We start from the raw sequence: 115343 nt of genomic DNA on the forward strand, positions 1-115343 counted from the left end.
GTCGTTCGGTGAAGCGGTTTCTAGGCCCATCACCACAAACCCGCAAGAGCAAAAAAGCAGGAGAAACGAAAAAACTTGAACAAGGGCCGTGAAAGCCCTTGTTTTATTGGCATCTTTTCTTCGTCGCGCCCCGTTTTCAGGCGCTTGTCAGGCCAGAATCCCCCCGTCGAAGGTGATCTGGCCCGCACAAATCGTCAGGGCGATTCCGGTTTTTCCGTACGACTCGGCCGGAATGGATTCGAGATCACCGTCGATCACCACCACATCCCCCGCGAGGCCGGGCACCAGACGCCCGGTCAGACCTTCCCAATGGGCGGCCCAGGCGCCGCCCGCAGTATAGGCGTGCAGCGTTTCCATCAGATCGAGCCGTTCATCGGCGCAATCATCGCCATAGGGCACGCGGGTGAGCGCCGCCTGAAGCCCCCGCATGATGCTGACATCGGTCACGGGCCAGTCCGATGCATAGGCCACGGGTGCGCCATGGTCCTTGAGCGTGCGCCACAGATAGGCGTCGCGGTGACGGTGGCGGGGGAAGCCCGTGGTCATGGTGGGTTCCATAGGGAAGTCCATCACCCCCGGCGGATGCGGAGGCTGCACGCTGGCGGTGATCCCCAACGCCCCAAGGCGGGGAATATCGGCACGGTCAATCAGCTCGATATGTTCGATGCGGTGGCGCAGGTCGCGCGAACCATTGGCAAGAGCCGCGGCCTCATAGCCATCAATCGTGACCCGCACCGCACCATCACCAATGGCATGCACGGCAATCTGTAGGCCACGCCGGTCAATCTCGGTGCAAATCTGCTTGAATCGGTCTGGGGTGAACAGCGGTTCGGCCCGATGCCCCGGCTTGCCCGGATAGTCATGGAGCATATAGGCGGTGCGGCTGTCGATCACCCCGTCCTGGAACATCTTCACGAAGCCCGAGCAGACCATCTCGGAATTGAAGTCCCGGGTCATCGCCTCGGCCCGGTCCAGTTCGGCCAAGTCCATATGGGGTTTGAAGTGGAAAGGCACCTTCACCCGCGCGGTCAGACGGCCCTCGGCCTCCATCTCGGACAGCAGGGTCAGGGTGTAGCGGTTGCCATCCATATTCACCATCGAGGTGATGCCATGCGCCGCCACATGCGCAAGGCCCGCGGCGATCTTGTCCTTGTCGGCGGCGCGTTGCGCGGCATCGGGCCAGGGGTCGGGTTCGCCCCCGGTGGCGATGCCCAGCTGCAGATGCGCCTCGCCCCCCAGGGCCAGCACGGGGCCGAAGGCCTCAAACTCGCGCAGCTCGCCGGTGGCCAGACCATCCTCGCCCATCACCACCTCATGCCCGTGGGGCATCTCGGCCCCATGCAGCAGCCCCGCCGCGGTCAGCGCGGCGGTATTGGCCCAGACGGTGTGATGATCAGGGGCCATCATGGCGATGGGGCGGTCAGGCAGCACGGCGTCCAGATCGTGCCGGGTGACAGGATGGTCAAGGATGCCATATTCCGCCCCCTGCGCCATCAACAGGGCCTTGTCCGGGTTCGCGGCGGCATATTCGGCGAAGGCGGCGCGCAGGTTTTCCATCCCGTGCAGCCCACCCAGTTGCAGCTGCGTAAGTTCGGCCCCGCCCAGCACCAGATGCAGGTGGCTTTCGACAAAGCCGGGCAGAACCGTCCGGCCGCCCACATCAATGACCCGCGTTTCCGGCCCCACAAAATGCGCAAGCCCCGCCACTGTGCCCACCGCCTGCACCCGACCCGCGCGCAGGGCGACAGCCTCGGCCCGGGGGCGGCCCGCGTCCATTGTCAGAACGCGGCCATTGGTCAGGATCAAATCGGCATGCATCGGGAACTCTCCTTGATTTGATCATATGTCGAGACCCAAGCCCCGGCGCCGTCAAGCACGCCGCCGACACCCTGTGTCGCGTTCCGCCCTATGCCGAAAAATCCACCCACATCCCGCTGATCAGCCCATCGATTCCGCAATGGCGCAGAGCATTTCGAACATGATCGACACGCCAAGGAACGCAGTCCCACCCGAGGGATCAAAGGGGGGCGAGACCTCAACAAGGTCCGCCCCGACAATCTTCACCCCGCGGAGGCCCTGCGCCACCTGCAGCGCCTGCCAGCTGGTCGGGCCACCCACCTCGGGCGTGCCGGTACCGGGCGCATAGGCCGGATCGACAAAGTCGATGTCGTAGCTCACGTAGGTTTCGCGTCCGGCGGCGCGGTCCCGCGCCTCGACCATCACATCTTCGGGGCCGCGGGCGTGAAATTCCTCAATCGGGATGACGCGGATCCCTACGGCCGTGGCGAAATCGCGGTCTTCACTGTCATAGGCGGTGCCGCGGATGCCGATCATGGTGACGCGTTGGGGGTCCAGCAGCCCCTCTTCCACCGCGCGGCGGAAGGGTGTGCCATGGGTATACATGGTGCCGCCGAAATAGCTGTGGAACAGATCGGTGTGGCTGTCGAAGTGGATCATCCCCAGCGGCCGGTCGCGCGCCAGCGCCCGCAGGATGGGAAGGCTGCACAGATGATCGCCCCCTGCGGTCAGCGGCACGATGCCCAGATCGCGCACGCGGCTATAGAACAGCTCCATCCGGCGCAGACTGTCCAGAACATCGGCCGGGTTGGGCCCCACATCGCCCAGATCGGCGCAGCGCACCCGTTCAAAGGGGCGCACCCCGGTGATGCCGTTCTGCGCGCGGATCATGGTCGAGGCATCGCGCAACTGCCGCGGCCCATGGCGCGGGCCGGGTCGGTTGGTGGTGCCCCCATCCCAGGGAGCGCCAATCAGGCCGACCTGCACCTCGGCGATGCGCGGGTGATCCAGCGGCACATGAGGCAGGCGCATGAAGCTTGGCACACCGGCAAAGCGCGGCAGATCAAAGCCGGAGACAGGGGTGAAAAATCCGTCTGACATTCGGGATGACCCTTGAAAAGGTGGCGGATTGCGTCACAAGACCACCCGCAGCCCGGTCTGTCATGCCGGAAAACGACACCGGGGTCGGGCGCGCCCTGCCCCGGCCCTTGACCCCCGCCCCAAGCTTTGCCTCAATCCCCAAAACCGAACAGGACGCCGCCATGACCCTTCCGCCCGAATCGCACCGCCCCAGCGCGGGACGTTCCTATATTGCCCCAGATGTGGAGATCACCGGCGACATCGGCTCTGACGGCACGGTGGAAATTCAGGGCCGCGTGCAGGGCAAGATCACCGCACGCACCCTTGTTCTGGGGCCCGAAGGCCAGGTCAACGGCACCATCGCCGCCGAAACTGTCGATCTGCGCGGCAAGGTTGATGGCAAGATCAGCGGCGCGGCCCTGACACTGCGGTCCACCGCGCAGGTGCAGGCCGACAGCAGCTATCAGACGCTTGCCATCGAAAACGGCGCCCGCGTCGAAGGCCGCTTCACCCGCGCGAAGGGCTGACCGGCGGGATGGAATAGGTCAGGCTGGCCCGGGCAATCGGGTCAGCCCCCCCTTCGGAATAAACCAGCACATCGCCCACGGCCAGAACCCGGCCCAGCTTGTGGATGCGGGTTTTCGCGATCAGGTCACGCCCCGCCGCGGGTTTCCGCATGAAATCGATGCTGCAACCGGTAGTCACGGCCAATGCCTGCGGGCCGATGCGCGACAGAAGGGCCAGATAGAAGGCCACATCCGCCAGCGCAAAGATCGACGGTCCCGACACCGTGCCCCCCGGACGCAGATGGCGGTCTTCGACCTTCAGCCGCAGGGTCAGTTCGGTCGCATCCACAGCGTCGACCACGAAATCGCCAGCCACCTGCGGAAACTCTGCCGCAAGGAAAGCCTGAAGGGCATTCACGTCCAAGGTCTGTCTCCTGCTCAGTGGTCGCCGGCGCTGCGGATGGCCTCGGCCAGCGCCTCGGGCAGGGCAAATTCGGCCAGCGCACGCGCACGCCCCTCGGCTGACATCTTGCGCGCCGTCTTGGCCACGATCTCGATCATGTTGTCATCGGGGTGCGTGGCTGCGAAGCCCGCGAAGTAAAACTGGATGAAGACAAAGCAGATCACATCTTCCAGCGCCTGCACCTCGGGGTCGCGCTTGATGCCTTCCTTCCGCAACAGAACGCCGACCCGCTCCTGTTCGGCATCGGTATAGCCTGCATCCGCCATGATCCCCGCAACCCGCGCGGCATGGCGGCGGGCCTGTTCGCGGCGCCATTCGAAATAGCCGGTCTTGCCTTCGGGATAGGCCGAGCGCGGCAAAAGCCAGCGTTCCACATGCTGCCCGCGCGCGGCAATCTGCAGCACCTCGCCCGCGTCGGGGAACAATCGTGCGAGTTCCGCGCTCATCCGTTCGCCGTAAAGAAGTGCGGCGGGGCGCCCGGCCTCTTGCGTCGGATCGCCTGCATTCGCCGCGTCGATGGCGGCCAGTGCCGCTGCCAGATTGCCCATCCGTGCCTCCCTCTTTTGTGCCAGATTGCGGCGGGGCGCGGCCGGGCGCAAGGCAGAAGCAAAACGCCGCCCGGTTGGGGCGGCGTTTCATTCATTCAGCCACGATCAGCTTGGGCTTGCCTTCCGGCGGGTTGGGCCTGCGGCTTTCCAGCTGCGAGACCCGCGCCTCCAGATCGGTCAACTCCTTGGTCACGGCCTCGGCGCCCAGCACCTCAAGCTCATGCTCTTTCGGGCCGATGAAGCCGCGCGACAACCGCACCAGCAGCCGCGACAGATCATCCATGATCAGGAAGAAGGCCGGAACCACCACCAGCGACAGCACGGTCGACACGATGATCCCGCCGATCACGGCGGTGGCCATGGGTGCGCGGAAGGCCCCGCCCTCCCCCACACCAAGCGCCGAAGGCAGCATCCCCGCCGACATGGCGATCGAGGTCATGACGATGGGCTGCGCGCGCTTGTGCCCGGCCTCCATCACCGCCTTCGCCCGGTCCATGCCCTGATTCCGCATCTCGATGGCAAAGTCGATCAGCAGAATGGCGTTCTTGGTCACGATCCCCATCAGCATCAGAATGCCGATCAGCACCGGCATCGACAGCGCCGAATTGGTCAGGATCAGCGCCCCGGCCACCCCGCCAATCGCCAGCGGCAGCGAGAAAAGGATGGTGAAGGGCTGAATCACCGACCGGAACAGCAGGATCAGCACCGTCAGCACCAGCATGAGGCCCATCAGCATGGCATTGCCAAAGCTGGCCATCAGTTCCTGCTGCACCTCGGCATCGCCCGCCTCGGCCACACGGACCGAAGGCGGAAGCTCGACCGAGGACACGATCTCATTGAACCGCGCCGTGGCCGTATCCAGTGCAATCCCCACCGGCAAGTTGGCCCCGATGGTCGCCTTGCGTTCGCGGTTCAGACGCTCCACCACCGACGGCCCTTGGGCGATGGTGATATCCGCCACCGCATTCAGCGGCACCGTGCCCCCGGTGACGGTGGCCACCTTCAGCGCACCGATCCGGGCGATATCGCCCCGCGTGGCATCATTGAAGCGCACGCGGACCGGGATCTGCCGGTTGTCGATGGTCAGCTTGGCCAGCGCCGCATCATAATCCCCGATGGTCGCCACCCGCAGCACATCGGCAATCGCGGCGGTCGTCACACCCAGACGGGCAGCTTCCTCAAGCTTCGGTTCGATGTGCAGTTCCGGCCGCGGCAGTGCGCCTTCCGACCCCACATTCGCCAGCAGCGGATCGCCCGAAAGCGCCCCTTCCAGCAAGGCCACGGCGGTGTTCAGATCGGCCTCACTGTTCGACAGGATCGAGAACGACAGATCGCGCTGCCCCCGGTCGTTCAGCTTCACGATACGCGAATCCGGCACCTTGTGCAGCAGGGTGAAAATTTCGGCCTCGATCTCATTCTGCGGGCGTTCGCGGCCAGCGCTTTGCACCTCGGGGACGATCCAAGACAGAACCGGGATGCTGTTCCCGATCTTGCCCAGCTTGTGCAGCAACGAATGGTCCAGTTTCTCCAGCAGCACCACGATCGACGCGCGGCGCAGGTCCAGATCCCCGGTGGGAGAGCTGCCCCCCACCACCAGCACACCACGCACGCCTTCGACATTGCGGATCAGCGCCGTCATCTCATCGGTGGTGCGTTCGGTTTCCTGAAGCGTGGTGCCCGGCGGCAGTTCGACCGACACGGAAATCCGGCTCACATCCTCGGGCGGCATGAAGCTGCCCGGCACTTGCAGCATGAAGAAGATCGACACCGCCAGCGCACCGAAGGCCCCTAGCAGGGTCAGATACTGGTGCCGCGTGGTCAGCGCGACCAGCCGCAGGTAATTGCGCATGGCCCAGCCGTCTTCGTGGTCTCCATGGCCTGCGGCATCCTTCGGTTTCATCAGATAAGCGGCCATCATCGGTGTGATGAGACGGGCCACCAACAAGGAGAACGCCACCGCTATGGCGACGGTCATGCCGAATTGTCGGAAATACTGCCCCGGAATCCCCGGCATGAAGCTGACAGGCACGAAGACCGCGATGATGGTGAAGGTGGTCGCAATCACCGCAAGGCCGATCTCGTCCGCGGCCTCGATGGCGGCGCGATAGGGTGATTTGCCCATTCGGATGTGGCGGGCGATGTTCTCGATCTCGACGATGGCGTCATCGACCAGAATGCCCGTTGCCAGCGTAATCGCCAGGAAGGACACGAGGTTGAGCGAGAAGCCCAGCATATCCATCAGCCAGAAGGTCGGTACCGCCGAAAGCGGCAGCGCCATGGCCGAGATCAGCGTCGCGCGCCAGTTCCGCAGGAAGGCAAAGACAACCAGCACCGCCAGCAGCGCCCCTTCCAGCAGGGTATGCAGCGCGGATTCGTAGTTGCCGTAGGTGTAGAAAACCGTGTCATCGACCAACTCGATCCCCACGCCTGGGTTGGCGGCGCGCAACTCATCCAGCGTCTGGTTCACGGTTTCAGCGACCGAAACCTCGGATGCGCCCTTGGCACGGAAGACAGCAAAGGTCACGACCGGCTTGCCGTCGAACCGCACGAAGGACCGCAGTTCCTCATAGGTGTCGGTGATGGTTCCCAGTTCCGACAAGCGGACATGGCGGCCATTCCCCACGGCGATCATGGTGTTGGACAGGGTCTGCACGGTCTGGGCATTGCCCAGCGTCCGGATCGCCTGTTCGCTGACGCCCAGTTCGGCGCGGCCCGAGCCGACATTGGTATTCGTCGCCCGCAGTTGCGCGCTGACGGTTTGCGCCGTCACCCCCCAGGAGCCGAGCTTGACCGGGTCCAGCTCGATACGGATTTCGCGGTCGGCCCCGCCATAGCGATCGACCTTGCCCACCCCGGCGCGGCCCTGCAGCGCGCGCTTGATGGTGTCATCCACAAACCAGGACAGTTCCTCCATCGTCATGTTCGGCGCGGTGACGGCATAAGTCAGGATCGCCTGCCCCTCGACGTCCACGCGGCTGACGATGGGTTCATCGACATCGGCAGGCAGGCTGCCGCGGATCTTGTCGATGGCATCTTTCACATCCTGCACGGCCTTGTCGGTGGGCACTTCCATGCGGAATTCCACCAGCGTCTGCGACTGGCCGTCGGTGATCTTGGTGGTGATGTTCTTCACCCCCGAGATGCCCGAGATCGAATCCTCGACCTCCTTGGCGACCTGCGTCTCAAGCTCGGCCGGGGCGGCACCGCCCTGCGAAACCGTCACCGCCACAAGCGGGACGTCGATATTGGGAAAGCGGGTGATCGGCAGCGTGTTGAAGCTTTGCCAGCCGAAGAGCATCAGCATCACAAAGGCCAAAAGCGGTGCGACCGGGTTCCGGATCGCCCATGCGGAGAAGTTCATCGCCCGTCCCTCACTGCGTTCCGGCCAGAACCGCGTTCACGCGATCCCCATCGCGCACGAAGGCGCCGGCCTTGGTCACCACCTGATCGCCCTCGGCCAGGCCAGAGCGGATCTCTACCAAACCGCCATCGCGGATTCCGGTTTCCACCTGCACCTGGCTGACCACGCCATTCGTCACTTTCATGACGCTTGCGCCCTGGGCCGAGGCACCCACCGCCGTCACCGGCACGGCCAGCGTCTCGCGCTCGGCCGCAAGGATTTCGGCATCGGCATACATCCCGGCGCGCACGACGCGGGCATTGTCCACCGTGATCCGCGCCGTGCCCAGCCGGGTCGAGGTGTTCACGCCGGGTTCCACCAGACGCACGGTGCCGCGCAGCGGTTCGGCCATTCCGACGGTGCGGATGGTCGCGCTCATACCCTGTTGCAGCTTGACCAGATCGGATTCGGCAATCTCGGCCTTCACCTCCAGCGCGCCATCCTTCATCAAGGTGAACATCGCCTGACCCGCGGCACTGGCCACGGCACCCACCTGGGCGTTACGGGCCAGAACCTCGCCCGCCACAGGCGCCACAACCTTGGTCCGCGTCAGGTTCAGTTCCACATTGGCCAGCTGCGCCTCGGCGCTTTCGACCTGGGCCTGTGCCGATTCCAGCGTTTGCTGCGATGCCGTCGCGCGCGCGGCGGCGGCGGTTGCCGCGGCCAGCGCCTGATCCAGCGCCGCCTGACTTGCATTGCCTGACTTGTTCAGCGCGCGGGTCCGATCCGCCACGCGCTGCGCCTCATCGGCCGAGGCGCGGGTTTCCAGCACCCCTGCTTCGGCCTGCGCGACCGAAGCCCGCGCCGCCGCCAGCGCCGCCTTCAGCTGGCTGCGCTGCAATTCCAGCGTCGAGGTGGACAGCCGCGCCAGAACCTGACCGGCCTCGACATAATCGCCAACATCGGCCTCAAGCGTCTCGATGGGCTGGCCTTCGACCAGAGGCTGCACCAGCACCTCTTCCACCGCGCCAACCAGACCGCCCGCGATCACACGATCTTTCAGCATCTGGCGCGTCACCTGCGACACCGAAATCGCGGGCAAGGCCTCTTGAACAGCAGGTTGTTCCGCCGTGGGGGCGGCTGCCTCGGCCCAGGCGAATCCCGGTGCGCCCGCCAAGGCCACGGCCAGAGCAAAATTGAATTTCCGCATCTTTTTCATTCCTTTGCCTTCGCCGCCGCCACCTCGTCGAGGATGACGTCAATAATACGTTGCACCAATTTGATCAGATCGGCCCGCTGTGGGTTTTCACCGCGATTGCCCTGCATGGCCACGGCCTTGACCAGCATCACCGCCATCGTGGCATGCGCGCCGAAGCGGCGTTCGGCCGCGTCCTGCGACAGCCCGGTGATGCGCGCAAAGACCAGCGTAAGGTAGCGGCTGATGTCGCGCTCCATCCCCTGCACCACGGCGGCGATTTCCGGCTTGCGGGCCGCCGCTGCGTTGATCTCGGCCCAGAGCGTGCCATCCCCGCAGCCCTGCGATTCTTCGGCGACCCGCTGATGCAGACCGTAGCGCAGGGCGAGGAAGGGATCGGGCGCCTGCAGCACCTCCGAGAATTTCTGGTCCACCTCGGTCAGATCGCGGCGGATGAGCGCCTCGACCATCGCAGCCTTGGAGGGGAAGTAACGGTAGAAATTGCCCACGCTCATGCCCGCCGCCCGCGCGAGTTCCTGCATCGACGCGCCATCAAAGCCACGTTCGGCAAAGGTGGTACGGATGCTGTCGAGGATCTCTTCCTCGCGTGGCCTTGGGGGGACGGACGGGTCCGTCTGGGTCGTGGAAAGCAGCACCGACATGGGCGCGAGTCTCCGGAGTGAACGTTCATTCACGCAGATGGAAGACTTTGGCCCTTTGGTCAAGAAAAAGCTGCATCCCCGGGGCCGCTTTTGCATGCGCCCGGCGATGATTGCCCGAATCTGCAGCCCGAAGGCCACAAGTTGATCAGGAATTCGCGGCCTGCACCCGCAGCTCGGCCCGGCGCCAGGCGTCTTTGGACCAGGCCAGCGCCAGCATCACCCCGATGCCACCAAAGATCAGCGCCACATCCAGCGCCATGCTGGGCGGGGCCACGGTCTTGATGCCGTTGCAGGTATAGCAAAGCACCACCCCGGTGGCGAAGACCGCCAACCCGTGCCGCCCCAGCATCGCAAACGGCGCGGCAAAGCGGCTGGCGCAGGCTGTCCGCACCGCCGGCCAGACGCTGAGGATATAGGCCAGCGCCAGCGCATGCGACAGCCGCGGCACCGACAGGAAGGTCTTGTCGAAGGCCGTGAAAAGCCAGGGCGCTTGCAGATATTTGGTGATGAGGTAGAGCGTATGGCCGAAGCCATCCGACACGACCTGCACCCGCGCCGCCAGAAGCGCAAACAGCAACCATGCCGCACACAGGGCTATCAGCCATCCGCGCTTCGGCACAAAACGCTCTCCCCGCCGCAGCGCAAGACCGGTCAGCAGACCCAGCGTGAAGATGAACTGCCAGCTCAGCGGGTTGAAGAACCAGCCGCCATTGTTGGGGTAATTCGGGAAGTTGACATAAAGCAGGGCTGCACCCAACCAGACCAGCCCGGAAATCCACAGCACGCCCCGTGGCCAACGCGCGCCCGACCACAGGATGACCGGCGAGACGAACAGCAGCACCGAATAAAGCGGCAGGATATTCGCATAGCCCAGCTGATGCGTCAGAATCGGCACGCCGATCAGGAATTCCAGCGGCTTGGTGTAAAGAACGTGGATCACGTTCTTCTGCATCATCAGGAAGCCACCAAAGAAATGCGCCGTCGCTGCCGCGATCCCCAGCGCCATCACGGTCGTCACAAGATGCACCTGATAAAGCGTCCAGACCCGTCGCCAGATCTTGCCCACACCCGCCCAATAGGGGCCGGTGCCGGTAAAGAACTTGCCATAGGCCATCCCCGCCGCGATCCCGGACATGAGGACAAAACCCTCGGCCGAGTCGGAAAAGCCGAAATTCCGCGTCGTCCAGTTTTCAAACACGGTGCCGGGGGTGTGGTTGATGAAGATCATCACCAGCGCCAGACCGCGCAGCACATCCAGCCGGGGGTCGCGCGTCGTGCGGACCTCAGACCCCCGCATGGCTGACCTCGGCCGTCAGCGACACGTCTTTCATTGCGATCATCTCATTCTCCCACTGGCCGAGGATCTCGCGCTGGCGGCGCATCACCGGGGCTTCCTCCAGGTCGGTCGGCGTGGTGAAAATCCGGCTCGTCGCAGGCCGCGAGGACCAGCTGATGATGACAGGCGACAGCATCATCGGCACCAGAACCGGCAGCATCCACACCACCAGACCGGGGGCGAGATACCACGTCCCGACCAGCCCGACGAGGCCCGTCGAAACAACCCAGTGGCTTGCCGCCCAGGCTTCACCAAGGCTCAGCCGGGCATCACCACGGTTATTGGTGGGCCAGCCGCCATCGCGCCCCAGCAGCACCTGAAAGACGCTGCGCGTCTGATAGGCCAGCAGCGCAGGCGCCGAAAGCGAGGAGAACAGCAGCTCGGCCAGCATCGAGGCAAACGCCCGGACCGGGCCGCCAAAGGCGCGGGCGCGCCCGCTCATCGCGGCATGAAGGGCCACGGCGAATTTCGGCAGGATCAGCAGGCCGAACACACCGATGGCCAGACCGATCGCCTTTGAGGCTTCGGCCTGCGGGAAGATCGGGAAAGGCCAGTAAGGTTCGGGGAAGTAGTCAGGCGCGGGTGCAAAGAACGGCGCCGCGATCGAAGCCAGCATGAAGCCGATCCAGAACAGCGGCGAGATATAGGCCATGATGCCCTGGAAAAAGACAAAACGGCTCCAGGGTTTCAGGCCGGGGGCATGCAGCAGCCGGGCATGTTGCAGGTTGCCCTGGCACCAGCGGCGGTCACGCTTGGCGTGATCCACCAGGTTCTCCGGGCCTTCCTCGAAACTGCCGCCCAGATCGTCATCCAGCCGCACCCGCCAGCCCGCGCGCGCCAGCAGCGCCGCCTCGACGTAATCATGGCTCATGATATGGCCGCCGAACGGGGGCTTGCCGCGCAATTCGGGCAGGCCGCAGCTTTCGGCAAAGGCGCGCACCCGCACCATCGCATTATGGCCCCAGAACGGGCCGGTGCGCCCCTGCATCATCGCAAGACCGCGGGCAAAGACGGGCGAATGGAAGGCCGCGGAAAACTGCATCGCGCGGCCAAAGCGCGTTTCGGCCCGTGTCACGACCGGAAGGGTCTGCAGCAAACCGATATCGGGCTCTGCCTGCATGCGGCGCGCCATCTCGACGATTGTGGCGCCTTCCATCAGGCTGTCGGCGTCAAGGATCAGCGCAAGGTCATAGGCCCCGCCGGATTTCTGGATGAAATCCTCGACATTGCCGGCCTTCTTGCCCTTGTTGTCAGTGCGGCGGCGGTAGAAGATCCGTCCCTCGGCCTTGCGGTCCTGCACAAGACGCAAGAACCAAAGGCGTTCACGCGCGGCGATGGTTTCGTTGCGGCTGTCCGACAGGATGGCAAAGTGGAACAGATGGCCCTGCCCCGTCGCCTGCAGGCTTTCGTCCATGGCAGCCACGCGGGAAAAGGTGGTCACCGGATCTTCGTTATAGACCGGCACCAGCACCACGCAGCGTTCCGTCAGCGGGCCTTCCAGCGCCCTCGCGGGCGGCTCGGCGCGCGTGGTCAGACCCATCAGGCCCTGCACGGCCCCCCAGGCCAGCCACCAGGTGGAAATCAGGATCAGCGCGGCCCGCAGCACATCGACCACGTCGCGTCCGTCCGACCAGCCGAACTGCAGGAACAGCATGAATGCGCCCGCCCCCGCAAGGAGGCTGAGCACGATCGCAACCCCGCGCGGCAGGATTGCGCTGTCACGCGCGCCCGCGGCGCGCGCCACCGGTGGTGTCATGGATTACATCTCCTGACGCGGAGCCGATCCCAGATGCAGCATCGTCAGAATGGCACGGCCCGCGCGACGGAGCGAGAGGGGCTCGGCCGATTCCAGAACCTGTTTGGGCATGACCAGCGGCGCCACGACCGGTGCGCCCATATCCTGCACCAGACGCTCGATCTCGACGCCCGAAAGAGAAGCAATGTTCGTCATCACGCGTTGATCCATTGATAAAGCCAGGTTTCGGTCAGTTTGCGGCCATAGCCCGCGAGGTGGGCCACCATCTCGACGGTAGCGCCTTCCTCGGCCTTCACGTCGAAGGCCAGACGCCACACATCACTGCCCCAGACTCGCTGGAAGCTCTGGGCCACGATCTCACCGCCATGGACGGTCAGAATCGGGGTCACGTCGCCATCGGCAGGCAGCGGGTTCAGCGGACCACCGGTAAAGTCGATCACGAACTTGCGGGTATTTTCGGCACTTTCGACGCCCGAAACACCACCGACGCCCGACCGGGTCTCCAGCACCCAGGCAAGATCGGTACGATCTTCCACCGGCAGGTTGCCCCAGCGCAGGCGATAGGCAAATTCACGAGAGTCCCCCGCCTTGATGGCGCCTTCCGGCGTCCAGAAGGCGACGATATTGTCATTCACCTCAAGATCCGAAGGGATCTCGACCAGACGGACGACGCCTTTGCCCCAGTCCCCGATCGGCTCCACCTCAAGCGAGGGGCGACGTTCGTACCGCGCCTCGGAATCCTGATAGTGTTCAAAATCACGGTCGCGCTGGTGCAGGCCGAAGGCACGCGGGTTTTCTTCCGCAAGGAAGGCGCCCGACAGGCGCGGCGGGTTGTTCAGCGGGCGCCACAGCACATCGCCATCGGCCCGGGTGATACGCAGACCGTCACTGTCGTGGACCTGCGGGCGATAATCGTCAAAGGCGTGACGGTTGCGCTCGGAGAAGAGATACATCGAGGTCAGCGGCGCAATGCCCAGCTGCAGCACGTCGGCGCGGAAGAACAGACGTGCGGTGACGTCCATTTCGGTTTCTTCGCCGGGGCGGATGGCAAAACGATAGGCCCCGGTAACCGAGGGCGATTCCAGCGCGGCATAGACCACGACCTCGCGCACGCCCGGCGCAGGCTTTTCCACCCAGAAAGAAGAAAAGCGCGGGAATTCTTCGGCAGTGTCGGTTGCGGTGTTCAGCGCCAGACCGCGGGCCGACAGGCCATAGCCCGAGGCCGCACCCAACGCGCGGAAATAAGAGGCGCCGAGGAAAGCGACCACTTCATCCATCACATCCAGACGGTTCAGCGGATAGTGCAGGCGGAAGCCCGCCACGCCCGGCATCTTCTCGCCCGCCGGAACCTTGGCCGCCAGTTCGTTCAGGAAGCGGAAATCGTCGGTGGTGAAGGGCATGTCGGTGGCGACACCGTCCTTCACCTCGTAAAGGTTGACGGGTTCGGCAAAGAGCCAGCCCATCGGGAAGGCATGCAGCTGGAACTGGCTGCCCTCATCCCCGGCCCAGCGGGCGCGTTCAGGATCATAGCTGACCAGACGGTAGTCGTCATATTTCAGCCCGGCAAAGAAACCGCTGATCTTTTCCGGGGCGACGTAGGGCTGTGCGGCCTTGTCCTTCATCGCGGCAGTCAGCGAATCGAAGGAGAATTGCTGCGGTGCGGCAGCAGCAGGCGCATCCTGCGCCAGAACGGCCCCTGAACGCAGGCCAATGGCCGAAAGGGCACTGGTCGAAGCGGCTGCAAGGATCAGCGCGCGGCGGGACAGAGAGGGCACGGCAGCACGGCCGAAGAGCATGGTGTCTATTTCCAGCGTTTACAGGGCTTGCGACGGCTCGCCCACTTCCGGGGTGCTATATCTATGTGCAGCCACGCTTTGCAAGATCACCTCGACGGGTCGTGATTTTCTAGGCGCGAATCTGCCCGGCTGTTGCATTGCAGCAAAGGGGGCTTGGCGCTTCCTTGCGCAAAGCACGCGGGCCGGGGAATTTTCTTGCCAAAGCAAGAGGCATCGTCCCGAAAGACGCTTACCAATGGGGCGGTTTCTGATCGGCCAAGGGAATCGCCCCCGCCCCGTCCCGCTCCATCGCCTCACGTTCCGCCTCGCGCTCCAGAAGCAACAGGACGCGGCGTTTCAGCTGATCAATCTCAAGCGCCTGACTGGCCATCACGTCCGACAGATCCTCGACCGTCCGTGTCAGATGCGCGAGCAATTCTTCCATTGCGGTAATGCGTTCCATCCCAGCCTCCACTTGTCCCGAAGGCCCCCATCCGCTAAGGCAGGCCCGAATGATTGCGAGGCCTGCCCCATGTCCAAGGACAAACCCGCCCGCCGCCCGAAGGCAGAAACCCCCAAGGGCTTTCGTGACTATTTCGGCGCGGAAGTGACCGAACGCAAGGCGATGCTGGATCAGATCGCCGGGGTTTATCATGCCTACGGCTTTGACCCGCTGGAAACCAGCGCTGTCGAGACGGTCGAGGCGCTGGGGAAATTCCTGCCCGATGTGGACCGCCCGAATGAAGGCGTCTTCGGCTGGCAGGATGAGGATGAACAGTGGCTGGCCCTGCGCTATGACCTGACGGCGCCGCTGGCGCGGGTGGCGGCGCAGTTCCGCAATGACCTGCCCTCGCCCTATCGTCGCTATGCGATGGGTCCGGTCTGGCGCAACGAAAAGCCCGGTCCGGGGCGGTTCCGGCAGTTTTATCAATGCGATGCAGATACCGTCGGTTCGCCCACCGTGGCCGCCGATGCCGAGATTTGCGCCATGTTGTCCGACGCGCTTGAGGTGGTGGGCATTCCGCGCGGCGACTACATCGTGCGGGTGAACAACCGCAAGGTTCTGAACGGCGTGATGGAGGTCGCGGGCGTTCTGGACCCGTCCGACCCTGCCCGGTTCGAAGCCGAACGCGGGATCGTGCTGCGCGCCATCGACAAGATCGACCGTCTGGGCGATGCCGGGGTGCGCGCCCTGCTGGGCGCGGGCCGCAAGGATGAAAGCGGCGATTTCACCAAGGGTGCGGGCCTGTCGGATGAACAGGCCGAGGTCGTGATGGCCTTCATGGCCGCCAAACGTGACAGCGGGGCCGCGACCGCCGCCCGCCTGCGCGAACTGGTCGGGGCGTCCGTCACCGGTCTGGAAGGCGTGCAAGAGCTTGAAACCATGGCCGAGCTGCTGGATGCGCAGGGCTATGGCCCTGACCGCATCCTGATGGACCCCGGCGTCGTGCGCGGGCTTGGCTATTATACCGGCCCGGTGTTCGAGGCCGAGCTGACCTTTGAAATCCTTGATGAAAAGGGGCGCAAGCGCCAGTTTGGCAGCGTGTCCGGCGGCGGGCGCTATGACGATCTGGTCAAACGCTTCACCGGGCAAGCCGTGCCTGCGACGGGCGTCTCGATCGGGGTGGACCGCTTGCTGGCCGCGCTGCGCGCAAAGGGCCGCGTCGGTGGCGCGTCGCAGGGGCCGGTCATCGTCACGGTGATGGATCGCGACCGCATGGCCGATTACATGGGCATGGTGGGCGAGTTGCGGCGTGCAGGCATCCGGGCCGAGATGTATCTGGGCAACCCCAAGAACTTTGGCAACCAGCTGAAATACGCCGATAAACGCGAAAGCCCGGTCGCCGTGATCCAGGGCGGCGATGAGGCGGCGAAGGGGACAGTCGTTCTCAAGGATCTGATCCTTGGGGCCAAGATCGCCCAGAACGCCACGCTGGAAGAATGGAAGGACCGCCCCGCGCAGGTCGAGGTGGCCCGCGCCGATCTGGTTCAGGCGGTGAAACGGATGCTCGACCAATGACCATCAGCCCCGCCGCCCGCGCCGAGGCCGCCGCGCTTTTTGCCGCCTTCCGCGCTGCCGGTGCGGCGGCAGTCGAGGCGGATATCCTGCAACCCGCAGGCACTTTGCTCGATCTTTATGGCGAGGACATCCGCGCCCGCGCCTATGTGACCCAGGATCCGCTGCGCGGGGAAATGGTGCTGCGGCCCGATTTCACCGTGCCGGTGGTGCAGGCCCATATGGCCGGAGGCGCCGAACCCGCGCGCTATACCTATATGGGCGAGGTGTTCCGCAAGCAGGATCACCTTGGCCCCCGCGCGAATGAATATCTGCAGGTGGGGTTTGAGGTCTTCGACCGCAACGCCCCAGAAGCCGACGCTGAGGTCTTTGCCATCTTCGCCGGGCTGCTTGCGCCCTTGGGCCTGCGAGCGCTGACGGGGGATATCGGCATCCTTCTGGCCGCGATCGAGGGGCTTTCGACCACCGACCGCCGCAAGGCCGCGCTGCGCCGCCATGTCTGGCGCCCGCGCCGCTTCCGCGCGCTGCTGGATCGGTTCACGGGGCGCGCGCCCATGTCGGAAGGCCGGGCCCGTCTGCTTGACCACCTGAAAACCGACACGCCCGAAGCGCTGATGGATGCCGCCGGCCCGCAGATCGGCCTACGCTCGGCCGAGGATATCGCCGACCGCGCCCGCGCGCTGATCGAGGATGCCGAAGCCGCGCCGATTTCCGCGCCCGAAGCCGCGGTGCTTTACGACCTGTTGGGGCTTGCCGCCCCGGCCGATCACGCGCTGCACCATCTGCGCGGCATCCAGCCGCTGATGCCTGCCATCGCCCCGGCGGTGGACCGTTTCGAGGCCCGCCTGCGCGCGCTGCAAAGCCGGGGCATCGACACCGCCACCCTGCCCTTCGCGGCCAGCCACGGTCGCACCACGCTGGAATACTACGACGGCTTCGTCTTTACCTTCCATCGTGACGGATCGGGCGCGGTCGATGCGGCGGAGCCGCCCATCGCCTCGGGCGGGCGCTATGATGCGCTGACGGCCATTCTGGGCGCGGGCCGGTCCATCCCCGCGGTGGGCGGCATCATCCGCCCCGCCCTTGTCGCCGAACTGAAGGGGGCCTGAGCCATGAGCCTGAAAATCGGCGTGCCGTCCAAGGGGCGGCTGATGGAAAAGACCTTCGACTGGTTCGGTGCGCGCGGCGTCACCATGCAGCGCACCGGGGCCGAGCGGGAATATTCCGGCGCGGTCGAGGGCATCGAAGGGGTCGAACTGGTCATGCTTTCGGCCGGGGAAATCCCGCGTGAACTTGCAGCCGGGCGCATCCATCTGGGGGTGACGGGGTCTGACCTCGTGCGCGACAAGCTGGCCGACTGGAACAAGCAGGTGGCCGAACTGGCCCCGCTGGGCTTTGGTCATGCCGATCTCATTCTGGCGGTTCCGGCCTGCTGGATTGATGTCGATACGCTGGATGATCTGGACGGCGCCGCTGCAGCCTTTCGCGCGCGCCATGGGTTCCGCCTGCGGATTGCCACGAAATACCACCGTCTTGTGCGCGATTTCCTGACCGAAAACGGCATCGCGGATTATCAGTTGGTGGACAGCCAGGGTGCGACCGAAGGCACGGTCAAGAACCTGACCGCCGAGGCGATTGCCGACATCACCTCAACAGGTGAGACATTGCGCGCCAACCATCTGAAAATCCTGAATGATGCGGTGATCCACCGCAGCCAGGCGACGCTTTTCCTAGCCCGCAAGGCCGATTGGGGCACGGCGGAACAGGCCACGCTGGCCGCGCTGGCCGCACGTCTGGGGATCAGCGCGCCGCAGGTTTCCGGCTGACCAGCGCCACACCCAGACCGGCCAAGGCCATGCCCGCCCAGCCCAGGGGGGGCATGGCCTCGCCCAGCAGGGGCCAGGCGAACAGCGCCGAAAGTGCAGGCACCAGATAGAACAGCGCCGAGACGCGCGACACTTCACCCGCGCGGATCATGGCCAGCAGCAGCGACATGGCCAGCAGCGAATTGCCCAGCACCAGATAGGCCATGGCCCAGATGAACTCTGCATCCCAGCGGACGCTCATGCTTTCGGTCAAGAGCGCGAGCGGCAGGGTGCAGGCGGTGCCGACGGCATATTGAATCAGGTTCGACGTGACGGGATGGTGGCTGACGCCGAAACGCTTTTCGTAAAGCGTGCCGCCTGTCATCCCGAACAGCGCCAGAAAGGTCAGCGCAAGGCCAGTCATGTTTTCGGCCTCGATCGAAGATCGCGCTTGAATGACCAGCACAGCCCCGGCCAAACCCAGCGCAAGGCCCATCCAGCCGCGCCGCCCCACTGTTTCCCCCACCGTATGCGGTGCGGCCAGCGCCACCAGAATGGGCTGAAGACAGACGATGATCGCCACGCCCCCCGCCGAAACGCCGGATTTGAACGCGATATAGCAAAGCGCGAAATAGACGACCTGGATCAGGAAACCCACGATTGCGATATCCAGCACCCCCCGCCAGGTCTTGGGCATCGGCGGGCGCACCACCAGCGCCACAGGCAGCAGCAGCGCCAGCACCGCGCCATAGCGCAGCGCCAGCACCGTCAGCGGCGCGGCATGGGACACGGCGATCTTGGCCACGGCAAAACCGGCCGACCACAGGATCAGGAAGATGACGGGGGCGAGGATCAGCCAGAAGGGGCGCGTGCTTTGCATGGCCCGACCATCGCGTGCCGTCGCGACAAAGGCTGCGCCAGCGCCGACATGCGCCGTCGTAAATCGTCAGCGCAGCCCGATCTCGGCCAGCGCGCGGGCCAGATGTTCGGGCAGGGGTTCTTCCCGCTGGCGCCCCTTGGGCAGGTCAGGCGGGCTATCGGCGGGGTCGAGGTAGCGCCAGCCCTGAAAGGGCCTGCGGGGCGCGGCCTGGGTGCGGATCACCTCGCGGTCAAGAACCAGCGCGCAGCGTTGCACGCCGTCACCGCCATCGACACGCTTCAGCCCGACGATCTTCTGCCGCGCCAGCACCGCGCCCTTGATCACCCAGTAAAGCGAACCGCCCGCCAGCACCTCATCCTCGCGCTTGGGCCACATGCGGGTGACATGGATCGCCACCCCAGGCGGCCAATGCGGCGCCTGGCTGCGCTGCCAGTCCTCCAGATCCTCAATGGAATCGGCGCCCACGCAGAGCTTCAGGATATTGACGAATTCACCCACGGCGACCCCCGGTTTGCCTACCCTCCAGATAGCCTGATCAGTGCGGCGGGGCAAGGAATCCGCTTCCCTCCTGACGCAGGATATTGTAGGTGCTCGCGGTCTGCACACCATACCAAGGAGAGAGCCATGTCCCGATTCGCTGCCCCGATTGCTGAGCAGATCTGGGATATGAAGTATCGCCTGAAAGAGGCGGACGGCACCCCGATCGATGGAACCGTGGAAGACACGTGGCGCCGAATCGCCCGCGCGCTGGCCGAGGTGGAAACCGACAAGGCCGCCTGGGAAGAGAAATTCTATCACGCGCTGGAAGATTTCAAATATCTGCCCGCCGGGCGCATTACCGCCGGCGCGGGCACCGGCCGCACTGTCACGCTGTTCAACTGCTTTGTCATGGGCACCGTGCCCGACAGCATGTCTGGCATTTTCGACGCGCTGAAAGAAGCCGCGCTGACCATGCAGCAGGGCGGCGGCATCGGCTATGATTTTTCGACCATCCGCCCCCGCGGGGCCGAGGTGAAGGGCGTGGCCGCCGATGCCTCGGGCCCGCTGTCCTTCATGGATGTCTGGGATGCGATGTGCCGCACCATCATGTCGGCCGGGTCGCGTCGCGGTGCGATGATGGCGACGATGCGCTGCGACCACCCCGATGTCGAAGCCTTCATCGAGGCCAAGCGCGACCCCGCCCGCCTGCGGATGTTCAACCTTTCGGTTCTGGTCACCGACCCCTTCATGGACGCGGTCAAGGCCGATGGTCCCTGGGATCTGGTCTTTGGTGGCAAGGTCTATCGCACCGTTCAGGCGCGTGACCTGTGGAACAAGATCATGCGGAACACCTATGATTTCGCCGAACCCGGCGTGATCTTCATCGACCGCATCAACAAGATGAACAACCTAGGCTATGCGGAAACCATCGCCGCGACCAACCCCTGCGGCGAACAGCCCCTGCCGCCCTATGGCGCCTGCCTGCTGGGGTCGATCAACCTTGCCATGCTGGTGAGCAACCCCTTCACCGCCGAGGCCAAGCTTGATCCGGCCGCGCTGGACAATCTGGTGCGCCTCTCGGTCCGCATGATGGACAATGTGGTCGATGCCTCGCGCTTCCCGCTGCCCGAACAGGCGCATGAGGCCCGCAACAAGCGCCGCATCGGCCTGGGCGTGACCGGCCTTGCCGATGCGCTGCTGATGCTGGGGCTGCGCTATGGCTCGGCCGAGGCGGCGGCACAGACCGAAGCCTGGATGAAGGCGATTGCGCGCGCCTCTTACCTTGCCTCGGTGGATCTGGCGAAAGAGAAGGGCCCCTTCCCGCTGTTCGACGCCGAGAAATATCTGGCCACCGGCAACATGCTGCAGATGGACGAGGACGTGCGCGAAGCGATCCGCACCCACGGCATCCGCAATGCCCTTCTGACCTCGATCGCGCCGACGGGGACGATCTCGCTTTATGCAGGGAACGTGTCCTCGGGAATCGAGCCGGTCTTTGCCTATGCCTATACCCGCAAGGTCCTGCAGAAAGACGGCTCGCGCACCGAGGAAGAGGTCGTGGACTATGCCGTGAAGATGTGGCGCGATCTCAAGGGCGATGCCCCCCTGCCCGACTATTTCGTGAACGCCCAGACCCTGCCCCCGCTGGAACATGTGCGGATGCAGGCGGCGGCGCAGAAATGGATCGATTCCAGCATCTCGAAGACCATCAACTGCCCCGAAGACATCAGCTTTGACGATTTCAAAGAGGTCTACATGGCCGCCTGGGATCAGGGCTGCAAGGGCTGCACCACCTATCGCCCGAATGCGGTGACCGGGTCGGTCCTGTCGGTTTCGGAAAGCAGCGAAAAGACCCCGTCCGAGGCCCCGCAAACCGCCGAAACGAACGGGGGCGAAGTGGTCTACCTGTCGGACCCGCTGGACCGTCCGGCAGCGCTGGAAGGCCAGACCTACAAGATCAAGTGGCCGGGCAGCGAACATGCGCTGTATATCACCATCAACGACATCGTGATCGCCGGTCACCGCCGCCCGTTCGAGGTCTTCATCAACTCCAAGAACATGGAGCATTTCGCCTGGACCGTGGCGCTGACGCGCATGATCTCGGCCGTGTTCCGTCGCGGCGGCGATGTGTCCTTTGTGGTGGAAGAGCTGAAGGCCGTGTTCGACCCGCGCGGCGGCGCCTGGATGGAAGGGCGCTACATTCCCTCGATCCTTGCGGCCATTGGCGGCGTGATCGAAAAGCACCTGGTGCTGATCGGCTTCATCGAGGGTGAGGGCATGGGCCTGAAGGCCGATCCCAAGGCCGAAGTCGTCGCCGCCCGCCCCAGCAAGGCCTGCGAAAGCTGTGGCAGCTTCGACCTGCGGATGGTCGAAGGCTGCATGACCTGCGGCAGCTGCGGCCAGAGCAAATGCGGCTGAGCCTTCGGGCCAGTTTGCGACATGATGAAAAATCAGGCAATTGAGGCCCATTTTGGCAAAATTGCCTTCCACTTTTCGGGTCTAATTCTTCCGCTGGACGCTAAGTAACTGAAAAGATTGAAAGTCGAAAACGCCGTCCCGAGAGGGGCGGCGTTGCTCATTTCGCCTCCCGTCCAGAGGGTGGGCTTGACCGTGTTCCGGAAACAGCCTCTTTTCGGACCATGAAAGCGCATCGAGATATCCGCCCCATACGGGCCAACTGACGGGGCTTCTCAGGAACCCGAACATCAGCTTGAACTGGCCTGTCACATGGCCGTGCCCAATCCTCAAGGACGGATCCCTAACCCATGAAGACCATCAAGTTTGTCGATATCCGCGATTACGACACCGACACGAGCAGCATCGCGGGTCATTTGACCGAGGCCCTGAAACAAATCCGCAAGAACAAGCTCGCGGCCGACCTCATCGGGAATGACGAACAATCAGAGGGGTTGAAGTCCAGCGATCCAGACGGATTTGCCGATGAACTCTCCGCCGGTGTCGAGCTGACCTATCGCGACAAGAGCCGGATCCTGGAACGTGCCCGGCGGCTTGCCGAACGCAGGGCGACTGCCAGTGGAACCAGCCATCTGAAGAAGGAGGAAGTGGCGCGCCTGGCCCCTGTGGTTGCGGGAATCCAGTTGGTGATGGCGAAGGATGAACATTGGGCGGACGAAGTCGCCGCGGCCATTCACGACGACATGCCGTGGATGGCCAAGGCATCGGAGTATGTGTGGCATGGCCTTCGTCGTGCTGCACAACGACAGGAGGCCATTTCCTTTCGGCCCCTGATCCTGAATGGCCCTGCCGGGATCGGCAAGTCCGTCTGGGCGCGTTCGCTGGCCAAGGCCTTGGAGCTCCCGATGGCCGATATCGACGCAAGCAAGGGCGGCGCGGGGTTCTCGCTGGTCGGCGTGGAACGGGGCTGGTCAACTGCCCAAGCTGGACGCCCCCTAGACATCATGCTGGCAAAGCGGATCGGCAATCCTCTGGTCGTCGTGGATGAGATCTGCAAGGCGGCGTCGATGAGCTCGACCAAGGGGACCTTCCATTCCTTCGCGAATGGCCTCCTCTCGCTGCTCGAGCCGGTCAGTTCGGAGGCCTGGGAATGCCCCTACTTCCGGCTCCAATTCAATATGTCCCATATCATCTGGGTTTTGACCGCGAACGATGTCAGCAGGGTTTCGGAGCCCCTGCGCAGCCGTTGTCAGGTCATCGAGATCCCGGACATCACTTCCGAACAGTTGCAGGCCTTTGCGGTGAAGCGTGGGGGCAAGATGGGACTTTCCCAGGAATCCGTGGATGCGATTGTCACCGCGATCATTCAGGCACCGATCGTCACCGGACGGCGCATCAGCCTGCGCGATGTGGTCAGGATGTTGGATCGGGCAGAGATGCTTGAAGGCCGGCCGCGTCTGCAGTGACCCGGCTGGCACCCAAGAGGGAGCACACTCCGGAATGTCCCACACAGGTTACATTAAGCCCGATAATGTAACCTGTGTGGGACATTTCAAACATCAGCCAGGCAGCCAAATCGTATTGGGCTTCCCGGAATCCGCGCCGCCCATCCTACTCGATAACGACTATGAACGGATCCGTGCGCGAAACCATCGCCCTATCCCTCTTACGTACAACGAATGCTTCCACAAAATGTATCCCCCTGTAGCTTAGGCTCTCCCAGCGTTCAGCAGATTTATACTCGCGAATAATATCCCCCCTAAGCTGTCCGGCATCCACTGCTTCACTGCCCGTGTTTGCTACTCGCCAAAATATTTCGTAATTCTGCCAATCCATTGGCATGCCAGTTTGAAGATGAAGTGAAAATTTTATTTCCTGCCCTTTGCGTGTCGGCTGGCCACTTTCGATGCGCTGCCCGTAAATGGCCCCACGCTCTCGATGGACGGTGGCAGTGATGAACGTACGGAATTTTCCGCTATCTGCATCGTGCCATTCTGGATCTTCAAGGTAAGGCAGATCCAGGGCATCGAGCGGAACCGTAATTCTGCCAAGCGTTTTGGCAAAATCAACTAAGTCGCCCCGTGCCGCTTCTATAAGTCTGATCAGACTTGGCTGTCGACTGCTAAGCACATCCCTGACTTTTTGAGAGAAACTCTTGGCCTGTTTGAGATCTTCGCCCTTTCCAAAGTCAGATCCGAATACCTTCCGCCACTTTCTTATACTCTTGTTGAACTCACCCTCTTGATAGGCATCATCAACCCATTTGCGGTATCGAGCGATACATTTTCTGAAGTTCTCATACTGGACATCATCCCAGCAGGCGGAAAAATCCTCATTGGTGAATGGGTTTGTCACGGCCGGCTTAACCGGGCGAATTGATAGGAAGGTGTCAAGACGTTGCATCAATGTGCGTAGTGCGGATGGTGTATCAACAAACAGATCAGACCCCTTATCGGCTGCGGATATTTGCCCCGCCAAAAGGGTTGTTAAGCATATTGAAGAGCAAGTGAAGGTTCTCTTGATGTCACGCAAATATTTAAGTAGTCGCGTAACTTTCCGAAAGGAGTTATTTCCGGAGTTTGAGTTGGCTTCTATCAGCCATTTGGTAAATTTTATTGGCTCTGAAACTTCGAAATCGTTGGTGTCTCGATTGCAGACTTCCAAGGTGCCGGGGAATATCCGTGCGCTGACACATGGAGCGATGTCCATCATTCTATCATTGGCATAATTAAGCGTTACACAATGCGAGAACCTCTGAACCTTGTCCCGGTAACGATCGGATCCCCTAAAGATATCATAGAGGTGATTTATGTAGTCTTCTGCTCCCCAATCCGGCACTGGATCCACGATTGCCAGAATATCCGCATCAAACGCTCCGTCACCAACAGGCTTGATAATCGTTTGGTGCGCCCAAGAGCCTTGTGGATACCAACTTGTTATTTTTGCAGCCCACGCGGAACTCCCCAGGAAGTCGTTAACCGCAGCAGAGGAAGCATTTAGGCGATCTAAGCGCGACTGGTTGATATTGACTGTATCTCTGAGGAAATCGTCAAAAATTCTTACATTCTTCATTTACTGGGAGCTCCGCTCAGCGTTGCCCAGATTTTCTCCATCTTTGTCCGCATCACGGAGTAAGTAAAAGGTAACGCTTCCGGGCTCGAATCAATGGCCCCGGAATAGTCCAAGAGTATCATCAAGACGTCGATCCGGGGCGATCCATTCATTCGAGCCGCTACACATCGAGCCTGAATCTCTTTTGCGGATATCGAACATGATCTATACGAGATCCACGCGTTAAATAATCCACCAGATAGGATAAAAACGGTTAGTGAAATAAAGAGGCGCGCTCCATCAATTAAGTGACCGTTTTCCGCATCAGGAATTGCGAAAAATACAATTCCAAGCCAGATTACAGTGTAGGCTCCCAAGACCCACGAGAGCAATGTAAAACTCGCCCTTTGCACTTTTGCAGTGTAGAATGCAGACTCTTCTATGTTGTCGAGTAGCCGCATGTACCCGGCAACTTGGCTTGATGCGTAGTAATTTGCGTCGCAACTCTTTTCGGCCAGTTCCTGGGTAACGGTAAAGCTGTCTAGCAGTGCTGCTCTCTCGCGACTTGTTAAGTCTTCACCAAATGAGTCTACTAAAAGTGCAGCGCGGCGGGCAGCATGCGCCGCGTCTCTTTTCTTTTGATAGGAAAAAAGAGAAAGCACCCAGAAAAGTAGAAAAACTCCATTTGCAATCGTTAGAACGTAAACAGCAGTTTTTTCCTCGATATATATTGAAGCGGCAGCGGGTACCGTTGCCAGGATCAACAGTATCGCTGAGATCTTCATTTGCCAGGACGATGCTTGATATTGCGATTTGAGGTAGCCAATATATTGGTTCTTACTCATGAAAATGCCTTTGCCAGAACTTCTGCTTGTTGCAGAACTTTCTTTACGGATTCCGCCTGTAGGTCTGGCGGGAAGCCATGCTTCTTCAAAATCCGCTTGATCGTGATCCTCATCTTTGTTCGCACGTTCTGCTTCCTCCACCAATCCACTGAGGACGTGTTCTGAACCGCGGTAACCAGCTCCTGGGCAATGACGCGCAGCTCTTCATTTCCCATCAGGTCTCTGGCACTGTCGTTTTGCGCCAGGGCATCATAGAAGGCCACCTCTTCGGCAGTCAGGCCGTCGGCCGGCTGCATCTGAAGCTCCTTCGCCATGTCGATCATTTCCTTGATGACCTGGATCGCATCGATGCTGCGGTTGTGATACCGCGCCATGGCATCCTGAAGCCGCTTGGAGAATGCTTCGTTCTGGGTCTTGTTGGTGCGGGTCCTCGTACGAATTTCGCCGTTCAAGAGCTGCTTCAAAGCTTCCACGGCAAGATTCTTGTATGGCGTGTTCTTGAGGCCAAGGAGGAAATCCTCGCTCAAGACGCTGAGGTCTGGCTTATCGATCCCTGCAGCTTGCAGGATATCGATCACCTCGGTCGATGCCACGGCTCGGTTCAGAAGCTGCGCAATCGCCAGTTCTGCTTCCTCAGCGGTGCGGGCCGTGCGGGTAGAAGCGTCCATTTTGCGGATGGCAGCTTGGACTGCCACGAAGAAGCCGACCTCATCCTTGACCAACCCGGCCTCAACTGAACCTGCGGCAATTCGAAAGGCGCGGACCAAGCCCGCAACAGCCTTCATGAAACGCTTCTTCGAGTCCTCGCGATTGGCTGCCTCCTTTTCTGCGACTTTCAAGGTCAGCGCATGTTCGATCGCCAAGGGCAACATCTTGATGCGGTCTGCGGCCGTCCCCTTGACAGCATCCATATAGGGAACGCCGAAGAACATGTCGCGCATGATGTCCATCTGCGTCCGCAGGGCAAACACCGCCTCGTCCTGATTGATGCCGGTCTGCTTCTGGTCGGCATTCGAGTAGTGCTTCAGCGCCTTCTTCAGGTCGGCCGCAAGACCGATGTAATCTACCACCAGACCAGCAGGCTTGGATCCGAAGACCCGGTTGATCCGGGTAATCGCCTGCATCAGGCCGTGCCCCTTCATCGGCTTGTCGAGGTAAAGCGTGTGCATGCAAGGGGCGTCAAAGCCGGTCAGCCACATGTCCCGGACGATCACCAGCTTCAACCCATCCGAGGGATCACGATACCTTGTGCGAAGGGTTTCGAGCCGAGATTTGGAGCGAATGTGGGGTTGAAATTCGGCAGGATCCTGAGCCGCACCCGTCATGACCACTTTCACGGCACCGGCGGCGTCCTCATCGGCGTGCCAGTCCGGGTGCGCGGCTACGATCCGATTGTAAACCTCAACGCAGATGCGCCGGGACATGCAGACGATCATCGCCTTGCCGCCATCCATGGCTTCGATGCGAGCCTCGAAATGCTGAAGGATATCTGCAACAACGGCATCCAGGCGAGGCTCTGCCCCAACAAGCTTTTCCAGCTGCGTCCATTTGGACGACATCGCGCCTTTGCTGTCCGCGTCAAACTCGACCCCGTCAGCTTCGGCGTCTTCGATGATCTCTTCGAATTCGGCATCGATAATCTCACCGATATCCTTGGCCAATTCGATCTTGGCGACACGGCCCTCGTAGTAAATCGGAACCGTGGCCCCGTCTGAGACAGCCTGGGCGACGTCATAGACGTCGATGTAATCCCCAAAGACAGCTTGCGTGTCTGCGCCCACCAACTCAATTGGGGTGCCGGTGAAACCGACGTAGACAGCGTTCGGCAGGGCGGTGCGAAGGTGGTGGGCAAACCCGTATTTTGTCTCACCCGTTTCCCGGCTGACCTTGGCCTCAAATCCATACTGGGACCGGTGAGCTTCGTCTGCGAACACCACCACGTTCGAGCGATCGGTCAGCACCCCGAAATCGGTCTCGCCTTTCCCGGGTCGGAATTTCTGGATGGTGGCGAATATCACCCCGCCGACCTTTCGATCGGCCAGCTTCTTCCGCAGATCCGGCACATCTTCTGCCTGAACGGGCGTTTCCCCGAAAAGCGCTGCGCAACGTGCAAATGTGGCAAAGAGCTGGTTGTCGAGATCATTGCGGTCGGTGATCACGACCAGCGTGGGATTTTCCAGCCGAGGGTCGCGCATCAAGCGTCCGCCAAGGAAGGTCATCAGAAGGGATTTCCCCGAACCTTGCGTATGCCACATGACGCCGCCGCGACCATCCTCGTCGCGAGCTTCGACCACCGCCTTCACGCCTTTCCGGACTGCATGGAATTGGTGATAGCCCGCGATCTTTTTGATGGGGCCTTTTCCTTCATCCTCGAAGACCGTGCAGAAGCGCATCATTTCCAGGATGACTTCCTGGTTGAGAAGGCCGTGCATGAGGGTGTGGAGCGCCAAGGCTGAACCGTCTTCAACCAGCGTCTCACCATCAACCGTGCGCCAGCGCATGAAGCGATCGTAATTGGCCGACAAAGAAGCGTAGCGGGCTGTCACGCCCTCGGAAATCACATTGAAAGCATTCGTGCGGAACAGGTCAGGGATTTGTGACTTGTACGTTTCGATCTGGTTGAAGGCCCCCTTCAAGGTACCCGTCTGGGTGCCTTTCAGCTCGACGACGACGATCGGCATCCCATTAAGAAAAATGAGAACGTCGGTCCTCCGCGCGCTTTTTCCAACCACTTCGAACTGGTTCACCACCAGCCAGTCATTTTCCTTGTTTTCCCAGTCCACCAAGCGAGCCATGGCGGTCCGTTCTTCGCCCGCTTCAAACCAGGAAACAGGGACACCGCCCGTGACCAAGCCGTGGATCCTGCGATTTTCCGACAGGAGGTCCCCCGCGAATTTGGTATCGCGGATTTCGTTCAGGGCCGTGCGGACCGCATCATCAGGCAGATGCGGGTTCAGGCGGCGGATGGCAGCGTCCAGCCGGCCCAGGATCAGCACGTCGTGAAAACTGTCCCGGACAGGATCGTCGGCCTCGGGCGACAGGGCGGAACCGTGCAAGTATTGGAAGCCCAGATCCTGAAGCTCCCCAAGCGCCCATTGTTCCAGATCATCTTCGGATGCAAAGGCCATCAGGCTTCCTCTTCGTCGTGGTTGCGGACCTGCCGGTTCAGGCGTGCGAGGGGGTCGCGGAAGGTCGATTCAAGTTTTTGAATATGGGTGGACAGCCATTCGATCATCTGGGGCCAGGCGTCTCGATTGTACCCATCGAAGGGCTGGGAATAGACGATCAGGCTCTGCTTGTTGTCGTCCATGCGGCGCCAGGTCATCGGCGCGCCAAACCGGGCCTCCAGTTGATCTTTCTGGGCATAAAGCTGATCGAATAGCCACTTGTTTTCCGAAGCCTCGGAGCGGCCGAAGTTCAGTTCTACCCGGGCTTCATCCCTGGAAAAGATCATCTGGTAGGGGCAGGACCGGACCCCGGATCCGGCACTTAGCCAGTGGTTTCGGGCCGGGCTGATGTTGCGGTAGATCTCGACCCCGTCAGCACGCAGGCGTTCCAGCGCCGCCTCCCAGAACTCATAGCGCAACTTGTGCCGCTGCTTCTGGGTGTCGTGGGTGACTTTCTCCTCGTTGTCCTTGGTGGACATGCCGATCATGAAATCCGCCGCCTCAGGCGTCGGGATGATCTGCTGGATGTCGAGGATCAACTCCTCGCCCAGCATGAACGGGGTCACCTTGAAGCACTGGGCCTTGATGCCCCGGCTCAACAGCCACAGGACCGTCGCCGTCACCTCGCGCCGGAAGTTTGCGGCGATGAACATCATACGTTGATCGTTCCCGGGGTTCAGGTGGATCTCGCCCAGATCCTCCACCTCCATGAATTCGCACAGGCGCGCGACGGCGTTCCCGCCCCCGCAGAACCGGTCCAGATACTGCTGGTAGATGTCGACGATCTGGGTCTTGGTCAGGCCCGAGACATAGGCGGTGTATTTCAGGGCCTGCCAAGTCACGTCGCGGCCCGAGTCATCAAGCTTGTTCTCAATGACGACAAGGTTCCCGTCCTTGTCCAGCGCCAGCAGGTCCAGCCGTTCACGGGTCTCGTCGAACCCGTCGAATTCCTTCTGGATGATCAGAAGATCTTCTCCCAGGGCGTCTGGCTGGTTGGCCAGCCATTCCTGCAGGTGATCCCGCTCGCGCAAGGCGAGATCGGAAAACCGCTTCTGAACGAGGCGGGACAGGCGGTTCTGGGAACGGTCAACGCGAAACATGCTCTATCTATTCCTTAACTCTCAATCCGGGGGGGCGGGCCTCGGCCCAAATTTTATCCAGCGCCTCAAAGACTTGTTTCAGGCTATCGCGGAGCGCCTGAAAGTTGATCCAGAATTCGACCTCGAGCGGCGAAATCTCGGCCGCAGAGAAATCCCGCTCGGCCCCATCGGGAAACCGGAACGCCGCAGAACGTGGATCGATGGCGTGGATCCGGTTCAGGAACCGGGACAGGATTTCCACATGGTCCGCGTGATACCGGCCGTTGATGCGGCGGGCCAAGTGGTCGGCCAGATAGTCGATCTGATGCGCGTTCTGTTTCCCCTTCAGCGCCCCCCAGTCAGGGATCAGCCCCTTGAGGTAGAGTTCCAGCGTGTGCCGCGCGAGGAAGAGGGCCGGATAGGCCGCCTCGGGCACGGCGTCCCGGTGCGGCAGGGCCGTGTTTTCCAGCGCCAGATCGATGGCGGCAAAGGTCGCCTCGCCATAGGCGGCGGCGAGGGCCCGCTGGTCGACCAGTCTGGTCGCCGGGAACCCCGGGGCGGGGGCCGGGGGCTGCTGGCCGTGATACATCAGCAGGAACCCCGGAAAGGTCTCGGGGTCGCCCACCGGTTCGGAAAACACCTGATCGAAGACCGGGGTACCTGTCACGCGACCTCCTCGACCTGGTCCTGGGCCTCTCCCACGCGGAGTTCGCCCGACATCAGCTTGGGGAGAAGGGTGTCGCGGAGTTCGGCGAGGTTTCGTGCTTCATGAACACCGGCGACGATCCGGTCCCGCATCGAACCAAGGGCCGCTTCGAAGGCAGCGGCCACCGGGGTAGGTGGAATGACCACTTCATACCGGCCCATCTCACTCCAGCTGGTCCGGGGCATCCGCGTTCCGGACGAGCCGGCGTTCGTGTGTCCCACAAAATCATCGGAAGAGATCACGGACAGGACGAAGGACGCCCATTCCGGAGCCATCGGCCGAACGACGATGATGTCTGTCGAACAGATCCCGTCGAGCGGCGAGATGCCCACCTTGTGAAAATACGGGCGCAGCTTGCCGAACAGGAAGTCACCCCGCCTCATGGCGGATTTCTGGCTACCGACGTCCTCGGCGGTCCCCCAGTCGCCCAGCCGGATCGAGCGTCGCGGCATGTGTTCGAGTCCGATGTAGGGGGTCGACGGGTCAATCTGCTCGGGCTTCACCCCGGCTCTGGGGTTGATCGCAACATCACTGAGACGCCCGCGTCGCCACCCCTCCGGCAGCCCGTCGTCCCCGAACCGGTCCGGGAAGAGGGCGGCGGTGGCTTCGTCCATGAAGGCGGGGGCCAGGCCCTCGGCCTTGGCCTTCACCGAGTCGAAATCGACGAACCAGGACCGGTAGAGCGCCCGGGCTATCTCCTCCAGCGTCCCGGCCATCCTGCGGTTCAGCTCGATCTTGTCGTCAAGGGCGCCGAGGATGGAGGCAATTTCGCGTTGTTCAGCAAGTGACGGGAGTTCTGGAAGTTCGAGCTCACGAATGTCCTTCATGTTGAGATGATGGACGGTCGAACCAGCAGAGTGTACTTGGATCGTATGCTGAATTGCGGGCGAAATCAGGAGATAATGCAGATAACGTGAAAATACCTTGTTGTGGTCCGGTGAGATCAACACCGTCCGTTGTCCGAGTACCGGAAAAATCCCATCTGGAATGTAGCCAACTTCCCCCACCGGCGCTTCCCGAGCGAGAATAAGATCGCCGGGCATGGGACGTCGGCGCTTTGTCCATGCCTTGTAGGTCTCATCTGAAACGCGGTTTGCGTTTTCGAAGTCGATTCTTCCATTCTTGATGTCAGTGGTTCGAATTGACGGATGGCCCAAATCGGCCTTGGGTGCGGTCTTGTGTTCGCAATCGACAATCGCCGCACAGATGCTTTCCAGCGTGGTCATACCAGCGCCCCCAGCTTCGCCTCGATCTCCGCCTCCAGCCGCCGCCCCTCGGCGAACTGCTCGCGCAGCTCCCCCAGCAGCCGATCGAACTTTTCGACGAAGGGTTCCCCGTCCTCCTCAGCCGCCCCAGCGCCAACATAGCGCCCCGGGGTCAGCACATAGTTGTGCCGGTCGATCTCATGTAAATCGGCTGATTTGCAGAAGCCGGCCTCGTCCTGATAGGCATCTGCGCCCATCTCGCCCCGCCAGGCATGGTAGGTGTCGGCGATCTTCTGGATCTCGAATTCCCGCAATTCCTTTTGCTTTCGGCTGCCTTCCACCAGTGCGCCCATCTTGCGGGCGTCGATGAACAGGATTTCGCCCCGGCGATCCCGCAGCTTCTTACCCGCCGCTTGACCGTTGGACTTGTCCTTGGCCAAGATCCAAAGGCAGGCCGGAATCTGGGTGCCAAAGAACAGCTGCCCCGGCAGTGCCACCATGCAATCGACTGCATCCTGCAGGACCATGGCCTTGCGGATGTCGCCTTCGCCAGATTGCATCGACGACATCGAGCCGTTGGCCATGACCACGCCACCAATGCCGTTGGCCGAAAGGTGGTGATGGATATGTGCCATCCATGCAAAGTTGGCATTGCCTACGGGCGGGGTGCCGAACGGTTTCCAGCGATGGTCTTCGCGCAACTGCGCCCCGTTCCAGTCTGAGATGTTGAAGGGCGGGTTCGCCAGGATGAAGTCAAACCGCTCATCCGGGAACGCGTTCTTCAACAGCGTGCCTTCCGGGTTCCAACGGATGTCCCCGAAAATTCCACGGATGGCCAAATTCATCCGCGCAAGGCGGAAGGTCGCAGGGTTCCGCTCTTGGCCGTAGACGGCGATGTCATCGACGCGGCCTTTGTGAGCGGTGATGAACTTTTCGGACTGCACAAAGAAGCCACCCGAACCGCAGCACGGGTCGTAGACGCGGCCATGGGTCGGCTCCATCATTTCGACCAGAACCGAAACGATAGAGCGGGGGGTATAGAATTCACCGCCGCGCTTGCCCTCGGAAGTTGCAAACTCGCTGATGAAATATTCGTAGATGCGACCGATCAGGTCAAAATCGGAACGGGTGCCATGCAGATGCAGGTTGGTGAACATCTCGATCAGCCCGGTGACGATGGATCGGTCAAGATCAGGCTTGCCATAGACCTTGGGCAGGGCGTCTTTCAGGGTTGGGTTGGTCTTCTCGATCTCACGCATCGCGTCATCAACCTGCACGCCGATGTCGTTCGCCTTTGCGATTGCGGCCAAGCGTGACCACCGGGCTTTCTCCGGAACCCAGAAGACGTTCTCCGCAGCATATTCTTCAGGATCTTCAAGGTCGATGAGGTCGTCCTTGGCGAATTCTTCGCGCTTCGCCTCAAAGGCGGCGGAAACGTAGCGCAGAAAAATCAGGCCAAGGGCCACGTGCTTGTACTCGCCGGGGTCCATCGCGCCACGCATTTTATCGGCGGCGGCGAAGAGGGTCTTTTCGATTGCGTCAGCCATTCAATTCCCAGTCGTGTTCATAATTGATCGTATCTGAAATCCACAGGACCAGCGTTACCCCAAGTGTAAGAGATTTCTACGCTTTGTAGAGGGGGTGCGGCTGACGTTCCTGTGGATTCCGATTGATTTCAGTCGGCTTGAGCAAGTTCTGCGTGGGGCCAGTGGGCTGCTCTGATGCTCGCCACCCGCTTCTGCAGGCGTTCGATTTCGTCAAACACAGTTTGACGCTCCATAAACCGAGCACGAACCTCTGCCATGACGTCAGCCGATGGAATTGGCACTTGAAAGCTCTTCAGGTCTTTCATGCCAAGGTTCGGGATGACCGTGCCGCCCGCCATGGACTTGATGAAAGCCTGAACGGTGTCGTCGGACAAATATTCGTACAGGACGATCGGATCGATGCTGGCGCGTTTCTTGCCGCGCAGGATCATCAGGGATTGGCCTGCAGTCCAGATCTCGCGCTCACCGAAACCGGGCACTGTATTAGGCACGATCCCCACCACGCCGATTGTCCCCTTGATGGACAGGAGGACGTCTCCGGGTTTCAGTTGCTGGTTGACAGCACGACTGTAGGTTGCGCGATCCACCTCGATGGCTCGTCCTGGCTTATCCAGATACCCCCGTACCCCGACATCCCCCGGAGAGGCCTCGAAAATCGTGTATTCTGCCTCCTCTGATTTCTGCAGATTGATTGGCCTGATCATCTCGACAAGGTCTGGAAGTTCGACGGCCTCGCTGTTCCGCAGAAGAGCGTCGATCTGTTCCTTGGGGCCCGTGTTGAGATATCGCGCAGGCGTAAGAACGTAATTATTTTCAACGATTTCACGAGTGGCGATGTCCCAGGAGAGGTGCTTGTCATGCGTCAGTGGCCCATTGAAAACCGCTTCGATGGGCGCGTCCTTGTGCATGGTGAAGCGTCCGCGGGTCGATGGGCGTGAAAGGTCTGGGTGCCCCATGTCAACGAACCTGACCGACTCCGTGAACTCGCCGTCCTTTGCGAGCACCAGCAGCCCGAACCGAACCATGGTGCTGTCATGGAGCATTCCTGCAGGGATGCTGATCACACCACGCAGGCGGCCGCTTTCGACGAGGTTCTGGCGGGTCGCGGCTTCCGCTCCGACCATCCGGAAAAGTTCCCCTTCGGACACGAAGATCATCGCCTTCGATTCAGCCCGAGCCAAGGCATGGGCGATAGCCAGGGTTTCATAATTGAGGCGACTTGCCCTCGACGGCATCAGCCGCATCTGGGCGTAAAGGTTGCTGGGCAGCTCCTCGGCGTTGCGCACGGGCGCCCCGAGCATCGGCAACATGACTTCCAGCTCATACTGCTCCCCGTCGAGGTCGTCCCAGGGCATGCGTTCGTCGGCGGAGCAGTTCTGGATGTCGAGAATTCCCAGAACGTCATAAAAGATGTGCTCGAGACCGATGCAGCCCGCATAATGGATGCGGACTTTTCGGCCCTGCGCAGACATTCGGAAGGCATAGGTCAGGCATGCCCGAAACGCTGCAGGAAAGGTGAATCGAACGCTGTTGACGTCGCCCGCGAGGCGCACAATCTGGCCGCAAATGTCTCTGCTCGCCCAGAACTCGCTGCCCCCGCCGTCCGCTGCCAATTGGTCGAAAATCTGCAAGATCATTCCGAAGCGGACCTCGCGTTCTGCGCGAAGCAAAGCTTCGGCAGCAGTTTCCAGAAGGGTCCGCAGTTCCTTCGTGCTAACACGCGCTGCGCAACGCAGCTGATCGAAAGAAAGCTCTTCACCGACCATATTGGCCGCAATTTCGATTACCGCTTCATAGGCATCGCCTGACCGCATCGATCCGCGTGCCAGCTTGATGATGTCGAGAATGTTCATGCTGATCCCAAAGTCAGAGGCTGCTTATTTTTTGCAAGCTTAGCATTAAAGCCACTTGCGCGATATGTGGTCAGAAGTGCTTCGCCCTCGGCGACAACTACGACGCCACCTTTCTTGCGGGCCTCACCCAGGGCCCTGATCCGCCGCTGAAGGCCGGCGATCTCGGCGTCGATGATCTTGGACGTCAAGACATAGCGGTCACCGTCGATCTCGCCGAGATCCAAGGTCAATTCTACCAGTTCCTTGCGTATCCCGCGCTGATTCATGCGGGCGTCGATGTGGTTCGTCATCTGCATGGTCATCTCCCGTGTGTCAGAGACACCTATGGCGCAAAATCCCACCACAATCAAGCAAAAACACAATAGTAAGACCCTGATTTTTTATTGTGAGGAAATTTTTAGGACATCTATCTGGGACAGGCGCATCCGGCACATACCTTGAGAGCTATTTTTGCAACATCAGAAAAAGCGTCAAAAATCCATATCCTTCTGATTATAATGAGTTTTTTGTAGCCAGTTGCTGCGAGCCCGCTGCGATGAAGCCCCACACGCGCCGCCTGGACGTGATTGGCACGATTTTTCCTCTTGAACTCTTCAGAAAACGAATCGACTTTCGACGCTATGGAAAACGCAACGCATCTCGGTCTCCTCATACCCGCCGTCTGAACAGACGTCTTGAAACCCGTCCGCATTTGCGATCGGGACAACGGTATGAAGGCCAAGTCGATGCAGCGCTCCTACCCCTCCACCTTCTCGACGTTCGCAACGGTTTCCGTGAATTTCGGCATGCGCGTTCGTCTGGCTGCCGCATCGCGCACTCCTCGCGGGATAGCCGACTGATCCGCAGCCCTGCGGTCAGTCTTGCTTGATGCTTCGGACCCCCGTCCGGAGCCCGCGAGAGGAACGACCAATGCTCGACAACCAAGGCGGAATCCATCTGCCCCTCCCTTCCCGCGCACAGCGGGACATTCCGGCCGCCTCGTCGGCGCACTGCACCGCCCAGGCAGTTCTCGGTAACGGTTATGGGACCCGCAAGAATGCCGAAAGCTGGCTCGAACTCTGCAACCTGTATCTCCTCAATGCGAAGCAGGACGTCGCAGAGCTGCGGGAACAGGAAGAGTTTCACTTCGGCTGGGACCTTAAGGATCTCGATCTTCACGTTTTCGATGTCGTTGCCACTCTGACGAGCGGTCTTCGCATCGCGTATACCGTCAAGCCGGAGGTGCGCCTGAACAGCCGCCCCGGAAGCCGCGACAAGAACGGCGAGCGTTACGACGATCGCACCTTCATGGAAAAGATGGGCAACGTCACCTGGTGGGCGACGGTTCACACGCAACTTTACCATGATGTGCGCCTGGTCACGGAAGGCGACATCAATCAAATCGACCTGCGCAACGCCCAGATGTTCGCAGCCGTGCGTGAACAGGACGGCGAGGCCGACGCGATCGCGTTCGCCGTCGCCAAGGCCATCCCTGCCGAGGGCGGCCGGTCCCTTCGTGACCTGACGATCGAAACTGGACTTCAGGCGCGCGGCTACCGTGCACTGATCCGTCTCATGCGGTCGGGGATGCTGCGCGCTGTCCAGCGCGAGATCATTCGCCCGACGACGATCGTCCACCTGCCGCGCCGCTGACCCGGCGGTCAGCCCCCCCCAAAAAAATTCGAGCTCAGGTTTCGGCACCAGCTGCCGAAACCATCTTCGAGCCCCCAATCCCGGGCCTTCGGGCCCCGCCAAAGATGGAGCTTCCAATGGCAAACACGAACATCGCCGTCCACCCCACCTTCAGCATCGACATGCATCACCTCTACAAGATCGGGGGAGATGAGTGGCGTTTCGCCTACGAAACCAACGGGACCGTCACCTTCTCGGCGATCGCTGATGCCCACAGGAAACTCACCTATGATGTGGGGACGCTGAACCGGCTGAATGGTGCCGGCCTGATCGAGGTTTATCCCTTCGGCCTGATGCCGGAGCATCTGCGCCCCAGTCTGTCTCTCACCTATGACGACATCTTCCTTACCGGCCTGTCCCGTGGGGCAAAGAAAAGGCTCGATGCGCGGCATGCGATGGTTAGGGCATATCTCGACCTGAAAGATGAGAATGCCTTCAAGGTGAATGATGACGAAATCAAAGCCGCGATGTCGGACATCAGGACCGCAGCGGAGGCATATCTAATCGAAGAAATGCCCGATCCCGAACAGGATGCAAAACTCGCGGCCTATGAGGCTGGCGAAGGGGTGAAACCGCGGTCGAAGCTCAGGGTGGAGCGGCCTGATGCAGTTTCCGCCCGGACGCTGCGCAAGTGGGTCGCGGCCTACAAGAAAGGTGGAAAGAAGGCCCTCCTGGACTGTGAAGACAATCGGGGAAACACCAACAGCCGCTTCACGGTTGCCGAAATGGCGTTGATGGCGAAGACCATCACCCACGAATTCCTCAACCTTCAACGCAAGCCCGTCAGTGTCGTCTTCGTGGACGTCAAGCTCGCCTTTGAGAAGGAAAACAAGCTTCGGGCGGAGCGCGGTGAAGCCGAACTGCGCATCCCCGGTAGGGAAGCAGTCCGCCAGTTTACCAGAAAAATGGACAAATTCCGTGTCATGGTTGCCCGCTACGGCCAGCAGGAAGCCATGAAGCGCATGCGTCCGGTCAAGGATGGCATGGAGGCAGACCGCCCGCTTCAGATCGTCAGCATGGATGAAATGAAGATCGACCTCCTTACCATGCTGGTGAAGAGCGGCCTCCTTTCCATGATCGCCGGCGACGACGACACCAAACAGCTCGAACAACTCATCAGCACCATGCGTTGGTGGCTGGCGATGGCTATCGACTACAGGACCCGCTGCATCCTCGGCATGGTTCTCACCCCGAACCCCAAGACCAGCAGCGCCATCAAGTGCCTGCAAATGGTTGTCAGCGACAAGGGGCAATTCGTTGATCAAATCGGTGCCCTGACCCCGTGGTCGATGTTCGGAACTCCGGAGACCCTGTTCGTCGACAATGGCAGCGCCTTCAAGTCGACAGTGTTCACCAACGCCTGTGTCGATCTCGGCATCACCAAGGTGCAGACGATCGCAGGTCAGCCGGGCATGCGCGGCAAAATGGAAAGCTGTTTCAATACGATGCAGCAAACGCTGTTTCCCCGACTTTCCGGCCGGACGTTCGGCGATGTCGTGACGCGCGCCAATCACCCTGCCGAGGCGCGCGCATGCCTTTCGCTCGAAGATCTGGCCTATGCGCTGGTCCGCTGGATCGTCGACATCTATCACAACACCCCGCATGAGGGTCTCGGTGGCCGTACTCCCCTGCAGCAGTGGGAAGCCGATCTCGCCGATGGCAACTACCCCCTGTTGGCGGCCCCCAGCCTTCGGCGCAAGCGGCTCGCGTTCGGTATCCCTGTGACTCGCAAGGTTCAAAAGGACGGCATCAGGGTGATGGGCATCCGGTACACTTCGGCCCAACTCGCCGCATGGTACCTGAAGAAAGGCGTCGCGGACGTGGATGTCCGGTGGTTCGATGGCAACATCGGTTCCATCGAAGTCCATCTGGATGGTGCGTGGTTCGAGGTTCCCGCCGTTTCCGATATTTTCAGGAATGTCGACGCGACGACCTGGGCAGAAGTTCGGCGTGCTCTGCGCGCTCGGGACAAAGACCGCCAAGAGTGGGATGAAGCGGTCGTTCTCCAAGCGATTTCCGATATCGAGGCCCTGAACGCAGAACGGAAGCTCGCATACAGCGTCATCGATCATGGCTGGGATGAAAAGCGTTTCGCCGCGGTCGAGCGCGAAGCAATGACCAGCTTCGAGATGGTCGAACCCCGCGCGACGCTCGCAGAGACCTCGGATGGCTATGGTCGGTCGATCATGCCGGTCATGCCGCTGCGGGTGACGCCCGCCGAGGAGGCGGTGCGTGCCGCCAATGCCGCCGCGCCGTCCCAAGCAACGTGGGCGTTCAAAAAATGAGCGCCGCAATGAAATCCAATCACGGAGAAAACCAAATGTCCCCCTGCCCGAACACCATCAAATCGACAGTCGACGCCCTCCGGAGCCAATACGTGGTGACCGAGCGCGACCAGATTCTGGAGCGCCTGCTGAATCGCCTGTTCCTGGCCGACGAAGACGGTCAGCCTACCCACATGCCGGTTCTCTTCACGGCAGGGACCGAGACCCAGGCGATTTCGTTCGTCGACGGGTCGGGCAGCGGGAAGTCCACCACCACCTTCGAGGTCATGCGCAATTTCAAGCCTTTGGCCCACAATCCTGAAACCGGCATGCCGCGCTGGCTTCATGTCAAGGTGGAAAGCCCCGCAACCCTTCGGAGTCTCGGCGCCCTGATCCTGAAGAAGCTGGGCGTCGACAAGATCAGTGATCGGGCGAAAGTCTATGAGGTCTGGGACATGGTTCGCCACCGCATCGCCCTCATGGGAATCCAACTCCTGTGGCTGGACGAGGCGCACGACCTCTTCGGGCAGACTGCCTCCGTCGAAACCAACAACATGTTCAAGATGCTCAAAGGGCTGATGCAGGGTGATCATCCTATCGTCCTGCTGCTCAGTGGCACGCAGAGGTTGTCCCAGATCACCAGCCTCGACCCTCAAATCAATCGCCGGTTCCACAAGATCATGCCCAAGCCGTTGGCCTTCGGCGTCGACAATGACAACCTCCGTGGCATCATTGCTGGTTACGCCGAGATCGCAAAACTTCCCGTCGACCTCGATGGCGACGTGATCAACCGCCTGATCCACGCTGGCCGCCACCGGTTCGGCCGCTGCATCGAGATCATCATCGCTGCGATCGAATGCGCATTGCATGAGGGTGCGACCAGTCTCCGGCTGCAACATTTCGCAACCGCATGGGCCGAGAAGGAGAGCTGCGACATCCGCCAAAACGTCTTCACGGCCGCAAACTGGGCAGCAATCGAGCTCGAAGATAAGGACGCCGAAATTTCGGCTGAAATGGCGGCGTTGGCCGCCAAGCGCAACAAGAAGCGGGCCTGAACATGCCGATGCTCCCGATCCTTCCGGTCATTCCCGGAGAAAGCCTGACTTCCTATTTCAATAGGATGGCCCACTTCCATGGCCGCACTGGCGTCTACCAATTCCTGGACATCATCGAGCTGTCCCGCGGCGCGGTGATGACGCCGAAAGAACCCGACTTCGCCAGAATCCGTTCGTTGACCGGCCTGTCCGACGTGACGTTGTCGCGCATGACATTCCGCCCCCTCGGTGGGCGTATGCGCTCGATCGCGGGAGAGGCTGTTCATGCCGAATTCGCTTACCTCGACAAGACGAGCTACTGCCCGGCTTGCCTGCTGGAGGATGGGAAATTGGACAGCGCGTCTGCAGGCATCCGCGTGGGCCGGATCGAATGGCAGATCGAGAGCATCCGCACCTGCGGTCGCCATGGCATCTGTCTGACCCGGCGGAAAAACACGGATTATGGCGAGCGCTTTCAGTTGATGTCTGCCGTAGCGCCCGATGACCAAACGCTGAAAACCATGGTTGCGGAAGCTGAGCGGATTACGCCGTCCGGTCTGCAAAACTACATTCTCGCGCGTCTTTCCGGCGAAATCGGTCCGGCATGGCTGGATGGACAGCCTATCGATCTGGCGGCCCGGGCCTGTGAAATGCTGGGGGTCATTCTGGCGGTTGGGTCGCATATCGACCTGCGGGCCGTGACTGAAGAGCAATGGCGCGAGGCTGGCGACGTTGGGTTCAGTTTCGCAGCCAAGGGCGAAGATGGTGTTCGCGAGGGGCTTCAGCTGGCACTTTCTCGCTTCAACGCCAGCGGGTCCAACGGCGGACCACAGATGGCATTCGGCCGCCTCTACCAGTGGCTCCAGTTCAATTCGAACGACAAACCGTTTGGCCCCATTAGGGAAGTCGTTCGAGAGTTCATCCTCGATAATTTTCCGATCCAACCTGGTATCGACCTGCTCGGCACCCCCGTTGACCGCCGGCGGGTACACTCTGTTCAAAGCCTCGCCAAGGCCGCCGGTGATCATCCAAAAACGATCAACCGGGCTGTCATTCTGGCAGGGCTGGCAAGCGGTGACCCAGACCAATCGAATCCTGGAATGGTTTTCGACGCTGCTGATGGCGAAGATCTGATGTCCCGCATTCGCAACTCGATCCCGGCGCGCGATCTCCAAGAATACCTGAACTGCAATCGGGTTCAGGCCGAACAACTGGTCCGGACCGGTACAATCCCTCGTCTCATGCCCAATTCGCTCAAGGCGAGCGGCGTTCTCAAGAATGTTGCGCTGGCGGACGCGGATGCGTTCCTCAACCGCCTGATGGGAGCCGCGACAAAGGTGCAGGCACCCTCTGAGGGTATGCTGAGTATCGTTGATGCCGCCGAAGCATCTCGCTGGCCGGTCATCGACATCATCAACGGCATTCTATCGGGCATGTTCGCCAAGGTGGAGTTCGTCGACCCTGCACTGAAGTTCAAAGCCGTCCTAGTCGATCCTCGAGAGGTTCGCGAAATTCTGACGCGGGCCAAATCCGAGGGTGGGGTTGGTTTCGATGAAGCCGCGCGCATCCTCGACATGCCGATCCATGGGCTGAATGCACTTTCCAGAATGCGTCGGGCGGATGGCGCGGCCTATGTCGAAGAGCGTTCGGTCGCGAATGCAAAAGGCATCGGTGTCCGAATCTTCGCATTGGACGACCTGCACGCATTCCTGAAAGAGCATATTTCCCTGAAGGAGTATGCGGAAGCGCGAGGTGTGGCGCCCAAGTGGATGAAAGTCCGGCTGGATGCCAAGGAGATTGTGCCGATCAGCCCAAAGTATGAACTGGGCCGGGTGTGGTATCGCCGGGCCGATCTCAAAATGTGAGTTGCCCACAGGCAACCTCAGACCAAAGGCCGCCTACGGGCGGCCTTTTTGTTTGCCGTCAGAATTATTTTTGGAAGTTAATCGCATGGCCGAGTGGAAGTTCTCCCCGCCCAGGATTATTCTGGATTTAACGAAATCAATGGGTTATGATTTCTCAGTGGGCCTGAATTGCATGGTTTTTCACATGAAAAAGGGCCCGTCATGGTGACGGGCCCTTTTGTGTTCCGGTGCCGGGATCAGAGAACGGGGCGGGTAAACAGGATCCATTCCGACGCATCGACCTGCCAGTCGCCCTTGACCACCGGGCGGCGGGCCACTTCGGCAAAGCCCTTGGCGCGATAAAGCCGCAGCGCATCGTGATGGGTATCGGCGGCGATGAGGCTGATGGTCTTGTGCCCGCCCTGCCGCGCAATGCCTTCGGCCTTGGCCAAAAGCGCCGATCCGCAGCCCTTGCCGCGCGCCGCCTCATAGGTGGCCAGCACGTTCAGATACCAGGATCCGGGCGCCATGGCCTCCAGCTCCAGCAAGGGAATGAAGATCGGGGGCGTGTCGGGGTCGATGGGGGCGGGTTCAGGGTCGGCGGCATAGCCCAGCAGGCAGGCCGCGACATTGCCCTCCACCTCGGCCAGCCAGGCATTGCGGAAGGAAAAATTCCCCGTCTCGCGCGCCGCACGTTCGCGGCCAAGCGCCCAAGGGTCACCCTCGGGGCCGACGGTCTTCCGCCAGAAATGCAGCGGCAGGTCATCTGCCGCCATGTTGATGAACCGCACCAGATGTTCGGCGTCTGCGGCCTGGGCTTCCCGGATCTGCATCTTTGTCCTCGCAGCAAGTCTGGCGGCATTATGCACATCCCTTCGGGGGCCGCGACGGCCAATCGCGCCCCGCCCCGGCCCCGGCGCGACATCTGCCCCCCGGCCTGTTGCAGCCCCTTGCCAGCGAGGCGGCCGCCCCCTACCAAACACGGCAGGCCAAACGCGATTTCCTGAAAGGACCGACATGAGCGAGATGGTTTTCCGCCTGCCCGCACCCGGACCCGACCCGATGCTGACCGATCTGGACGGCTGGACCAAGGTCGAGGGCAACCCCACGATGAAGACCTGGGTCCAGCACAAGACCATCGACGGCAGCGTCATCAGCGGCACGTGGGAAGCCACGACCGGCACCTGGCATGCCGTGTCGCAATTCTACGAATTCGTCCATCTGATCGAAGGCCAGATCACCCTGACACCCGAAGGCGGCGAACCGGTGACTATGGTGGCAGGCGATGCCTTTGCCGTCGAAGCAGGCTTCCGCGGCACCTGGAAGATCGAAAAGCCGGTCCGCAAGCATTTCTGCATCAAGCTGGCCTGAACGGCACCGGGGCGGCACCGCCGCCCCGACCCTAGCCTTGATCGCCCGCGATATGATCGCGCGCGACCGACATCGCCTTCAACACCGCATGAACCCGGTCCCCCACGGCAAGGCCCAGATCGGCCGCGGCCCGCCGGGTGATGCGGGCGAGGATTTCATCCGCCCCCACCGCCAGATGCACCATGACCCCCGGCCCCTCACCGGGGCGCAGCGCGGTAATGGTGCAGGGCAGGATGTTTTGCGCCGAAAGGCCGATGGGCCGGTCGCGCGACAGGATCACGTCATGCGCCATGATCCGCACGCGCAGCCGCGCGCCCCTTTCGGCACGAATGCCGGGCAGGAAGATCGGGCCGGTTGCCGTGTCCAGCCGGGTCAGGCCGTCCTCTTCCTCGGCCACGACCACTGCTGGCAAAAGTGCCGCCACCTCGCGCAGGCCCAGCAGGCGCAGGGCATCGGGATCAGCCATGACGGCGGCGGTCGCCCCCTGCCGCAGCACGCGGCCACGGTCGATCACCACCATGCGGTCGGCCAGAAGCTGCGCCTCGTTCAGGTCATGCGTGACCAGCACCACCGGCATGTCGAGATGCGCGCGCAGGGCCAGAACCTCAGCCTGCAGATGGTCGCGGGTGGCACGGTCGACGGCCGAAAACGGCTCATCCAGCAACAGAACCTGCGGTTTGCGCGCCAGGGCGCGGGCCAGCGCCACGCGCTGCTGCTGCCCGCCCGACAGAGCCGCGGGTTTGCGCCCCTCAAGCCCGGCAAGGTTCACCAAGCGCAAAAGCCGCGCGGCTTCGGCCAGATCCGGGCGGGGCATCGCGGCCATGATATTCTGCTGCGCGGTCATATGGGGAAAAAGCGCATAGGATTGGAACACCACGCCCAGGTGCCTGCGATGCGCGGGCAGCGTCTGGCCCGTGGCACTGTCCTGCCAGACCTCACCGGCCACGGTGATCTGCGCCGCCTGCGGTTGCCACAGCCCCGCGATGCTGCGCAGGACCGTGGTCTTGCCCGATCCCGACGGGCCGACCAGCGCCAGAACCTCACCCGCGGCGACGGTAAAGGACAGGTCCAGCGGAATGGGCGTCTCGGCCCGCAGGGTAACGGACAGCGTCATGCCAGTCTGCGCCCCACGCGCGACGACAGCCAGAAGGTCAGCGCGATGGCCCCGAAGGAAATCGCCACCAGCGCGGCCGCCATCGTCCCCGCCGCGGCCATGTCAAAGGCCTGCACCCGGTCATAAATCGCAATGGCAATGGTGCGGGTTTCGCCGGGGATCGACCCGCCCACCATCAGCACGATCCCGAATTCGCCCAGCGTATGGGCAAAGGTCAGCACCATCGCCGTCATCACGCCGGGCCAAGCCAGCGGCAGCTCCACCTGCCAAAGCGCCCGCCACGGCGACATGCCGCAGGTCGTCGCGGCCTCGCGCAGTTCGCGCGGGATCGCCTCGAACCCGCGTTGGGCAGGCTGGATGGCAAAGGGCAGGTTGAAGATGACCGAGGCCAGCACCAGCCCTTGAAAGCTGAAGACCAGCTGCTCGTCAAACACCTGGGTCCAGAATGCGCCAAGCCAGGAATTGCGGCCAAAGGCCAAGAGCAGGTAAAAGCCAAAGACCGTCGGCGGCAGCACCAGCGGCAGCATGAGCAGCGCCTCGATCAGGCCGCGCCCGCGAAAGCGCCCATAGGCCAGCCACCGCCCCCCCAGCACCGAAACCGGCAGCAGGATTGCCACCGTCCAGGCCGCGAGTTGCAGCGAAAGCCAGAGCGCGTCCCAATCCACCATCTATTCCTTTGGCAAAGCAAAGCCGTAGCGTTCCAGAATCGCACGTGCTGAGGGCGCGGCGACATACCGGTAAAAGGCCTCGGCCACCGGACCCGCCTCTTTCAGCAGGACCATACGCTGCAACAGGGGATCATGCCAATCCGCCGGAATCAGGTCATGCTGGCCTTGCCCCGCCAGATTGGGCGAAAGCGCCAGCGAATAGGCCACAATTCCCCCGTCGGCGTTGCCGGACAGGGCGAATTGGGCGGCTTGGCTGACATTTTCCCCCAGCACCAGATGGGGCTGGATCTGATCCCACAGCCCGGCATGGCGCAGCGCCTCTTCGGCGCGTTTGCCATAGGGGGCATGTTCGGGATTGGCGATGGCAAAACGGGTGATCCGCCCGGCCGCCAAAGCGGCGCGCAGCCCGTCAAGCGTTCCGTCGGCGGCAAGTTCCGCGCCCGTCGGCACCAGCATCACCAGGCGCCCCTCGCCATAAAGCATGCCGGCATCACGGGTCAGCCCTTCGGCCGCCAGATCGCGCACATAGGATTCATCGGCCGCCATGAACATCTGGAACGGCGCCCCTTCGCGGATCTGGCGGGCAAAATTCCCGGTCGATCCATAGACAGGCTTCACCGCTTGCCCCGTCTCGGCCTCAAACCGTTGGGCAATTTCATCCAAAGCGAACTGCAGGTCAGAGGCGGCGGCGATGATTGGCGGCGCATCGGCGCGGGCTGCAGGCGAAATAATCAGCGTCAGCAGGGCGACCAGTGCAAGCATAAGCTGGCGGTTGAACATCTGGCAGAACCCCTTGATATGTTTCATGGAACATATCATTCCCGCAGGCCAATCAAGTCAACCCTCCGCCGCAAGAGGCTTGCGCCGCCAGGCATGCAACTGCCCCATATGCGCTGCACCCAGGTTTCGGGCGGCCGCCTCGACCGCACGGTATTCGGCCAGAACGGCTCGGCCCCGCTCTGTCAAAACCGCCCCGCCCTTGCCCGGCCCCCCACGCGTGGATGCCACCAACGGCAGGTCGAACATGGCGTTCAGCGTCTCGATCAGGCTCCAGGCGCGCTTGTAGCTCATGCCCATGTCACGCGCGGCGGCGGCAATCGACCCGGTTTCGTCAATACGTTCCAGAAGCTCGGCCTTGCCGGGGCCGATCATGTCATCGCCGCCAAAATGAATCCGCACACGAAGGGTTGGTGAAATATCTGATCTGGTCATTGTCCTAACGAAGTTTGCGGCACGCCCCAGACCGCGAAAAGCCCGCAGCTCAGCCCGCGGCGTCCTTGGGTAAAAGTTGTTCCAAACACTGTTTCAATTGCTGGGTATCCAGCGGTTTCTGCATAATGGCACTGGCCCCCGCCGCACGGAAGCGATCCAGGTCATGCCCAACCACCGCGGCGGAAATGCCGATGATGGGGCGGGTATACCCGCGTTCCCGCAAGGTGCGGATCAATTCATCCCCGTCGATTTCCGGCATGAACAGATCGGTGATCAGAAGATCGGGCTGCATTTGCAGTGCCAGATCCAGCGCCTCGCGCCCGTTGGCGGCGTGGGTCACGGGGCCCACGTGCTTTTCCAGACGCGCGCGCATCACATCGGCCACCAGCGCATTGTCTTCGGCCAGAAGCACGCGCAGACGCCGCTGAAGAGCCGGGGCCGCGGCCGAGGCAGCCGGTGCCCCCGAAGCCTGCGCCTCGGGTTCGGGCAGATGGACGGAATAGCCCGTGCCGCCGGAAGTCGGCCGATAAAAGGAAACACGGCCGCCCAAAAGCTCGATCGCGCTGCGCACGATGAACAGGCCCAGACCGCTGCCATCTGCCTGTTTGCGGGCGTCATTGCCGCCGCGCTCGAAAGGCTGGAACAGGCGTTCCACATCCTCATCCGGGATGCCGATCCCGTCATCTTCGACACGCCAATGGCTTTGCGGGATGTCACCGGTCACGTGGGCGGGATCCACATCGTAACGGATCGTCACCCGCGTCCCGTTGCTGTGGTTGATCGCATTGCGGACCAGATTGGTCAGCACCTGCTTGACGCGGCGCATGTCCCCCATGCGGTGCCGTTCGGCCCCCGGACCCAGCACGATATCGACCGCGATCCCGCGTTCGGAGGCCGCAAGCTGCATGCCGTTGCGGATGCTTTCGGCCACTTCCGCCGGGACATAGGGTTCCAGCCGGATGGGCAGGTTCTTTTCGGGGTTCACCGCCTGCCGCATGTCGTCCATCACCGCCAGAAGCTGATCGGCCGCGTCGCGCAACTGGCGCTGCGCCCGGGCGCGGTCAGACACATCGGTCAGGTCATCGATCAGCATGGAGATGATCGAGGCTGGTGTGCGCAATTCATGGGACACGATCGAGAACAGCTGCCGCTGACGTTCCTGCTGGGCGTTCAGGGTGTTCAGCGCCTCGGTCAGCTGCTTCTTGCGGCGATGTTCGGCAGAAATGTCGAGCAAAAGCCCATAGGCGATGTCATCCCCCGAAGGCGCACGTTCATACCAGATATAGAGCTGCACGATCCGGGACAGCCCGTCATCCCCCCTCGCACGCAGCTTGAAAGTATGGCCCGTGCCTTCGCCATGCTTGCTGGCCATGCCCCCGACCAGAGGTTCGTGGTGCATGGGATCGAAAGCCTCGATCACGGCATCCAGCTCACCTTCCGGGGCGCAGCCAGTCAGCCGCGCGGCGGCATCGTCGACCAGATAGCGCCGCATCGTCAGGTTGATGGCGAACAACCCCACCCCGGCGGCATTGCGGACCCGGTCAAGCTTGCGGATGCTGCTGTGCATATGCGCGGCCTTCTGTTCGCCATACATGCGCAGCGTGAAGATCATGACCAGCACATATAGGCCGATGACCGAATAGGTCCGCAGGATCACCTCATGGATGTCGCCCTCGACGGTGTCATGCAGGAACTGGCCGGTGAGGCCCGCATAGAGCGTGATCCCCATGATGCAGGCAAAGATGCTGATCGACGGCGGCAGCAGAACCGCAATCAGCAAGCCCATCAGGACGACGTCGATCATGGGGTAGATCTGGAACCCGTGCGACTGGGCAAGCCCCAAAAGCGGAAAGAACATCGCAAGCAGCAGCGCAAGCCGCAAATCCTTCTGGCGGGGCATGTTGATCGTCGCCAGCAGAAAGGCCGTGATCACCACCCCGCCGCGCATGATGCGCAACAGGCTGAACTGCAGATAGGTGGCCGTGAAGCCAAGGTCGCTGGCCACCTGAGGATCAAGCTGCGCCGCAAAGCGCAGCATGACCCACAGCTGTAGCAGGCAGACCAGCACGAAGGTGACGGCCGCAGCCATCGTGAAGGAAATATCAACAGCGAAGGGACGAAAGCGCAGGAAAAGCCAACGGAAGATCAGCCGGTAAACGACCCCGAGGCCCAGCGAAAAGGCAAGCCCGATCAACAAGAGCGCCACGAAATGCCAGGCCCGCAGTGACGGAATGGCGATCCATGGCACGCTGGCCCCGAACGGTTGGACAAAGACATAGGCAAAGGCCGCGCCGTAAACCCCAAGCGGGATCCAAAGTTGCCGCAGCGGATACATCAGCAGGCCCAGCACCAGCGCATAGGTGGCAACATGGGGTGTCAGGCTCAGCGCCGGGCGGCTTGCGCCCTCCATGCCTTCGCCCGCCGACATGACGACGGTCCAGAAAATGACCATGGCCAGAAACAGCGCACCGTAATGGTAGGGTTGGGCATGCACTGCCTCGCGGATCGACATGAGCCGCGATTTCTCGAAATCACGAAAGACAAAGGCCTCGCCCGTGGCGCGCGCCACAGCCCGATCATGATCCAACTGATGCATCATCGTCACTACCGACCGCCTCTGTTCTGTCCGCCGTGATCCCCCTTTATCGGACGCCGGATCATTGGTGGCTGAAACCCCGCCCTTTGGCAAGAAGCGAAGGATCAACCAGCTGCACCGGGCAGGAATCGTGCCATATGACAGAGGATCTGGCGCAAGCAGTCGGGAAAACCAGATCCGGATCAGCCCCACGAAAGCTGGTGACAGATCGCCTCGACGATCAGGGCGCCGGAAATGCCTCGGGATCGGGGTGGCCAAGGCTGCGGGCGCCCTGCGCCGGCGTGGCAACTCTGGCCCGCCGCATGGGCGAGGTGCGCGGCCAGCGCCCTATCAGCATTTTGTCGGCAGTGGCGGGCCGTCGTTGATCCGGTCCGCATCCGCCGGGCTGCGGTCACGCCGTGGCCGGACCGGATACCGGGCACAGAGGTTGCCCGGTATCTTTGGTATCGACCTGCGCGATCAGTAGCGCTTGGCCATCTTTTCCAGCGGGATCGGACGGATCTTGTCAGCGTTGCCAGCCGTGCCGAAGGCTTCGAACCGGGCTTTGCAGACCTCGGTCATCATGCCCATCGCGGCCTTCAGGTATTTGCGCGGGTCAAATTCCGCCGGTTCATCGGCAAAGGATTTGCGGATCGCGGCGGTGGCGGCCAGACGGTTGTCGGTGTCGATATTCACCTTGCGGACGCCCGATTTGATGCCGCGCTGGATTTCCTCGACCGGCACGCCCCAGGTCGGCTTGATGTCGCCGCCGTAGTTGTTGATGATCTGCTGCAGATCCTCCGGCACCGAGGAGGAGCCGTGCATCACGAGGTGGGTGTTCGGCAGGCGGCGGTGGATTTCCTCGATCACGTGCATGGCAAGGATCGCACCATCGGGCTTGCGGGTGAACTTGTAGGCGCCGTGGCTGGTGCCCATGGCAATGGCCAGCGCGTCCACGCCGGTTTCCTGCACGAATTTCTCGGCTTCGGCCGGGTCGGTCAGCAGCTGGTCATGGCTCAGCTTTTCAGTCGCGCCATGGCCGTCTTCCTGATCGCCCATCCCGGTTTCCAGGCTGCCCAGCACGCCCAGCTCGCCTTCGACCGACACGCCGCAGGCATGGGCCATGTCCACCACGGCGCGGGTGATATCGCGGTTATAGACGTAATCCGCCGGGGTCTTGCCATCGGCCTTGAGGCTGCCATCCATCATCACGCTGGTAAAGCCGTTCTGGATGGCGGTGGCGCAGGTGGCCAAGTTGTTGCCGTGGTCAAGGTGCATACAGACCGGGATTTCCGGGTAGGTTTCGGTCAGACCATCGATCAGACGGGCCAGAACGCGATCCCCGGCATAGGCACGCGCGCCGCGGCTGGCCTGGATGATCACCGGCGAATTGGTCGCCTGTGCGGCGGCCATGATGGCCAGCCCCTGTTCCATGTTGGAAATGTTGAAAGCGGGCACGCCATAGCCGTTTTCAGCGGCATGGTCGAGAAGTTGGCGAAGTGTGATCCGGGCCATGGATACGTCCTTGAGTTCAAGCGAGGTTTGCGGTGGTCAGATAGCGGCCGACGGTGTCGACCTCTTCTGCGGCACCAAAGAAAAGCGGGGTATTTTCGTGCAGCGCCCCGGGCTGGCGGTCGAGGATCGGCTCTGCACCGTCCGTGGCATGTCCTCCTGCCTGCTCGATCAGGAAGGCAATCGGCACCGCTTCGTAGACCAGACGAAGGCGGCCGCGTTCGTATCCGCGCCGGATATCGGCGGGATACATGAACATGCCCCCTTGCAGCAGGATGCGGTGTAGCTCTCCCACCGCGGCTGCAAGCCAGCGCATGTTGAAATCCTTGCCCCGCGGGCCGTCCTTGCCCGCCCGCAGATCGCGGGCATAGGCCTGAAGCCCCACGGGCCAGTGACGTTCGTTCGAGGCGTTATAGGCAATCGATTTGGTGTCGGGCTTCAGGCGCACCTGATCGCGCGCGATGCGGAAACCGCCCAGTTCGCGGTCATAGGTCGCGATGGTCACGCCCGCGCCCAGGGAAAAGCCGTAGTCGCAGCTATGCCCGAAAGAGGCATAGCCCGCCGCCACCGTCGCGCGCCCCGGCCGCAGGAACCCAGCCTCTGCCGCGGGCAGAACCGAAAACAGCATCCCCAGCGGGGCGCCGATGCCGATGCTGCCCGATCCGTCGATCGGGTCGATGGCCACGTCAAAGGCGCCCTCGGGATTCAGGTCGATGACGGCCTCGGCCTCTTCCGACAGAACCTTGCGGACACCGGCGGCGCGCAGCGCGGCCAGCATGTGATCGTGCGCCGCCACATCCAGCGCCTTCTGCTTGTCGCCGCTGTCATTCACGCCGACCACGGCCTCGGGGTCGCCATGCAGGCGACCCGCGGCCAGACGATCCGCCAAAGGCGGCAGCGCATGGGCCAGCGCCAGCACGATGGCAGCAGCGCCACCCTTGTCGGACAGGTAGGCATCAAGCGGCTCGCCCTGGGGGGGGCCGTCGTTGGGCAGGCGGAGCATGGTGGGCCTCATGCGGATGTGAAGGGGCGCAAACGGGCTGCGCCCCGCAGATGTGGTCTCTCTCGGTCAGTGCATCAGCACTTGTTGTATTTCGCGTCAACCTCATTGATCGCATCGACATTGCTGGCCGAGCGGCCATTGGGGTCGAAGGTCTCGCGCAGGAAGGCGTCGGCAATGGCCTTGGCCAGTTCGCTGCCGATCACGCGGGCGCCCATGGTGATGATCTGGGCATTGTTCGACAGCGCCGCGCGTTCGGCCGAATAGGTGTCATGGGTCAGCGCGGCGCGGATGCCTGGCACCTTGTTCGCCGCGATGCAGACCCCGATCCCGGTGCCGCAGACCAGAATGGCGCGGTCATAGGTACCCGCCAGCACGCCCGAGGCGACACGGTCAGACAGGTTCGCGTAGAACGCGTCCGGCCCGGCTTCGGTGCGGCTGATCTCCGACACCTCATGCTTGTCCTTCAGATAATCGGCCAGAACCTTGGCCAGACCCTCGCCCGCGCTGTCGCCTGCAATTGCCAGTTTCATGGATGTCTCCTTCACAGCTTGGCGGCGCATTTGGCCAGAATGTCGAGGTATCCCGCGACATTCCAGGCCGAACGGCCAATGAACAGCCCGTCGATATGCGGGCAGGTGATCAGTTCCTCGCAGTTGCCCGGATTGACCGAACCACCGTAAAGACAGGGGATGCGGCGGCCCAGAACGTCCTGCGCCACAGCGATGATTTCAGCCTGACGGGCATCGGCGTAATCCGAGGTCGCGGGAATCCCGTTCACCCCGATGGCCCAGACGGGTTCATAGGCCAGAAGGATCGTCGCGCCCTTCTGTTCGGCCGAAAGTTTCGACAGCGCGCCGCGCACCTGCGCCTCAAGCACCTCTTGCGCGCGCCCGGCCTCGCGTTCGGCCAGCGTCTCGCCGATGCAGATCAGCGGGGTCAGGCCGTGGCGCACCGCAGCCTCGGTCTTCAGACCGACGGTTTCATCGGTTTCCCCAAAGAATTCGCGGCGCTCCGAATGGCCCAGCTCGACCAGATCGAGGTTGCAGTCGCGCAGCATCACGGGCGACACCTCACCCGTCCAGGCACCTTCATCGGCCCAATGCATGTTCTGCGCGCCGACCTTGACGCTGGTATCGGCCAGCATGGCCTTGACCTCGCGCACGGCGGTGAAGGGGGGCACGATGAAACGCTGGATGCGCGGGTCGCGCGCGGCTTCAGAGGCGATCAGACCTTCGGCAAAGGCGCGTGCCTCGGCCAGGGTCTTGTTCATCTTCCAGCTGGTGCCGATCCAGACATGCGGGTCGCTCATGCGTCAGTCCTTTGCAATGGTCAGGATGATGCCCGCCCGGTCCATCGCCGCGCGTTCCTCGGGGGCGGGGGCATCATCGGTGATGATGGTGTCGAAATCGGTCAGGTCCGACAGCACATGCAGCGCCGTCCGCCCGAACCGGGCATGGTTGATCAGCAGGCAGGACCGCGTCGCCGCCGCCATCATCGCCCGCTTGGTATGCACAATGGCATCTTCCATATGGAAAGCCTGCAGCCCCGACACCGCCGGGGCCGAGATGAAGGCCAGATCGGCCCGCAGCCGCCCCAGCGCATGTTCCGTCACCACCCCGAAAAAGGCGTTGAACTTGGCGTTGAAGACCCCCCCCAGCGCAATCAGCGTGATGCCGGGTTCGTCCTTCAGATCGTCGATCACCGCCGCGTTGTTGGTGATCACCGTCAGCGGCCGCTTGTCCACAAGGGCCGAGCCGAGCAGCGCCGCCATCGACCCGTCATTGATCATCACGGTCATGCCGGGTTCAACCAACTCCAGCGCGGCGCGGGCCATGCGGGCCTTGGCCTCGCCGTCCTGACGGGCGCGGATGCGGAAATCGCTTTCGAACTGGGTGCCGGCCTCGATCGTGGCGCCACCACGCACCTTGCGCAGCACGCCTTCGGCCTCAAGATCATCCAGATCGCGGTGAATTGTCATTTTCGAGACAGCAAAGCGTTCGGCCAGATCGTCCAGCTCGACCGCGCGCTTTTCCACCAGCAGATCCATGATCGCCTGACGGCGCTCTTCCCGCTTCATTGCTCTCTCCTAGACCGGGCCAACGGTCTTCGAGCCTGCTTTTAACATCTTCCCGAAATGAAACAACAACATTTTTGTGACTTTGTTATTTTATGTTGTGATATCTCACAATTTCACATAGCAAAATCACAAAGGAGGATTCCCCCATGTCCCAACAGGCCTTTGTCGCGGCGAAATCCGCATTGGACCCCGAAAACTTTGCCCTCGCGAATTGCATCCGCGCGCTGACCATCGATGCGGTCGAGGCGTCGAAATCCGGCCACCCCGGCGCGCCCATGGGCATGGCGGATGCGACGACGGTGCTGTTCCGCAAGCATCTGAAGTTCGATGCCAGCCAGCCCGACTGGCCCGACCGCGACCGTTTCGTGCTGTCGAATGGCCATGCCTCGATGCTGCTCTACAGCCTGCTCCATCTGACCGGCTATGCCGACATGACGTTGGAACAGATCCGCAATTTCCGCCAATGGGGTGCGATCACCGCGGGGCACCCGGAATATGGCCACGCGAAGGGGGTGGAAACCACCACCGGCCCGCTGGGTCAAGGCATCGCCACGGCGGTGGGCATGGCCTTGGCGGAACGACGGCTGGCGGCGGAATTCGGCACCGATCTGGTGGATCACCACACCTATGTTTTTGTCGGTGACGGCTGCCTGCAAGAAGGCATCGGGCAAGAGGCGATCAGCCTCGCGGGGCATCTGGGTCTGTCGAAGCTGATCGTGCTTTATGACGACAATTCCATCACCATCGACGGGCCGACCTCGGTTTCGTTCAGCGAGGATATCCCCGCCCGCTTTGCCGCCTGCGGCTGGCATGTGCAATCCTGCGACGGGCATGACGGGCGGGCCGTGGATGCCTGCCTGACCGCCGCGCGCGCCGAAAACGCGCGTCCCTCGCTGATTGCGCTGAAAACCGTGATCGGCTTCGGCTCGCCCAACAAGGCCGGCAGCTATGCGGTGCATGGCGCCCCTCTTGGCGCGACCGAGGCCGAGGCGACCAAGGCCACGCTGGGCTGGCCGCATGGGCCGTTTGAAATCCCGCAGGATCTGCGCGCGGCTTGGCAGGCGGCAGGCGCCCGCGGGCAAGCCGACCGCGCGGCATGGGAGGCCCGCCTTGCCGCCCAGACCCCCGACCGCCGCGCCGAATTCACCCGGCGCATCAACGGCACGCTGCCCGCGGCCTATGACGCCGCGGTGCAGGCCGCGCGCGATGCCCTGTTTGCCGCGCCGAAAAAGGCCGCCACCCGCAAGGCCAGCCAGATGGCGCTTGAAGCACTGGCACCCGCCCTGCCCGAGATGATTGGCGGTTCGGCAGACCTGACCGGGTCGAACCTGACCCGCGTCCCGGCGGTGGACCTGCAATACACGCGCGATGTTCCGGGCCGCTACATCGGCTATGGCGTGCGCGAATTCGCCATGGCAGCGGCGATGAACGGGCTTTGCCTGCATGGCGGATTCCTGCCCTATGGCGGCACCTTCATGGTCTTTTCCGATTACTGCCGCAATGCAATCCGCCTTTCGGCGCTGATGGGGCTGGGCACGGTCTATGTGATGACGCATGACAGCATCGGCCTGGGTGAAGACGGGCCGACGCACCAGCCGATCGAGCATCTGGCCTCGCTCCGTGCGATTCCCAATCTCATGGTGTTCCGCCCTGCCGATACGGTCGAAACGTTGGAGGCCTGGGATATCGCCATCCGCAGCCGCAGCACGCCCTCGCTTCTGGCGCTGTCGCGGCAGGATGTGCCGCAGCTGCGGCTGGCAGCCGGGGCCGAGAACCTGACCGCCCGGGGTGCCTATGTCATCCGTCAGTTCGGCACGGGCCGCGATGTGACGCTGATCGCCACCGGGACCGAGGTCGCCCTTGCCGTCACCGCGGCCGAGGCGCTGCAGGCCCGTGGCCTTGCCGTGGCTGTCGTCTCCATGCCCTCGTGGGAGCTGTTCGAAGCGCAGCCCGAGTCCTATCGCGCCGAGGTGCTGGGCAATGCCCCGCGCATCGCGGTCGAGGCCGCGGGCAAGTTCGGCTGGACCCGTTACGTCGCCTCGGAACAGGACGTGATCGGGATGCCGGGCTTTGGCGCCTCGGCCCCGGCGGAACGGCTGTATCAGGAATTCGGCATCACCGCCGAAGCCATCATCGCCCGCGCCCTGACGCTGACGGGCAAGTAAGGATCGCCCCCATGAAATTCTTTGCAGATACCGCCGTTATCGCTGAAATCCGCGAGCTGCATGACTATGGCCTTCTGGACGGGGTCACCACCAACCCCAGCCTGATCGCCAAATCCGGCCGGGATTTCAAAGAGGTCATCGCCGAGATTGCGGCGCTGGTTGATGGGCCGGTTTCGGCCGAGGTCGCCGCGCTCGACTTTCCCGGCATGGTCGCCGAGGGTGAACATCTGGCGCAGATCGCCCCGAATGTGGTGATCAAGCTGCCGCTCACGCTTGATGGTCTGCGCGCCTGCCGGCATTTCGCCGCCAAGGGCATCCAGACCAATGTGACGCTCTGCTTCACCGCCAACCAAGCGCTTTTGGCGGCCAAGGCGGGGGCGACCTATATCTCGCCCTTCGTGGGGCGGCTGGATGACATCAACCTGGATGGGATGGATCTGATCCGCGACATCCGCCAGATCTATGACAATTACGGTTTTGAAACACAAATCCTTGCGGCATCTGTGCGGACTGCCAACCATGTGAAGGAAGCCGCGCTGGCCGGGGCCGATGTGGCCACCGTGCCTGCCGCCGTGATCAAGGGGTTGGCCGCCCATGTCCTGACCGACAAGGGGTTGGAACAGTTCGCCAAGGACTGGGCCAAGACCGGGCAATCCATCCTTTAATGCGCCTCCCACCCCGGCCCTTCCCAGGCCGGGGACCCTGCCGGGGGGCGGTCCTCCCCTGCCCTCCGGCACTTTTCTGCAAGACAGGCGCGGCCTTGCCTAAACCATCAGGGCGCGGGCCGTGGGTTCATCGGTGATCAGGCCCTTTAACCGCCCGCTCATCAGCACGGCGCGGATGGCGTGGCTTTTGTCGGGCCCCCCGGCGATGGCAACGATCTGACTATCGCGCGGGCCATCCAGATCCACGGCAAGCGTGCGGGCGGTGAGCGTGGTTTCCAGCACCCGGCCCCGCGCGTCAAAGAAATGGCCGAGCATTTCGCCCACGCCGCCGGTGGCGGTGATCTCTGCAATCTCGCGCGGTTCGATCATCCCCGAGGCGACAAGCTGCGCCCCATCATCTGCCGTGCCGATCCCGACGATCTTCAACCCGGCATTGTTCGACATTTCAAAGACTTCACGCACCCCCCGCTGGGCCAGCAGCACCTCGCGGTCTTCGGCGGAATTGGCAAAGAACGGCACCGGCATCACATAGGCCTGCGCCCCGGTCTTTTCCGCCAGCTTGTGCATCACGTCATGCGGGTTGGCCGCGTAATTCCGCGTGAGCCCCCCCAGAAGCGACACGAACCGCACCCCCGCCGCGTCCACCCGCGCCATCTGCTGCACCGCCGCCGCCAAGGTGCGGCCATGGCCCAGCCCGATGGTGCGGTGGTCGCCCCGGTCGATCTCGCGCCGCAGAAAGCCCGCCCCGGCAAGGCCGAGCGCGCGCAGGGGCAGATCTTCTTCCCCCAGATCGGGCGCCACCTCGCAGAAATCGAGGCCATAGCGCGCGCAGATCTGGTCCTCCAGCATGGCACATTCGACGATGGCCCCGTCGATGGACACTTTCACCACCCCATCCGCCACCGCCCGCGCAATCAGCCGGTGCGCCTTGACCGAGGGAAGGCCAAGCCGTTTGGCCACAGCGGCCTGCGTCAGTCCGCCCGCGTAATGCAGCCAGGCCGCGCGGATCGAGAGGGATTCCTCGGGGTCGATATCGGTATAGCGCGGAGCCATGATGCCAATCCCCCGATCAGCCCGCGGCCTGTTGCACGGCGACCAGATCGACCACCGACAGGGGCACCGGATTGGCCTTCATGGAAGAAGAGCTCGCCGCCGCCTCGGCCGCGGCGGTCTGTGCGGCAGCATCAATCCCCAGCGCGGAAAGGGTCGGCAGGCCGCAGTCGCGCGCCCAGCGGGTCAGCGCATCCACCGCCGCATCCGGGCCAACGCCGAAGGCCTGCCCGATCCAGCCAAGCACCTGATCCAGCCGCCCGGCCAGCGCCGCATCCGTCACCGCCGCGCGATTGGCGCGCAGCACCGGCGGCAGCAGCACACCGCAGATAGCCCCATGCGCGGCCCCCGTCAGCCCCCCCAGCGGGCCGGCAAGGCCATGCACGGCTCCGAGGCCCGCATTGGCCAGCGCAAGGCCGCCACACAGGCTGACCCAGGCCATCTCATCCCGCGCGGCAGGGTCTTCCCCCTGCATCAGGCGCTTGAGCGCGGCCAGACCGCGCGGGATCGCATCGCGGCACAGCGCGTCGGTCAGCGGATTGGCACGGGTGCAGACATAGGGTTCTATCACCTGCGTGATCGCATCCAGCCCCGAGGCCAGCGTGATCCCCCGCGGACAAAGATCCGTCAGCGCCGGATCGACGATGGCCAACCGCGGCAACATGCGCGCATCCCGCAGGCTGACCTTGCGGCGATGTTCCGGCACGCCGATCACCGCGTTGCGCGTAACCTCGGCCCCTGTTCCGGCCGTGGTGGGCAGGGCCACAAAGGGCAGCGGCGCCTGATCCAGCGGCAGACCCTTCCCCACGACCTCAAGATGGTCCAGCATGGGCCGCGTCGCGGGGACCAGCGCGGCAATCGCCTTGCCCGCATCGATCACCGCCCCGCCCCCAAGTGCCACCACAACCTGCACCCCGGCCGCGCGCGCCTCGGCGACCCCGGCCTCGATCATCGGCATGTCGGGTTCCGCCACCACCGGCAGACGCGTGACCCGGCACCCCGCCGCGATCAGCGCCTGGGCCAGCGCCTCGCTGCGGTCAGGGTTGCGCCCCTGCACCAGCAGCACCTCACGGCCAAGAGCCGCCACCCGCGCCGGAGCCTGCGCTGCCTGCCCCCGACCAAACAGAATCTCGGTGGCTGTCAGGAAGGAAAAGGCGCTGGCAGACATGACAACACTCCGAAGACAAGGGACAGGGGCGGGATGCCCCGCCACGGATCAGATATTGAGGTTTTGCACGCCGCTGTCGATATGCGGCGCCCAGAAGGCCACGCTTTCGGCAATCTGCGCGATGACCTGGCGGTCGTTCGGCTCACGCTCCTTGAAGGATAGTTCCAGACAGATTTCGTTATCGACCGCGCCACCTTCGGCAAAGGCGGCAAGCAGCGGTTCGGGCTGGATGCTGCCCTTGGCGTTGAACGCGGCGGTAAAGGGACGATGGCCGGATTTGTCCATCATGGATTGCTTGATATGGATGATCGGGCTGACCTTCGGCACCGCCCGCGCCCAGGCATAGGGATCGGTATCATCGGGGTTGGGGCTGGTCACATCGCCATGGTCGATGTCGGCCATCATCCACATCGGCACGGCCATGTTTGCCGCCGTCAGACGATCTTGCAGGGCCATGGCCTCGGCGATGGTTTCACCGAATTCGCGGCCCACGCTCATCGGTTCCCAGAACACATAGGACAGGCCCGCCGCCTTGGCATGTTCGGCCACTTCGGCCCAGCAGTCGATGGCAATGCGGATCAGATCCTCACGCCGCTGCGGATGGTCGTAATCCCGATAGGTGAAGATCGCGAATTGCGTCCCGACCGAGCTGCCCCCCAGATCGGCGGTGATATCGGCAAAGGTCTTGAACCAATCCACATAATAGCGCCGCACATCCCGATCCGGGTGGCCAAAGTGATTGAGCCGCCCATAAGGCCCGGTCATGCCGCTGGTCACGCGCACCCCGGTGCGGGCCAGCGCCGCGCCCATCTGCCGGGTCAGACGGCGGATGACGGGGGCAGGCCAGCTTGGGTTGATGAATTCATGCGTCAGCTGCAGGTCGCGGATCCGCAGATCGCGCGCCACGGTGTCGATCAGATCATCCGGATCGGCAAAGCGGTTCACCAACGGATTGGTATTGAGCGAGAGTGTCAGGGCCATGGGAACCTCAGGCGGCAAGGCGGGCGTCTTCAAACCAGTCGGCGAAAGCGGCGCGCTCGGCCTCGGTCAGGTGGAGATAGTGTTTCGTGCGGCGATACAAGATGTCATCCGGCCGTTGCGCCCATTCCTTCGCCACCAGATAGCGGGCCTCGGCCTCATAAAGCTGACCGCCGAAATGCCGCCCCAGATCGGCGAGGGATTGCGCCCCTTTCACCACATCCTTGGTGCGCGCGCCGTAAAGGCGCCCGTAATGCTGCACCAGCGGGCGCGGCATCCAAGGGTAGGCGTCGCGCAAGCTGTTGGCAAAGCTCTCATAATCTGCATTCGGCATTTCGCCGCCGGGCAGCGGGGCTTTCTCGGTCCAGTCGCCACCCATCTTCGGGAAAATTCCAGTCAGGCGGTGCATCCCGCGTTCGGCCAGTTCGCGGAAGGTGGTGATCTTGCCGCCAAAGACGTTCAGCAGCGGCGCCCCCCCGGTTTCATCCAGATCGAACACATAGTCGCGCGTCACGGCCGAGGGGTTGCCCTTGCCATCATCAAACAGCGGCCGCACACCCGAAAAACTGTGCAGCACATCGGACCGGCGCAGCTTTTCCTTGAAATAGCGGTTCACGGCGGCCAGCAGGTATTCGATTTCGCTTTCGTCGGCCTGCACATCCTCGGCCCGGCCTTCATATGAAATGTCGGTCGTGCCGATCAGCGCCTTGTCGCCCTCATAGGGGTTGATGAAGATCACCCGCTTGTCATGGTTCTGCACCAGATAGGCGTTCGACCCGGTCCACCATTTCGGCACGATGATATGGCTGCCCTTGACCAAGCGCACATTGCGCGCCGAATTCGACCCGGCAACCCGGCCGATCACGTCCGACACCCAAGGCCCGGCGCAATTCACGATGCAGCGCGCGCGGAAGCGGCGCGTCTCGCCCGTCGTCTCGTTCCGGGTAGTGATGGTCCAGGCGCCGTCTTCGCGCCGGGCCGAAGTGGCGGCCGACCGGGTCAGAACTTCGGCCCCGCGTTCGGCGGCATCAACGGCGTTCAGCACCACCAGCCGGGCATCATCCACCCAGCAGTCGGAATATTCGAAGCCCCGGGTGTATTGATCGAGGATCGCGGCCCCTTCGGGATCGCGGCGCAGGTCGAGCGTGCGGGTGCCGGGCAGTTTCTTGCGCCCACCCAGATGGTCATAGAGAAAGAGGCCAAGCCGGACGAGCCAGGCAGGCCGATCCTGCGGGCTGTGGGGCAGCACGAAGCGCATGGGCCAGATGATATGCGGCGCGGCGTTCAGCAGGACTTCGCGTTCGATCAGCGCCTCGCGCACGAGGCGGAATTCGTAGTATTCCAGATAGCGCAGGCCCCCATGCACCAGCTTGCCCGACCGTGACGAAGTGCCCTGCGCCAGGTCATCCTTTTCGCACAGTACCACCGACAGGCCGCGGCCTGCCGCATCGCGGGCAATCCCGGCGCCGTTGATCCCACCACCGATGACGAACAGGTCGATCATTCCGGGCTCAGAGGTCATGTCTTGCTCCTTCAAGCGGGGGTGCTGCCGCTGGCAGCCCCCGTGTCATGGCGCGCGGCGGCCAGCGCATCCCAAGCGGGGACAAGGCCATGCCGTGCGGCGGTAAATGCAGGGAAAATGCGGTCATAGGCCGCCATCAGCGCCGGGTCCGGCGCCTCGGTCGCGCCCAGAAGGGGCGTGACCCATTCGGCAATGCAGGCGTCCATATCCGGGTAAGCTCCGATCGCAACGGCGGCCATCATCGCAGCGCCTGCAGCCCCGGCCTCTTCCCGGGCCGAGACGCGGACAGGCGCATGGATCGCAGCCGACAGGATGCCCCGCAGCGCGCGCGACCTTGCGGCCCCGCCCGTCAGACGCAGCTCACCCGGCAGGGCGCCCATGGCGGTGTAACAATCGCGCATCGCATGGCCCAGTCCTTCGACCACGGCGCGCAGCACATCGGGGTAGCGATGGGTGAGCGACAGGCCGGTAAAGCCCGCACGGGCCTTGGCATTCACGAAAGGCCCGCGTTCACCCGCGTCCGAAATATAGGGCAGATAGGCGATCTGACCGGGGCGGCTTTGCGCCAGCCAGCCTTCGATCCGCGCGACAAGATCGCGATGTGTCACCTCTTGCCCGAAATCGCGCAGCACATCGGCGGCAAGGCCAAGCGCCCAGTCGATGTTCAGCGTGGCGGCCATATTGGTCTGGACCTGCGTCACCACCCCCGGCACGGGCAGGCAGATGACATAGCCGGTGCCCTCGGCGTTCAGATGCACATCCTGCCAGCGCACCGCGCGCATGTGGACGCCGGTGGACCCCACGGTCGAACAGGCCACATCACCCACCGCACCGCCATGCACCCCGGCGCCGAGCGCGGTCATCACCATATCCACATAGCCAAGGCTGACCGGCGTCCCGGCGCGCAGCCCGGTCTGGGCCGCGGCTTCGGCGGTCAGGGGGTGCGTGGTCATGGTGCCGTCGACGATTTCGGGCAGCAGCCCGCGCCGATGGCTCAGCCCGAGCGCATCAATGACGCCCGCATCATATTGGCGGGTGCGGAAATTCCCGAAGGTAAAGCTTGCCTCGGACGGATCGGTCGCCCGCACGCCGGTAAGGTTAAGGTAGAGCCAGTCCTTGCAATGCAGGGCCACCTCGGCCCGGTCGAGCAGATCGCGGTGATGGCGGTCCATATGCGCCATCTGCGTGCCCTGCTGGCAGGTGTTGAGGCCGGTCCCCGTCGCCTCGAAGCGGGCACGGTTGGCGGGCCCGGCGGCAAGATCGGCCACTGTCGGCGCCGCGCGCGCATCCAGCCAGAGCCAGGCATCGCCGACCGGCGCATTGTCCGCGCCGACCAGCCAGGTGCCATCGCCCTGCGCCGTCACCGCGATGGCCGCCGTACGCGCGGCAAGGTTTTCAACCCGGGCGCCCAGGCCCCGCAGCGCCGCGGCGCAATCGGTCCAGGTCTGATCCAGGGGCTGCGTGGCCGATCCGTCAGCCCCGGTGGCATAGCGGTTCGGCACCGCGAAACTGTCGATCTGCTGCCCCGACAGGGTAAAGGCCACCGCCTTGATGACCGAGGTGCCGGAATCGATCCCGATCAGAATATCGTTCTCCGACATCAGCATCCCTTTCCGCAGGCTCGGCCCCGGGCCGCCAGATCACCGGTCATTGCGTTGGTTCCTCCTCGGCTGGTGTCGGGCCTCCTCTGACCCCGGCGCGGACATCCCCGTCCGGCGCCACCCACACCGCGTGATAACTTATATCACAATCCTATCCCGGATAGTGTATTTTTTTACGGACAACGCAATTTATTTCAGTTAAGCTGGAAGCTGTCAAGACACAGAACTAGGGGACCACGGCCAATCCGGGCCGAAAACCGCTCTGACCACCAAGCGCGCCAAGGCGGTGGGGGCGTGGAGCAACTCGGGGCAAAAACTGTTATAAATCCGGCACTAACGACACACATCCGCTGCACATGCAGCATAATTCCGCCGCAGACGCGAAAGAATCAGCGCCTTAGCGGCAGGCCCTAGCACCCCCCGCGGCGACGCCAGAAAACCCGAAGGGAATCAAGGCAAACCCGCAAAAGCCGCCCACCATAGATAACATGCTTGACTGAGTTTATAACACGTATATAACACATCAGACTGCTCAAGGCAGACAGGCGCCGCGAAGGGATGAGGAGATCCGTCGCAGCCGCCACGCAGGAGGGGAGATACAGCTCATGTTCAGGCAGACCGCCGCATCCGGTGGCACACCCACCCATCCCAAGGCGCATCGCGCCTGATTGCGGCACGGGTGCCCTGCGCCCGCGGCCCTTCCTCCGACCCCGTTTCAGCAGAATTCCGAGGCCGCACATGACCACCAGCCCCGCCCCCGTCCCGAAAGCCCCCGCATCGCCCCGTCGCGGCCTGATCGCCGCCGTCTGCCTGGGCGCGGTGGTGCTGGGCGGCATCGCGCTTGATACGACCGTCGTTCACATCGGGTCCGAATCCGATGTGCGCCAACAGGCTTTCGCGCCCGACACCTATGGCCAGACCGAATTCCCGCGCATTCAGGCCGTGGTCGAGGAACGCGCGGTGGACGGCGTGACCATCGCCCCCGAGGTCATGGCAGACAAGGTGGCCGCCGCACAGAAATACGGCACCGCCTCATCCACCGGGGCCATCATGATGGTTCGGGTGACCGGCGTGGTGGGCGAAGGCAAATCCGGGGTCTATACGCTGGCGGTTGAGGGGATGCCCGCCGATATCCGCGTCCGGGTCCAGACCGGCCCCGCCATCAACGGCACTGACCTGCGCGATGCGCCCGGCGATATCGCCTTCGGCGCCTTCAAGAACCAGATCGAATATCAGGATGCCGGATCGGCCATCAACCGCGCCATGAAGGCGGCGGTTCTGGACGGGATCGACACCGCCAATCTGACCGGCAAGACCATCGAGGTGACGGGCGCCTTCCGCCTTGTGAACCCGAAGAACTGGATGATCACCCCTGTCCGGGTCACCGTGAAATGAACGACACCCCCACCCCCAAACCCGATCTGCGCGAGGTGGTTCTGGCCGCCCGCAACGTGGCCAAATCCTATGGCAATATCCATGCGCTCAAGGGCGTGAACTTCGACATCCATCGCGGGCAGGTCACCACCCTGTTCGGTGAAAACGGCGCGGGCAAATCCACGCTGATGAAGATCCTGTCGGGCGTGATCCAGCCTACGACCGGGCAGATCATCCTGGATGGTCAGCCGGTCAGCTTCCAATCCTCGACCGAGGCGCGCGACCGCGGGATTTCGATCATCCACCAGGAACTCTCGCTCGCGCCAAACCTCAGCGTGCGTGACAATATCTTCATGGGGCGCGAGATCACCGGCCCCACCGGCGTCAATTTCGCCGAGGAAGAACGTCAGGTTCGCAGGTTGATGGCCGAGCTTGAGGAAGACATCGACCCGCTGACCCCGGTCGAAGAGCTGCGCCTGGGCCAGCAGCAGATCGTGGAAATCGCGCGCGCGCTGTCGGTGGACAGCCGCATCCTGATCATGGACGAACCGACCAGCGCCCTGTCCGCGACCGAGGTCGAGGTGCTGTTCAAGGTGATCCGCGACCTGACCTCGAAAGGGGTGAGCATCGTTTACATCTCGCACCACCTCGAAGAGGCGCTGCAGATCACGGATCACGCCGTGGTGCTGCGCGACGGCAATATGACCGCCTATGCGCCGCGCGCGGACATCGATCTGGAATGGATCGTGCGGAACATGGTGGGCGAAAACTATGATCTGGGCAGCCCGCCCACCGGCTATGCCTTTGGCGACACGGCGCTGTCGGTGCGCGATCTGACCGTGCCGGACCCGGCCGGGGGCGCCTTCAACGTGGTGGACCGCCTGTCGCTGGATGTGAAGGCCGGCGAGATCGTCTGCATCTACGGCCTGATGGGCGCGGGGCGGACCGAGCTTCTGGAAACCGTGGCCGGCCGCCTGCGCGCCGGTCGCGGCCAGATAGTGCTGGAAGGGCATGAGGTTTCGCATCTGACGATCGCGGAACGCATCGCCCGGGGCCTTGCTCTCGTGCCGGAAGACCGCCAGCGCGACGGCCTGGTCCAGACGATGAGCGTGGGCCAGAACCTCTCGCTCGCCTCGATCATGAACTTCACCAAGGGTCTGTTCACGCAGAAACGCGCCGAACAGGACCTGATCGACCAGACCATCCGCAAGGTCACGGTCAAGACCTCGGGGGGCGCTGCCGCCATCGGGTCGCTTTCAGGGGGGAACCAGCAAAAGGTGGTGATCGGCAAGATGCTGGCGACCAATCCCCGCGTCATCATGCTGGATGAACCGTCACGCGGCATCGACATCGGCGCCAAGGCCGAGGTGTTCAGGCTTTTGGCCGAACGCGCGAAAGAGGGCCTCGCGGTCGTCTATTCGACCTCGGAAGTGGGCGAATGCCTGTCGATCGCCCACCGGATCATCGTCATGCACAAGGGCCGCATCTCGGCCGAATTCGATTCAACCGTCTCCAAGGAAAAGATCATGGCCGCCTCGGGCGAGTCCGTGGCCGCCTGACGGATCAAGCTTACGGAGCCCAGACCCATGTCGGATACAACCGCCTCCCGCACTGCCGCAGCCAAGGGCGCTGGCGGCTTCAGCATCGGCCGACTTCTGCTGGAAGGCCGCGCCTTCTTTGCGCTGATCGTCATTATCGCCGTCTTTTCCTTCCTGTCGCCGAACTACTTCACGGTGTCGAACTTCCTGATCATGGCCAGCCATGTGGCAATCTATGGCATCCTTGCCATCGGGATGCTGCTGGTGATCCTGAACGGGGGGATCGACCTCTCGGTCGGCTCGATCCTTGCGCTGTCCGGGGTCATGGCCGGGGCCATGATGCAGGGGATCGAGATTGAGGCCATGGGCGTCATCCTCTATCCGCCGGTCTGGGCCGTGGTTGTGCTGACCTGCACGCTGGGCGCGCTGGTCGGGGCGGTGAACGGGGTGCTGATCGCCTGGTTCAAGGTGCCTGCCTTCGTCGCCACGCTGGGCGTGATGTATGTGGCGCGCGGTGTGGGCCTGCTGATGACCAACGGGCTGACCTACAACAACCTTTCGGGCCGCCCCGAACTGGGCAACACCGGCTTTGACTGGCTGGGCTTCAACCGCCTTGCGGGGGTGCCGATCTCGGTTCTGGTGCTGGCGACGCTGGCCATTCTGGCGGGCCTGATGCTCAGCCGTTCGGCCTTCGGGCGCTGGCTCTATGCCTCGGGCGGCAATGCGCGCGCGGCTGATCTGTCGGGCGTGCCGGTCAAGCGCGTGCAGATCACGGTCTATACGCTCTCGGGCATCCTGTCGGCCATCGCGGGTCTGGTGCTGTCGTCGCAGCTGACCTCGGCCGGGCCGACCGCCGGCACCACCTATGAACTGACCGCGATTGCCGCAGTTGTCATCGGCGGGGCGGCGCTGACCGGCGGGCGCGGCACGGTGCGGGGCACCATGCTGGGGGCCTTCGTGATCGGCTTTCTGTCCGACGGCCTCGTGATCATCGGCGTGTCGTCCTACTGGCAGACCGTCTTTACCGGCGCGGTCATCGTGCTCGCCGTGCTGATGAACTCGATCCAATACGGGAAAGGCGCCCGCAAGGGCTGATCCCGGAACGACCTTCTCGCGCGGGTCCTGCCAGAGGACGGGGCCCCGCGGAAAGCCTTGCCAAAAACGGCAACAAACTACCAACCCCAAGGGAGAGAGACCAATGATGAAAATGACCCGTCGCCTGCTGCTGGGTGCTGTCGCCGCAATGCCGCTGATGGCTGGCGCCGCCTCGGCCGAGGGCCTGATCTCGATCATCGTGAACGACCCGGCCAACCCCTACTGGTTCACCGAAGGCGAAGTCGCCAAGGCCACTGCCGAAAGCATGGGCTATTCGGCCAATGTCGCCGCCCACAAGGGCGACACCAATGCCGAAAGCACCCTGGTCGACACCGCGATCACCAACAAATCCGTCGCCATCATTCTGGACCCGGCCAATGCCGACGGGTCGATCGGTGCGGTGAAGAAGGCCGTTGATGCAGGCATCCCGGTGTTCCTGGTGAACGCCGAAATCAACCAGGAAGGTCTGGCCAAGGCGCAGCTCGTGTCGAACAACGCCCAGGGTGCCGCCCTTGGCGCCGAGACTTGGGTTTCGATGGTCGGTGAATCGGGCAAATATGTCGAACTCTTCGGCAACCCGGCCGACAACAATGCCGCGACCCGCTCGAACGGCTATGAAACCGTGATCACCCAATACCCGGATCTGGAAAAGGTCGGCAAGGAAGTCGCCAACTGGGACCGCACCCAAGGCTACCAGAAGACCCAGTCGCTGCTGCAGGCGAACCCCGACATCACCGGCCTGATCGCCGGCAACGACGAAATGGCCCTGGGTGCCATCGCGGCGCTGAAAGAGGCGGGCAAGCTGGATGCGGTCAAGGTTGGTGGCTTTGACGGTTCGCCGGACGCGGTCGAGGCGATCAAGGCGGGTGAAATGCAATACACCGTGCTGCAGCCCGTCGCCGTCTTCTCGGCCGAAGCCGTGAAACAGGCCGACAGCTTCATCAAGACTGGCGCGACCGGCGCCGCAACCGAAAAGCAGCTGTTCGACTGCCTCCTGATCACCAAGGAAAATGTCGACAAATACACCGCTGCCTTCACCCTGTCGGAATGATCTGACTTCGGGGGGCGCCAGATCGGCGCCCCCTTCCCTTCCCGGACCCCGTATCGCCTGTCCGGCAGGAAGTTCTTTGCCTTGACCGCGGCTTTTGCGCTAAGGCGAAACGGGCAGGAGGCAGCGATGACGGCAACCCAGATTCCCTTTGAAAACGCTTTGGAACGTCTCGCGGCCGAACAGGTTTCCAGCGACAGCCGCCATGCACGCCAGCTGGCGCGCCGCCAGCTGATTGCCGAGGCCGTCATGGCCGAAGGCACCATGCGGATCGAGGATCTGACCGAACGCTTCGGCATTTCTCTGATGACCGCCCACCGCGATCTGGATGAACTGGTCAGCCGCGGTCTGCTGCGGAAAACGCGCGGCATCGTTTCGGCCACGCCCACCAGCCTGATTGAATCGAGCGACGTGTATCGGTCGTCCCGGCAGGCAGACGAAAAGGCCGCCATTGCCGCCGCCGCCGCGCAATTCGTGGAACCCGGCCAGGCGGTGTTCTTCGACGATTCCACCACGGTCTTGCAGATGGTCCCCCATCTGGCGACCCGCGTGCCGCTGACCGCGATCACCAATTCACTGACGCTGATGTCGGCGCTTAAAGGGATGCGCGATGTCACGCTGCTGGGGCTGGGCGGACAGTTCTACAACTGGTGCAATGCCTTCATGGGGCCGGTGACCACGGGCGAGATTCGCCGCATGCGCGCCGATTGCGTCTTTTTATCGGTCGCGGCCATCACCGACGGCATGGTCTTTCACCAATCGCCCGAAATGGTCGAAACCAAGCGCGCGATGTTCGACAGCGCGGCGCGGCGCATCCTCTTGGCCGATCACACCAAATTCGAACGCCGCGCGCTGCATGCCATGGTCGCGCTCGAGGATTTCGACGCCATCATCGTGGATGAAGGCACCCCCGCCGCCGTGGTCACGCGAATGCAATCGCGCGGAGTGCAGGTGATCGTGGCGCCGGTCACACAGGCTGCGGGCTGATTTTTATCATCTATTGATGTGAATTTCACATCATGCGATGTTCACTTTCACGCAAGTGGAGGAGACGCGCCCGATGCCAAGCCTGCTGGGGATCGACAATGGCCTGACCGTCACCAAGGCCGTGATCTTTGATGAAAGCGGCGCGGTGCTGGCCGTAGCACGGCGGCGCGTCGCGCAGAGCATGCCCGCCCCCCGCTTTGTCGAACGCGATATGGCGGGCCTCTGGCAGGCGACTGCCGCTGCCATTGCCGAGGCGATCACGCTCTCGGGTCGCCCGGCCTCGGACATCCGGGGGGTGGCGGCAACGGCGCATGGCGACGGGCTTTATCTGCTGGACCACGACCAACGCCCGCTGGGGCCGGGGATCCTGTCGCTCGACAGTCGCGCAGCCGAGGTGGTGGCGCAGTGGCAGGCCGATGGCACGGCCGACCGCGCATTGGCCCGCACCGGGCAGGTGCCCCATGCCTCGGCGCCGTCGGCGCTGCTGGGCTGGATCCGGCGGCATGACCCAGACCGGTTCGCCCGCATCGGCCATGTGATCGCCTGCAAGGACTGGCTGCGCTTTTGCCTGACCGGAACGATCGGCACCGACCTGACCGAGGCCAGCACCTCCTTCACCGATGTGGAAAGCCAGGGCTATGCGCCCGATATCCTGCCGTTGTTCGGGCTGGGCGATCTGGCCCATGCCCTGCCCCCGGTCAGCGCGCCGGATGCCGTGGTGGGCCATGTCACAACCGAGGCCGCCGCACGGACCGGTCTTGCCGTCGGCACGCCGGTGGTGGCGGGGCTGCATGATGTGACGGCCTCGGCCCTCGGGATCGGGGGGCACCGGAAGGGCACGGTTGCCATTGTCGCCGGCACCTATTCGATCAATGAAACCGTCTCTTTCGCGCCAAAGGTCGATGCGCGCTGGTTCTGCCGCAATGGCATCCGTGCGGGCGAATGGAACAGCATGGCGATCTCGCCCGCCTCGGCCACGAATTACGACTGGTTTCTCGACAATCTCATGGGGAACGACCGGGCAGAGGCCGAAGCCGCGGGCCAGTCGATCCATACCCGCATCGCCCCCGAGATCGACGCCGCCCTTGCCCGGCCCTCGACGCTGCTGTTTCACCCCTATCTCTTCGGCTCGCCCCACGGCGCGATGGCCAGCGCGGGCTTTCTGGGCCTGCGCGGCTGGCATGGCCGCGGCGATCTGCTGCGCGCGGTGCTTGAGGGGATCGCCTTCAACCACAGGGTTCATGTCGATGCGCTCCGCGACGGATTTGCCCCCGATGAGGCCCGCCTGACGGGCGGCATTTCCCGCAACCCGGCCTTTGCCCGCCTGTTCGCCGATGTGCTGGGCATGCCCGTCACCGTCAGCGCCACGGAAGAGGCCGCAGCTTGGGGTGCCGCGCTCTGTGCGGGGGCAGGCGTGGGGCTGTTTGCCAGCCCCCGGCATGACCCGCGCGATCTGGCAGCGCTGGACCAGGTTTTCACCCCCGATCCCGTCCGCAGCGCCGAGATGCAGGACCGCTACGCCCTACATTGCGAGGTTTCGGCGCAGCTTGCCCCGCTCTGGCCGCGGATCGAAGGGCTGGCACAGGGGCGCCAGCCATGACCGCAGACCGCCGCCGCGACGACATCGCGGCCTATGTGACCCAGCGAGGCGAGGCGCGGATCGACGATCTGGTCGCAGCCTTCGGCGTGTCGCGCATGACCATCCATCGCCATGTCGAGGAGCTGGCCCGCCAAGGCGTGCTGCGGAAACTGCATGGCGCGGTCAGCGCCCAGCCGAGCGGGGTCTATGAAAGCCTGTTCCGCTTCCGCGAAACGCGCAACGCCCCGGCCAAACAGGCGCTGGCCCGCGCCGCGCTGGCCGAAGTTGCGGCCGGGCAGGTCATCGCGCTGGACGATTCCACCACGGTCAATGCGCTGGCCCCGCTGCTGGCGGATCGCGGCCCGCTGACGGTGGCGACCAACAGCCTGACCGCGCTACAAGCGCTGGCCGGGGCCGATGATCTGCACCTGATCGCGCTGGGTGGCGATTACCACCCGACCTATCACGCCTTCATCGGGCATCTGTGCGAAACCCTGCTGGCGCAGCTGCGGGTCAATCTGCTGATCTGTTCCGCTTCCGCCATCAGCGGCACGGCGGCGCTGATCCAGGACCCGCAGGTGGTGCGCGTGAAACAGGCGATGCACCGCGCCGCAAGCCGCCGTGTGCTGCTGGTGGACAGTTCCAAATTCGGCAAGGTGGCCCTGCACCTCTTTGCCGATCTGACCGATTTCGACGCCGTCTATACCGATGACGGCCTCCCCCCCGAGACCGCGCAACAGCTGATTTCGGCTGGCGTGCGCCTGAAGATCGTGACCCTCGCATGACCCAGACCCAAGATTTCGACGTTCTCATCCTCGGCGCGGGGATCAACGGGGCGGGCCTGTTCCGCGACCTCTGCGAACAGGGGCTGCGGTGCCTGATCGTGGACAAGGCCGATTTCGGCAGCGGCACCAGCGCCGCGCCCTCGCGCCTGATCCACGGCGGCATCAAATATCTGGAGACGGGCGAATTCCGGCTGGTCGCGCAATCGACGCTGGAACGCAATCTGCTGCTGAAGAACGCGCCCCATGCCGTCAAGCCGCTGTCCACCGTGATCCCGATCTTCTCTTGGCTGAAGGGGATTCCGGCGGCGCTGCGGACGCTCTTGGGCAGCACCACCGCCCCGCGCAGCCGGGGCGCGGTGCTGATCAAGATCGGCCTCGGGCTTTATGATTTCTACGGCGCCCGCCATCGGGTGATGCCGCGCCATGCGCTGTGGTCGCGCAAGCGCGCGCTGACCGAGATCCCGCCGCTGACCCCGCGCATCGTGGCAGCCGGCACCTATTACGACGCAAAGGTCAGCCACCCCGAACGTCTGGTGCTGGAGCTGTTGCAGGACGGCATCGCCGCCAGCCCCGGGTCCGAGGCGCGCAATCATTGCGAATTGCTGGGGGCCAAGGCCGGCGAGGTGCAGTTCTGCGGCCCCGATGGCGCGGAATTCGCTGTGGCGCCGCGGATCGTCGTCAATGCAGCCGGTCCCTGGATCGACAAGGTGAATACGCTGCTGGGCGCGCCGTCGCGCCTGATCGGGGGGACCAAGGGGTCGCATATCCTGCTGGATCACCCCGAACTTATTGCCGCGCTGAACGGCCGGATGATCTACTTCGAGGCGGATGACGGGCGCATCTGTCTGGTCTTTGACCATCTGGGCCGGGCGCTGGTCGGATCGACCGACACCCGCGCCGCCGACCCCGATTCCGTGCGCTGCGAAGATGACGAGATCGACTATTTCCTGCAAAGCCTACGCGGCCTGCTGCCGGGGCTGAGCTTTGATCGCAGTCAGATCGTCTATGCCTATGCGGGGATCCGGCCCCTGCCCGCCTCGGACGGAACCGCGCCGGGGCTGATCAGCCGCGACCATTCCGCCCCGGTGATCGAGGGCGAGGGCCTGCGCCCCTGGCCCATCATCGCGCTTGTCGGGGGGAAGTGGACGACCTTCCGCGGCTTTGCGGAAGAGGTGGGCGATACCATCCTGTCCCGGCTTGGGCAGGCGCGGCGCGTCGCCACCACGGGCCTGCCCATCGGGGGGGGCCGCGATTTTCCGACAACCGAAGACGCGCGCCGTCGCTGGATCACGGCCGTTTCCGAGGCGACAGGTGCCAGCCCCGCGCGGGTGGGGGCGCTGCTCGACCGTTACGGCACCACCGCCCGACTGATCCTCGCGCAAGAGGCGATCAGCGCCCCGGCGCGGCTGCAGGATGCGCCCGACCATTCCCATGCCGAACTCGACTGGATCGCACGGAATGAACAGGTGGTGCATCTGGAGGATCTGGTGATGCGCCGCACCGCGCTGGCCCTGACCGGACGGCTGAGCGGGCGCGACCTTGAGGTCATCTCGCAAATCTGCGCGCGGGCGCTACATTGGGATGAACCCCGCCGCGCCCGCGAATTGGCCAAGACCGAGGCCAAGCTGGTGTCTCGCCACCGGCTTCGCCTCGGACGGTCAGGCTGATCAGGCCGGAAGCTGGAGCGCCAGAACCTGACGCACGGCTTCCGCCGCCTCGGCGCCCTTTTTGACGAAATGGTCACGGTAGAAGGTGATCAGCGCCTCGACCGGCTGGAAGTTGTGCGGCGTCAGTGACACCGAAAACACCGGAACGCCGGTTTCCATCTGGGCCTGCATCAGGCCGTTGACCACGGCTGCGGCCACGAAATCATGGCGATAGATGCCGCCATCAACGACAAGCGCGGCCGCGACCACGGCGTCATAACCGCCGCTCTGGGCCAGTTTCTTCGCCAGCAGCGGCATTTCGAACGCGCCGGGCACGTCATAGGCATCAACCGTGGCACCGGGCAGCAGCTTGGCAGCTTCGGCCAGGAAACCTTCATGGGCACGATCGACGATATCGGCGTGCCAACGTGCCTTGATAAAGGCGATGCGGGGGGTCTTGGTGGTGTTCGACATTTCGGAACCTTCCGTTTGCATTGCGTCAGGTCCCAGAGCATTCCCCACAGCCGGGCCGCCCCGTTCAGGGTGGCTCGTCCGCGGTCCTCTTTCATCCGGACTATACCGTCGGCCCCGGAGTTTCACCGGATCTGCTGACCCTTCGGTTTCGAAGGCGCTCGCGGGCTGTCACCGCCGGTGGGGAATTGCACCCCGCCCTGAGAACGCACCAGAGGTAGCCTGTTCCGTACCCGCTTGCCATGCCCAATTGCGACATTCGGGCGACAAGATTCCCCTCTTTGCATCCGCGTTTACGGAAAGCCGTTCCCCCGCGCCCATGCCTGACGGCGCGCTTTGGCCGCTTTCGCCGCGCGTGTTAGCGACAAATCCTTTCGCTGCACCTGCGAAAAACCCCATTGATGCGCGATTTATGCGCGAATTATCGGATAAACGCGCAAAAACGAATTTTTCCTTTTGACAAGGCCTCTCAAAACGCGCTTTTCTAAAGCCCATAGCGAGGGGAGGCGCGGCTGTGACTTCAACAGCACCCGACAACGGGCCGATGGACCTGTTCATCATTGGCGGCGGGATCAACGGCTGCGGCATTGCCCGCGACGCCGCCGGGCGCGGCCTGTCGGTCACGCTGGCAGAAATGGGCGATCTGGCACAGGCGACATCCTCGGCCTCGACCAAGCTGTTCCACGGCGGCCTGCGCTACCTTGAATTCTTCGAATTCCGGCTGGTGCGCGAGGCCCTGGAAGAACGCGAAACGCTGCTGCGGGCCATGCCCCATATCAGCTGGCCAATGCGCTTCGTGCTGCCGTGGCACCCGGCCATGCGGTTCGAAAGCGATACGCCGACCTCGCGCCTCTTGTCCTTTGTCATGCCCTGGATGAAGGGGCGCCGCCCGGCCTGGCTGATCCGTCTGGGGCTGTTCCTTTACGACAATCTGGGCGGGCGGAAGATCCTGCCGGGAACGCGGACAGTGAACCTGCGCGAAGACGCTGCCGGGGCGCCGTTGAACCCGAAATTCGGCTTTGCCTATGAATATTCCGACTGCTGGGTGCAGGACGCCCGGCTTGTGGTGCTAAACGCCCGTGATGCCGAAGCGCGCGGCGCGCGGGTTCTGGTGGGCACCAAGGTCGTCTCGGCGGCGCGGGAAAACGGGCTTTGGCACATCGTCACCGAGGGGCCGGAGGGCCGGGCCGATCACTGGTCGCGGGGTCTGGTCAATGCGGGCGGCCCCTGGGTCGAAGACGTGATTCGCAACACGATCCGCCTGAATTCCACCGAAGGGGTGCGGCTGGTGCGCGGCAGCCATATCGTGACGCGCAAGCTCTATGATCACGACCGCTGCTATTTCTTCCAGGGCGAAGACGGGCGCATCATCTTTGCCATTCCCTACGAGCAGGACTTCACCCTGATCGGCACCACGGACCAGGACCATAAGGCCGCCCCGTCAGACGTGCATTGCACCGAGGCCGAGCAGGATTACCTTTGCGCCTTCGCCTCGAAATACTTCGCCAAGCCCGTGACCCGGCAGGATATTGTCTGGACCTATTCGGGGGTGCGGCCGCTTTACAATGACGGGGCGAAATCGGCCACGGCGGCAACGCGCGACTATGTGCTGTCGGTCGATGCCACGGGCGGGGTGCCGCTGCTGAATGTCTTTGGCGGCAAGATCACCACCTATCGGCGGCTGGCGGAAAGCGCGATGGAAAAGCTGGCGCCCTATTTCCCCGGCCTGCGCGGCAAATGGACCGCCGGGGTCACGCTGCCGGGGGGCGGATTCGCGCCCGACGCGACGGCGCAGGTCATCCGGGATCTGGCGGCAAGCTATCCGTTTCTCGGTCCGCAATGGGCCGAGCGGATGGTTCGCCACTACGGACTGGAAGCGCGTGACATTCTCGGCAATGCTCGGATGGCAGAGGATCTTGGACAGAGCTTCGGCGCCACGCTGACCGAGGCGGAAGTAAACTGGCTGATGACCCGGGAATGGGCGCGCCGGGCCGAAGATGTGGTCTGGCGGCGCACCAAACTGGGCTTGAGGCTGACGACGGAACAGATCGCCGCGCTGGACATCTACATGACCGAGCGCGCGCAGCCCGCCCCGGTTGCGGAATGAGGGAGAGGACATGACGCTTGAACTGAAATCAGTGTCCAGCATGGTTGGGGGCCGGGTGCATATCCACCCTACCGACCTGACACTGACCAAGGGCACCATGAATGTGCTGCTGGGGCCGACGCTGTCGGGCAAGACCTCATTGATGCGGCTGATGGCGGGGCTGGACCGGCCCACCTCGGGCCGGATCTTCTGGGACGGGCAGGATGTCACCGGGCAGCGGGTTCAGGACCGCAAGGTTGCCATGGTCTATCAGCAATTCATCAACTACCCGGCGATGACGGTCTATGACAACATCGCATCGCCCCTGCGGCTGATGGGGCAGAGCAAGACTGAAATCGACCGCGCCGTAAAGGACGCGGCCGAGATGATGAAGCTGACGCCGCTGCTGGACCGCAAACCGCTGGAGCTTTCAGGCGGGCAGCAACAGCGATGTGCGCTGGCGCGGGCGCTGGTCAAGGGCGCGGGTCTGGTGCTGCTGGATGAGCCTCTGGCCAACCTTGATTACAAGCTGCGCGAAGAGCTGCGGGTCGAAATCCCCAAGATCTTCGAGGCGTCGGGCGCGATCTTCGTCTATGCCACCACCGAACCCGAAGAGGCGCTGCTGCTGGGTGGCCATACCGCGACACTATGGGAGGGCCGGATCACCCAATTCGGGCCGACGGCGCAGGTCTACCGCCAGCCGCGGGATCAGATCACCGCACGCGTCTTCTCGGACCCGCCGATGAATTTCCTGCCCGTGGTGAAGCAGGGCCACCGCCTGTCCTTTGGCGAAGGGGTGAACGCCCCGGCCGATGGTGCCTTCGCGGCGCTGGCCGATGGCCGCTACATCGCGGGCTTCCGCCCCAACCATCTGGAGATTGCGGGCCATCATCAGGGGCGCGCGGTGGAATTTGCCTGCACGCTGCGCGGCACGGAAATTACGGGGTCGGAAACCTTTCTTCATCTGACGCACGGGGCCGATCAGTGGGTCGGGCTGGTGCATGGCGTCCACGCCCTGACCCGCGGTCAGGGCCTGACCGTCGCGCTTGACCCGCAGTTCGTCTACCTGTTCACCGAGGACGGGCGCCTTGCAGCGCCGGCCTCCTATGCCTTCGCGGCGTAAGGGGGCGCGGGACCATGGCACAGATCACGCTCAAGAACCTTGCCCACAGCTACAAACCCAATGCCACCGCCGATGCGGATTTTGCGCTGAAGGAAATGGACCACGTCTGGCAGGACGGCGGCGCCTATGCCCTTCTCGGATCGTCGGGCTGTGGGAAATCCACCCTGCTCAACATCATCTCGGGGCTCTTGCGGCCCAGCCACGGCCGCGTGCTGTTTGGCGACCGCGATGTCACCGACGCCGCCACCGCCGAACGCAATATCGCGCAGGTGTTCCAGTTTCCGGTCGTCTATGACACCATGACGGTGCGCGACAACCTCGCCTTCCCGCTGCGCAACCGCGGGATGGAGCCCGATTACATCAAGGCGCGCGTGAACCAGATCGCCGCCATGATCGGCATGGAAGAGATCCTGAACCGCAAGGCCCGCGGCCTGACCGCCGATGCCAAGCAGAAGATCAGCCTTGGCCGTGGCATGGTGCGCGAGGATGTGAATGCCATCCTCTTTGACGAACCGCTGACGGTGATCGACCCGCATATGAAGTTCGAACTGCGGACGCAGCTCAAGACGCTGCACCGCGAATTCGGCCATACGATGATCTATGTCACCCATGACCAGACCGAGGCGCTGACCTTCGCCGACAAGGTGGTGGTCATGTATGACGGGCGCGTGGTGCAGATGGGCACCCCGCAAGAGCTGTTTGAACGGCCCGGCCACAGCTTTGTGGGCTATTTCATCGGCTCGCCGGGGATGAATTTCTTTGATGCTACGGTCGCGGGTCACACCGCCACCGTGCTGGGCGAGACGCTGGCGCTGGGGGCCAGCTATGCCCCGCCGAAAGGGCGCGTCCAGATCGGTATCCGGCCCGAATTCTGCGTTCTGGGCCGTAGTGGCGGGCTGCCCTTCAGCATCCGCCGGGTGGAAGACGTGGGCCGCCACCGCATCATCCGCGGCACCGTGGCCGGGGCGAATGTCAATGTCACCCTGCCCGAGGGCATGGAGATCGACGCCGATGCCAACCGCGTCCTCTTCGCCCCGGAAAAGATCAACGTCTACGCCGACGACTGGCGCGTCAGCCCCGAGGGGGAGGAGAACTGATGGACAAGACGCTGAACAACAAGGCGTGGTTCCTTGTGCTGCCGGTGCTGGTGCTGGTGGCCTTTTCAGCGGTGATCCCGCTGATGACCGTTGTGAACTATTCGGTGAACGACACCTTCGGGAACAATGAATTCTTCTGGGCCGGGCTGGAATGGTTCGAAGAAATGGTGACCTCGGACCGGCTGCATGGCGCGCTGGGGCGGCAGGTGATCTTTTCCGCGATCATTCTGGCGATCGAGGTGCCGCTGGGCATCTATATCGCGCTGAACATGCCCAAAAGCGGGTTCTGGGCCTCGTTCTGCCTGGTGCTGATGGCGCTGCCGCTGCTGATCCCGTTCAACGTGGTCGGCACGATCTGGCAGATCTTCGGGCGGGTGGACATCGGCCTTCTGGGCCATACGCTGGCGGCCTTCGGGATCGACTACAACTATACCAATGATCCGATGGATGCCTGGATCACCGTCATCGTGATGGATGTCTGGCACTGGACCTCGCTGGTGTCGCTGCTGTGCTATGCGGGGCTGCAGTCCATTCCGCAGGCCTATTACCAGGCCGCCAAGATCGACCAGGCGACCCGCTGGGCCGTGTTCCGCTATATCGAGCTGCCGAAGATGCAGGGGGTTCTGCTGATCGCGGTGCTGCTGCGCTTCATGGACAGCTTCATGATCTACACCGAACCCTTCGTGGTCACGGGCGGCGGACCGGGCAATTCGACCACCTTCCTGTCGATCGATCTGGTGAAGATGGCCGTGGGGCAATTCGACCTCGGCCCGGCGGCGGCCTTCTCGATCATGTATTTCCTCGTGATCCTGCTGGTGAGCTGGGTCTTCTACACGGTGATGACCAACCTCGACAAAGCGGAGGGCAAATGATGCGCGTGAAACCCTCAGCCTTCGTGATGGGCATCTACCTGCTGTTCCTGCTGGTGCCGATCTACTGGCTCGTGAACATGAGCTTCAAGACCAATGCCGAAATCCTCGGCAGCTTCACGCTCTTTCCCAATGACCTGACGCTGCGGAACTATGTCATCATCCTGACAGATCCGAGCTGGTACATGGGCTATGTCAACAGCCTGATCTATGTGGTGATGAACACGGTGATTTCCATCACGGTGGCCCTGCCCGCGGCCTATGCCTTCAGCCGCTACAGCTTCATGGGCGACAAGCACCTGTTCTTTTGGCTGCTGACCAACCGCATGTCGCCGCCCGCGGTTTTCGCCTTACCCTTCTTCCAGCTCTATTCCTCGGTCGGGCTGTTCGACACCCATATTGCCGTGGCGCTGGCGCATTGCCTGTTCAACGTGCCGCTGGCGGTCTGGATCCTGGAAGGGTTCATGCGCGGCGTGCCGAAAGAGATTGACGAAACCGCCTATATCGACGGCTATGGGTTCTGGCGGTTCTTCGTGAAGATCTTCATGCCGCTGATCGCAAGCGGCATCGGGGTCGCCGCCTTCTTCTGCTTCATGTTCAGCTGGGTTGAACTTCTGCTGTCGCGGACGCTGACCTCGGTCAATGCCAAGCCCATCGCGGCCACCATGACCCGCACGGTCAGCGCCTCGGGGATGGATTGGGGGGTGCTGGCAGCGGCGGGTGTTCTGACGATCATTCCCGGTGCGCTCGTGATCTACTTTGTCCGCAACTACATCGCCAAGGGCTTTGCCCTGGGGAGGGTGTGATGTCTGCCGCTTCCGCAAAAAGCCCGAACTGGACCGCGATTTCCGCCACCGCAGGGGGGCTGTGGCTGGCCGGTCTGGCCGCGCTGATCGCCATCGCCCCACGCAGCGAGGACGGGATCGAATGGTTCGAACAGATCTCGCCCGGGGGCTGGATGGCCTGGAGCCTGCCGGTCGCGCTGTTCTTCTATATCATCGCGGGGCTGCTGGTGCTGTTCACGCTGCTGGCGATCCGCTTCCCCGAAACGCCGCGCCGCGGTGTGCTGCGGATTGAAACAACGCGCGGCGACCGCCTGTTCATCACCCTTCTGGGGTCGGCCCTCATCCATCTGGGCTGGCTCTTCTTCTTCGGCGCCCCGGTCTGGTGGGCGCTGGCGATCTGCCTTGTCTATGCCGTGGCGGTGTTCCGCTGGGTCTGACGGGCCATGAAACGGGTCGGGGCGCGAAACAACCCCAAGACGCGCGCCCCGGTTCAGCGACGTTCAACGAAATCTCACTTCTGGGAGGAATTCATGAGATTGCGTAAGACCACCACCGCCATCGCGCTTGCGCTGATGGCCACCGGCGCGGCCCCCGCTTGGGCCGATATGGAAGCCGCCAAGGCCTTCCTCGATGCGGAAATCGGTGATCTTTCGGCGCTGTCGCGCGCCGATCAGGAAGCCGAGATGCAGTGGTTCGTCGATGCCGCCAAACCCTTGGCCGGGATGGAAATCAAGGTCGTCTCGGAAACGATCACCACGCATGAATACGAATCCAAGGTTCTGGCCCCGGCCTTCACCGCGATCACCGGCATCAAGATCACCCATGATCTGATCGGCGAAGGCGACGTGGTGGAAAAGCTCCAGACGCAGATGCAGTCGGGCGAGAACATCTATGACGCCTATATCAACGACTCGGACCTGATCGGGACGCATTGGCGCTACAAGCAGGCGCGCAGCCTGACCAAGTGGATGGAAGGCGACGGCAAGGCCTTTACCAACCCGAACCTCGATCTGGCCGATTTCATCGGCGCCAAGTTCACCACCGCCCCGGACGGCGAGCTGTATCAGCTGCCCGACCAGCAGTTCGCGAACCTCTACTGGTTCCGCTACGACTGGTTCTCGGATCAAAAGACCAAGGACGACTTCAAGGCCAAATATGGCTACGAGCTGGGCGTTCCGCTGAACTGGTCGGCCTATGAGGACATCGCGGAATTCTTCACCGGCCGCGACATGAGCTATCTCGGGGGGCCGGCCTCCGGCGTCTATGGCAACATGGACTACGGCAAGAAGGATCCGTCGCTTGGCTGGCGCTATACCGATGCCTGGATGTCGATGGCCGGCATGGGCGACAAGGGCGAACCCAACGGCCTGCCGGTCGATGAATGGGGCATCCGCGTGGACGAAAACTCGCGTCCCGTCGGCTCTTGCGTGGCGCGCGGTGGTGCGACCAACGACGCGGCGGCGGTTTACGCCGTGACCAAGGCCATCGACTGGCTGCAGAAGTTCACCCCGCCGGAAGCGCAGGGCATGACCTTCGGTGAGGCTGGCCCGGTGCCCGCGCAGGGCAATATCGCCCAGCAGATGTTCTGGTACACCGCCTTCACCGCCGACATGGTCAAACCCGGCACCCCGGTGATGAACGAAGATGGCACGCCGAAATGGCGCATGGCCCCCAGCCCGCACGGCGCCTATTGGCAGGAAGGCACCAAGGTCGGCTATCAGGACGTGGGCTCTTGGACGCTGATGGAATCGACCCCGGTCGATCGCGCGCAGGCCGCCTGGCTTTACGCGCAGTTCGTGACATCGAAGACGGTGGATGTGAAGAAATCGCACATCGGCCTGACCTTCGCGCGGGAATCGACGATCCAGCACCAGTCCTTCACCGATCGTGCGCCGCAACTGGGCGGCCTGGTCGAATTCTACCGCTCGCCCGCCCGCGTGGCTTGGTCGCCGACCGGCACCAATATCCCGGACTATCCGAAGCTGGCGCAGCTGTGGTGGCAGAACATCGGCGATGCCATGTCGGGGTCCAAGACCCCGCAGGAAGCGCTGGATGCCCTCTGCGCCGAGCAGGAAAAGGTGCTGGAACGTCTGGAACGCGCTGGCGTTCAGGGCGACATCGGGCCGAAGATGAACGAAGAGAAAGACCCGCAGGAATGGCTGGATGCCCCCGGCGCCCCTGTGGCCAAACTGGAAAACGAAAAGCCGCAGGGCGAAACCGTTTCCTATGACGAGCTGATCAAATCCTGGCAGTAAGTCGGGTCTGGGGGCAGGGTCACCTGCCCCCTTTTCACCTTGGCCGAACGGCCCCGTGCGGGCCGCTTTGCCAAGTTGAAGGACGGACTGACAGCCATGACCCATATCCTTGCCATCGATCAGGGCACCACTTCATCGCGCGCGATCCTGTTTGATGCGGCGCTGCGGCCCGTGGCCTCGGCGCAAGAGGAATTCCCCCAGATCTTCCCCGCCTCGGGCTGGGTGGAACATGATCCGGCGGATCTGTGGTCCACCGTCGCCGCCGTCACCCGTTCGGCCATCGAACGCGCCGGGATTGATGCCCAGTCGATTGCCGCCATCGGCATCACCAACCAGCGCGAAACGACACTGGTCTGGGACAAGGTCACGGGCCAACCCGTCTATAACGCCATCGTCTGGCAGGATCGCCGCACCGCCGAAGATTGCGCCCGCTTGCGTGCCGAAGGCTTCGAGGAAGAGGTCACCAGCCGCACCGGCCTGCTGCTCGACCCCTATTTCTCGGCCACCAAGCTGCGCTGGATTCTGGAAAATGTCGAAGGCGCCCGCACAAGGGCCGAGGCGGGCGAGCTGCTGTTCGGCACGGTGGACAGCTTCCTGATCTGGAAGCTGACCGGCGGCCGCACCCATGCGACCGACGCCACCAATGCCGCGCGCACCATGCTCTATGACATCCGCAATGGCCGCTGGTCGCGCACCATCTGCGACCGGCTGGGCATCCCCATGCAGATGCTGCCCGAGGTGAAGGATTGCGCCGCCGACTTTGGCATGACGCGCGCCGATCTCTTTGGACGCGAGATCCCGATCCTGGGCGTCGCTGGCGACCAGCAGGCCGCCACCGTGGGGCAGGCCTGTTTCCAGCCCGGCATGATGAAATCGACCTATGGCACCGGCTGCTTCGCCCTGCTCAATACCGGGGACCGCATGGTCCGGTCACAGAACCGCCTGCTCACCACCATCGCCTATCAGATCGACGGCAAGCCCACCTATGCGCTGGAAGGGTCGATCTTCATTGCGGGCGCGGTGGTGCAATGGCTGCGTGACGGGCTGCGGATCATCCGCGAGGCGAAAGAGACCCAGCCGCTGGCCGAAACCGCCGATGCAGGCCAAGGCGTTGTGATCGTTCCGGCCTTCGTGGGCCTGGGCGCGCCCTATTGGAATGCCGAATGTCGCGGGGCGGTCTTTGGCCTGACCCGCGCGTCCGGGCCTGCCGAAATGGCCCGCGCCGCGCTGGAAAGTGTGGGCTATCAGACCCGCGACCTGCTGGAGGCAATGCATGCAGACTGGCAGGCCGACGGCGCCACCCCTACCCTGCGCGTCGATGGCGGCATGACCGCATCAGACTGGGCCATGCAGTTCCTGTCGGACATTCTGGGCGCGGCAGTGGACCGGCCGCAGGTGCTGGAAACCACCGCGCTTGGCGTGGCTTGGCTCGCCGGGTGGCGCGCGGGCGTCTGCCCCGGCCCTGACGAATTCGCGGCGACCTGGGCGCTTGACCGCACCTTCCGCCCCGACATGACCGAAGCCGACCGCGAAGCGCGCTATGGCCGCTGGAAACGCGCCGTGGCCGCAACGATCAGCTTCGGCTGATCGCCCGCCACAGGGTCAGGGAATGACGGCGGTCGCCTCGATCTCCACCTTGGCGCGGTCTTCCACCAGGGCTACGACCTGCACCAGCGCCATGGCCGGATAGGTGCGCCCGATCACCGCCTTGTAGACACGGCCCAGGTCTTTGAGGTTGGCAAGATATTCTTTCTTATCCGTGACATACCAGGTCAGCCGCACCAGATGTTCAGGGCGCGCGCCCGCCTCGGCCAGCACGGCGACGATGGATTTCAACGCCGTCTCGACCTGACCGACAAAGTCATCCGTCTCGAACTCCTGCTGGTCATTCCAGCCGATCAACCCGCCGGTAAAGACCATGCGGCCCGTCGCCGCGATGCCGTTGGAATAGCCCGGCGTGGCCTTCCAGCTTTTGGGGTGCAGAACCTCATGCGTCATCGCGCGTCTCCATGAAAGCGGTCAATCTGTTGCGGATCACCTCGGGCCAGGGGGCCGACCGGCCATCCGGCATGACCCAAACGAGCGTGATCTGCGCCTGCATCCGTGCCTCGGGCCCCACCGCGCCGCGCAGCATCACCGTGGCGCTGGCCCGGCCAATCCGCTCCACCTCCAGCGCAAAGGTCAGCACATCGCCCAACCGCGACGGCGCGTAAAACTCTGCCGCGATCTTCACAGTGGGCACCCCGGCGTGTTCCTCCATATGGATGCGCGCAAAGGGATAGTGCAGCACCTCGGCAAAAAAGTTCTCGATGACGGAATTCGTCATCTCGAAATAGCGGGGGTAAAAGACGATCCCGGCCGGGTCGCAGTGGTTGAATTCGATCTGAATGGGGCGGCGATAGATCATCCCAGCACGCTCCGCGCGATGACCACGCGCTGCACGTCCGACGCACCCTCGTAAATCCGCAGCGCACGGATTTCGCGGTAAAGCCGCTCCACCGCAAAGCCGTGGCGGACGCCATCCCCCCCATGCAGCTGCACGGCGGCATCGATCACGCGCTGCGCGGCCTCGGTCGCGTACAGCTTGGCCATCGCGGCTTCCCGGCTCACTCGCGGGGCGCCCATGTCCTTGGTCCAGGCGGCGCGATAGATCAGAAGGGCGGCGGCGTCGATCTCCAGGGCCATATCCGCCAGATGCCCCTGCACCATCTGGAGGTTCGCCAGCGCCTCGCCCCCTATGCGGCGGCTCTGCACCCGCGCCAGCGCCTCGTCCAGAGCGCGGCGGGCAAAGCCAAGCGCCGCTGCACCGACCGTGGCCCGGAACACATCCAGCACCGACATGGCGATCTTGAACCCCTCGCCTGCCCGGCCGATCAACGCGCTTTCCGGAAGCTCGACCCCCGTCAGGCGCAAATGGGCCAATGGATGCGGTGCCATGACATCGATCCGCTCCACCACCTCAAGGCCGGGGGTATCGGTGGGCATCAGAAAGGCCGAAAGGCCCCGCGCCCCCGGCGCCTCGCCCGTGCGCGCAAAGATGACATAAACATCGGCGATCCCGCCGTTCGAGATATAGGTCTTTTCCCCCGTCAGGCTGTATCCCCCCGGCACCCGCGTTGCGGTGGTGGCGGTATTCGCCACATCAGACCCCGACCCCGGCTCGGTCAGGGCAAAGGCCGCAATCGCGGCCCCGCTGCGCGTCCGCGCCAACCAGTCGCGCTGCGCGGGCGTCCCGAACAGCGACACCGCCCCCATCCCCAAGCCCTGCATGGCAAAGGCGAAATCGGCCAGCCCGTCATGGCGCGCCAGAATCTCGCGGCTCAGACAGAGCGTCCGCACATCCAGCCGCTCGCCCTCGGCCGCGCCCGTGACCTGCAACCAACCCGCCGCGCCCAGATCGGCCACAAGCCCCCGACAGGCTGCATCTGTATCGCCATGGTCCACCGCCAGCCCCGCGCACCAGTCTTCCAGCCGCGCGGCCCAGTCACGATGCCTGGCCTCGAAAAACGGCCAGTCGAGGAAAGTCTTGTCGCCCATGTTTTCACCTTGGTCCAAATATCCCGGGGTCCGGGGCAGAGCCCCGGGACGTCAGTTCCCCTCGAACACCGGTTTTTCCTTCGCGACAAAGGCGTGATAGGCCCGCGCGAAATCCTGCGTCTGCATGCAGATGGCCTGCGCCTGGGCCTCGGCCTCGATCGCCTGTTCCAGCCCCATGTTCCATTCCTGGTTCAGCTGGGTCTTGGTGATGCCATGGGCAAAGACCGGCCCTGCCGCCAGCCGCCGGGCCAGCTTCAGCGCCTCGGTCTCCAGCACCTCGGGCGCATGCAGCGCGTTCCAGAAACCCCAGGCCGCCCCTTCGTGGGCCTCCATCACCCGCCCGGTATAAAGCAGCTCTGCCGCCCGCCCCTGCCCGATGATCCGGGGCAGCATGGCGCAGGCGCCCATGTCGCAGCCCGCCAGACCCACGCGGGTGAAAAGGAAGGCGCATTTCGCCTCGGGCGTCGCCAGCCGCAGGTCCGAGGCCATGGCCACAATCGCCCCCGCCCCCACGCAGACCCCTTCGACCGCCGCGATGATGGGTTTGCCGCAACCGATCATCGCCTTGACCAGATCGCCGGTCATGCGGGTAAAGGCCAGAAGGCCCTTCATGTCCATGCCGACCAGCGGCCCGATGATGTCATGCACATCACCGCCCGAGCAGAAATTCCCGCCGTTCGAGGCGAAGATCACCACATCGACATCGGTCGCATAGACCAGCGCGCGAAAGGTATCGCGCAGCTCGGCATAGCTGTCAAAGCTCAGCGGGTTCTTGCGGTCCGGGCGGTTCAGCCGCACGGTGGCGATCCGGTCCTTGACCTCCCACAGGAAATGCTTGGGCTGTAGCCCGGCGAGTTCGGTCATCCGCTGTCCCTTTCCGTCTCTCGTTTTTCAAGCGCGCGCCGCAGGATGTCGGACAGGCTTTCCAGATCGGCATCGCTCAGCCCCGCGAACAGGGCGTCCACCTCGCGTTCGTGGTCGGCGGCAAGGCCCTCAAACTGGCGCAGTCCTTCATCGGTCAGCGCGACATGGATGGTGCGGCGGTCCGAAACGCTGGGGGTCCGGCGGGCAAGCCCGTCCTTTTCCAGCCGGTCCACCACCGCCGTCGCATTGCCGTTTGACACCAGCAGGGCGCGGCTCAGCTCGGTCATCGTCATCCCATCGCGACGCCGCCACAGCGCCGCCATCACGTCAAAGCGGGGCAGCGTCGTGTCGTGATTCACCCGCAGGAATTCGCGCAGGTGGTTTTCGGCCCGCCGCGTCACGCCCAGAAGGCGGATCCAGGTTTTCAGGCGGCGTTTCGACAGGCTGCTGCGGGTGGCGTCGGGTTTCGCGGGATCGGTCATGTTTCCCCTCCGGCAATGGCGATTGCCTGACCGTTTATCCCCTCTGATCCCGGCGCGCACAGCCAAAGCGCAGCCGCCGTCACCTCAGCCGGCTGGATAAGCCGCTTTTGCGGGTTTGTCGCCTCGAGTGCGGCACGGGCGGCGGCGGCCTCCATCCCGGTCTTGGCCATGATATTGGCGACGGACCGTTCGGTCATTTCGGTATCAAGGAAACCGGGGCACAGCGCATTGACCGTGACCGGCCGCCGCGCGACCTCAAGGGCGAGGCTGCGGGTCATCCCCACCACCCCGTGTTTCGCGGCCGCGTAGGGGGCGACATAGGCATAACCCTTCAGCCCGGCGGTCGAGGCAACGGCGATCAGCCGCCCCCAGCCCGGCATCTGGCGCAGCCCTTCGCGGAAAGTCAGGAAGACCCCCGTCAGGTTCACCGCCAGCATGGCGTTCCACTCCGCCAGCGAGGTTTTGGTCAAGGGCGCGCTTTCGGCCGCGCCCGCATTTGCGATGACGACATCACAAGGGCCAGCTTCGGCAAACAGGGCGGTCACGGCGGCCTCATCGGTGACATCAGCCACTAGGGCGCGGGCGCCGGTGCGGGCGGCAACCTCTTGCAGCGGCGCAAGGCGCCGCCCGGCGATCACCACCTCGGCCCCGGCGGCGGCGAAGCCGCGGGCCAGATCGGCCCCGACCCCGGTTCCCCCCCCGGTGATCAACACCCGTTTGCCTGCCATTGTCATGCGCGGATCGCCTCTTGCTGTTTCTGCGCCAGACGGAACAGCAGATCGCGGCCCCCCTTGTAGGGCGCGGGCCATTCGCTGGCCGTATCACCCTGGGCCACAGCAGCGTGCAGCGTCCAGTAGGGATCGGCCAGATGCGCGCGCGCCAGACAGACCAGATCAGCCCGGCCCGCCATCAGGATGCCGTTCACCTGATCAAAGTCGCTGATATTGCCCACGGTCATGGTGGGAATCCCCGCCTCGTTGCGGATCCTATCGCTGAACGGGGTCTGGAACATCCGGCCATAGATCGGCTTTTCCGCCGGGTCGGTCTGACCCGAGGAGACGTCGATGATATCGGCACCGGCGGCATGGAAGGCGCGCGCGACCTCGACCGCCTCGGCGGGGGTGACGCCGCCGTCGATCCAGTCATGGGCGCTGATCCGCACCGACATGGGCTTGTCCGCAGGCCAGGCCGCGCGCATCGCGGCAAAAACCTCCAGCGGGTAGCGCAGGCGGTTTTCGAGGCTGCCACCATAGGCATCGTCGCGGCGGTTGGTTACCGGGCTGACAAAGCTGCCCAGCAGATAGCCGTGGGCGGCATGCATTTCGATCATGTCGGCCCCGGCGCGGTCGGCCATCTGCACGGCGGCAACGAAATCGGCCTTCACGCGGTCCATATCGGCGCGCGTCATGGCACGGGGGGTCTGGCTGTTGGGCTTGTAGGGCAAGGGGCTGGCGCTGATCAGATCCCAGTTGCCATCGGGCAGGGGGGCGTCGATCCCCCCGTCCCAAGGCACGCAGGTCGATCCCTTGCGCCCGGCATGGCCGATCTGCAGGCAGAGCTTCGCGCTGGTTTCCGCATGGATGAAATCGGCCAGACGTTTCCACGCCGCTTCATGTTCCGGCGCATAAAGGCCGGGGCAGCCGGGGGTGATGCGTCCATCCGCCGACACGCAGGTCATTTCGGTATAGATCAGCGCCGCACCGCCCTTGGCGCGCTCGGCGTAATGGGTGAAATGCCAATCCGTCGGGCAGCCATCCACGGCCTTGTATTGCGCCATGGGCGACATCACGATGCGATTCTTCAGCGTCATGTTCCGCAGGCGGAAGGGCGTGAACATCGGACGGCGGCCCTTTTCGCCCCCTGCCTGTTCGGCGAACCAATCCTCGGCCTCGGCCAGCCAGTCGGGGTCACGCAGGCGCAGGTTTTCATGGCTGATCCGCTGGCTGCGGGTCAGCAGCGAATAGGCGAACTGCATCGGCGGCATATCCAGATAGCGTTCGACCTGTTCGAACCATTCCAGCGAGTTGCGCGCCGCCGATTGCAGGCGCAGCACTTCGACCCGGCGCTCTTCCTGATAGCGGGCGAAGGCGGCCTGCATGTCGGGTTCGCTGTGCAGATATTCAGCCAGCGCAATCGCGCTGTCGAAGGCGAGACGCGACCCCGACCCGATCGAGAAATGCCCCGTCGCCGCAGCATCGCCCATCAGGACGATGTTTTCGTGATACCATTTTTCGCAGATCACCCGCGGGAATTGCATCCAGACCGCCGACCCCCGCAGATGCGCCGCGTTGGACATGAGATCATGCCCCCCCAGATGGCGCTCAAAGATCTTGCGGCAGGTCTCGACCGTTTCCTCCTTCGACATCGCGGCAAAACCCCAGCGGTCCCAAGTCTCGGGCAGGGTTTCGACGATGAAGGTCGCAGTATTGTCGTCGAACTGGTAGACATGAGCCCAGACCCAGCCATGTTCGGTCTTCTCGAAAATGAAGGTGAAGGCATCATCGAATTTCTGATGCGTGCCCAGCCAGACGAACTTGCATAGGCGCGTGTCGATATCGGGCTTGAAGACATCGGCATAATCACGGCGCACGACGCTGTTGATCCCGTCGGAGGCGACGACAAGGTCATAGTCCTTGCGATATTCCTCGGCCGCGCGGAATTCGGTTTCGAACTGCATGTCCACGCCCAGCTCACGCGCGCGGGCCTGCAGCAGGATCAAAAGTTGCTTGCGCCCGATCCCGGCAAAGCCATGCCCGCCCGAAACGATCCGCACCCCGTTGTGGATGGTGGCAATGTCGTCCCAATAGGCGAAATGCGACCGGATCGCATCGGTGCTGACCGGGTCATTCTTCTGCATCCGGCTCAGCGCGTCATCGGACAGCACCACCCCCCAACCGAAGGTGTCATTCGCGCGGTTGCGTTCCAGCACCGTCACCTGATGCGAGGGATCGCGCAGTTTCATCGAAATGGCGAAGTAAAGACCGGCGGGACCACCGCCAAGGCAAAGAATCTTCATGGCCGTTCCTCTATGACGCCGTATGCGCCGTTGAGGGAAGATTTGCATCGGGTCCAAACAATTTCAAGCTTAAAGTTTTAGACTTGAAGTTTTTCCGGGATCGGCCATGATGCCCCCAAGAAAGATATTCCCGAAATCCGCGCGCGGCGCGAGGCGGAATGTCGCGGCACGCGGGTTTGGGGCGGAGGGGTCGATGATCATCGGTGTGGTCGGTCTGGGGATGATGGGGCTTGGCATCGCGCAGGTCTATGCGCAGGCCGGGCATGAGGTGCGTGTGACCGACGCCCTGCCCGCCGCGCGCGAAAGCGCTCTGTCCCGGCTGGCTGCGGCGCTGGACCCCCGCGTGGCGAAGGGCGCGATGACCGCGGCCGACCGCGATGCCCTGCTCGCGCGGGTGCAGGTGGTGGAGGATCTGGCAGGGCTTGCCCCCGCCGATCTGGTGATCGAGGCGGTGGTCGAAAAGATCGACGTGAAACAGGCGCTGCTGGCCGAATTGGAAACCGTTCTGGCGCCGGAGGCGGTGCTGGCGACCAATACGTCCTCGCTGTCGGTCGGGGCCATCGCGCGGGGGCTGACCCGGCCCAATCGCCTGCTGGGGCTGCATTTCTTCAACCCCGCCCCGGTGATGAAGCTGGTCGAACTGATCGGCCATGACGGCACAGACCTTTCGGCGCTGACCCGCGCGCGGGATCTGACCGAGGCAGCCGGGAAGACGGTGATCGCCTGTCTCGACAGCCCCGGCTTCATCGTCAACCGCTGCGCCCGGCCGTTTTACGGTGAGGCGCTGGCCCTGTTGGAGGAAGGCCATGACCCTGCCGCCATTGACGCGGCAATGCAGGCGGCAGGCTATCGGCTGGGGCCGTTCGGGCTGATTGATCTGGTTGGCGCGGATATCAATCTGGCCGCCACCGAAAGCCTTGCGGCCGCGATGGGGGGCCATCCGCGCTATCACGTCTTTGCCGCGCTGCGGGATCAGGTCGCCTCGGGCGCGCTGGGGCGCAAGGCCGGGCGCGGCTTCGTGACGCCCCCCACCCCGGTTGCGCCGCCGCCCGAGGCCGCGCAGATCGTGGAACGGATCGAGGCGGCCCTGATCAATGAGGCCGCCTGGCTGGTGTCGGAAGGTGGCGTCTCGCGGCGGGGGGTCGATACGGCGCTGAAGCTTGGCCTCAATTTCCCGCGCGGCCCGTTCGAAATGCTGGAACGGGACGGCCCCGCCACACTGCGCGCAAGGCTGGCGGCGCTGGCCGCAGCCGCACCCGCGCATCTGCAGGGGCGCTATGCCCCCGCGCCCGGATTGGAGGCGATGTGATGACCGAGGTTTTCCTGTGTTCCCCGCGCCGCACCGCCATCGGGCGGCACGGCGGCGCGCTGGCGATGATGCGCCCCGACGATATGGCGGCGTATGTGATTGACGGCTTGCTGGACCTGCACCCCGATCTGATCCCGGATGAGGTGATCCTCGGCTGCGCCAATCAGGCGGGCGAGGATAACCGCAATGTCGCGCGCATGGCGGTGCTGCTGTCGCGTCTGCCGGACAGCGTGCCGGGGCTGACGGTGAACCGGCTCTGCGCCTCGGGGCTGGATGCGGTGATCGCGGGCGCGCGGGCGGTGCGTGATGGCGCCGATCTGGTGATTGCGGGCGGGGTGGAAAGCATGTCGCGCGCGCCCTTCGTGATGGGCAAGGCCGAAACCGCCTTTTCCCGTCAGGCGGAAATCCATGACACCACCATCGGCTGGCGCTTCGTGAATGACCGGATCGCCCGCGCCTATGGCTGTGAATCGATGCCCGAAACCGCCGAGAATGTGGCAGCCGCCCATGGCATTTCCCGCGCCGATCAGGATGCCTATGCCCTGTGGTCGCAACAGCGCTATGACGCCGATTGGCATGCGCCCGATATCCTGCCGGTAACGCTACAGGGCCGCAAGGGCGCGACGGTGGTGGACCGCGACGAACACCCGCGCCCGACGACGGCGGAAAAGCTGGCCACCCTGCCCACACCTTTCCGCGTGGGCGGGACGGTGACGGCGGGCAATGCCTCGGGCGTGAATGACGGTGCGGCAGCGCTGATCCTCGCCTCGGCCGCCGGGGTGGCACGTCATGGCCTGCAGCCGCTGGCGCGGATTGGGGCGGCGGCCTCGGCCGGGGTGGCGCCGGGTCTGATGGGCATCGGCCCGGTCGCTGCAGTGGAACGGCTGGTGGCACGGGGCGCCCGCCCCCCCGCCGAACAGGACATCATCGAGCTGAATGAGGCCTTCGCGGCGCAAGTTCTGGCCTGCACGCGCAACTGGGGGCTGGCGGATGACGACCCGCGCGTGAACGCCAAGGGTGGTGGCATCAGCATGGGTCACCCGCTGGGCATGTCAGGCGCGCGGATCGCGGGGGCGGCGGCGCGGCGGCTTGCGGAAAGCGGCGGCGCCTCGGCGCTGGTCACGCTCTGCGTGGGTGTGGGCCAAGGCGTCGCGTTGGAGCTTTTGCGCCCCTGATCACCCGCCCTGCGCCGCGCGCAGCGTATCGCGCGGGCTAAGCCCATAGCGCGCGCGGTAGAGTTCGGAAAAGCGGCCGAAATGGGTGAAGCCCCAGCGCAGCGCCACCTGCGTGACGGTGACACCCGGCGCCGCAGTCAGCAGATCGGCATGGGCGCGCGCAAGACGCACCTCGCGCCAGAAACCCAGCGGCGTGGTGCCGCGATGCTGGCGGAAGGCCAGCTGCAAGCCGCGCGGCGAAATGCCCGCAGCCTCGGCCACGTCCTCCAGCGTGATGGGCTGGTCAAGATGCGCCTCGATATAGGATTCCGCCAGACGCAGATGCCGGGGCCGCGGGGCCGCCCGCCGCCGCCCCAGCGCGGCCATATGGTCATGCGCCGCCGCATCCAGCAGCCCCGACAGGACGGTCTTCTCGATCTGCCCCGCCATCAGCCCCGCCGCAGGGGCGGCAACAGGTGATTGCCCGGCATCCGCCTCGGCAACCAGCCACAGCACCAGCCGCCGCAGCGCCGCCCCCGGCCCGGCGGTCAGGTCCAGGGGCCCATCAAAGGTCAGTGGCCGGTCGGACGGCCCGCCCAGATGCGCGGCCAGATGCGCCTGCATGGCGGCACGGCTGATCTGCACCAGAATCTGCCGCGTGCCTTCCTCCCACTCCATCACCGTGGGCAGATGCGGGTTCAGGATCGCCGCGCGGTCCGGGGTGGACAGATAGCCCTGCGCGCCATTGCGGATCGAGGCGCCCCCGGCCAGCGGGATTTGCAGCAGGTAAAAGGCGCCCAGCTCCCCCGGCATGATCCGCGTGCGCGCGCCGTATTCGATATAGTTCAGCGACAGCCCCTGCCCCGCCAGATGGTGATGCCGCGCGGCAAAGGCCCCCCCGCCCGAGGTATCAAGCCGGTGGGGGCAGAACACCTCGGCCACGCGCGCCCGTGCCTCATCCAGATCCGAGGATCGGAACAGCACATGCCCCTGAAGGGGAAGCGGCGTCAGCGATGCGGTCATGCCGGGTTTCCTGAAGATCAGGCCCCAAGGCTAGCACGGCCTGCGGCAATCCGACCCACGCCCCCGCCGATTTTTTCGTTTTTCGGATAGGAGCTGCGCCGCGCGGATAGCTGGTTTCGCAGGCTCAGTCACAATTCCTTCAAATTCAAAGCAAAAACAGGGAGTCTCTCATGGAAGGGCTGGAGGGCAAGGTTGCCATCATTCCGGGCGGCGCGACGAAAATCGGCCAGGCGATTGTCGCGGCCTTCCGCGCGGCGGGGGTGCGGGTGATGGTGGCCGATATCGCCGAACCCCCGGCGGGAATCACCGAAGGCGTGGCCTATACGCGCTGCGACCTGCGGGATGATGCGCAGATCGCGGCATTGGTACAGGCCACGCGCGACCAGTTCGGCCGGATCGATTTTCTGGTCAATGTGGCGTGTTCCTACCTGGATAATGGCGCGGCCTCGACGCGGGCGGAATGGCTGGAAAGCCTTGATGTGAACATCGTGGGGTCGGTCATGCTGATGCAGGCCGCGCGGGCCGATCTGGCGAAGACCAAAGGCGCGATCGTGAACTTCGGCTCGATCTCGTCGCGCGTGGCACAGACGGGGCGCTGGCTCTATCCGGTGTCGAAGGCAGCGATCCTGCAGCTCACACGCAATCAGGCGATGGACCTTGCGCCCGACGGCATCCGTGTGAACGCCGTCAGCCCCGGCTGGACCTGGTCGAACATCATGGATCAGCTGACCGGCGGCGACCGCGCCAAGACCGATGCCGTGGCCGCCCCCTTCCACCTGCTGGGCCGCGTGGGCGACCCCGAAGAGGTAGCGCAGGCGGTGCTGTTTCTCTGTTCCGACGCGGCAAGCTTCATCACCGGGACCGATCTGTGCGTGGACGGCGGCTATACCGCCATGGGCCCCGAACAGGCGGAACCCGCCATTCCGAAACTGATGGCCTGACGCCCGATGGCGCGGCCAGACCAAAAAACAGGGAGAATTGGCATGAGAACCATCACCATCATCGGCGGCGGCCAATCGGGGCTGCAACTGGGCATCGGCCTTTTGCAGGCGGGCCACAAGGTTCGCGTCGTGCAGAACCGCACGGCCGAGGACATCGCCACCGGCAAGGTCCTGTCCAGCCAGTGCATGTTCCACACCGCCGTGCAGAACGAACGCGATCTGGGCATCGATTTCTGGAGCGATATCTGTCCCCCGGTTGAGGGCATCAACTTCATGGTCCCGCACCCTGAGGTGCCGGGTGCCAAGGCGATGGATTGGGTCGGGCGACTGGATCACAACGCCTATTCGGTGGACCAACGGGTCAAGATCCCGCGCTGGATGGCCGAATTCACCCGGCTGGGCGGCGATCTGGTGATCCATGATGCGGGCATCGCCGATCTTGAGGATTACGCCGCCAGCGACGATCTGGTCATCATCGCCTCGGGCAAGGGCGAGATCGGGCGGCTCTTCGCCCGCGACGCCGCGAAATCCCCCTATGAGGCGCCGCAGCGGGCGCTGGCCCTGACCTATGTAAAGGGCATGACCCCGCGCGAAGGCCATTCCGCAGTCTGTTTCAACCTGATCCCCGGCGTGGGCGAATATTTCGTGTTCCCGGCGCTGACGACCTCGGGTCCCTGCGAGATCATGGTGATGGAAGGCATCCCCGGCGGCCCGATGGATTGCTGGGCCGATGTAAAGACCCCGGCCGACCATCTGGCGCGGTCAAAGCAGATCGTCGAGACTTACCTCCCTTGGGAAGCCGCGCGCTGCCGCGACATTGAGCTGACCGATGACAACGGTATTCTTGCGGGCCGCTTTGCGCCGACGGTGCGCCATCCGGTCGGCGTGCTGCCCTCGGGGCGGAAGGTGCTGGGACTGGGCGATGCGGTCTGCCTTAATGACCCGATCACCGGGCAGGGGTCGAACAACGCCTCCAAGGCTGCGGCGGTCTATCTGCGGCGCATCCTCGACCACGGTGACCGGCCCTTTGATGCCGATTGGATGCAGGCCACCTTCGATGCCTATTGGGATTACGCGCAATGGGTGGTGCGCTGGACCAACATGATGCTGCAACCGCCGCCGCCCTTCGTGCTGGAAATCATGGGCACCGCCTGCGCCACCCCGCGTCTGGCGCAGCGCATGGCCAATGGCTTTGACGACCCGCGCGATTTCTTCCCCTGGTTCGCCGATCCCGCCGCCGCAGGCGCCTACCTGTCCGAGCTGAAGGCGGCCTGAGATGGGCATGGCGATTGATCCGGGCGCCTTTCGCGCAGCCATGGCGCGGTTTCCGGGGGCGGTGACGATCATCACCGCCCGCCACGGCAGCGAACGGCGCGGCATCACGGCCACGGCGGTCTGTTCCGTCACCGCCGATCCGCCCAGCCTGCTGGTCTGCGTGAACCGCAAGACCGGCACCTGTGCCGCGATCCACGACAGCGGGCGCTTTGCGGTGAACCTGCTATCTGACCCGGCCGCGCCGCTCGCGCTGCGCTTTGCCGGGGCGGGCGGCACCACCGGCGAGGACAAGTTCGCCGAGGGTGACTGGCAGGAAGATGGCAGCGGCCTGCCGGTCTTGGCGGGGGCGCTGGTCTCCATCTCTTGCACGGTGGCCGAGGTGATGGAGACGGGCAGCCACACCGTCTTTATCGGGCAGATCATCGAAATCCGTCAGGGGGACGGGGCGCCCCTGGTTTATGAACAGGCGCGGTTCCACCGCCTGTCCCCATTGTAACGGGCGGGGCGCCCCGGCGCCCTCCCCCTCAGCTACGCCGGTGCGTCGCGGCCTGCCGGGCGATTTCCTCATAGATCCCAGTCAGCACATTCAGGGTGCGGGTGGCCTCGGTCAGGCGTTCGGCAAAGCCGGGCAGGTTTTCGATGGCGGCAATCAGCAGCCGCCGCCGCAGGGCACCGTAATCCTCGGTCACGCGGCGGCCCTCGTCGGTCACCTCATAGGTGACGCCCGACCGCCCTGCACCCTTGCGCTCGACCAGACCCGCCGCAAGCAGCTTGCGGAGCGAATACTGGATATTCGGCACATCATCCCGATTCATCAGCCGCGCCAGATCCTTCAGCGTCTTGGGCCGTTCATTCATGCGGATGATGTGCAGCATGGCGTTTTCCGGCCCTGTGGCGGCCAGGTCGCAGACCGAGGACAGGCATTCCGTCTGCCAGCGCCCGAATCCCTCGAAGGTCCGCATCAGGGCAAATTCCGTCTCGGTCATGTCGACCTCGACCGGACTTTGCGCCAGATGCCAGCGCCAGTCGATCCCCCGACCCGGGGGGGGCGGGCTGTCATCATTTTGAATTTGAAGCTTCTTTTCCGTCATGTTTCTCCCCCGCATCGCCGGGCAGCCTGACCCGGACGAAGGTGTTGACGCAATGTGATTTTACGATAGACTTTCAAACATAAAATAAAACCAAAACTCCAACAGGGAACCAGAATGACCCAACACCCGATGCTCTCGGGCGATCGTTTTCGCCTTGGCACTTTTTCGACGAACTGCTCGTCGGGGATGACCCCGACGAAGATTCCCGGCCGCTGGAATAACAGCTGGGACAACAATCTCAAACTGGCGCAAATGCTGGATGAGGCCGGGATCGACTTCATGCTGCCGATTGCCCGCTGGATCGGCTATGGCGGCGAAACCGATTTTCACGGCGGCGTTCTGGAAACCATGACCTGGGCCGCCGGTCTGCTGGCCGCTACCAAGAACATCGCGGTCTTCGCCACCATCCACACGGCAGCCAATCACCCGGTCGTCGTGGCCAAGCAGATTGCCACCATCGACCAGATCGGCCATGGCCGCGCCGGGCTGAACATCGTGGCAGGCTGGAACAAGCCGGAATACGAGGCCCTGGGCCTGAGCCTGCCGGACGATCACGAAACCCGCTATGCCTATGCCCAGGAATGGTTCGATCTGATCCGCAAGCTTTGGACCTCGGACGAGCATTTCGATTGGGACGGCACCTATTTCAAGGCCAAGCGCGTGAAGGGTGATCCCAAGCCGCTGCGCGGGGGCGTGCCGATCCTGAATGCCGCAGGCAGCCCGCAGGGCCGCGAATTCGCAACTGACAATGCGAATTTCCTGTTCACCCCGGCCATTGATCTGGAACGGTCGAAAACCGAAATCGCGGATCTGAAGGCGCAGGCCAAGGCCAAGGGGCGCGATGTCAACGTACTGACCTTCAGCCATGTCATCTGCCGCCCGACCGAAGCCGAGGCGCAGGAATTCGCCAAATACACCGCCGTGGATAATTGCGATGCCGAGGCGGTGGACAATCTGGTGCGCCTGCAATTCGCCCATGCCCACAGCTTCCCGCATGATCTGCTGGCGCAGATCAAGCATCTGTTCGCGCTGGGTCACGGGGGCTTCCCGCTGATTGGCACGCCGGATCAGGTGGCGGAGGGCATCCTCAAGCTGCATGCCGCGGGCTTTGCGGGGACGACGCTGTCCTTCGTCGATTATGTCGAGGAATTCCCCTACTTCCGCGACACCGTGCTGCCCAAGCTGGCGGCGGCAGGCATCCGCTGATGGCGGCGCCTGAACCCAAGGCCTTTCGTGATGCGATGCGCGCCTTTGTCGGCAATTGCAGCGTGATCACGGTGGGCGATGGCGACCGGTCCTCGGGGCTGGTCGTCACTTCGGCGATCTCGCTTTCGGCGGAACCGCCGCTTTTGCTGGCCTGTGTCAACCGGTCCTCCTCCAGCCACCCCCTGCTGGCCGAATTCGGCCGGTTTGGCTGGTCCTCGCTCGGCGCGGCCCATCAGGCCGTGGCCGAGCGCTTTTCCGGCTTTGGGGGCGTGGCGGGCGCGGCCCGGTATGAGGGCGCCGAATGGGAAACCGCCGTCACGGGCGCGCGGCTGCTGAAAGGCGCCCCGGCGGCCTTTGATTGTGAGGTCGAAGAGATGATCGACCGCGCGACCCACAGCATCCTGATCGGCAGGGTCCGTGCCATCCGCACCACGCCGGGCGCGGGGGCGCTGATCTACTGGAACGGGGCCTATCGCGCGCTGGAAGACTGAGATCCCGGCCAGATCACCAAAAGGGGGGCGCAGATCGCGCCCCCCTTTTTCATGTCGTCAGGCAAAGCTGCGGATGGTCTGGATCGCGCCATCAAGCGCCTTGCCCTCTTCATCCTGCAGCGCGGCCTCGCGCAGGCGGCGCAGCCAATCGGCGGCATCGGGCCGGGCCGACAGCACCGGCACCATGCCCAGCACCCGATCGAATTTCGACAGACCGCGCGCATGGGTATCGGAATAGCCCTTCACCAGACGGCGGCAGCGCATGACCTCTACCCCCAGATCATAGTTCACCCCCGCCCAGTGCAGCGCCTGATCCAGCCAGCGCGCCAGATGCGCCTGTTCCTGCGCGTGACGCAGGGTGCGACGACGCCAGCCTTTCATGCCGCCCAGGACATAGAGGGTCAGGTAGCTGCGAAGGCTGTCGGTCCGCAGGCGGCGGCCCTTGCTGAACCAGCGATCCAGCCGCGCCATCCAGACCGGGCTGTCCTGCACGCGCTGGCCCAGACCGGCGGGCAACATGCCGGCAATCTCCTCGGCGCGGGGATGCATGAATTCGGTCAGCTGCAGCAGGTTACCCTCTTTCACCCGCATCTCCTTGCGGATGCGATCAAAGCGGCGGGCACGGGTTTTCAGATCGGCCACGCGGATGACATCATCATAGGCCATGGCATTGGCGATGTACTTGGCCGCCTCGCGCGACAGGGCATGGCCCCGCGCGGCATCATCCGCGCGCAGCACGGTGTCCAGCCGATCCAGATATTCGGCGCCATAGGCAAGGTCCTGAAACTCCACCACCTTGCGCAGGCCGGACAGGGCCATTTCGGCCACTGGCGCGGGCAGCGCCGCCACACGTGCCTGCAGTGCAGTCCAGGCCTGAACCAGACGCGCCGGGCCACGGGCCGCAGGGGCGGCAGGCTTGGCAGGCGCCACGGGTGCATCCGGCGCATGGGGGGTGCCGGCCACCTCATAGGCGGCTGCAAAGGCACGGAGCGAACCTTCCACCCCCTTGCCCCCCGACCGGATCGCCGCCTCAAACGCCTCACGTGGGAAGGGCAGCGCGCCCGAACCCGCCAGCGCCCCGAACAGCGACGCCGAAATGACCGAGCCGTTGCGGATGGCCAGCGTATCGAAATCGGCCGCGATGAAGCGGCGCGCGGCGATTTCGGCGGCGGCCATCACCTCGTCCGAGGACGCAATCCCATCCCCCGGCACCATCTTTTCCGACACCGCCAAGGCCCGGTGGGTCGAGGCGATCAGCACCGTCCGATCCGGGGTGACAAAGCCGCGCTGGATCGACCGGCCCGCCTCCATCATCTCGGCCGCGATCATGATGTCCACATCACCCTGCGCAGGCATCAGCGAAAAGACGGGCGTGCCGCCCCCGGCAGGGGCCATTTCCACATAATAGACCGTGGCCCCGGTGCGCTGCGCCACACCCGCGACGCTGGTCGCCTGCGCGACATAGCCGTTCTGGCGGGCCAGATCCTCGATCCAGCCGGTCAGCACACCGCCGCCCTGGCCCCCGACGGCCAGAATGGCAAGCTTGATGATACCCGAGAGCCGCGGATCCGACGGATGGGCGGGAAGATGTTCATGCACGCTCATGCGGGGACCTCAAAGTTCAGGCGGCGGGCATCGCGGCGGGCCTGCAGCCAGCCGATCACACGGGCGCGGACGTTGGCGCGGCGGGCTTCCGACGGGGTGGGGTTATGCACCACATCGGCGCGGTAGAAGGACGGGCAGAGCACGGCGGCATCCGCCACCTCGCCGCAGTTGCCGCAGCCGACGCAGCTTTGGTCGATGCTGGCAACCGGATCATCGCGCAGCGGATCATCCAGCTTTTTCAGGCTGAGCGACGGACACCCCGACAGGCGGATGCAGGCATGATCGCCGGTGCAGACATCTTCATCCACGCCAAAGCGCGGCGCCTCGACCCGGCGGCCATCCTTGATCGCCTGCGCCATCAGCGGCTTTTCGCGGCGCTGACGGTTCAGCATGCACTCGGACGAGGCGACGATCACCTTGGGGCCGGGTTCATCCGTGGTCAGCGCCTCGCGCAGCACATCGCGCATCCGGCCCACGTCATAGGTGCGGTTCACCTCGCGCACCCAGTTGATGCCAATGCCCTTCAGCGCCTTGGAGATCGGGTTCTTCGTGGCCTTGCTCGGGTTATCCGCGCGCGAGGACATGATGTCTTGTCCGCCCGTGGCCGCGGAATAGTAGTTGTCCACGATCACCGCCACGCCATCAGACTTGTTGAAGGCCATATTGGTAAAGCTGGAGGACAGGCCATTGTGCCAGAACCCGCCATCACCGATCACCGCAACCGGGCGCCGTTCGCCGCCGCCGTCAAAGGCGGCATTGGCAGCCGGCCCAAGACCATAGCCCATGGTCGCCCCGCCGATTTCAAAGGGCGGCAGCGCGGCGAACAGATGGCAGCCGATATCGGCACTGATCTGCAGCTTGCCGGTTTCCTTCTGCACCAGCTTCATCGCCGCAAAGATCGGGCGCTCCGGGCAGCCGGTGCAGAACCCTGGCGGGCGGATCGGCACGGTTTTCGACAGATCGGGGATCGGGGGGCGTTCCTCATTCGGCGCCCGCACCATGGCGGGCAGCAATCCCGGCGCGGCCTCGCGCAGAAAACGTCCGATGCTGTCCAGCATGACCTGTCCGGTATATTCCCCCGCCATGGGGAAGATGTCTTTCCCCCGCAGCCGCACCGGCACCTGCGCACGATAGAGATAGGTCGAAAGCTGCTGTTCGATGAATTCGGGCTGGCCTTCCTCGATCACCAGCACCTGTTCCTTGCCCGCGCAGAATTCGAGGAACTCGGACGACACCAGCGGGTAGGTGACATTCAACACATAAAGCGGCACCGCGCTATTGCCGTAGATATCCGCCATGCCCAGCCGTTGCAGCGCGCGGATGACGCTGTTGTACATCCCCCCCTGCACGATCAGGCCCACCGGCGCCTCGGCCGGGCCGAAGATCTCGTTCAGGCGGTTGTCGCGGATGAAGCGTTCGGCGGCAGGCCAGCGGTTGTGGATCTTGTCCTGTTCATGGGCATAGGACATCGGCGGCAGCACGACGCGGGCGAAATCGGATTGCGGGTTCGACAGCGCCTCGCGCACGGTCAGGGCCGGGCGGCGGTTGTCGCGCGTCTCGAAACTGCCGGTGACATGGCAAGACCGGATCCGCACCATCAGCATGACGGGCGTGTTCGAGGCCTCGGACAGCTCAAACCCATCCTTTACCGCCTTGGTGATGCAGGGCAGGTTCGGGCGCGGGTCCAAAAGCCAGAATTGCGATTTCATCGCAAAGGCGTGGCTGCGTTCCTGCATGATGGAACTGCCTTCGCCGTAATCCTCGCCCACGATGATCAGCGCGCCACCATTCACCCCCGAGGAGGCCAGGTTCGCCAGCGCGTCCGAGGCGACGTTCACACCGACCGATCCCTTGAAGGTCACGGCGCCGCGGATCGGGTAATGGACGCTGGCGGCCAGCATGGCGGCGGCGGCGGCCTCGTTCGCATTGGCCTCGAACCGGACGCCCAGCTCGGACAACAGCTCTTCGGCGTCGGCCAGCACGTCCATCAGATGGCTGATCGGCGCCCCCTGATAGCCCCCCACATAGCCCACGCCGTTTTCCAGCAGGGCCTTGGTGATCGCCAGAATGCCTTCGCCGGTAAAAGTCTGCCCGGCACCGAGCCGCAGATGCGCGACCTCGGCCTTGAATGATCTCTCTGCCATGGTTCAGATCTCGTGTTTGCGGATGTTCGCCAGCATCTTTTGCAGCGTGCCCACAAAGGCGCGGCGTTCATCGTCAGGAATGCCCCGGAACATCCGGGAAAAGCTTTCGACCATATGGGGCCAGAGCGTATCAAAGACCGCCCGGCCGGCATCGGTCAGGAAAACGCGGGTGGCGCGGCTGTCCCCGGCATCGGTTTCCCGCCGCACCAAGCCATCGGCATCGAGCTGGTCCAGCGCGCGCGACAGCGTGGATTGTTCGGCCACGATATAGACCGCAAGTTCGCGGATCAGCGGACCATCGATCACCGAAAGCACCGCAAGCGCCCGCATCTTGGGCGTGGTCAGCCCCAGCTTCGCCATTTCATCGCGCAGCGCCGAGTTGTAGCGCCCCATGATGCGGTTCATCAGATAGGGCGCGTAATTCGCAAGCCCGATCTCGCCCAGACGCGGCAAGTCCTCTTGGTGATCGTGGTCGTCGTCGGTCATGCACCCAATCTCTTTGCGGCAAGGAAGCCCGATCCACCGCCCAGACCCGGCCCCGGATGGGTCGAGGCGCCGATGTGAAGCAGCCCCCGCACCGTCCCCGTGCCATTGGACGAATGGGCAAAGGGGCGGAACAGGAAGAACTGGTCGATGGAACATTGCCCGCCATAGGGGTCGCCCCCGACCAGATTGACATTCATCCGTTCCAGATCGGCGGGCGCATAGGCGCGGCGGGCCAGCTTGATCTGGTCAAAATCCTTGATGTGCCGGGCCAGAATCGCCTCGATCCGATCGGCAAAGGCCTCGCGCGTGGCGTCGGACCATGTGCCATCGGTGGCAATCTGGCCCGCGGCATCACCCTTCACCCGGCGCGGCGCATCGGGGATCTGCAGCCAGAGGATCGCCTTGCCTTCGGGACAGCGCGAGGGGTCAAGGCGGTGGGGCTGACCCACGCAGATGGTGGGGGTTTCCGGCAGCAGGCCGCGTTCCGCCTCATTGGCGGATTTCGACACGCTGTCGATGCCATCGGCCAGATGGATCAGCGCGACATCCGCCAACCCCTCGGCCCGCCATTCCGGCACGCGGTCCAGCGCATAGTGCAGCTGGAAATTGCCCCGGCCGTATCGGTATTCCGCTGCGGCGGCACGGTCTTCGGGCAGGTTCACACCCGCAAGCAGATCCATCAGCGCCCCCGGCGTGACCGAGGCCAGGACCGACCGACAAGCGATCTCCTCGCCGTCGGCCAGACGCACGCCCGTCACACGGCCATCCTTAACCAGAATCTGTTCGGCACAGGCCCCGGTACGGATGGCGCCGCCCTTTTCCTCGATCAACCCACGAAAGGCTGCAACCGCGCGCCCAGCCCCGCCTTTCGCAATCGGCGCCCCTGCGGCCTCCAGCGCGAAGGCGATGACCTTGCCCATCTGCCCGGAATAGGTGCTTTCCGGCGTCAGGCCGCAATGCAACCCCCAGGGCGCGTGCAGGGCCTGCACCAGCGGGCTGCGATATCCGGTTTCCAGCCAGCCCCGCGCCGGAACCAGCGCCTGCCCGAACCACGCGGCCAGCCCGCGCAGGCCGCGCCGCCGCACCTGCCCCCAAAGCAGACGCAGGGTTGGCCAACTCCACAACGCGCCGCCCAGAAGCGCAAAAAGGAAGGGCGCGTCGCGTTCCACCCCGCCCACATCGGCGGCATGGCGGTCCCCATCGCCCGGCGCCAGCGCGTTGAAGGTGGCGATATTCTGCGCCCGATCCGTAGTCAGCACCAGCGACGACCCGTCCGGCCGCAGCACGGCGGTCGGGTGCGGGGTGTGGCAGGTTTCAAACCCGTGCCGGGCAAGGTGGGGGCCAAGCGCGGCCCCCGCCGGAGAGGTGAGGAACAGAACGAAGGTCGCGGCCATCACATCATGCTGAAAGCCGGGAAGGGTGATCTCCTCAGTCCGCAGACAGCCCCCGGGGGTGGCCTCGCGCTCCAGCACCAAAACCTTGTCGCCCTTCAGCGCCAGAAGCGCCGCCGCGACAAGGCCGTTGATGCCGGACCCGATGATGATGTGATCGGGCCGCATGTCGGATCAGCCCTTCGTCACCAGCGCCAGTGCGCGGATGGGCGACCCGGTCCCCTGCTTGATCTTCAGCGGCGCGGCAATCAGGATCGCGCCCTTGGCGGGCAGCTTGTCCAGATTGGCAAGGCTAGCCAGGCCAAAGCAGTTGTTCTTGTGCAGCAGGTTATGCGCCGGGAAGGGCGGGTTCATGCCCCCGGCCTGCCCCGCGTCGGTACCGATGCACTGGCTGCCCCAGCCGACGATGCCCTTGTCCAGCAGATATTGGATCACCTCGGCGGTCGGTCCGGGGGTATGCGGCCCCGTCGCATCGGCATTGAGGAACAACGCCTCGTCATGGGCGCGCTTGTCCCAATCGCTGCGCAGCACCACCCATTCGCCCTTGCCGATGGCGCCATGTTTGGCCTCCCAGGCCTTCACATGGTCGATGGTCAGCAGGAAATCGGGGTCTTCGGCACATTCCGCGCTGAAATCCAGCACATTGACCGGGGCGACAAGGCGCTGCACATCCAGCGTGTCGGTATAGCCGTCACTGTAATCCTTGCCGGTGATCCAGTGATGCGGCGCGTCGAAATGGGTGCCGGAATGTTCGCCCAGTTCCAACCAGTTCCAAGCCCAGAAGGGGCCGTCCTGATCATATTCCGAAATGCGGTGGATCTTGATCGGCGGGGTGTCCTTGGCCAGTTCCGGCGGCAGTTTCAGAAGCGGCGTTTCCGGGCCAAGCACCCCGGAGCAATCCACCACCTCGATCCCGCCGGATGCCAGCATCCCGGCCAATGACGAAAGAACGGCTGCAGAAGTCATCAGTCTCTCCACTGTTGTTGTGCCGTAGGGTCTGCGCCCCGACGGTCATTCCACGTCGCACGGGTTGGTGCGGCGGCCCGCTGCGCCTTCTGTCGGGCGCGTCTGTCGGGTCATAGAATCATGCTAGACAGAATTAAATGCATTTGCAAATATCTTCGCAGAAAATGCGGGGGACGGTCGTGACGAATGCTTTTGACGCGGTCTTGATCGGGGCGGGGCACAATACGCTGGCAGCAGCACTGCACCTTTCGGTGAAGGGCTGGCGCGTGGGCGTCTTTGAACAGGCGGCTGAACCGGGGGGCGCGGTCAAGACCGGGGCCTATACCCTACCGGGCTTTCGCCATGACTGGGCCGCGATGAACCTGTCGCTCTTTGCAGGAAGCGGGTTTTTCAAGCAACATTCCGCGGAACTGACGCAACATGGCTGCGCCTTCGTGCCAGTGGACCGGCCGTTTGCCTCGGTCTTTCCCGATGGGCATTGGGTGGGTGTCAGCACCAATCTGGCAGAAACCAAGTCGGCAATTGCGGCGCTGTCTACGCGCGACGCCGCGACCTGGCAGCGGCTGGTCGATGGTTTTGGCGCCGAGGCGCCGCACCTCTTCGGCCTTCTGAACAGCCCGGCGCGTTTCAATGCGTTTGCATATTTCATGCTTAAACTTTTAAAATCCAAAGGGATATCGGGATCGCTCGACTTTGGCCGCTTTCTGGCCAGCGCGCCGCGCCGCTGGCTGGAAGATACCTTTGAACATCCGCATGTGCGCGCGATGCTGGCAGCCTGGGGGATGCACCTTGACTTCGCGCCTGATGTCGCGGGCGGGGCGATGTTTCCCTATCTGGAGGGGATGGCCGGCCAGGCCTTCGGCATGGCGCTGGGTCAAGGCGGGGCCGATACGGTCGTGCGCGCGCTGGTCGGGGCCATAACGGCACGGGGCGGCGTCGTGGAATGCAGCGCCCCGGTGCGGCGCATCCTGCGCGAAGGCGCGCGCGCCACGGGGATCGAACTGGCCGATGGGCGGCAGATCACGGCCCGGCGCGCGGTGATCGCGGGCGTGGCGCCCAGCGCCCTGCCCCGCCTGACCGGCGACACGACCCCCGCCTTTGATACCGCGATGCGGGGTTATGCCCATGCCCCCGGCACGATGATGATTCACCTCGCGCTGGATGCCCTGCCCGACTGGGCCGCAGGCCCAGCGCTGCGCCGCTTTGCCTATGTGCATCTGGCCCCCAGCCTCGATCAGATGGCGCGGACCTATCAACAGGCGCTAGCCGGGCTGCTGCCGGATGAGCCGATTCTGGTGGTCGGCCAGCCCACCGTCTTTGACCCAAGCCGCGCGCCCGAGGGCAAGCATACGCTCTGGGTGCAGGTTCGCATGGCCCCAGGCACCATCCGGGGCGATGCGGCGGGCCAGATCGCCGCGACCGACTGGGCCAGCGCGGCCGAGCCCTTTGCGAATCGCGCGCTCGACCTGCTGGAACGCTACGCCCCCGGCCTGCGGGGCCATATCCTCGCCCAGCGCATCGTCACGCCGGAGGAGCTGGAGGCCGACAACCCGAACCTCGTCGGCGGGGATCAGGTCTGCGGCAGCCACCACCTCACGCAGCATTTCATCTTCCGCCCGACGCGCGGCCATGCCGATGGCAGCACGCCGGTGCAAAACCTCTTCCTCACCGGGGCCGCGGTCTGGCCCGGTGCGGGCACCGGGGCAGGCCCCGGCTTCCTTCTGGCGCAAAAGCTCGCCGGAAAATGACCGACAAAGACAAGACAAACAAACCACAACAGGGACTTACCATGAACCTCAATCGACGGAGCCTGCTGCAGCTTTCGGCCGCCACGGCCGCCCTTGGCCTGACAGGCCTGCCCCTGCGCGCCCAAGGCATTGAAGAGCTGGTCATCGCCTATAACGTCAACCTGCCCTCCTGGGACCCGACGGTCGGGCCTTCGGCGGTGAACCCCACCATTCAGGGCATCTACCAGTCGGTCTTTGACCAGTTCATCCTGCAACAACCCGATCTGAAACCCGCGCCCGGCCTGCTGACCGAATGGGGCTGGAACGAGGATCGCACCAAGGTGATCATGAAGGTGCGCGAAGGCGTGACCTGGCATGACGGCAGCCCCTTCACCGCTGAAGATGTCGCCTGGAGCCTTGCGCGCGCCGCCGACCCTGCCACCGGCAACCCGATCAACTTCGTCTGGTCCACGCTGGCCAACTTTGCGGTCGAGGGCAACACCGTCACCGCCGATGTGAAGCAATTCGACCCGACCATCTTCAAATGGATGTACTTCCTGACGGGCTATGTGCTGCCCAAGGCCTATTTCGAAAAGGTCGGCCCCGAAGGGTTCGAGGCCGCGCCCATCGGCACCGGCCCCTATATGGTCGAGAAGTTCGAGCGCAACGCCTTTGTCCGCCTGAAGGCCAACCCGAATTACTGGGGCGGCAAGCCCGAATTTGAAACCGTCACCCTGAAATTCGTGACCGATGCCGCCGCCCGCGTGGCCGAGGTGGAATCGGGGTCGTCCCATGTCACGCTGGAAGTCCCCTATGAGGAATATGACCGCCTGAAGGCCACGCTTTCCGGCACCGCGACGCCGGTGTCGGATATCGGGATGATCTTCCTCAATGACATCGACGTGATGCTTGACCCGAATGTCCGCAAGGCCGCGGCCCTTGCCATCGACAAACAGGCGATCATCGACCGGCTGCTCTCGGGTTATGGGGTGGCGATCGACACGCTGGAAACCCCGGATTACGAAGCCTATGACCCGTCGATCAAGGTGGGCTATGACCCGGAACAGGCCAAGGCATTGCTGGCCGCTTCGGGCTTTGGCCCCGACAATCCGGTGAAGTTCAAGATCCAGACCACCAAGGGCTTCAAACCCAAGGACTATGAGATGGTGCAGGCCATCGTCGGTCTTTGGCGCAAGGTGGGGATCGAGGCCGAGATCGAGGTCTATGAGATCGCCAAGCATTACGAATTGCGCGCCGCCGATCAGCTGGCCCCGGCCGCCTTCTACAACTGGGGCAATTCGGTCGCCGATCCTACCACCTCGACCGGGTTCGCGATGTTCGGGCCTTCGCCCCATTCGGTCTGGGACAGTGCCGATCTGGTGGAAAAGATCGCCCCGCTCTGGGGTGAGGCTGATGAGGCCAAGCGCATCCAGGGCTGGAAGGACGTGAGCCGCTATATCGCCGAAAACGCCTATGTCATCCCGCTGCTGCAATATGTGCAGCCGGTGCTGGCCGCGCCGGGCGTGGTGGTGACGCCGCATCGGTCGGGTGCGCTGCTGCCGCATCTGATGAAACGCGCCTGATGAAGGGAGCCGCCGGACCTGGTCCGGCGGCACATCCATCATGATCGTGCTGCGCGCGCTGCTGTCCCGTCTCGTGATGACGGCGATCACCCTTTTTGGCGTGGCCGTCATCGTCTTTGTCACCATCCGGGTTGTGCCCGGCAACCCCATCGCCATGATGCTGCCCCCCGGCGCCACGCCCGAGGATGTGGCGAACCTCACCGCCCTTTACGGTCTGGACAAGACCATCGCCGAACAGTTCCTGATCTGGGGTCAGGGGGTGCTGGCGGGCGATTTCGGCACCTCGATCACCACGCGCCAGCCGGTACTGGATCTGGTGCTGGGGCGCCTGCCTGCGACGCTGGAGCTTTCGATCATGGCGCTGGTCATGGCGATGCTGATCGGCGGGGTCGCGGCGCTGACCGGCACGCGGCTGCGCGGCACGCGCACCGAAGGCGGCATCGATATCGCCAATGGCATGGCGCTTTCGGTGCCGGATTTCCTCTGGGGGCTGATCCTGATCCTGCTGTTCGGGGTACTGGCGCCGATCTTCCATATCTCGGGTCGGATCACGCCCTCGCTCGACCTGCCCTTCGTGACGAACTTCTATCTGTTCGAAAGCCTGCTGCGGCTACGCTTCGACCTCTGGGCCGATATCGTCAGCCACATGTTCCTGCCCGCACTGGCGCTGGCCATTCCGCTGTCGGCGATCATCGGGCAGCTGCTGAAGCAGAGCCTGAAGGAAACCATGCATCTGGATTACATCACGCTGGCGCGCACCAAGGGCTATGGCGAAAACCACATCATCCTGCGCGAGGCGCTGCGGAACGCCATCCTGCCCACGCTGACGCTGGTCGGCGTTCAGTTCACTTTTCTGATCGGCGGGACGGTGATCATCGAGCGGCTGTTTTCCTATGAAGGTCTGGGGAACATGGCGATTGATGCCGTGATCAACCGTGACCTGCCGCTGATCCAGGGGATCGTGATCCTGTTTGCAGTGATCTTTACCGGGGTGAACCTGATCGTCGATCTGACCTATGCCCTGCTGAACCCGAGGCTGCGCCATGCTTGACGGACGTTCCCAGATCAAACGCCGCGCGGGGTTGCGGCTGTGGCTTTCGGCGGGCTGGCTGGTGCTTCTGGTGCTGGTCGCGCTGCTCGCACCGATGATCGCGCCCAAGAACCCGCTGGAGCAAGACCTCTTTGCCGGTCGCCTGCCGCCCTTCTGGGTCAGTGGGGCGGACCCCTCCTTCCTGCTGGGCACCGACAGCCTGGGCCGTGATGTTCTCAGCCGCATCCTGCATGGCGCGCGGCTTGCGCTGACCGTGGCGCTGGTGTCGGGGCTGGCCACCTGCCTTGTCGGGGCCACGCTGGGCCTGATGGCGGGTTATCTGCGCGGCTGGGTGGATGTCGTGATTTCGCGCCTGATCGACATCTGGATGGCCTTTCCGCCGGTGCTGTTCTCGATCCTGCTGATCGCGGTGATCGGGCCGGGGCTGGGGTCGATCATCCTGGCCATCGTCATCATCGACTGGACCCGCTTTGCCCGCGTCGTCCGGGCCGAGGCGATGGCACAGGGCGCGATGGATTACGTCGCCTCGGCGCGCATTGCCGGGCGCGGGCGGCTGGGCATCATGCTGCGGGAAATCCTGCCCAATGTGCTGCCCACCATCGTCGTGCTGCTGACGCTGGAGATGGGCATCGCGGTGATCGTCGAGGCGATCCTGTCCTTCGTGAACCTCTCGATCTCGACCGATGATCCCACCTGGGGCGGCATGATCGCCGAAGGTCGCGCTTCGATCCATCAGGCGTGGTGGGTTCTGGTCTTCCCGCTGATCACCCTGTTTTTCACCGTCCTCTCCTTCAGCCAACTGGGCGAAGGGCTGAAGGACCGCTTCGATCCGGTGCTGCGATGAGCTTTCTGGAAATCCGAAACCTGACCGCCACCCTGTCAAACGGGATGCCGATCCTGCGCGATGTCTCGCTCTCGGTCGCGGCGGCCGAGGTGCGGGGGCTGGTGGGCGAAAGCGGCGCGGGCAAGTCGATGATCGGCAAGGCCATTCTGGGCATCCTGCCCCGGTCGGTGCGGATCACGCGGGGGGAAATCCGGCTGGATGGCACCGACCTTCTGGCCCTGCCCCCGGCAGAACGCCGCCGCCGCATCGGCCAGAGCTGCGCCCTGATCCCGCAAGACCCGCTGACCGCGCTCAACCCCTCGCGTCGGGTCGGGCCGCAGATCACGGACCGGCTGGTCGATATTTTGGGCTGGACCCGCAGCAATGCCGAAGCCCGCGCCCGCGACCTGCTGGCCGAGGTGCAGATCCCCGAGCCGGAGCGGGTGATGCGGTCCTACCCGCATGAGCTTTCGGGGGGGATGCGGCAGCGTATCCTGATCGCCTCGGCCTTTGCGGCCGAGCCGAAGCTGATCGTGGCCGACGAACCCACCACGGCGCTGGACGTGACGGTGCAGAAGCAGATCCTCAAGCTGATCGCGGGGATGCAGGCCCGCCACGGCACGGCGCTGCTGTTTGTCACCCATGACCTTGGGGTGGTGTCCAAGGTCTGTCAGCGGCTTTCGGTGCTTTATGCCGGGATGGTGGTGGAAGATACCGATGTGCGCGGCTTTTTCAGTGCCCCGGACCACCCCTATTCCCGCGCCCTGCTGGCCGCGACCCCGGTCTATACCGACCCCGAGGCCAGCCTGACCCCCGTGCCCGAGGCGGTGATCACCGCCGTGCGCGCCGAAGTTGCCGCCGCAGACAGGAGAGCCGGACGTGGCTGACCTTTACACCATCGAAAACCTGCGCCTGTCGCTGGCCGATATGACCCGCCGCCCCCTGCTGGGCACCGCCCCGCAGCTGGAAATCCTGAAGGGGCTAAACTTCAGCATCCCCAAGGGGTCTGTCATGGGCATTGTCGGCGGGTCCGGGTCGGGCAAATCCACGCTGGGCCGGGCCATGGTGCGGCTGCTGGAACCGTCATCGGGCCAGATCCGCTTTGACGGGCAGGACATCGCCCATCTGTCTGACCGCGAACTGCGGCCACTGCGGCGGCGGTTCCAGATGATCTTCCAGGACCCGCTGAGCAGCCTGAACCCCCGTCACACCGTTGGCACCCTGATCGCCGAGCCCCTGCGCCTGCACGGGTTTGATGATGTGCAGGGCCGCGTTGGCCGGGCGCTGGATCATGTGGGCCTGCCGCGCAGCTTTCTGACACGCTACCCCCATGAACTTTCGGGGGGGCAGCGGCAGCGCGTCGGCATCGCTCGCGCCATCGCGATCGAGCCGGATTTCATTCTGGCCGATGAAATCGTCTCGGGTCTGGATGTCTCCAGCCAGGCGCAGGTTCTACGCCTGCTGGAGGATCTGGTCCGCGAACTGGGCCTGACGCTGGCCTTCATCAGCCATGATCTGAGCGTGATCCGCAGGCTCTGTTCGCGGGTTCTGGTACTCTATCGCGGTGAAATCGTGGAAAACCGCGAGACCGCGGCGCTTTTTGCTGCGCCAGAGGCACCCTATACCCGGGAACTTCTGTCGGCGATCCCCCTGCCCGATCCGGATCAGCCCTGGGGCTGATCCATCCCGTCGGCAGGCAGAAAGCTTTCCAGCTTGGCCTTCACTTCGGCGGGCCAGGGCATCGAGGTATGGGTGTCCAGATGGCTCGCCGCCAGAACCTGTTCGCCAGACCAGCGCTGTTCTTCCCCGCAATGCACCGTATGGCGCAGGCGCAGAGACGATTTCCCCACCTTCAGCACGGTCAGGCGGAAGGTCAGCTTGTCGCCAAAGAACGACGGTTTGGAAAAATCACAGCTCAGATGCACGGTCGGCGTGCCCCAGCGTTCGTTCCAGATGATCTCGTGCCAGGGGTAGCCGATCACGGTCCAGAATTCCTCGACCACACCGTTCAGGATGTTCAGATAGGACGGGTAATAGGCCGTCCCCGAAATGTCGCAATCGCCAAAGTTCAGCATGCGATCGGTGGTGAAGCTGACATCGGTCACGGCGCTCTCCTCAACTGGGGTGGTGCCGATGTTCGACGCGATCCGGCCGGGCCTGTCAAGCGGCGTGGCGGGAAATGAAAAAGCCGCCCATAGGGGCGGCGCTTTCGGTTCGGGCGAAGTGGTGCCGGTGAAGGGACTCGAACCCCCGACCCCATCATTACGAATGACGTGCTCTACCAGCTGAGCTACACCGGCACTTCGCGCTTGCGGGGGCTGATACCACCCCCGCGCAGGATTGTGTAGCCCTAATTTGCGCCGCGGGCAATGGCGGCGAGGTCGATCACCTCATCCTCCTTGTCCGCTGCAGGTGCGGATGCAGGGGGTGCCGGCGGGTTCACGATCAGGGGCAGCATTTCGGCCCCCGTCGGGCTGGGCGTCGCGGTTTCGGGCGGCTCGCGCCAGCTCAGTGTATCGAAGCCGCCGCAATTGTCGCAGATCGGCGTCCATTGCGCGTGGATGGCCTGACACTTGTCACAGCACCACTGCGGCCCGCGCGGTGCGGTCAGGGCGCGCGCCAGCCAGCCGCGGACCTCGGCCTCATCCCCGCCTTCGCCGCGGGCGATTGCCGCGCGCAGGGCCAGCGCCCGGCCCGTGGGCTTGGTTTCAGGCAGATCCCCCAGCACGCGACGGGCGGCGGGGAAATCTTCGGCGGCGATGTTCAGTTCGGCCAGAAGCATCCGGGTTTCCGGGTGGTCGGCGTGAAGCTCGGTCAGTTGGCGGAAGCGTTTCAGCCGGGCGACGGGGGTTTCCTCGGGTTCGATCTCCGCGAAAGCCGCGGCAAGATCAGGATGGGGCTGCGCCTCCCAGGCCTTGCGGATCACCCGCGTCGCGCCCTTGGTATCACCCGAGGTCGCAAGCCCGCGTGCCGCCATGGCCGCCGCCGGGATCAGGTCTGGCGATTGCTTGTTCGCGGCAATCGCGGCCTCACGCGCCTCGATCGAGGCACCCTCCTCCATCACCTTGCGCGCCTCTTGCAGCGCCAGAACGGCATCGCGGCGGCGGAACAGATCCTTGCCCAGCCCGCCGGTCTTGCGCTTGGCCTCAAGGGTCGCCCGCGCGCCTTTCCAATCCTGCGTTTCAGCCTGCAATTTGAGCAAGATGTCCTGCGTCTCCAGGTGCCGGGGTTTCAGGGCAAAGGCCTTTTCCGCAAGCTTCAGCGCGGTGTCATGGTCCCCCTCGGCCAGCTTTTGGCCCAAAAGCCCACGGATGCCGACAAAGCGCGTGCGGTCATGTGCCAGCAGCGCCTTGTAGGCCTGTTCGGCGCGCTTGTTATCGCCCGCGGCCTCGGCCGCCTGTGCGACCATGATGGTGGTCAGCTCTGGGTTCGACAGCAGTTTTTCGGCCTTCAGCGCCCGCGACAGCGCCACGCGGTTTTCCCCGGCGGCCAGTGCGATCATGCCATCGGCAAGCGCGGCAAAGCCCTTGCGTTCCCGATTACGGTCAAAATAACGCGAAATCGCGGTTTCATCGCCGGTGACAAAGCGCAGGATCGCCGTCAGGAACCCCACCAGCCGCGCAAGCAGCCAGAGCGCCAGCAACCCCACCGCCAGCGCCACGATGGCCTGCAGCGGGCCCAGCGTTACCTCATAGCCCGCAGCAGCGATGCGGATGCCGTCACCATTATGAAGCAGCAGCGTCGCGCCCCAGGTCAGACCGGCAATCGCGGCGATAAAGAGCAGAACCTTGATCAGGGACCAGATCATGCGACGCTCCTTACTCTGCGGGGATCAGGGCGGCCAGCGCAGCCTGCGCGGCCAGATGGGCCTCGGCCTGTGCGGCCCAGTCGGAAAGGGCATCCTGGCCCGGGGCGGGCAGCGCGGTCAGCTCGGCGCGCGCCGCGGCGACATCGCCCTTGGCCAACAGCGCCTCGGCCCGCGAAAGCACGGCGTCGGGGTCATCCCCCTCGCGCACTTCAAGCGACCGGACGCCCGTCTGCGCCTTGAGGAAGGTGGTCAGGCGGTCCGTCACCGTCCCCTCCATTTGTGCCTGACGCGCAGCCAAGAGCGCGGCGCGCGCGGCATCAGGGAAGGCTGTCTGCAGGTCTTGCAGGCTGGGCGGCACCTGAGTCAGCGCCTCAGGCAGGGCAATGCCCTGATCGGCGGCGGCAGCCAAAGCGATATCGACATCGCGGCCCAGTTCAAGCGCGCCTTTCAGCTGCAACAGGGCCGCACGCTGTTCGGCGGCCTTCCGCAGGCCTTCAGCCTCGGCCTTCAGGCCATTGGCCTCGGCCTCCGCCTCTTTCAGTTTCAACTGCACCTGCGCGTCGATCTCGGCCGCGATGGCGGCGGAATCGCCGGGGTTCATCGTGGCAAGCCGCTGCTCCAGCGCGGCAATCTGCGCCTGTAGCCCGGCCACCAGATCCGCATCCGATGGCGGCCGCGTTTCCAGCGCCGCAATGCGCTGATCAAAGGCCGCAAGATCAACCACGGGCGCAGGGCGGGATTGCTCCTGTTGCAGCGCCTCCGACAAGCGCGAGACTTCGGCCTGAAGCACGGCGAGATCGGCAGTCTGCGGCGAGAGGAAAGGCCATCCCTGCTGCATGCCATAAACGGCGAGCCCGAAACCCAGACCAGCCGCGACCACCCCGCCCGCAATCACACCAAAGGCACCGGACCGCGCCCGACCGGCCGGCGCGGCCGAGGTATCAACCGATGAGACATCGGGCTCTGGCACGGGATCGGCCGTGCGGAGTTCTGCGTCTGCCATCTGGTTCCCCCTTCTTCCGGCCCGCGACGGGTGACCCGGCTCTCATTCCTCGTCTGACCCAAGGTAATCCTTCGGTCCCTCTGGCTCAACCTCGGCCTCGGCGGCGATCAGTCGCGCCAGCGCGGCCAGCATCGCATCGGCCTGCGGCGCGGCGGCAATGTCAAGCCGTGCGCGTTCAAAACGCCGCAAGGGCGCGGCGGTTGCCTCGGAAATGGCGGCAAAGCGCAAAGGCGCGATGGCCCCGATGCGATCCAGTTCGTCCGCAAGGATTTGCGCGGTACGCGGCGAAAAAACAGGCAGGAACACCGGTTCCGCTCCCCGCAGCGCGGCGATTGCCGGATCGGCCAAAGGCTGCGGCTTCTGGCAGTAGATCACCTGCGAAAACGTCTCTAATCCTGCGGAATTGAGCCTTTGGGCAATCTCGCCCCGCGTTTCGGCCCCGTGTAGATGCAACAAGGGCGGCGGCGGCGCATCCGACAGGATCAGCCGCACCAGCGCCTCGGCATCGCCATCGGCGGACTGCGCCTCAAGCCCAAGCGCCTGCGCCTCGGCAGCGGTGCGGGCACCCACGCAATAGGCCCGCGCAGGCAAGGCCCCCCCGTTGCGCTGCAACGCCTGCACAGCAGT

100 protein-coding genes, 1 tRNA gene and 1 riboswitch (1 of these 102 running past the window's edge) are annotated in these 115343 nt (G+C 63.8%); of the genes, 42 read left to right on the forward strand and 59 right to left on the reverse strand.

The window, feature by feature from the left end:
• Positions 1 to 147: 147 nt before the first annotated feature.
• Together IE101_RS05125 and IE101_RS05130 are read right to left on the reverse strand one after the other, a co-directional pair.
• Complete coding sequence (locus tag IE101_RS05125; protein WP_189632747.1) at positions 148 to 1818, reverse strand: amidohydrolase; 1671 nt, start codon at positions 1816 to 1818, stop codon at positions 148 to 150.
• Between the two features lie 120 nt (positions 1819 to 1938).
• Positions 1939 to 2898, reverse strand: a complete 960-nt coding sequence (locus tag IE101_RS05130) for an agmatinase (protein ID WP_189632748.1) — start codon at positions 2896 to 2898, stop codon at positions 1939 to 1941.
• A gap of 161 nt (positions 2899 to 3059) precedes the next feature.
• Between IE101_RS05130 and IE101_RS05135 the strand changes: the two genes are divergently transcribed.
• Positions 3060 to 3404, forward strand: coding sequence for a bactofilin family protein (locus IE101_RS05135; RefSeq protein WP_189632749.1), 345 nt, complete (start codon positions 3060 to 3062; stop codon positions 3402 to 3404).
• Here the strand turns inward: IE101_RS05135 and IE101_RS05140 are convergent.
• From IE101_RS05140 to IE101_RS05185, 10 genes are all read right to left on the reverse strand, one after another.
• Positions 3385 to 3807: a PaaI family thioesterase gene (locus IE101_RS05140; RefSeq protein ID WP_189632750.1), complete on the reverse strand. Its 423-nt coding sequence runs from the start codon at positions 3805 to 3807 to the stop codon at positions 3385 to 3387. The two genes, IE101_RS05135 and IE101_RS05140, sit on opposite strands and share 20 nt — an antisense overlap.
• 14 nt (positions 3808 to 3821) lie before the next feature.
• A complete protein-coding gene (locus IE101_RS05145) occupies positions 3822 to 4394 on the reverse strand; it encodes a DUF4202 domain-containing protein (protein ID WP_189632751.1) in 573 nt (190 codons plus the stop codon).
• A gap of 91 nt (positions 4395 to 4485) precedes the next feature.
• Positions 4486 to 7755 (reverse strand): efflux RND transporter permease subunit, encoded by a 3270-nt coding sequence (locus tag IE101_RS05150; protein ID WP_189632752.1) that lies wholly within the window; start codon positions 7753 to 7755, stop codon positions 4486 to 4488.
• Between the two features lie 10 nt (positions 7756 to 7765).
• A complete protein-coding gene (locus tag IE101_RS05155) occupies positions 7766 to 8944 on the reverse strand; it encodes an efflux RND transporter periplasmic adaptor subunit (protein ID WP_189632753.1) in 1179 nt (392 codons plus the stop codon).
• A gap of 5 nt (positions 8945 to 8949) precedes the next feature.
• Positions 8950 to 9591, reverse strand: coding sequence for a TetR/AcrR family transcriptional regulator (locus tag IE101_RS05160; protein ID WP_189632754.1), 642 nt, complete (start codon positions 9589 to 9591; stop codon positions 8950 to 8952).
• Positions 9592 to 9736: 145 nt separating this feature from the next.
• The gene (locus IE101_RS05165; protein WP_189632755.1) at positions 9737 to 10888 is read right to left on the reverse strand and encodes an OpgC family protein; all 1152 of its coding nucleotides are present in this window, start codon (positions 10886 to 10888) and stop codon (positions 9737 to 9739) included.
• On the reverse strand, positions 10875 to 12683 hold the full coding sequence (gene mdoH, locus IE101_RS05170; protein ID WP_189632756.1) for a glucans biosynthesis glucosyltransferase MdoH: 1809 nt from the start codon (positions 12681 to 12683) through the stop codon (positions 10875 to 10877). Before mdoH ends, IE101_RS05165 begins: the two co-directional genes overlap by 14 nt.
• A gap of 3 nt (positions 12684 to 12686) precedes the next feature.
• A complete protein-coding gene (locus IE101_RS05175; RefSeq protein ID WP_189632757.1) occupies positions 12687 to 12878 on the reverse strand; it encodes a hypothetical protein in 192 nt (63 codons plus the stop codon).
• Positions 12878 to 14479 (reverse strand): OpgD/OpgG family glucan biosynthesis protein, encoded by a 1602-nt coding sequence (locus IE101_RS05180; RefSeq protein WP_189632758.1) that lies wholly within the window; start codon positions 14477 to 14479, stop codon positions 12878 to 12880. Before IE101_RS05180 ends, IE101_RS05175 begins: the two co-directional genes overlap by 1 nt.
• 229 nt (positions 14480 to 14708) lie before the next feature.
• Positions 14709 to 14921 carry a SlyX family protein gene (locus IE101_RS05185; protein ID WP_189632759.1) on the reverse strand — a complete coding sequence of 71 codons (213 nt, stop codon included), beginning with the start codon at positions 14919 to 14921 and terminating at the stop codon, positions 14709 to 14711.
• 69 nt (positions 14922 to 14990) lie between these two features.
• Here IE101_RS05185 and hisS point away from each other — a divergent pair, with 69 nt between their 5' ends.
• Genes hisS through hisG form a run of 3 tightly spaced genes read left to right on the forward strand, consistent with a single transcriptional unit; the run spans position 14991 to position 18301 of the window.
• Positions 14991 to 16478 carry a histidine--tRNA ligase gene (gene hisS, locus IE101_RS05190; protein ID WP_189632760.1) on the forward strand — a complete coding sequence of 496 codons (1488 nt, stop codon included), beginning with the start codon at positions 14991 to 14993 and terminating at the stop codon, positions 16476 to 16478.
• Positions 16475 to 17584: an ATP phosphoribosyltransferase regulatory subunit gene (locus tag IE101_RS05195; protein ID WP_189632761.1), complete on the forward strand. Its 1110-nt coding sequence runs from the start codon at positions 16475 to 16477 to the stop codon at positions 17582 to 17584. The genes hisS and IE101_RS05195 overlap by 4 nt, the downstream gene beginning before the upstream one ends.
• A gap of 3 nt (positions 17585 to 17587) precedes the next feature.
• A complete protein-coding gene (hisG, locus tag IE101_RS05200; RefSeq protein WP_189632762.1) occupies positions 17588 to 18301 on the forward strand; it encodes an ATP phosphoribosyltransferase in 714 nt (237 codons plus the stop codon).
• Here the strand turns inward: hisG and IE101_RS05205 are convergent.
• Both IE101_RS05205 and IE101_RS05210 read right to left on the reverse strand, forming a co-directional pair.
• The gene (locus tag IE101_RS05205; protein WP_189632763.1) at positions 18276 to 19160 is read right to left on the reverse strand and encodes a DMT family transporter; all 885 of its coding nucleotides are present in this window, start codon (positions 19158 to 19160) and stop codon (positions 18276 to 18278) included. The genes hisG and IE101_RS05205 overlap by 26 nt on opposite strands.
• A 66-nt stretch (positions 19161 to 19226) precedes the next feature.
• Positions 19227 to 19658 carry a DUF1489 family protein gene (locus tag IE101_RS05210; protein WP_189632764.1) on the reverse strand — a complete coding sequence of 144 codons (432 nt, stop codon included), beginning with the start codon at positions 19656 to 19658 and terminating at the stop codon, positions 19227 to 19229.
• Between the two features lie 126 nt (positions 19659 to 19784).
• Between IE101_RS05210 and IE101_RS05215 the strand changes: the two genes are divergently transcribed.
• A complete protein-coding gene (locus IE101_RS05215; protein ID WP_189632765.1) occupies positions 19785 to 22058 on the forward strand; it encodes an adenosylcobalamin-dependent ribonucleoside-diphosphate reductase in 2274 nt (757 codons plus the stop codon).
• Between the two features lie 347 nt (positions 22059 to 22405).
• On the forward strand, positions 22406 to 23521 hold the full coding sequence (locus IE101_RS05220) for an AAA family ATPase (RefSeq protein ID WP_189632766.1): 1116 nt from the start codon (positions 22406 to 22408) through the stop codon (positions 23519 to 23521).
• Between the two features lie 145 nt (positions 23522 to 23666).
• On the opposite strand, the gene IE101_RS05225 is transcribed toward IE101_RS05220, so the two are convergent.
• The 9 genes from IE101_RS05225 to IE101_RS05265 all read right to left on the reverse strand — a co-directional run bounded on the left by IE101_RS05225 (position 23667) and on the right by IE101_RS05265 (position 35804).
• On the reverse strand, positions 23667 to 25127 hold the full coding sequence (locus IE101_RS05225) for an SMODS domain-containing nucleotidyltransferase (protein WP_189632767.1): 1461 nt from the start codon (positions 25125 to 25127) through the stop codon (positions 23667 to 23669).
• Positions 25124 to 25951 (reverse strand): hypothetical protein, encoded by an 828-nt coding sequence (locus IE101_RS05230; protein ID WP_189632768.1) that lies wholly within the window; start codon positions 25949 to 25951, stop codon positions 25124 to 25126. Before IE101_RS05230 ends, IE101_RS05225 begins: the two co-directional genes overlap by 4 nt.
• On the reverse strand, positions 25948 to 29079 hold the full coding sequence (locus IE101_RS05235; RefSeq protein ID WP_189632769.1) for a type I restriction endonuclease subunit R: 3132 nt from the start codon (positions 29077 to 29079) through the stop codon (positions 25948 to 25950). The genes IE101_RS05230 and IE101_RS05235 overlap by 4 nt, the downstream gene beginning before the upstream one ends.
• A complete protein-coding gene (locus tag IE101_RS05240; RefSeq protein WP_189632770.1) occupies positions 29079 to 30218 on the reverse strand; it encodes a DUF4268 domain-containing protein in 1140 nt (379 codons plus the stop codon). Before IE101_RS05240 ends, IE101_RS05235 begins: the two co-directional genes overlap by 1 nt.
• 7 nt (positions 30219 to 30225) lie before the next feature.
• The gene (locus tag IE101_RS05245) at positions 30226 to 30864 is read right to left on the reverse strand and encodes a hypothetical protein (protein ID WP_189632771.1); all 639 of its coding nucleotides are present in this window, start codon (positions 30862 to 30864) and stop codon (positions 30226 to 30228) included.
• Complete coding sequence (locus IE101_RS05250; protein ID WP_189632772.1) at positions 30861 to 32129, reverse strand: restriction endonuclease subunit S; 1269 nt, start codon at positions 32127 to 32129, stop codon at positions 30861 to 30863. The genes IE101_RS05245 and IE101_RS05250 overlap by 4 nt, the downstream gene beginning before the upstream one ends.
• Positions 32126 to 33655 carry a type I restriction-modification system subunit M gene (locus tag IE101_RS05255; protein ID WP_189632773.1) on the reverse strand — a complete coding sequence of 510 codons (1530 nt, stop codon included), beginning with the start codon at positions 33653 to 33655 and terminating at the stop codon, positions 32126 to 32128. Before IE101_RS05255 ends, IE101_RS05250 begins: the two co-directional genes overlap by 4 nt.
• Before the next feature lie 128 nt (positions 33656 to 33783).
• The gene (locus IE101_RS05260; protein ID WP_189632774.1) at positions 33784 to 35508 is read right to left on the reverse strand and encodes an N-6 DNA methylase; all 1725 of its coding nucleotides are present in this window, start codon (positions 35506 to 35508) and stop codon (positions 33784 to 33786) included.
• Positions 35505 to 35804: a DUF4258 domain-containing protein gene (locus IE101_RS05265; protein ID WP_189632775.1), complete on the reverse strand. Its 300-nt coding sequence runs from the start codon at positions 35802 to 35804 to the stop codon at positions 35505 to 35507. The genes IE101_RS05260 and IE101_RS05265 overlap by 4 nt, the downstream gene beginning before the upstream one ends.
• A 613-nt stretch (positions 35805 to 36417) precedes the next feature.
• On the opposite strand from IE101_RS05265, the gene IE101_RS05270 reads away from it, so the two are divergent.
• From IE101_RS05270 to IE101_RS05285, 4 genes are all read left to right on the forward strand, one after another.
• Positions 36418 to 37140 (forward strand): hypothetical protein, encoded by a 723-nt coding sequence (locus tag IE101_RS05270; protein WP_189632776.1) that lies wholly within the window; start codon positions 36418 to 36420, stop codon positions 37138 to 37140.
• A gap of 116 nt (positions 37141 to 37256) precedes the next feature.
• Positions 37257 to 39464, forward strand: coding sequence for a TnsB C-terminal domain-containing protein (locus IE101_RS05275; protein WP_189632777.1), 2208 nt, complete (start codon positions 37257 to 37259; stop codon positions 39462 to 39464).
• 95 nt (positions 39465 to 39559) lie between these two features.
• Entirely contained in the window at positions 39560 to 40498 is a 939-nt protein-coding gene (locus IE101_RS05280; RefSeq protein WP_189632778.1) for an ATP-binding protein, read from the forward strand.
• A gap of 8 nt (positions 40499 to 40506) precedes the next feature.
• The gene (locus IE101_RS05285) at positions 40507 to 42342 is read left to right on the forward strand and encodes a TniQ family protein (RefSeq protein ID WP_189632779.1); all 1836 of its coding nucleotides are present in this window, start codon (positions 40507 to 40509) and stop codon (positions 42340 to 42342) included.
• A 236-nt stretch (positions 42343 to 42578) separates the two neighbouring features.
• On the opposite strand, the gene IE101_RS05290 is transcribed toward IE101_RS05285, so the two are convergent.
• Entirely contained in the window at positions 42579 to 43154 is a 576-nt protein-coding gene (locus IE101_RS05290; RefSeq protein WP_189632780.1) for a GNAT family N-acetyltransferase, read from the reverse strand.
• A gap of 184 nt (positions 43155 to 43338) precedes the next feature.
• On the opposite strand from IE101_RS05290, the gene IE101_RS05295 reads away from it, so the two are divergent.
• Positions 43339 to 43692 (forward strand): cupin domain-containing protein, encoded by a 354-nt coding sequence (locus tag IE101_RS05295; protein WP_189632781.1) that lies wholly within the window; start codon positions 43339 to 43341, stop codon positions 43690 to 43692.
• Positions 43693 to 43723: 31 nt separating this feature from the next.
• Here IE101_RS05295 and modC read toward each other — a convergent pair whose 3' ends face one another.
• From modC to IE101_RS05345, 10 genes are all read right to left on the reverse strand, one after another.
• Positions 43724 to 44806 (reverse strand): molybdenum ABC transporter ATP-binding protein, encoded by a 1083-nt coding sequence (gene modC / locus IE101_RS05300; protein WP_189632782.1) that lies wholly within the window; start codon positions 44804 to 44806, stop codon positions 43724 to 43726.
• Entirely contained in the window at positions 44803 to 45474 is a 672-nt protein-coding gene (gene modB / locus IE101_RS05305; protein ID WP_229804025.1) for a molybdate ABC transporter permease subunit, read from the reverse strand. The genes modC and modB overlap by 4 nt, the downstream gene beginning before the upstream one ends.
• Positions 45475 to 46281 carry a molybdate ABC transporter substrate-binding protein gene (modA, locus tag IE101_RS05310; protein WP_229804026.1) on the reverse strand — a complete coding sequence of 269 codons (807 nt, stop codon included), beginning with the start codon at positions 46279 to 46281 and terminating at the stop codon, positions 45475 to 45477. It abuts the gene before it with no gap.
• A gap of 30 nt (positions 46282 to 46311) precedes the next feature.
• Positions 46312 to 46686 (reverse strand): winged helix-turn-helix domain-containing protein, encoded by a 375-nt coding sequence (locus IE101_RS05315; RefSeq protein WP_189632783.1) that lies wholly within the window; start codon positions 46684 to 46686, stop codon positions 46312 to 46314.
• Between the two features lie 49 nt (positions 46687 to 46735).
• Positions 46736 to 49285: a hybrid sensor histidine kinase/response regulator gene (locus IE101_RS05320; RefSeq protein WP_189632784.1), complete on the reverse strand. Its 2550-nt coding sequence runs from the start codon at positions 49283 to 49285 to the stop codon at positions 46736 to 46738.
• Between the two features lie 456 nt (positions 49286 to 49741).
• Entirely contained in the window at positions 49742 to 50776 is a 1035-nt protein-coding gene (gene fba / locus IE101_RS05325) for a class II fructose-bisphosphate aldolase (protein ID WP_189632785.1), read from the reverse strand.
• A 16-nt stretch (positions 50777 to 50792) separates the two neighbouring features.
• Positions 50793 to 51776: a class 1 fructose-bisphosphatase gene (locus tag IE101_RS05330; RefSeq protein WP_189632786.1), complete on the reverse strand. Its 984-nt coding sequence runs from the start codon at positions 51774 to 51776 to the stop codon at positions 50793 to 50795.
• A gap of 74 nt (positions 51777 to 51850) precedes the next feature.
• On the reverse strand, positions 51851 to 52306 hold the full coding sequence (gene derI / locus IE101_RS05335) for a D-erythrulose-4-phosphate isomerase (RefSeq protein WP_189632787.1): 456 nt from the start codon (positions 52304 to 52306) through the stop codon (positions 51851 to 51853).
• Between the two features lie 11 nt (positions 52307 to 52317).
• Complete coding sequence (locus tag IE101_RS05340; RefSeq protein ID WP_189632788.1) at positions 52318 to 53085, reverse strand: triose-phosphate isomerase; 768 nt, start codon at positions 53083 to 53085, stop codon at positions 52318 to 52320.
• Between the two features lie 3 nt (positions 53086 to 53088).
• Positions 53089 to 53853 (reverse strand): DeoR/GlpR family DNA-binding transcription regulator, encoded by a 765-nt coding sequence (locus tag IE101_RS05345; RefSeq protein WP_189632789.1) that lies wholly within the window; start codon positions 53851 to 53853, stop codon positions 53089 to 53091.
• Between the two features lie 146 nt (positions 53854 to 53999).
• Between IE101_RS05345 and tkt the strand changes: the two genes are divergently transcribed.
• Positions 54000 to 56018, forward strand: coding sequence for a transketolase (tkt, locus tag IE101_RS05350; RefSeq protein ID WP_189632790.1), 2019 nt, complete (start codon positions 54000 to 54002; stop codon positions 56016 to 56018).
• 11 nt (positions 56019 to 56029) lie between these two features.
• Positions 56030 to 56683, forward strand: a complete 654-nt coding sequence (gene fsa / locus IE101_RS05355) for a fructose-6-phosphate aldolase (RefSeq protein ID WP_189632791.1) — start codon at positions 56030 to 56032, stop codon at positions 56681 to 56683.
• 99 nt (positions 56684 to 56782) lie between these two features.
• On the opposite strand, the gene IE101_RS05360 is transcribed toward fsa, so the two are convergent.
• From IE101_RS05360 to IE101_RS05380, 5 genes are read right to left on the reverse strand one after another with little or no spacing between them, the layout of a single operon-like run.
• Positions 56783 to 57736 (reverse strand): sugar-binding transcriptional regulator, encoded by a 954-nt coding sequence (locus IE101_RS05360; RefSeq protein ID WP_189632792.1) that lies wholly within the window; start codon positions 57734 to 57736, stop codon positions 56783 to 56785.
• A 16-nt stretch (positions 57737 to 57752) separates the two neighbouring features.
• The gene (locus IE101_RS05365) at positions 57753 to 58901 is read right to left on the reverse strand and encodes an iron-containing alcohol dehydrogenase (RefSeq protein WP_189632793.1); all 1149 of its coding nucleotides are present in this window, start codon (positions 58899 to 58901) and stop codon (positions 57753 to 57755) included.
• A gap of 48 nt (positions 58902 to 58949) precedes the next feature.
• Complete coding sequence (locus IE101_RS05370; RefSeq protein ID WP_189632794.1) at positions 58950 to 59882, reverse strand: sugar phosphate isomerase/epimerase family protein; 933 nt, start codon at positions 59880 to 59882, stop codon at positions 58950 to 58952.
• A 7-nt stretch (positions 59883 to 59889) separates the two neighbouring features.
• On the reverse strand, positions 59890 to 61401 hold the full coding sequence (locus IE101_RS05375; RefSeq protein ID WP_229804027.1) for a glycerol-3-phosphate dehydrogenase: 1512 nt from the start codon (positions 61399 to 61401) through the stop codon (positions 59890 to 59892).
• 11 nt (positions 61402 to 61412) lie between these two features.
• Positions 61413 to 63002, reverse strand: coding sequence for an FGGY-family carbohydrate kinase (locus tag IE101_RS05380; RefSeq protein ID WP_189632795.1), 1590 nt, complete (start codon positions 63000 to 63002; stop codon positions 61413 to 61415).
• A 738-nt stretch (positions 63003 to 63740) separates the two neighbouring features.
• Between IE101_RS05380 and IE101_RS05385 the strand changes: the two genes are divergently transcribed.
• From IE101_RS05385 to IE101_RS05420, 8 genes are all read left to right on the forward strand, one after another.
• Positions 63741 to 64397, forward strand: coding sequence for a DUF2291 family protein (locus IE101_RS05385; RefSeq protein ID WP_189632796.1), 657 nt, complete (start codon positions 63741 to 63743; stop codon positions 64395 to 64397).
• Positions 64394 to 65935, forward strand: a complete 1542-nt coding sequence (locus IE101_RS05390; protein WP_189632797.1) for a sugar ABC transporter ATP-binding protein — start codon at positions 64394 to 64396, stop codon at positions 65933 to 65935. The genes IE101_RS05385 and IE101_RS05390 overlap by 4 nt, the downstream gene beginning before the upstream one ends.
• Before the next feature lie 27 nt (positions 65936 to 65962).
• Positions 65963 to 67009: an ABC transporter permease gene (locus IE101_RS05395; protein WP_189632798.1), complete on the forward strand. Its 1047-nt coding sequence runs from the start codon at positions 65963 to 65965 to the stop codon at positions 67007 to 67009.
• Positions 67010 to 67112: 103 nt separating this feature from the next.
• Complete coding sequence (locus tag IE101_RS05400; RefSeq protein WP_189632799.1) at positions 67113 to 68060, forward strand: D-ribose ABC transporter substrate-binding protein; 948 nt, start codon at positions 67113 to 67115, stop codon at positions 68058 to 68060.
• Positions 68061 to 68186: 126 nt separating this feature from the next.
• Positions 68187 to 69044: a DeoR/GlpR family DNA-binding transcription regulator gene (locus tag IE101_RS05405; protein WP_189632800.1), complete on the forward strand. Its 858-nt coding sequence runs from the start codon at positions 68187 to 68189 to the stop codon at positions 69042 to 69044.
• 73 nt (positions 69045 to 69117) lie between these two features.
• Complete coding sequence (locus IE101_RS05410; RefSeq protein WP_189632801.1) at positions 69118 to 70644, forward strand: FGGY-family carbohydrate kinase; 1527 nt, start codon at positions 69118 to 69120, stop codon at positions 70642 to 70644.
• Complete coding sequence (locus IE101_RS05415) at positions 70641 to 71408, forward strand: DeoR/GlpR family DNA-binding transcription regulator (protein ID WP_189632802.1); 768 nt, start codon at positions 70641 to 70643, stop codon at positions 71406 to 71408. Before IE101_RS05410 ends, IE101_RS05415 begins: the two co-directional genes overlap by 4 nt.
• Positions 71405 to 73075, forward strand: coding sequence for a glycerol-3-phosphate dehydrogenase/oxidase (locus IE101_RS05420; RefSeq protein WP_189632803.1), 1671 nt, complete (start codon positions 71405 to 71407; stop codon positions 73073 to 73075). Before IE101_RS05415 ends, IE101_RS05420 begins: the two co-directional genes overlap by 4 nt.
• On the opposite strand, the gene IE101_RS05425 is transcribed toward IE101_RS05420, so the two are convergent.
• Entirely contained in the window at positions 73076 to 73528 is a 453-nt protein-coding gene (locus IE101_RS05425; RefSeq protein WP_189632804.1) for a 6,7-dimethyl-8-ribityllumazine synthase, read from the reverse strand.
• 79 nt (positions 73529 to 73607) lie between these two features.
• A riboswitch (FMN riboswitch) is annotated at positions 73608 to 73737 on the reverse strand.
• Positions 73738 to 74069: 332 nt separating this feature from the next.
• On the opposite strand from IE101_RS05425, the gene glpD reads away from it, so the two are divergent.
• The 8 genes from glpD (at position 74070) to glpK (ending at position 83327) form a co-directional block, all read left to right on the forward strand.
• Positions 74070 to 75632, forward strand: coding sequence for a glycerol-3-phosphate dehydrogenase (gene glpD / locus IE101_RS05430; RefSeq protein WP_189633103.1), 1563 nt, complete (start codon positions 74070 to 74072; stop codon positions 75630 to 75632).
• 10 nt (positions 75633 to 75642) lie between these two features.
• Positions 75643 to 76734 (forward strand): ABC transporter ATP-binding protein, encoded by a 1092-nt coding sequence (locus IE101_RS05435; protein WP_189632805.1) that lies wholly within the window; start codon positions 75643 to 75645, stop codon positions 76732 to 76734.
• 14 nt (positions 76735 to 76748) lie between these two features.
• Positions 76749 to 77831: an ABC transporter ATP-binding protein gene (locus IE101_RS05440; protein WP_189632806.1), complete on the forward strand. Its 1083-nt coding sequence runs from the start codon at positions 76749 to 76751 to the stop codon at positions 77829 to 77831.
• On the forward strand, positions 77831 to 78703 hold the full coding sequence (locus tag IE101_RS05445) for a carbohydrate ABC transporter permease (protein ID WP_189632807.1): 873 nt from the start codon (positions 77831 to 77833) through the stop codon (positions 78701 to 78703). The genes IE101_RS05440 and IE101_RS05445 overlap by 1 nt, the downstream gene beginning before the upstream one ends.
• Positions 78703 to 79506, forward strand: coding sequence for a carbohydrate ABC transporter permease (locus IE101_RS05450; RefSeq protein ID WP_189632808.1), 804 nt, complete (start codon positions 78703 to 78705; stop codon positions 79504 to 79506). The genes IE101_RS05445 and IE101_RS05450 overlap by 1 nt, the downstream gene beginning before the upstream one ends.
• Positions 79506 to 79922 (forward strand): DUF2160 domain-containing protein, encoded by a 417-nt coding sequence (locus tag IE101_RS05455; RefSeq protein ID WP_189632809.1) that lies wholly within the window; start codon positions 79506 to 79508, stop codon positions 79920 to 79922. Before IE101_RS05450 ends, IE101_RS05455 begins: the two co-directional genes overlap by 1 nt.
• A gap of 93 nt (positions 79923 to 80015) precedes the next feature.
• The gene (locus IE101_RS05460) at positions 80016 to 81740 is read left to right on the forward strand and encodes an ABC transporter substrate-binding protein (protein WP_189632810.1); all 1725 of its coding nucleotides are present in this window, start codon (positions 80016 to 80018) and stop codon (positions 81738 to 81740) included.
• A gap of 96 nt (positions 81741 to 81836) precedes the next feature.
• Positions 81837 to 83327 (forward strand): glycerol kinase GlpK, encoded by a 1491-nt coding sequence (gene glpK / locus IE101_RS05465; protein WP_189632811.1) that lies wholly within the window; start codon positions 81837 to 81839, stop codon positions 83325 to 83327.
• Positions 83328 to 83342: 15 nt separating this feature from the next.
• On the opposite strand, the gene IE101_RS05470 is transcribed toward glpK, so the two are convergent.
• The 7 genes from IE101_RS05470 to IE101_RS05500 are packed head-to-tail and all read right to left on the reverse strand — an operon-like array spanning position 83343 to position 89639.
• Positions 83343 to 83738, reverse strand: a complete 396-nt coding sequence (locus IE101_RS05470; RefSeq protein WP_189632812.1) for a RidA family protein — start codon at positions 83736 to 83738, stop codon at positions 83343 to 83345.
• Positions 83728 to 84147, reverse strand: a complete 420-nt coding sequence (locus IE101_RS05475) for an acyl-CoA thioesterase (RefSeq protein ID WP_189632813.1) — start codon at positions 84145 to 84147, stop codon at positions 83728 to 83730. The genes IE101_RS05470 and IE101_RS05475 overlap by 11 nt, the downstream gene beginning before the upstream one ends.
• The gene (locus IE101_RS05480; protein ID WP_189632814.1) at positions 84144 to 85277 is read right to left on the reverse strand and encodes an acyl-CoA dehydrogenase family protein; all 1134 of its coding nucleotides are present in this window, start codon (positions 85275 to 85277) and stop codon (positions 84144 to 84146) included. The genes IE101_RS05475 and IE101_RS05480 overlap by 4 nt, the downstream gene beginning before the upstream one ends.
• Before the next feature lie 51 nt (positions 85278 to 85328).
• Positions 85329 to 86141, reverse strand: coding sequence for an enoyl-CoA hydratase family protein (locus IE101_RS05485; protein WP_189632815.1), 813 nt, complete (start codon positions 86139 to 86141; stop codon positions 85329 to 85331).
• The gene (locus IE101_RS05490; RefSeq protein ID WP_189632816.1) at positions 86138 to 86623 is read right to left on the reverse strand and encodes a MarR family winged helix-turn-helix transcriptional regulator; all 486 of its coding nucleotides are present in this window, start codon (positions 86621 to 86623) and stop codon (positions 86138 to 86140) included. The genes IE101_RS05485 and IE101_RS05490 overlap by 4 nt, the downstream gene beginning before the upstream one ends.
• Positions 86620 to 87357, reverse strand: a complete 738-nt coding sequence (locus tag IE101_RS05495; protein ID WP_189632817.1) for an SDR family NAD(P)-dependent oxidoreductase — start codon at positions 87355 to 87357, stop codon at positions 86620 to 86622. Before IE101_RS05495 ends, IE101_RS05490 begins: the two co-directional genes overlap by 4 nt.
• Positions 87354 to 89639 carry a bifunctional salicylyl-CoA 5-hydroxylase/oxidoreductase gene (locus IE101_RS05500; RefSeq protein WP_189632818.1) on the reverse strand — a complete coding sequence of 762 codons (2286 nt, stop codon included), beginning with the start codon at positions 89637 to 89639 and terminating at the stop codon, positions 87354 to 87356. The genes IE101_RS05495 and IE101_RS05500 overlap by 4 nt, the downstream gene beginning before the upstream one ends.
• 193 nt (positions 89640 to 89832) lie before the next feature.
• Between IE101_RS05500 and IE101_RS05505 the strand changes: the two genes are divergently transcribed.
• Together IE101_RS05505 and IE101_RS05510 are read left to right on the forward strand one after the other, a co-directional pair.
• Positions 89833 to 90948 (forward strand): 3-hydroxyacyl-CoA dehydrogenase, encoded by a 1116-nt coding sequence (locus IE101_RS05505; RefSeq protein WP_189632819.1) that lies wholly within the window; start codon positions 89833 to 89835, stop codon positions 90946 to 90948.
• On the forward strand, positions 90948 to 92123 hold the full coding sequence (locus IE101_RS05510) for an acetyl-CoA C-acyltransferase (RefSeq protein ID WP_189632820.1): 1176 nt from the start codon (positions 90948 to 90950) through the stop codon (positions 92121 to 92123). The genes IE101_RS05505 and IE101_RS05510 overlap by 1 nt, the downstream gene beginning before the upstream one ends.
• On the opposite strand, the gene IE101_RS05515 is transcribed toward IE101_RS05510, so the two are convergent.
• Positions 92124 to 93125, reverse strand: a complete 1002-nt coding sequence (locus IE101_RS05515; RefSeq protein WP_189632821.1) for an AraC family transcriptional regulator — start codon at positions 93123 to 93125, stop codon at positions 92124 to 92126. It lies immediately after the preceding gene.
• Between the two features lie 170 nt (positions 93126 to 93295).
• On the opposite strand from IE101_RS05515, the gene IE101_RS05520 reads away from it, so the two are divergent.
• From IE101_RS05520 to IE101_RS05530, 3 genes are read left to right on the forward strand one after another with little or no spacing between them, the layout of a single operon-like run.
• A complete protein-coding gene (locus IE101_RS05520) occupies positions 93296 to 94066 on the forward strand; it encodes an SDR family oxidoreductase (RefSeq protein ID WP_189632822.1) in 771 nt (256 codons plus the stop codon).
• Positions 94067 to 94108: 42 nt separating this feature from the next.
• On the forward strand, positions 94109 to 95341 hold the full coding sequence (locus IE101_RS05525; protein WP_189632823.1) for a styrene monooxygenase/indole monooxygenase family protein: 1233 nt from the start codon (positions 94109 to 94111) through the stop codon (positions 95339 to 95341).
• Between the two features lie 7 nt (positions 95342 to 95348).
• Positions 95349 to 95837 (forward strand): flavin reductase family protein, encoded by a 489-nt coding sequence (locus IE101_RS05530; protein WP_189632824.1) that lies wholly within the window; start codon positions 95349 to 95351, stop codon positions 95835 to 95837.
• A 28-nt stretch (positions 95838 to 95865) separates the two neighbouring features.
• Here the strand turns inward: IE101_RS05530 and IE101_RS05535 are convergent, their stop codons facing one another.
• On the reverse strand, positions 95866 to 96432 hold the full coding sequence (locus tag IE101_RS05535; RefSeq protein WP_229804028.1) for a winged helix DNA-binding protein: 567 nt from the start codon (positions 96430 to 96432) through the stop codon (positions 95866 to 95868).
• Between the two features lie 114 nt (positions 96433 to 96546).
• Between IE101_RS05535 and IE101_RS05540 the strand changes: the two genes are divergently transcribed.
• Together IE101_RS05540 and IE101_RS05545 are read left to right on the forward strand one after the other, a co-directional pair.
• Entirely contained in the window at positions 96547 to 97638 is a 1092-nt protein-coding gene (locus IE101_RS05540) for an LLM class flavin-dependent oxidoreductase (RefSeq protein ID WP_189632826.1), read from the forward strand.
• Positions 97638 to 98129: a flavin reductase family protein gene (locus tag IE101_RS05545; RefSeq protein ID WP_189632827.1), complete on the forward strand. Its 492-nt coding sequence runs from the start codon at positions 97638 to 97640 to the stop codon at positions 98127 to 98129. Before IE101_RS05540 ends, IE101_RS05545 begins: the two co-directional genes overlap by 1 nt.
• 57 nt (positions 98130 to 98186) lie before the next feature.
• Here the strand turns inward: IE101_RS05545 and IE101_RS05550 are convergent, their stop codons facing one another.
• The 5 genes from IE101_RS05550 to IE101_RS05570 are packed head-to-tail and all read right to left on the reverse strand — an operon-like array spanning position 98187 to position 104721.
• Positions 98187 to 99734, reverse strand: a complete 1548-nt coding sequence (locus IE101_RS05550; RefSeq protein ID WP_189632828.1) for an indolepyruvate oxidoreductase subunit beta family protein — start codon at positions 99732 to 99734, stop codon at positions 98187 to 98189.
• Positions 99731 to 101878 carry a thiamine pyrophosphate-dependent enzyme gene (locus IE101_RS05555; protein WP_189632829.1) on the reverse strand — a complete coding sequence of 716 codons (2148 nt, stop codon included), beginning with the start codon at positions 101876 to 101878 and terminating at the stop codon, positions 99731 to 99733. Before IE101_RS05555 ends, IE101_RS05550 begins: the two co-directional genes overlap by 4 nt.
• 3 nt (positions 101879 to 101881) lie before the next feature.
• Positions 101882 to 102364, reverse strand: a complete 483-nt coding sequence (locus IE101_RS05560) for a MarR family winged helix-turn-helix transcriptional regulator (protein ID WP_189632830.1) — start codon at positions 102362 to 102364, stop codon at positions 101882 to 101884.
• Positions 102361 to 103923: a phytoene desaturase family protein gene (locus tag IE101_RS05565; RefSeq protein ID WP_189632831.1), complete on the reverse strand. Its 1563-nt coding sequence runs from the start codon at positions 103921 to 103923 to the stop codon at positions 102361 to 102363. The genes IE101_RS05560 and IE101_RS05565 overlap by 4 nt, the downstream gene beginning before the upstream one ends.
• Before the next feature lie 6 nt (positions 103924 to 103929).
• Positions 103930 to 104721 carry a cyclase family protein gene (locus IE101_RS05570; RefSeq protein WP_189632832.1) on the reverse strand — a complete coding sequence of 264 codons (792 nt, stop codon included), beginning with the start codon at positions 104719 to 104721 and terminating at the stop codon, positions 103930 to 103932.
• Positions 104722 to 104900: 179 nt separating this feature from the next.
• Between IE101_RS05570 and IE101_RS05575 the strand changes: the two genes are divergently transcribed.
• From IE101_RS05575 to IE101_RS05600, 6 genes are read left to right on the forward strand one after another with little or no spacing between them, the layout of a single operon-like run.
• Positions 104901 to 106469 (forward strand): phytoene desaturase family protein, encoded by a 1569-nt coding sequence (locus tag IE101_RS05575; RefSeq protein WP_229804029.1) that lies wholly within the window; start codon positions 104901 to 104903, stop codon positions 106467 to 106469.
• Between the two features lie 41 nt (positions 106470 to 106510).
• Positions 106511 to 108031, forward strand: coding sequence for an ABC transporter substrate-binding protein (locus IE101_RS05580; protein ID WP_189632834.1), 1521 nt, complete (start codon positions 106511 to 106513; stop codon positions 108029 to 108031).
• A gap of 40 nt (positions 108032 to 108071) precedes the next feature.
• Entirely contained in the window at positions 108072 to 109082 is a 1011-nt protein-coding gene (locus IE101_RS05585) for an ABC transporter permease (protein WP_229804030.1), read from the forward strand.
• Positions 109075 to 109926 (forward strand): ABC transporter permease, encoded by an 852-nt coding sequence (locus IE101_RS05590; protein WP_189632835.1) that lies wholly within the window; start codon positions 109075 to 109077, stop codon positions 109924 to 109926. Before IE101_RS05585 ends, IE101_RS05590 begins: the two co-directional genes overlap by 8 nt.
• A complete protein-coding gene (locus tag IE101_RS05595; protein ID WP_189632836.1) occupies positions 109923 to 110792 on the forward strand; it encodes an ABC transporter ATP-binding protein in 870 nt (289 codons plus the stop codon). Before IE101_RS05590 ends, IE101_RS05595 begins: the two co-directional genes overlap by 4 nt.
• Positions 110785 to 111585, forward strand: coding sequence for an ATP-binding cassette domain-containing protein (locus IE101_RS05600; protein ID WP_229804031.1), 801 nt, complete (start codon positions 110785 to 110787; stop codon positions 111583 to 111585). The genes IE101_RS05595 and IE101_RS05600 overlap by 8 nt, the downstream gene beginning before the upstream one ends.
• Here the strand turns inward: IE101_RS05600 and IE101_RS05605 are convergent.
• From IE101_RS05605 to IE101_RS05625, 5 genes are all read right to left on the reverse strand, one after another.
• Positions 111570 to 112010, reverse strand: coding sequence for an acyl-CoA thioesterase (locus IE101_RS05605; RefSeq protein ID WP_189632837.1), 441 nt, complete (start codon positions 112008 to 112010; stop codon positions 111570 to 111572). The genes IE101_RS05600 and IE101_RS05605 overlap by 16 nt on opposite strands.
• A gap of 119 nt (positions 112011 to 112129) precedes the next feature.
• A tRNA-Thr gene (locus IE101_RS05610) sits at positions 112130 to 112205 on the reverse strand.
• Positions 112206 to 112255: 50 nt separating this feature from the next.
• Positions 112256 to 113713, reverse strand: a complete 1458-nt coding sequence (locus IE101_RS05615; RefSeq protein WP_189632838.1) for a heme biosynthesis protein HemY — start codon at positions 113711 to 113713, stop codon at positions 112256 to 112258.
• 10 nt (positions 113714 to 113723) lie between these two features.
• On the reverse strand, positions 113724 to 114716 hold the full coding sequence (locus tag IE101_RS05620) for a COG4223 family protein (RefSeq protein WP_189632839.1): 993 nt from the start codon (positions 114714 to 114716) through the stop codon (positions 113724 to 113726).
• Positions 114717 to 114758: 42 nt separating this feature from the next.
• Positions 114759 to 115343: the 3' portion of a uroporphyrinogen-III synthase gene (locus IE101_RS05625; protein ID WP_189632840.1), read on the reverse strand. Its footprint extends 189 nt past the window's final position; 585 of the gene's 774 nt are visible here — the last part of the coding sequence; its start codon lies off the right edge, out of view; the stop codon is at positions 114759 to 114761.

It is taken from the genome of Gemmobacter lanyuensis (genome assembly GCF_014652355.1).
Taxonomy (GTDB): domain Bacteria; phylum Pseudomonadota; class Alphaproteobacteria; order Rhodobacterales; family Rhodobacteraceae; genus Gemmobacter; species Gemmobacter lanyuensis.

What these genes read in the sequence shown, in the direction of transcription:
- IE101_RS05125 (WP_189632747.1), bottom strand. Translation starts at nt 1,818, where the DNA reads ATGCATGCCGATTTGATCCTGACCAATGGCCGCGTTCTGACAATGGAC.
- IE101_RS05130 (WP_189632748.1), bottom strand. Translation starts at nt 2,898, where the DNA reads ATGTCAGACGGATTTTTCACCCCTGTCTCCGGCTTTGATCTGCCGCGC.
- IE101_RS05135 (WP_189632749.1), top strand. Translation starts at nt 3,060, where the DNA reads ATGACCCTTCCGCCCGAATCGCACCGCCCCAGCGCGGGACGTTCCTAT.
- IE101_RS05145 (WP_189632751.1), bottom strand. Translation starts at nt 4,394, where the DNA reads ATGGGCAATCTGGCAGCGGCACTGGCCGCCATCGACGCGGCGAATGCA.
- IE101_RS05150 (WP_189632752.1), bottom strand. Translation starts at nt 7,755, where the DNA reads ATGAACTTCTCCGCATGGGCGATCCGGAACCCGGTCGCACCGCTTTTG.
- IE101_RS05155 (WP_189632753.1), bottom strand. Translation starts at nt 8,944, where the DNA reads ATGCGGAAATTCAATTTTGCTCTGGCCGTGGCCTTGGCGGGCGCACCG.
- IE101_RS05160 (WP_189632754.1), bottom strand. Translation starts at nt 9,591, where the DNA reads ATGTCGGTGCTGCTTTCCACGACCCAGACGGACCCGTCCGTCCCCCCA.
- IE101_RS05165 (WP_189632755.1), bottom strand. Translation starts at nt 10,888, where the DNA reads ATGCGGGGGTCTGAGGTCCGCACGACGCGCGACCCCCGGCTGGATGTG.
- mdoH (WP_189632756.1), bottom strand. Translation starts at nt 12,683, where the DNA reads ATGACACCACCGGTGGCGCGCGCCGCGGGCGCGCGTGACAGCGCAATC.
- IE101_RS05175 (WP_189632757.1), bottom strand. Translation starts at nt 12,878, where the DNA reads ATGACGAACATTGCTTCTCTTTCGGGCGTCGAGATCGAGCGTCTGGTG.
- IE101_RS05180 (WP_189632758.1), bottom strand. Translation starts at nt 14,479, where the DNA reads ATGCTCTTCGGCCGTGCTGCCGTGCCCTCTCTGTCCCGCCGCGCGCTG.
- IE101_RS05185 (WP_189632759.1), bottom strand. Translation starts at nt 14,921, where the DNA reads ATGGAACGCATTACCGCAATGGAAGAATTGCTCGCGCATCTGACACGG.
- hisS (WP_189632760.1), top strand. Translation starts at nt 14,991, where the DNA reads ATGTCCAAGGACAAACCCGCCCGCCGCCCGAAGGCAGAAACCCCCAAG.
- IE101_RS05195 (WP_189632761.1), top strand. Translation starts at nt 16,475, where the DNA reads ATGACCATCAGCCCCGCCGCCCGCGCCGAGGCCGCCGCGCTTTTTGCC.
- hisG (WP_189632762.1), top strand. Translation starts at nt 17,588, where the DNA reads ATGAGCCTGAAAATCGGCGTGCCGTCCAAGGGGCGGCTGATGGAAAAG.
- IE101_RS05205 (WP_189632763.1), bottom strand. Translation starts at nt 19,160, where the DNA reads ATGCAAAGCACGCGCCCCTTCTGGCTGATCCTCGCCCCCGTCATCTTC.
- IE101_RS05215 (WP_189632765.1), top strand. Translation starts at nt 19,785, where the DNA reads ATGTCCCGATTCGCTGCCCCGATTGCTGAGCAGATCTGGGATATGAAG.
- IE101_RS05220 (WP_189632766.1), top strand. Translation starts at nt 22,406, where the DNA reads ATGAAGACCATCAAGTTTGTCGATATCCGCGATTACGACACCGACACG.
- IE101_RS05225 (WP_189632767.1), bottom strand. Translation starts at nt 25,127, where the DNA reads ATGAAGAATGTAAGAATTTTTGACGATTTCCTCAGAGATACAGTCAAT.
- IE101_RS05230 (WP_189632768.1), bottom strand. Translation starts at nt 25,951, where the DNA reads ATGAGTAAGAACCAATATATTGGCTACCTCAAATCGCAATATCAAGCA.
- IE101_RS05235 (WP_189632769.1), bottom strand. Translation starts at nt 29,079, where the DNA reads ATGGCCTTTGCATCCGAAGATGATCTGGAACAATGGGCGCTTGGGGAG.
- IE101_RS05240 (WP_189632770.1), bottom strand. Translation starts at nt 30,218, where the DNA reads ATGTTTCGCGTTGACCGTTCCCAGAACCGCCTGTCCCGCCTCGTTCAG.
- IE101_RS05250 (WP_189632772.1), bottom strand. Translation starts at nt 32,129, where the DNA reads ATGACCACGCTGGAAAGCATCTGTGCGGCGATTGTCGATTGCGAACAC.
- IE101_RS05255 (WP_189632773.1), bottom strand. Translation starts at nt 33,655, where the DNA reads ATGGCTGACGCAATCGAAAAGACCCTCTTCGCCGCCGCCGATAAAATG.
- IE101_RS05260 (WP_189632774.1), bottom strand. Translation starts at nt 35,508, where the DNA reads ATGAACATTCTCGACATCATCAAGCTGGCACGCGGATCGATGCGGTCA.
- IE101_RS05265 (WP_189632775.1), bottom strand. Translation starts at nt 35,804, where the DNA reads ATGCAGATGACGAACCACATCGACGCCCGCATGAATCAGCGCGGGATA.
- IE101_RS05270 (WP_189632776.1), top strand. Translation starts at nt 36,418, where the DNA reads ATGCTCGACAACCAAGGCGGAATCCATCTGCCCCTCCCTTCCCGCGCA.
- IE101_RS05275 (WP_189632777.1), top strand. Translation starts at nt 37,257, where the DNA reads ATGGCAAACACGAACATCGCCGTCCACCCCACCTTCAGCATCGACATG.
- IE101_RS05285 (WP_189632779.1), top strand. Translation starts at nt 40,507, where the DNA reads ATGCTCCCGATCCTTCCGGTCATTCCCGGAGAAAGCCTGACTTCCTAT.
- IE101_RS05290 (WP_189632780.1), bottom strand. Translation starts at nt 43,154, where the DNA reads ATGCAGATCCGGGAAGCCCAGGCCGCAGACGCCGAACATCTGGTGCGG.
- IE101_RS05295 (WP_189632781.1), top strand. Translation starts at nt 43,339, where the DNA reads ATGAGCGAGATGGTTTTCCGCCTGCCCGCACCCGGACCCGACCCGATG.
- modC (WP_189632782.1), bottom strand. Translation starts at nt 44,806, where the DNA reads ATGACGCTGTCCGTTACCCTGCGGGCCGAGACGCCCATTCCGCTGGAC.
- modB (WP_229804025.1), bottom strand. Translation starts at nt 45,474, where the DNA reads ATGGTGGATTGGGACGCGCTCTGGCTTTCGCTGCAACTCGCGGCCTGG.
- modA (WP_229804026.1), bottom strand. Translation starts at nt 46,281, where the DNA reads ATGAAACATATCAAGGGGTTCTGCCAGATGTTCAACCGCCAGCTTATG.
- IE101_RS05315 (WP_189632783.1), bottom strand. Translation starts at nt 46,686, where the DNA reads ATGACCAGATCAGATATTTCACCAACCCTTCGTGTGCGGATTCATTTT.
- IE101_RS05320 (WP_189632784.1), bottom strand. Translation starts at nt 49,285, where the DNA reads ATGATGCATCAGTTGGATCATGATCGGGCTGTGGCGCGCGCCACGGGC.
- fba (WP_189632785.1), bottom strand. Translation starts at nt 50,776, where the DNA reads ATGGCCCGGATCACACTTCGCCAACTTCTCGACCATGCCGCTGAAAAC.
- IE101_RS05330 (WP_189632786.1), bottom strand. Translation starts at nt 51,776, where the DNA reads ATGCTCCGCCTGCCCAACGACGGCCCCCCCCAGGGCGAGCCGCTTGAT.
- derI (WP_189632787.1), bottom strand. Translation starts at nt 52,306, where the DNA reads ATGAAACTGGCAATTGCAGGCGACAGCGCGGGCGAGGGTCTGGCCAAG.
- IE101_RS05340 (WP_189632788.1), bottom strand. Translation starts at nt 53,085, where the DNA reads ATGAGCGACCCGCATGTCTGGATCGGCACCAGCTGGAAGATGAACAAG.
- IE101_RS05345 (WP_189632789.1), bottom strand. Translation starts at nt 53,853, where the DNA reads ATGAAGCGGGAAGAGCGCCGTCAGGCGATCATGGATCTGCTGGTGGAA.
- tkt (WP_189632790.1), top strand. Translation starts at nt 54,000, where the DNA reads ATGTCCCAACAGGCCTTTGTCGCGGCGAAATCCGCATTGGACCCCGAA.
- fsa (WP_189632791.1), top strand. Translation starts at nt 56,030, where the DNA reads ATGAAATTCTTTGCAGATACCGCCGTTATCGCTGAAATCCGCGAGCTG.
- IE101_RS05360 (WP_189632792.1), bottom strand. Translation starts at nt 57,736, where the DNA reads ATGGCTCCGCGCTATACCGATATCGACCCCGAGGAATCCCTCTCGATC.
- IE101_RS05365 (WP_189632793.1), bottom strand. Translation starts at nt 58,901, where the DNA reads ATGTCTGCCAGCGCCTTTTCCTTCCTGACAGCCACCGAGATTCTGTTT.
- IE101_RS05370 (WP_189632794.1), bottom strand. Translation starts at nt 59,882, where the DNA reads ATGGCCCTGACACTCTCGCTCAATACCAATCCGTTGGTGAACCGCTTT.
- IE101_RS05375 (WP_229804027.1), bottom strand. Translation starts at nt 61,401, where the DNA reads ATGACCTCTGAGCCCGGAATGATCGACCTGTTCGTCATCGGTGGTGGG.
- IE101_RS05380 (WP_189632795.1), bottom strand. Translation starts at nt 63,002, where the DNA reads ATGTCGGAGAACGATATTCTGATCGGGATCGATTCCGGCACCTCGGTC.
- IE101_RS05385 (WP_189632796.1), top strand. Translation starts at nt 63,741, where the DNA reads ATGACCACCAGCCCCGCCCCCGTCCCGAAAGCCCCCGCATCGCCCCGT.
- IE101_RS05390 (WP_189632797.1), top strand. Translation starts at nt 64,394, where the DNA reads ATGAACGACACCCCCACCCCCAAACCCGATCTGCGCGAGGTGGTTCTG.
- IE101_RS05395 (WP_189632798.1), top strand. Translation starts at nt 65,963, where the DNA reads ATGTCGGATACAACCGCCTCCCGCACTGCCGCAGCCAAGGGCGCTGGC.
- IE101_RS05400 (WP_189632799.1), top strand. Translation starts at nt 67,113, where the DNA reads ATGATGAAAATGACCCGTCGCCTGCTGCTGGGTGCTGTCGCCGCAATG.
- IE101_RS05405 (WP_189632800.1), top strand. Translation starts at nt 68,187, where the DNA reads ATGACGGCAACCCAGATTCCCTTTGAAAACGCTTTGGAACGTCTCGCG.
- IE101_RS05410 (WP_189632801.1), top strand. Translation starts at nt 69,118, where the DNA reads ATGCCAAGCCTGCTGGGGATCGACAATGGCCTGACCGTCACCAAGGCC.
- IE101_RS05415 (WP_189632802.1), top strand. Translation starts at nt 70,641, where the DNA reads ATGACCGCAGACCGCCGCCGCGACGACATCGCGGCCTATGTGACCCAG.
- IE101_RS05420 (WP_189632803.1), top strand. Translation starts at nt 71,405, where the DNA reads ATGACCCAGACCCAAGATTTCGACGTTCTCATCCTCGGCGCGGGGATC.
- IE101_RS05425 (WP_189632804.1), bottom strand. Translation starts at nt 73,528, where the DNA reads ATGTCGAACACCACCAAGACCCCCCGCATCGCCTTTATCAAGGCACGT.
- glpD (WP_189633103.1), top strand. Translation starts at nt 74,070, where the DNA reads ATGGACCTGTTCATCATTGGCGGCGGGATCAACGGCTGCGGCATTGCC.
- IE101_RS05435 (WP_189632805.1), top strand. Translation starts at nt 75,643, where the DNA reads ATGACGCTTGAACTGAAATCAGTGTCCAGCATGGTTGGGGGCCGGGTG.
- IE101_RS05440 (WP_189632806.1), top strand. Translation starts at nt 76,749, where the DNA reads ATGGCACAGATCACGCTCAAGAACCTTGCCCACAGCTACAAACCCAAT.
- IE101_RS05445 (WP_189632807.1), top strand. Translation starts at nt 77,831, where the DNA reads ATGGACAAGACGCTGAACAACAAGGCGTGGTTCCTTGTGCTGCCGGTG.
- IE101_RS05450 (WP_189632808.1), top strand. Translation starts at nt 78,703, where the DNA reads ATGCGCGTGAAACCCTCAGCCTTCGTGATGGGCATCTACCTGCTGTTC.
- IE101_RS05455 (WP_189632809.1), top strand. Translation starts at nt 79,506, where the DNA reads ATGTCTGCCGCTTCCGCAAAAAGCCCGAACTGGACCGCGATTTCCGCC.
- IE101_RS05460 (WP_189632810.1), top strand. Translation starts at nt 80,016, where the DNA reads ATGAGATTGCGTAAGACCACCACCGCCATCGCGCTTGCGCTGATGGCC.
- glpK (WP_189632811.1), top strand. Translation starts at nt 81,837, where the DNA reads ATGACCCATATCCTTGCCATCGATCAGGGCACCACTTCATCGCGCGCG.
- IE101_RS05470 (WP_189632812.1), bottom strand. Translation starts at nt 83,738, where the DNA reads ATGACGCATGAGGTTCTGCACCCCAAAAGCTGGAAGGCCACGCCGGGC.
- IE101_RS05475 (WP_189632813.1), bottom strand. Translation starts at nt 84,147, where the DNA reads ATGATCTATCGCCGCCCCATTCAGATCGAATTCAACCACTGCGACCCG.
- IE101_RS05480 (WP_189632814.1), bottom strand. Translation starts at nt 85,277, where the DNA reads ATGGGCGACAAGACTTTCCTCGACTGGCCGTTTTTCGAGGCCAGGCAT.
- IE101_RS05485 (WP_189632815.1), bottom strand. Translation starts at nt 86,141, where the DNA reads ATGACCGAACTCGCCGGGCTACAGCCCAAGCATTTCCTGTGGGAGGTC.
- IE101_RS05490 (WP_189632816.1), bottom strand. Translation starts at nt 86,623, where the DNA reads ATGACCGATCCCGCGAAACCCGACGCCACCCGCAGCAGCCTGTCGAAA.
- IE101_RS05495 (WP_189632817.1), bottom strand. Translation starts at nt 87,357, where the DNA reads ATGACAATGGCAGGCAAACGGGTGTTGATCACCGGGGGGGGAACCGGG.
- IE101_RS05500 (WP_189632818.1), bottom strand. Translation starts at nt 89,639, where the DNA reads ATGAAGATTCTTTGCCTTGGCGGTGGTCCCGCCGGTCTTTACTTCGCC.
- IE101_RS05505 (WP_189632819.1), top strand. Translation starts at nt 89,833, where the DNA reads ATGATCATCGGTGTGGTCGGTCTGGGGATGATGGGGCTTGGCATCGCG.
- IE101_RS05510 (WP_189632820.1), top strand. Translation starts at nt 90,948, where the DNA reads ATGACCGAGGTTTTCCTGTGTTCCCCGCGCCGCACCGCCATCGGGCGG.
- IE101_RS05515 (WP_189632821.1), bottom strand. Translation starts at nt 93,125, where the DNA reads ATGACCGCATCGCTGACGCCGCTTCCCCTTCAGGGGCATGTGCTGTTC.
- IE101_RS05520 (WP_189632822.1), top strand. Translation starts at nt 93,296, where the DNA reads ATGGAAGGGCTGGAGGGCAAGGTTGCCATCATTCCGGGCGGCGCGACG.
- IE101_RS05525 (WP_189632823.1), top strand. Translation starts at nt 94,109, where the DNA reads ATGAGAACCATCACCATCATCGGCGGCGGCCAATCGGGGCTGCAACTG.
- IE101_RS05530 (WP_189632824.1), top strand. Translation starts at nt 95,349, where the DNA reads ATGGCGATTGATCCGGGCGCCTTTCGCGCAGCCATGGCGCGGTTTCCG.
- IE101_RS05535 (WP_229804028.1), bottom strand. Translation starts at nt 96,432, where the DNA reads ATGACGGAAAAGAAGCTTCAAATTCAAAATGATGACAGCCCGCCCCCC.
- IE101_RS05540 (WP_189632826.1), top strand. Translation starts at nt 96,547, where the DNA reads ATGACCCAACACCCGATGCTCTCGGGCGATCGTTTTCGCCTTGGCACT.
- IE101_RS05545 (WP_189632827.1), top strand. Translation starts at nt 97,638, where the DNA reads ATGGCGGCGCCTGAACCCAAGGCCTTTCGTGATGCGATGCGCGCCTTT.
- IE101_RS05550 (WP_189632828.1), bottom strand. Translation starts at nt 99,734, where the DNA reads ATGAGCGTGCATGAACATCTTCCCGCCCATCCGTCGGATCCGCGGCTC.
- IE101_RS05555 (WP_189632829.1), bottom strand. Translation starts at nt 101,878, where the DNA reads ATGGCAGAGAGATCATTCAAGGCCGAGGTCGCGCATCTGCGGCTCGGT.
- IE101_RS05560 (WP_189632830.1), bottom strand. Translation starts at nt 102,364, where the DNA reads ATGACCGACGACGACCACGATCACCAAGAGGACTTGCCGCGTCTGGGC.
- IE101_RS05565 (WP_189632831.1), bottom strand. Translation starts at nt 103,923, where the DNA reads ATGCGGCCCGATCACATCATCATCGGGTCCGGCATCAACGGCCTTGTC.
- IE101_RS05570 (WP_189632832.1), bottom strand. Translation starts at nt 104,721, where the DNA reads ATGACTTCTGCAGCCGTTCTTTCGTCATTGGCCGGGATGCTGGCATCC.
- IE101_RS05580 (WP_189632834.1), top strand. Translation starts at nt 106,511, where the DNA reads ATGAACCTCAATCGACGGAGCCTGCTGCAGCTTTCGGCCGCCACGGCC.
- IE101_RS05585 (WP_229804030.1), top strand. Translation starts at nt 108,072, where the DNA reads ATGATCGTGCTGCGCGCGCTGCTGTCCCGTCTCGTGATGACGGCGATC.
- IE101_RS05590 (WP_189632835.1), top strand. Translation starts at nt 109,075, where the DNA reads ATGCTTGACGGACGTTCCCAGATCAAACGCCGCGCGGGGTTGCGGCTG.
- IE101_RS05595 (WP_189632836.1), top strand. Translation starts at nt 109,923, where the DNA reads ATGAGCTTTCTGGAAATCCGAAACCTGACCGCCACCCTGTCAAACGGG.
- IE101_RS05615 (WP_189632838.1), bottom strand. Translation starts at nt 113,713, where the DNA reads ATGATCTGGTCCCTGATCAAGGTTCTGCTCTTTATCGCCGCGATTGCC.
- IE101_RS05620 (WP_189632839.1), bottom strand. Translation starts at nt 114,716, where the DNA reads ATGGCAGACGCAGAACTCCGCACGGCCGATCCCGTGCCAGAGCCCGAT.